At 49.7% G+C, this 92,703-nt stretch carries 105 protein-coding genes, 1 pseudogene and 1 riboswitch; of the genes and pseudogenes, 49 read left to right on the top strand and 57 right to left on the bottom strand.

Annotated elements, in window-relative coordinates; translation table 11 throughout:
• Together KNQ15_RS07865 and KNQ15_RS07860 are read left to right on the top strand one after the other, a co-directional pair.
• Positions 1–309, top strand: a 309-nt coding sequence (locus tag KNQ15_RS07865) for an IS30 family transposase (protein ID WP_214728698.1), incomplete at its 5' end; no start/stop codon positions are given.
• A gap of 331 nt (positions 310–640) precedes the next feature.
• Positions 641–1,930, top strand: a complete 1,290-nt coding sequence (locus KNQ15_RS07860) for an MATE family efflux transporter (protein ID WP_214728696.1) — start codon at positions 641–643, stop codon at positions 1,928–1,930.
• Between the two features lie 40 nt (positions 1,931–1,970).
• Here the strand turns inward: KNQ15_RS07860 and KNQ15_RS07855 are convergent, their stop codons facing one another.
• Positions 1,971–2,570 carry a TetR/AcrR family transcriptional regulator gene (locus KNQ15_RS07855; protein ID WP_214728694.1) on the bottom strand — a complete coding sequence of 200 codons (600 nt, stop codon included), beginning with the start codon at positions 2,568–2,570 and terminating at the stop codon, positions 1,971–1,973.
• Positions 2,571–2,679: 109 nt separating this feature from the next.
• Here KNQ15_RS07855 and KNQ15_RS07850 point away from each other — a divergent pair, with 109 nt between their 5' ends.
• Positions 2,680–3,207: a hypothetical protein gene (locus tag KNQ15_RS07850; protein WP_214728692.1), complete on the top strand. Its 528-nt coding sequence runs from the start codon at positions 2,680–2,682 to the stop codon at positions 3,205–3,207.
• An 18-nt stretch (positions 3,208–3,225) separates the two neighbouring features.
• Here the strand turns inward: KNQ15_RS07850 and KNQ15_RS07845 are convergent, their stop codons facing one another.
• Complete coding sequence (locus tag KNQ15_RS07845; RefSeq protein WP_214728690.1) at positions 3,226–3,609, bottom strand: hypothetical protein; 384 nt, start codon at positions 3,607–3,609, stop codon at positions 3,226–3,228.
• 145 nt (positions 3,610–3,754) lie between these two features.
• Between KNQ15_RS07845 and KNQ15_RS07840 the strand changes: the two genes are divergently transcribed.
• Positions 3,755–4,162: a hypothetical protein gene (locus KNQ15_RS07840; RefSeq protein WP_214728688.1), complete on the top strand. Its 408-nt coding sequence runs from the start codon at positions 3,755–3,757 to the stop codon at positions 4,160–4,162.
• A gap of 26 nt (positions 4,163–4,188) precedes the next feature.
• Here the strand turns inward: KNQ15_RS07840 and KNQ15_RS07835 are convergent, their stop codons facing one another.
• Positions 4,189–4,758: a recombinase family protein gene (locus KNQ15_RS07835; RefSeq protein ID WP_214728686.1), complete on the bottom strand. Its 570-nt coding sequence runs from the start codon at positions 4,756–4,758 to the stop codon at positions 4,189–4,191.
• 199 nt (positions 4,759–4,957) lie between these two features.
• Here KNQ15_RS07835 and KNQ15_RS07830 point away from each other — a divergent pair, with 199 nt between their 5' ends.
• Positions 4,958–5,431, top strand: coding sequence for a hypothetical protein (locus tag KNQ15_RS07830; protein ID WP_214728684.1), 474 nt, complete (start codon positions 4,958–4,960; stop codon positions 5,429–5,431).
• A 10-nt stretch (positions 5,432–5,441) separates the two neighbouring features.
• A complete protein-coding gene (locus KNQ15_RS07825; RefSeq protein ID WP_214728682.1) occupies positions 5,442–6,143 on the top strand; it encodes a nucleotidyltransferase domain-containing protein in 702 nt (233 codons plus the stop codon).
• 67 nt (positions 6,144–6,210) lie between these two features.
• Here the strand turns inward: KNQ15_RS07825 and KNQ15_RS07820 are convergent, their stop codons facing one another.
• Positions 6,211–6,996, bottom strand: coding sequence for a pentapeptide repeat-containing protein (locus tag KNQ15_RS07820; protein ID WP_214728680.1), 786 nt, complete (start codon positions 6,994–6,996; stop codon positions 6,211–6,213).
• Between the two features lie 44 nt (positions 6,997–7,040).
• On the opposite strand from KNQ15_RS07820, the gene KNQ15_RS07815 reads away from it, so the two are divergent.
• From KNQ15_RS07815 to KNQ15_RS07800, 4 genes are all read left to right on the top strand, one after another.
• Positions 7,041–7,469, top strand: a complete 429-nt coding sequence (locus KNQ15_RS07815) for a GNAT family N-acetyltransferase (protein ID WP_214728678.1) — start codon at positions 7,041–7,043, stop codon at positions 7,467–7,469.
• Positions 7,469–8,092, top strand: coding sequence for a hypothetical protein (locus KNQ15_RS07810; RefSeq protein ID WP_214728676.1), 624 nt, complete (start codon positions 7,469–7,471; stop codon positions 8,090–8,092). Before KNQ15_RS07815 ends, KNQ15_RS07810 begins: the two co-directional genes overlap by 1 nt.
• Before the next feature lie 32 nt (positions 8,093–8,124).
• A complete protein-coding gene (locus KNQ15_RS07805) occupies positions 8,125–8,454 on the top strand; it encodes an antibiotic biosynthesis monooxygenase (RefSeq protein WP_214728674.1) in 330 nt (109 codons plus the stop codon).
• 117 nt (positions 8,455–8,571) lie between these two features.
• Positions 8,572–8,808 (top strand): hypothetical protein, encoded by a 237-nt coding sequence (locus tag KNQ15_RS07800; RefSeq protein WP_029341740.1) that lies wholly within the window; start codon positions 8,572–8,574, stop codon positions 8,806–8,808.
• A gap of 1 nt (position 8,809) precedes the next feature.
• Here KNQ15_RS07800 and KNQ15_RS07795 read toward each other — a convergent pair whose 3' ends face one another.
• Together KNQ15_RS07795 and KNQ15_RS07790 are read right to left on the bottom strand one after the other, a co-directional pair.
• Positions 8,810–10,075 (bottom strand): hypothetical protein, encoded by a 1,266-nt coding sequence (locus KNQ15_RS07795; RefSeq protein ID WP_047390325.1) that lies wholly within the window; start codon positions 10,073–10,075, stop codon positions 8,810–8,812.
• Entirely contained in the window at positions 10,072–11,340 is a 1,269-nt protein-coding gene (locus KNQ15_RS07790) for a hypothetical protein (RefSeq protein WP_214728672.1), read from the bottom strand. The genes KNQ15_RS07795 and KNQ15_RS07790 overlap by 4 nt, the downstream gene beginning before the upstream one ends.
• A gap of 154 nt (positions 11,341–11,494) precedes the next feature.
• On the opposite strand from KNQ15_RS07790, the gene KNQ15_RS07785 reads away from it, so the two are divergent.
• Positions 11,495–12,313 (top strand): alpha/beta fold hydrolase, encoded by an 819-nt coding sequence (locus KNQ15_RS07785; protein ID WP_029341736.1) that lies wholly within the window; start codon positions 11,495–11,497, stop codon positions 12,311–12,313.
• 72 nt (positions 12,314–12,385) lie between these two features.
• Here the strand turns inward: KNQ15_RS07785 and KNQ15_RS07780 are convergent, their stop codons facing one another.
• From KNQ15_RS07780 to KNQ15_RS07740, 9 genes are all read right to left on the bottom strand, one after another.
• A complete protein-coding gene (locus KNQ15_RS07780; protein WP_214728670.1) occupies positions 12,386–13,417 on the bottom strand; it encodes an NAD(P)/FAD-dependent oxidoreductase in 1,032 nt (343 codons plus the stop codon).
• Between the two features lie 55 nt (positions 13,418–13,472).
• Complete coding sequence (locus KNQ15_RS07775; protein WP_214728668.1) at positions 13,473–14,195, bottom strand: energy-coupling factor transporter transmembrane component T family protein; 723 nt, start codon at positions 14,193–14,195, stop codon at positions 13,473–13,475.
• The gene (locus tag KNQ15_RS07770; protein ID WP_251137631.1) at positions 14,167–15,696 is read right to left on the bottom strand and encodes an ABC transporter ATP-binding protein; all 1,530 of its coding nucleotides are present in this window, start codon (positions 15,694–15,696) and stop codon (positions 14,167–14,169) included. Before KNQ15_RS07770 ends, KNQ15_RS07775 begins: the two co-directional genes overlap by 29 nt.
• Positions 15,693–16,265, bottom strand: a complete 573-nt coding sequence (locus KNQ15_RS07765) for an ECF transporter S component (protein WP_035407914.1) — start codon at positions 16,263–16,265, stop codon at positions 15,693–15,695. The genes KNQ15_RS07770 and KNQ15_RS07765 overlap by 4 nt, the downstream gene beginning before the upstream one ends.
• Before the next feature lie 100 nt (positions 16,266–16,365).
• Positions 16,366–16,465, bottom strand: a riboswitch (TPP riboswitch).
• Positions 16,466–16,560: 95 nt separating this feature from the next.
• Entirely contained in the window at positions 16,561–17,232 is a 672-nt protein-coding gene (locus tag KNQ15_RS07760; RefSeq protein ID WP_214728666.1) for a 50S ribosomal protein L25/general stress protein Ctc, read from the bottom strand.
• A 291-nt stretch (positions 17,233–17,523) separates the two neighbouring features.
• A complete protein-coding gene (locus tag KNQ15_RS07755; RefSeq protein WP_214728664.1) occupies positions 17,524–19,074 on the bottom strand; it encodes a GNAT family N-acetyltransferase in 1,551 nt (516 codons plus the stop codon).
• A 13-nt stretch (positions 19,075–19,087) separates the two neighbouring features.
• Positions 19,088–19,618, bottom strand: a complete 531-nt coding sequence (locus KNQ15_RS07750; protein WP_214728662.1) for a glycerol-3-phosphate acyltransferase — start codon at positions 19,616–19,618, stop codon at positions 19,088–19,090.
• The gene (locus KNQ15_RS07745) at positions 19,615–22,224 is read right to left on the bottom strand and encodes a DEAD/DEAH box helicase (protein WP_214728660.1); all 2,610 of its coding nucleotides are present in this window, start codon (positions 22,222–22,224) and stop codon (positions 19,615–19,617) included. The genes KNQ15_RS07750 and KNQ15_RS07745 overlap by 4 nt, the downstream gene beginning before the upstream one ends.
• Positions 22,225–22,254: 30 nt before the next feature.
• The gene (locus tag KNQ15_RS07740) at positions 22,255–23,295 is read right to left on the bottom strand and encodes a tyrosine-type recombinase/integrase (protein WP_214728658.1); all 1,041 of its coding nucleotides are present in this window, start codon (positions 23,293–23,295) and stop codon (positions 22,255–22,257) included.
• 430 nt (positions 23,296–23,725) lie between these two features.
• Here KNQ15_RS07740 and KNQ15_RS07735 point away from each other — a divergent pair, with 430 nt between their 5' ends.
• From KNQ15_RS07735 to KNQ15_RS07695, 9 genes are all read left to right on the top strand, one after another.
• Complete coding sequence (locus KNQ15_RS07735) at positions 23,726–24,127, top strand: CoA-binding protein (RefSeq protein WP_023468336.1); 402 nt, start codon at positions 23,726–23,728, stop codon at positions 24,125–24,127.
• 178 nt (positions 24,128–24,305) lie between these two features.
• The gene (parE, locus tag KNQ15_RS07730) at positions 24,306–26,276 is read left to right on the top strand and encodes a DNA topoisomerase IV subunit B (protein WP_214728657.1); all 1,971 of its coding nucleotides are present in this window, start codon (positions 24,306–24,308) and stop codon (positions 26,274–26,276) included.
• On the top strand, positions 26,269–28,674 hold the full coding sequence (parC, locus tag KNQ15_RS07725) for a DNA topoisomerase IV subunit A (RefSeq protein WP_214728655.1): 2,406 nt from the start codon (positions 26,269–26,271) through the stop codon (positions 28,672–28,674). Before parE ends, parC begins: the two co-directional genes overlap by 8 nt.
• A 298-nt stretch (positions 28,675–28,972) precedes the next feature.
• Positions 28,973–29,443, top strand: a complete 471-nt coding sequence (locus tag KNQ15_RS07720) for an NUDIX domain-containing protein (protein ID WP_230088538.1) — start codon at positions 28,973–28,975, stop codon at positions 29,441–29,443.
• Positions 29,444–29,730: 287 nt separating this feature from the next.
• On the top strand, positions 29,731–30,378 hold the full coding sequence (locus KNQ15_RS07715) for a hypothetical protein (protein WP_214728653.1): 648 nt from the start codon (positions 29,731–29,733) through the stop codon (positions 30,376–30,378).
• Positions 30,375–31,169, top strand: coding sequence for a DUF3307 domain-containing protein (locus KNQ15_RS07710; RefSeq protein WP_214728651.1), 795 nt, complete (start codon positions 30,375–30,377; stop codon positions 31,167–31,169). The genes KNQ15_RS07715 and KNQ15_RS07710 overlap by 4 nt, the downstream gene beginning before the upstream one ends.
• A gap of 13 nt (positions 31,170–31,182) precedes the next feature.
• The gene (locus KNQ15_RS07705) at positions 31,183–31,767 is read left to right on the top strand and encodes a histidine phosphatase family protein (RefSeq protein ID WP_353048894.1); all 585 of its coding nucleotides are present in this window, start codon (positions 31,183–31,185) and stop codon (positions 31,765–31,767) included.
• Positions 31,764–32,624, top strand: coding sequence for a ComEC/Rec2 family competence protein (locus KNQ15_RS07700; protein WP_214728710.1), 861 nt, complete (start codon positions 31,764–31,766; stop codon positions 32,622–32,624). Before KNQ15_RS07705 ends, KNQ15_RS07700 begins: the two co-directional genes overlap by 4 nt.
• A 21-nt stretch (positions 32,625–32,645) precedes the next feature.
• Positions 32,646–32,861, top strand: coding sequence for a DUF3006 domain-containing protein (locus KNQ15_RS07695; protein ID WP_050677950.1), 216 nt, complete (start codon positions 32,646–32,648; stop codon positions 32,859–32,861).
• A gap of 33 nt (positions 32,862–32,894) precedes the next feature.
• On the opposite strand, the gene KNQ15_RS07690 is transcribed toward KNQ15_RS07695, so the two are convergent.
• Complete coding sequence (locus KNQ15_RS07690) at positions 32,895–33,122, bottom strand: hypothetical protein (protein WP_149427370.1); 228 nt, start codon at positions 33,120–33,122, stop codon at positions 32,895–32,897.
• A 222-nt stretch (positions 33,123–33,344) separates the two neighbouring features.
• On the opposite strand from KNQ15_RS07690, the gene KNQ15_RS07685 reads away from it, so the two are divergent.
• Genes KNQ15_RS07685 through KNQ15_RS07675 form a run of 3 tightly spaced genes read left to right on the top strand, consistent with a single transcriptional unit; the run spans position 33,345 to position 36,273 of the window.
• Positions 33,345–34,253, top strand: coding sequence for an AAA family ATPase (locus tag KNQ15_RS07685; protein WP_058265957.1), 909 nt, complete (start codon positions 33,345–33,347; stop codon positions 34,251–34,253).
• Positions 34,254–34,255: 2 nt separating this feature from the next.
• On the top strand, positions 34,256–35,302 hold the full coding sequence (locus tag KNQ15_RS07680) for a DUF58 domain-containing protein (protein ID WP_214728649.1): 1,047 nt from the start codon (positions 34,256–34,258) through the stop codon (positions 35,300–35,302).
• Positions 35,299–36,273 carry a hypothetical protein gene (locus KNQ15_RS07675; protein WP_214728647.1) on the top strand — a complete coding sequence of 325 codons (975 nt, stop codon included), beginning with the start codon at positions 35,299–35,301 and terminating at the stop codon, positions 36,271–36,273. Before KNQ15_RS07680 ends, KNQ15_RS07675 begins: the two co-directional genes overlap by 4 nt.
• A 14-nt stretch (positions 36,274–36,287) precedes the next feature.
• Here KNQ15_RS07675 and KNQ15_RS07670 read toward each other — a convergent pair whose 3' ends face one another.
• Positions 36,288–36,641 (bottom strand): winged helix-turn-helix transcriptional regulator, encoded by a 354-nt coding sequence (locus KNQ15_RS07670; RefSeq protein ID WP_050677945.1) that lies wholly within the window; start codon positions 36,639–36,641, stop codon positions 36,288–36,290.
• Between the two features lie 111 nt (positions 36,642–36,752).
• Here KNQ15_RS07670 and KNQ15_RS07665 point away from each other — a divergent pair, with 111 nt between their 5' ends.
• Positions 36,753–37,475: an SDR family oxidoreductase gene (locus KNQ15_RS07665; RefSeq protein WP_050677944.1), complete on the top strand. Its 723-nt coding sequence runs from the start codon at positions 36,753–36,755 to the stop codon at positions 37,473–37,475.
• A 69-nt stretch (positions 37,476–37,544) separates the two neighbouring features.
• Here the strand turns inward: KNQ15_RS07665 and KNQ15_RS07660 are convergent, their stop codons facing one another.
• The 3 genes from KNQ15_RS07660 to KNQ15_RS17035 all read right to left on the bottom strand — a co-directional run bounded on the left by KNQ15_RS07660 (position 37,545) and on the right by KNQ15_RS17035 (position 39,880).
• Positions 37,545–38,063 (bottom strand): hypothetical protein, encoded by a 519-nt coding sequence (locus KNQ15_RS07660; protein ID WP_214728646.1) that lies wholly within the window; start codon positions 38,061–38,063, stop codon positions 37,545–37,547.
• A gap of 326 nt (positions 38,064–38,389) precedes the next feature.
• Positions 38,390–38,716, bottom strand: coding sequence for a hypothetical protein (locus KNQ15_RS07655; RefSeq protein ID WP_214728644.1), 327 nt, complete (start codon positions 38,714–38,716; stop codon positions 38,390–38,392).
• 159 nt (positions 38,717–38,875) lie between these two features.
• Complete coding sequence (locus KNQ15_RS17035) at positions 38,876–39,880, bottom strand: helix-turn-helix transcriptional regulator (protein ID WP_029341709.1); 1,005 nt, start codon at positions 39,878–39,880, stop codon at positions 38,876–38,878.
• Positions 39,881–39,993: 113 nt separating this feature from the next.
• Here KNQ15_RS17035 and KNQ15_RS07645 point away from each other — a divergent pair, with 113 nt between their 5' ends.
• A complete protein-coding gene (locus KNQ15_RS07645) occupies positions 39,994–40,845 on the top strand; it encodes an alpha/beta fold hydrolase (RefSeq protein WP_214728642.1) in 852 nt (283 codons plus the stop codon).
• On the opposite strand, the gene KNQ15_RS07640 is transcribed toward KNQ15_RS07645, so the two are convergent.
• A complete protein-coding gene (locus KNQ15_RS07640; RefSeq protein WP_214728640.1) occupies positions 40,833–41,501 on the bottom strand; it encodes a hypothetical protein in 669 nt (222 codons plus the stop codon). The two genes, KNQ15_RS07645 and KNQ15_RS07640, sit on opposite strands and share 13 nt — an antisense overlap.
• 145 nt (positions 41,502–41,646) lie before the next feature.
• Here KNQ15_RS07640 and KNQ15_RS07635 point away from each other — a divergent pair, with 145 nt between their 5' ends.
• On the top strand, positions 41,647–42,183 hold the full coding sequence (locus KNQ15_RS07635) for a flavodoxin family protein (RefSeq protein WP_214728638.1): 537 nt from the start codon (positions 41,647–41,649) through the stop codon (positions 42,181–42,183).
• A 79-nt stretch (positions 42,184–42,262) separates the two neighbouring features.
• Entirely contained in the window at positions 42,263–42,580 is a 318-nt protein-coding gene (locus tag KNQ15_RS07630; RefSeq protein WP_050677938.1) for a hypothetical protein, read from the top strand.
• Between the two features lie 155 nt (positions 42,581–42,735).
• Here KNQ15_RS07630 and KNQ15_RS07625 read toward each other — a convergent pair whose 3' ends face one another.
• From KNQ15_RS07625 to KNQ15_RS07580, 10 genes are all read right to left on the bottom strand, one after another.
• Complete coding sequence (locus KNQ15_RS07625; RefSeq protein ID WP_214728636.1) at positions 42,736–43,101, bottom strand: YciI family protein; 366 nt, start codon at positions 43,099–43,101, stop codon at positions 42,736–42,738.
• 92 nt (positions 43,102–43,193) lie between these two features.
• The gene (locus KNQ15_RS07620; RefSeq protein WP_023468312.1) at positions 43,194–43,655 is read right to left on the bottom strand and encodes a YflT domain-containing protein; all 462 of its coding nucleotides are present in this window, start codon (positions 43,653–43,655) and stop codon (positions 43,194–43,196) included.
• Between the two features lie 86 nt (positions 43,656–43,741).
• A complete protein-coding gene (locus tag KNQ15_RS07615; RefSeq protein ID WP_214728708.1) occupies positions 43,742–45,415 on the bottom strand; it encodes an FTR1 family protein in 1,674 nt (557 codons plus the stop codon).
• A complete protein-coding gene (efeB, locus tag KNQ15_RS07610) occupies positions 45,399–46,631 on the bottom strand; it encodes an iron uptake transporter deferrochelatase/peroxidase subunit (RefSeq protein ID WP_251137629.1) in 1,233 nt (410 codons plus the stop codon). Before efeB ends, KNQ15_RS07615 begins: the two co-directional genes overlap by 17 nt.
• Positions 46,632–46,633: 2 nt before the next feature.
• A complete protein-coding gene (efeO, locus tag KNQ15_RS07605) occupies positions 46,634–47,452 on the bottom strand; it encodes an iron uptake system protein EfeO (protein ID WP_214728634.1) in 819 nt (272 codons plus the stop codon).
• 134 nt (positions 47,453–47,586) lie between these two features.
• On the bottom strand, positions 47,587–49,290 hold the full coding sequence (locus KNQ15_RS07600; RefSeq protein ID WP_214728632.1) for a DUF2339 domain-containing protein: 1,704 nt from the start codon (positions 49,288–49,290) through the stop codon (positions 47,587–47,589).
• Between the two features lie 139 nt (positions 49,291–49,429).
• Positions 49,430–50,506 (bottom strand): C39 family peptidase, encoded by a 1,077-nt coding sequence (locus KNQ15_RS07595; protein WP_214728630.1) that lies wholly within the window; start codon positions 50,504–50,506, stop codon positions 49,430–49,432.
• A gap of 183 nt (positions 50,507–50,689) precedes the next feature.
• Complete coding sequence (locus KNQ15_RS07590) at positions 50,690–51,739, bottom strand: oxidoreductase (RefSeq protein WP_214728628.1); 1,050 nt, start codon at positions 51,737–51,739, stop codon at positions 50,690–50,692.
• A 73-nt stretch (positions 51,740–51,812) separates the two neighbouring features.
• Positions 51,813–52,298, bottom strand: coding sequence for a GNAT family N-acetyltransferase (locus tag KNQ15_RS07585; protein WP_069940689.1), 486 nt, complete (start codon positions 52,296–52,298; stop codon positions 51,813–51,815).
• A 223-nt stretch (positions 52,299–52,521) separates the two neighbouring features.
• On the bottom strand, positions 52,522–53,394 hold the full coding sequence (locus tag KNQ15_RS07580; protein ID WP_214728626.1) for an SDR family NAD(P)-dependent oxidoreductase: 873 nt from the start codon (positions 53,392–53,394) through the stop codon (positions 52,522–52,524).
• A gap of 160 nt (positions 53,395–53,554) precedes the next feature.
• On the opposite strand from KNQ15_RS07580, the gene KNQ15_RS07575 reads away from it, so the two are divergent.
• Entirely contained in the window at positions 53,555–55,018 is a 1,464-nt protein-coding gene (locus KNQ15_RS07575; RefSeq protein ID WP_214728624.1) for a potassium/proton antiporter, read from the top strand.
• 84 nt (positions 55,019–55,102) lie between these two features.
• A complete protein-coding gene (locus KNQ15_RS07570) occupies positions 55,103–55,510 on the top strand; it encodes a hypothetical protein (protein WP_214728622.1) in 408 nt (135 codons plus the stop codon).
• 47 nt (positions 55,511–55,557) lie between these two features.
• On the opposite strand, the gene KNQ15_RS07565 is transcribed toward KNQ15_RS07570, so the two are convergent.
• A complete protein-coding gene (locus KNQ15_RS07565; protein WP_214728620.1) occupies positions 55,558–56,742 on the bottom strand; it encodes a hypothetical protein in 1,185 nt (394 codons plus the stop codon).
• Between the two features lie 21 nt (positions 56,743–56,763).
• Positions 56,764–57,360, bottom strand: a complete 597-nt coding sequence (locus KNQ15_RS07560) for a DUF1129 family protein (protein ID WP_029341691.1) — start codon at positions 57,358–57,360, stop codon at positions 56,764–56,766.
• Positions 57,361–57,508: 148 nt separating this feature from the next.
• Between KNQ15_RS07560 and KNQ15_RS07555 the strand changes: the two genes are divergently transcribed.
• Positions 57,509–57,655, top strand: a complete 147-nt coding sequence (locus KNQ15_RS07555; protein WP_023468299.1) for a hypothetical protein — start codon at positions 57,509–57,511, stop codon at positions 57,653–57,655.
• A 35-nt stretch (positions 57,656–57,690) separates the two neighbouring features.
• Here KNQ15_RS07555 and KNQ15_RS07550 read toward each other — a convergent pair whose 3' ends face one another.
• Genes KNQ15_RS07550 through KNQ15_RS07535 form a run of 4 tightly spaced genes read right to left on the bottom strand, consistent with a single transcriptional unit; the run spans position 57,691 to position 61,392 of the window.
• The gene (locus tag KNQ15_RS07550; protein ID WP_214728618.1) at positions 57,691–58,482 is read right to left on the bottom strand and encodes a PP2C family serine/threonine-protein phosphatase; all 792 of its coding nucleotides are present in this window, start codon (positions 58,480–58,482) and stop codon (positions 57,691–57,693) included.
• 18 nt (positions 58,483–58,500) lie between these two features.
• Positions 58,501–59,421 carry an alpha/beta hydrolase gene (locus tag KNQ15_RS07545; RefSeq protein ID WP_214728616.1) on the bottom strand — a complete coding sequence of 307 codons (921 nt, stop codon included), beginning with the start codon at positions 59,419–59,421 and terminating at the stop codon, positions 58,501–58,503.
• A 34-nt stretch (positions 59,422–59,455) separates the two neighbouring features.
• Positions 59,456–60,904, bottom strand: a complete 1,449-nt coding sequence (locus tag KNQ15_RS07540) for a PH domain-containing protein (protein WP_214728614.1) — start codon at positions 60,902–60,904, stop codon at positions 59,456–59,458.
• Positions 60,901–61,392 (bottom strand): PH domain-containing protein, encoded by a 492-nt coding sequence (locus KNQ15_RS07535; protein WP_214728612.1) that lies wholly within the window; start codon positions 61,390–61,392, stop codon positions 60,901–60,903. Before KNQ15_RS07535 ends, KNQ15_RS07540 begins: the two co-directional genes overlap by 4 nt.
• 126 nt (positions 61,393–61,518) lie before the next feature.
• Here KNQ15_RS07535 and KNQ15_RS07530 point away from each other — a divergent pair, with 126 nt between their 5' ends.
• Complete coding sequence (locus tag KNQ15_RS07530) at positions 61,519–61,974, top strand: hypothetical protein (RefSeq protein ID WP_214728610.1); 456 nt, start codon at positions 61,519–61,521, stop codon at positions 61,972–61,974.
• 17 nt (positions 61,975–61,991) lie between these two features.
• Here the strand turns inward: KNQ15_RS07530 and KNQ15_RS07525 are convergent, their stop codons facing one another.
• On the bottom strand, positions 61,992–62,423 hold the full coding sequence (locus KNQ15_RS07525) for a MarR family winged helix-turn-helix transcriptional regulator (protein WP_023468293.1): 432 nt from the start codon (positions 62,421–62,423) through the stop codon (positions 61,992–61,994).
• A 107-nt stretch (positions 62,424–62,530) separates the two neighbouring features.
• Here KNQ15_RS07525 and KNQ15_RS07520 point away from each other — a divergent pair, with 107 nt between their 5' ends.
• On the top strand, positions 62,531–62,953 hold the full coding sequence (locus KNQ15_RS07520) for an organic hydroperoxide resistance protein (protein ID WP_029341685.1): 423 nt from the start codon (positions 62,531–62,533) through the stop codon (positions 62,951–62,953).
• A gap of 132 nt (positions 62,954–63,085) precedes the next feature.
• On the opposite strand, the gene KNQ15_RS07515 is transcribed toward KNQ15_RS07520, so the two are convergent.
• Positions 63,086–64,222, bottom strand: a complete 1,137-nt coding sequence (locus KNQ15_RS07515; RefSeq protein WP_214728608.1) for a Six-bladed beta-propeller, TolB-like protein — start codon at positions 64,220–64,222, stop codon at positions 63,086–63,088.
• A 140-nt stretch (positions 64,223–64,362) separates the two neighbouring features.
• Here KNQ15_RS07515 and KNQ15_RS07510 point away from each other — a divergent pair, with 140 nt between their 5' ends.
• The 4 genes from KNQ15_RS07510 (at position 64,363) to KNQ15_RS07495 (ending at position 66,843) form a co-directional block, all read left to right on the top strand.
• Positions 64,363–65,439: a GTP pyrophosphokinase gene (locus tag KNQ15_RS07510; RefSeq protein ID WP_235609818.1), complete on the top strand. Its 1,077-nt coding sequence runs from the start codon at positions 64,363–64,365 to the stop codon at positions 65,437–65,439.
• Between the two features lie 71 nt (positions 65,440–65,510).
• Entirely contained in the window at positions 65,511–65,954 is a 444-nt protein-coding gene (locus KNQ15_RS07505; RefSeq protein ID WP_023468290.1) for a MarR family winged helix-turn-helix transcriptional regulator, read from the top strand.
• A gap of 72 nt (positions 65,955–66,026) precedes the next feature.
• Positions 66,027–66,512 carry a tetratricopeptide repeat protein gene (locus KNQ15_RS07500; RefSeq protein WP_214728606.1) on the top strand — a complete coding sequence of 162 codons (486 nt, stop codon included), beginning with the start codon at positions 66,027–66,029 and terminating at the stop codon, positions 66,510–66,512.
• An 85-nt stretch (positions 66,513–66,597) separates the two neighbouring features.
• Complete coding sequence (locus KNQ15_RS07495; RefSeq protein WP_214728604.1) at positions 66,598–66,843, top strand: hypothetical protein; 246 nt, start codon at positions 66,598–66,600, stop codon at positions 66,841–66,843.
• A 92-nt stretch (positions 66,844–66,935) separates the two neighbouring features.
• Here the strand turns inward: KNQ15_RS07495 and KNQ15_RS07490 are convergent, their stop codons facing one another.
• The 5 genes from KNQ15_RS07490 to KNQ15_RS07470 are packed head-to-tail and all read right to left on the bottom strand — an operon-like array spanning position 66,936 to position 71,093.
• Complete coding sequence (locus KNQ15_RS07490; RefSeq protein WP_214728603.1) at positions 66,936–67,811, bottom strand: aminoglycoside phosphotransferase family protein; 876 nt, start codon at positions 67,809–67,811, stop codon at positions 66,936–66,938.
• Positions 67,812–67,861: 50 nt separating this feature from the next.
• A complete protein-coding gene (locus KNQ15_RS07485) occupies positions 67,862–68,419 on the bottom strand; it encodes a guanylate kinase (RefSeq protein ID WP_029341679.1) in 558 nt (185 codons plus the stop codon).
• On the bottom strand, positions 68,409–68,879 hold the full coding sequence (locus tag KNQ15_RS07480; protein WP_023468285.1) for a hypothetical protein: 471 nt from the start codon (positions 68,877–68,879) through the stop codon (positions 68,409–68,411). Before KNQ15_RS07480 ends, KNQ15_RS07485 begins: the two co-directional genes overlap by 11 nt.
• Positions 68,880–68,892: 13 nt before the next feature.
• Positions 68,893–69,615 (bottom strand): glycerophosphodiester phosphodiesterase, encoded by a 723-nt coding sequence (locus KNQ15_RS07475; RefSeq protein WP_064300967.1) that lies wholly within the window; start codon positions 69,613–69,615, stop codon positions 68,893–68,895.
• Positions 69,615–71,093 (bottom strand): carboxypeptidase M32, encoded by a 1,479-nt coding sequence (locus KNQ15_RS07470; RefSeq protein WP_214728601.1) that lies wholly within the window; start codon positions 71,091–71,093, stop codon positions 69,615–69,617. The genes KNQ15_RS07475 and KNQ15_RS07470 overlap by 1 nt, the downstream gene beginning before the upstream one ends.
• 145 nt (positions 71,094–71,238) lie before the next feature.
• Here KNQ15_RS07470 and KNQ15_RS07465 point away from each other — a divergent pair, with 145 nt between their 5' ends.
• Positions 71,239–71,868 (top strand): serine/threonine protein kinase, encoded by a 630-nt coding sequence (locus KNQ15_RS07465; RefSeq protein WP_353048893.1) that lies wholly within the window; start codon positions 71,239–71,241, stop codon positions 71,866–71,868.
• A 142-nt stretch (positions 71,869–72,010) separates the two neighbouring features.
• Here the strand turns inward: KNQ15_RS07465 and KNQ15_RS07460 are convergent, their stop codons facing one another.
• From KNQ15_RS07460 to KNQ15_RS07450, 3 genes are all read right to left on the bottom strand, one after another.
• Positions 72,011–72,706, bottom strand: coding sequence for a hypothetical protein (locus KNQ15_RS07460; protein ID WP_214728599.1), 696 nt, complete (start codon positions 72,704–72,706; stop codon positions 72,011–72,013).
• Positions 72,707–72,785: 79 nt separating this feature from the next.
• Entirely contained in the window at positions 72,786–74,078 is a 1,293-nt protein-coding gene (locus KNQ15_RS07455; protein ID WP_214728597.1) for a globin-coupled sensor protein, read from the bottom strand.
• A 300-nt stretch (positions 74,079–74,378) separates the two neighbouring features.
• Positions 74,379–75,680, bottom strand: a complete 1,302-nt coding sequence (locus KNQ15_RS07450) for a hemolysin family protein (RefSeq protein ID WP_214728595.1) — start codon at positions 75,678–75,680, stop codon at positions 74,379–74,381.
• A 282-nt stretch (positions 75,681–75,962) separates the two neighbouring features.
• Here KNQ15_RS07450 and KNQ15_RS07445 point away from each other — a divergent pair, with 282 nt between their 5' ends.
• From KNQ15_RS07445 to KNQ15_RS07435, 3 genes are all read left to right on the top strand, one after another.
• Positions 75,963–77,015 carry a YrzE family protein gene (locus tag KNQ15_RS07445; protein ID WP_251137628.1) on the top strand — a complete coding sequence of 351 codons (1,053 nt, stop codon included), beginning with the start codon at positions 75,963–75,965 and terminating at the stop codon, positions 77,013–77,015.
• Positions 77,016–77,132: 117 nt separating this feature from the next.
• Positions 77,133–77,726, top strand: coding sequence for a TetR/AcrR family transcriptional regulator (locus tag KNQ15_RS07440; protein WP_235609888.1), 594 nt, complete (start codon positions 77,133–77,135; stop codon positions 77,724–77,726).
• 17 nt (positions 77,727–77,743) lie between these two features.
• Positions 77,744–78,925, top strand: coding sequence for an MFS transporter (locus KNQ15_RS07435; RefSeq protein ID WP_214728593.1), 1,182 nt, complete (start codon positions 77,744–77,746; stop codon positions 78,923–78,925).
• Positions 78,926–78,964: 39 nt separating this feature from the next.
• On the opposite strand, the gene KNQ15_RS07430 is transcribed toward KNQ15_RS07435, so the two are convergent.
• The 5 genes from KNQ15_RS07430 to KNQ15_RS07410 all read right to left on the bottom strand — a co-directional run bounded on the left by KNQ15_RS07430 (position 78,965) and on the right by KNQ15_RS07410 (position 83,148).
• Positions 78,965–79,570 carry an HAD-IA family hydrolase gene (locus KNQ15_RS07430; protein ID WP_214728591.1) on the bottom strand — a complete coding sequence of 202 codons (606 nt, stop codon included), beginning with the start codon at positions 79,568–79,570 and terminating at the stop codon, positions 78,965–78,967.
• A complete protein-coding gene (locus tag KNQ15_RS07425; RefSeq protein ID WP_214728589.1) occupies positions 79,542–80,453 on the bottom strand; it encodes a PhzF family phenazine biosynthesis protein in 912 nt (303 codons plus the stop codon). The genes KNQ15_RS07430 and KNQ15_RS07425 overlap by 29 nt, the downstream gene beginning before the upstream one ends.
• Positions 80,454–80,642: 189 nt before the next feature.
• Positions 80,643–81,719 (bottom strand): RNA-guided endonuclease InsQ/TnpB family protein, encoded by a 1,077-nt coding sequence (locus KNQ15_RS07420; RefSeq protein WP_214728587.1) that lies wholly within the window; start codon positions 81,717–81,719, stop codon positions 80,643–80,645.
• 119 nt (positions 81,720–81,838) lie between these two features.
• Positions 81,839–82,891, bottom strand: a complete 1,053-nt coding sequence (locus KNQ15_RS07415) for a flavin monoamine oxidase family protein (protein WP_214728585.1) — start codon at positions 82,889–82,891, stop codon at positions 81,839–81,841.
• Between the two features lie 80 nt (positions 82,892–82,971).
• A complete protein-coding gene (locus tag KNQ15_RS07410; protein ID WP_169738094.1) occupies positions 82,972–83,148 on the bottom strand; it encodes a hypothetical protein in 177 nt (58 codons plus the stop codon).
• 213 nt (positions 83,149–83,361) lie between these two features.
• Between KNQ15_RS07410 and KNQ15_RS07405 the strand changes: the two genes are divergently transcribed.
• The 5 genes from KNQ15_RS07405 (at position 83,362) to KNQ15_RS07385 (ending at position 86,211) form a co-directional block, all read left to right on the top strand.
• Positions 83,362–83,643 (top strand): hypothetical protein, encoded by a 282-nt coding sequence (locus KNQ15_RS07405; RefSeq protein ID WP_051656262.1) that lies wholly within the window; start codon positions 83,362–83,364, stop codon positions 83,641–83,643.
• Positions 83,644–83,947: 304 nt separating this feature from the next.
• Positions 83,948–84,154, top strand: a complete 207-nt coding sequence (locus tag KNQ15_RS07400) for a helix-turn-helix transcriptional regulator (RefSeq protein WP_214728583.1) — start codon at positions 83,948–83,950, stop codon at positions 84,152–84,154.
• Positions 84,154–84,615: a hypothetical protein gene (locus tag KNQ15_RS07395; RefSeq protein ID WP_214728581.1), complete on the top strand. Its 462-nt coding sequence runs from the start codon at positions 84,154–84,156 to the stop codon at positions 84,613–84,615. Before KNQ15_RS07400 ends, KNQ15_RS07395 begins: the two co-directional genes overlap by 1 nt.
• A gap of 283 nt (positions 84,616–84,898) precedes the next feature.
• Entirely contained in the window at positions 84,899–85,429 is a 531-nt protein-coding gene (locus KNQ15_RS07390) for a GNAT family N-acetyltransferase (RefSeq protein ID WP_214728579.1), read from the top strand.
• Positions 85,426–86,211: an endonuclease/exonuclease/phosphatase family protein gene (locus KNQ15_RS07385; protein ID WP_214728577.1), complete on the top strand. Its 786-nt coding sequence runs from the start codon at positions 85,426–85,428 to the stop codon at positions 86,209–86,211. Before KNQ15_RS07390 ends, KNQ15_RS07385 begins: the two co-directional genes overlap by 4 nt.
• Before the next feature lie 40 nt (positions 86,212–86,251).
• Here KNQ15_RS07385 and KNQ15_RS07380 read toward each other — a convergent pair whose 3' ends face one another.
• The 3 genes and pseudogenes from KNQ15_RS07380 to KNQ15_RS07370 all read right to left on the bottom strand — a co-directional run bounded on the left by KNQ15_RS07380 (position 86,252) and on the right by KNQ15_RS07370 (position 87,984).
• Positions 86,252–86,737, bottom strand: coding sequence for a YusW family protein (locus KNQ15_RS07380; protein WP_251137627.1), 486 nt, complete (start codon positions 86,735–86,737; stop codon positions 86,252–86,254).
• A pseudogene (locus KNQ15_RS07375) lies at positions 86,734–87,350 on the bottom strand (flavodoxin family protein). The gene KNQ15_RS07380 and the pseudogene KNQ15_RS07375 overlap by 4 nt, the downstream one beginning before the upstream one ends.
• Before the next feature lie 154 nt (positions 87,351–87,504).
• Positions 87,505–87,984 (bottom strand): GNAT family N-acetyltransferase, encoded by a 480-nt coding sequence (locus KNQ15_RS07370; RefSeq protein ID WP_214728575.1) that lies wholly within the window; start codon positions 87,982–87,984, stop codon positions 87,505–87,507.
• A 121-nt stretch (positions 87,985–88,105) separates the two neighbouring features.
• Between KNQ15_RS07370 and KNQ15_RS07365 the strand changes: the two genes are divergently transcribed.
• Positions 88,106–88,552, top strand: a complete 447-nt coding sequence (locus KNQ15_RS07365; RefSeq protein ID WP_023468262.1) for a MarR family winged helix-turn-helix transcriptional regulator — start codon at positions 88,106–88,108, stop codon at positions 88,550–88,552.
• A gap of 36 nt (positions 88,553–88,588) precedes the next feature.
• A complete protein-coding gene (locus KNQ15_RS07360; RefSeq protein ID WP_214728573.1) occupies positions 88,589–89,857 on the top strand; it encodes an NAD(P)-binding domain-containing protein in 1,269 nt (422 codons plus the stop codon).
• A gap of 20 nt (positions 89,858–89,877) precedes the next feature.
• On the opposite strand, the gene KNQ15_RS07355 is transcribed toward KNQ15_RS07360, so the two are convergent.
• Complete coding sequence (locus KNQ15_RS07355) at positions 89,878–90,318, bottom strand: VOC family protein (RefSeq protein WP_029341657.1); 441 nt, start codon at positions 90,316–90,318, stop codon at positions 89,878–89,880.
• 151 nt (positions 90,319–90,469) lie between these two features.
• Here KNQ15_RS07355 and KNQ15_RS07350 point away from each other — a divergent pair, with 151 nt between their 5' ends.
• On the top strand, positions 90,470–91,216 hold the full coding sequence (locus KNQ15_RS07350) for a bacteriorhodopsin (protein WP_029341656.1): 747 nt from the start codon (positions 90,470–90,472) through the stop codon (positions 91,214–91,216).
• Between the two features lie 250 nt (positions 91,217–91,466).
• Here KNQ15_RS07350 and KNQ15_RS07345 read toward each other — a convergent pair whose 3' ends face one another.
• Positions 91,467–91,898: a hypothetical protein gene (locus KNQ15_RS07345; protein ID WP_214728571.1), complete on the bottom strand. Its 432-nt coding sequence runs from the start codon at positions 91,896–91,898 to the stop codon at positions 91,467–91,469.
• Between the two features lie 72 nt (positions 91,899–91,970).
• Between KNQ15_RS07345 and KNQ15_RS07340 the strand changes: the two genes are divergently transcribed.
• Positions 91,971–92,474, top strand: coding sequence for a DNA topology modulation protein (locus KNQ15_RS07340; protein WP_214728569.1), 504 nt, complete (start codon positions 91,971–91,973; stop codon positions 92,472–92,474).
• The last annotated feature ends 229 nt before the right edge of the window (positions 92,475–92,703 follow it).

Below are 92,703 nucleotides of genomic sequence, written 5' to 3'. Positions count from 1 at the left end.
TTCCCATCGGGAACGTTTCAAACCATGACGACGGATCGCGGTAAGGAGTTCAGCTGTCACGAACGGATACAGGACTCTCTTGGTATCCCAATGTACTTTGCGGATCCCTATTCTTCATGGCAACGTGGCAGCAATGAGAATGCAAATGGTCTTCTCCGTGAGTTCTTCCCAAAGGGAACCAACTTCGGAATGATCAACAAGACAGAATTAGATTACGCACTTTCTAGAATCAACAATCGACCAAGAAAGTGTTTGGATTGGAAAACTGCATACGAGGTCTTTTCCGAAGAAGTGTTGCGCTTAATTTGACAAACCGTCATTTACAAAAAAATATGGCAAACAATTAGCAATGCAATGCTGTTATAGAGGTAGAAAAAGAATACGAAAAGATCGCAAATAAAGAAAATATCACACTATTTATTTCACTTACCAAATTTACTCTTGTAATTTTAAATCCGACATAAAGTTTAATCTATACAATTGGTTCATGCTACTAAAACCATAGTCTTTAGAAAAAGAGTTTGATATCCTTAGGGCTTACATACCTTGTATGTTCGAAAATTACTTTGAAGGGATGTGAACCAATGATTTTTGAACCAACTACTACATCATTTGTCTTACATATGAAGGTCCAACTAGTATGGTGAGTACTCAACCGAACCACAAAACGTTTTGGTTACTTGCCTATCCGCTCATTCTCTCAAGTATTGCGACACCGTTGCTTGGTGTGACCGATACCGTCGTCATCGGTCAATCGGGTGATCCGCGCGCGATCGGTGGCATTGCTGTTGGTGCCGTATTCTTCAATACAATCTACTGGTTGTTCGGCTTTTTAAAAGTCAGTACGACAGGATTCAGTGCTCAGGCAAGCGGCGCGAATGACGTGCACGCCTTACGGACGTCCCTCTACCGACCGTTGTTTCTAGCAGCTTGTATCGGTCTGCTTATCCTGTTGTTCCGACAGCCGCTCGAGCAAATCGGACTGTACTTACTTGCACCACCCGTTGACTTGCTTGATGCGGTCAAAACGTATATCTCATACCGGATGATCGGCGCACCATTCGTCTTGATGGGGTATGCGTTACTCGGCTGGTTGATTGGTACCGGTCAGGTCAAGCACGCCTTGTTCGTCCAATTGTTCAGTACAGGAGTCAATGTCGTTCTCGATATCGGATTCGTCTACGGATTGGATGCCGGTGTTGCTGGAATTGCGGTTGCGACCGTCATCGCGGAGATCAGCATCGTCGTCTGTGCTCTGTACCTAATCCGTGGTCATTTGGCGATGACGCGTGATGAATGGCGTGCCTTGACGACATGGCAGGCGTACCGTCAATTCTTTCAAGTCAATCGTGACTTGTTCATTCGCACGATTTTCCTTCTACTCGTCACCGGCTGGTTCACACGTGCTGGTGGACAATTCGGACCGGATGTCCTCGCGGCCAACGCGATTCTACTACAAATCCAGTATTTGATTTCGTACTGGTTCGGTGGACTCGGTCATGCGTCAACCGTTCTCGTCGGTCGGGCGAGAGGGAATCAAGATCAGGCAGGATACCGGACGAGTGTCCGTTTGGCACGGACGTTCGGATTCTACTCGGTCGTCTTCTGGTCACTAGTGCTCCTCTTCCTTGAGACACCGCTCCTTCAATTGTTCACTTCAGAAGAGGCGATCTTAAACGCAGCGCGCGATTATTACTTCTGGATCATTATCCTACCGCTTCTCGCCGGTTGGGCGATGATTTATGAAGGCATCTTTGCCGGGCGGGTTGAAGCAACACCCGTCCGGAATTCGATGATTCAAGCAGGAATTGGTTTTGCGGTCGTCCTCCTGTTGACACCGACTTTTGAAAATCAGGGTGTCTGGGCAGCTTTTTTGACGTTCTTCTTGATTCGTTCCGTCTCGTTGATTCTCGTAGAAGCAAAACGATGAAAAACCCGCTGTTTCCCTCATGCGTAAAGGGAACAGCGGGTTATTTGTCGTCGATCGCTAAAGGACGGACGAAGAGGGCGTTCAAGTGATGGACGAGCACATGACGCAGGCGTTCTTTTGGTAATCGTTCTGGTCGAAACAAGGCATGAAAGGCTAACCCGTCAACGAGTGCTGCGAGGCGTTCACTCTCAAGCGCAATGTCTAAACCCGCTCGGAGTGTACCGTCTGGGATCTGTGTCAACAGTACCAGGACCATATGGTAGATATCATCCGGATTTTCTGTCGCATGCGACGTATACGCGGACATCATGAATTGAAACCAGACCTGCATCTCGAGCTGATGCTCGGGTGCATAAGGCAAGACCTCAAGTAAGACGTCACATAACGTTTCTTCCGGAGTTCCTCCTTTCTCGAAAATGGTAGTGATGCGTCCCTGGACCCGCTCTTTGACGAGGTCCATCGAGAAGCGGAGCAACTCGTCCTGGGTCGTGAAGTAATACCGCAAGGCACCCAGCGAGAGACCCGCTTCCTTGGCAATCGTCCGGACACTGGCTTGTTCAATACCGACTTGAGAAATCGTGCGCCACGTCGCTTCCGCGATGAGGCGTTTGCGTTCTTCGTGATTGACTTGTTTTGGCATACATTGAGTATATCATCTTTTTAGCACGAATGTATTAAAAAGACTAGTCAAACTATGAAAGAGGTGTTATCTTTATGATACAGTCGTATTAAAAAAGGAGAGGATTGATATGCAACTCGTCGCGTGGGCAATCGTCGGTTGTGAGATTTTATTTTGGGTATTCATCGTCGCCGGACTGATCGTGCGTTATGGATTCAGACGAGAGAAGCTTGGTTTTCGAGTGATGGCGATGTCACCGGTGATTGATATCGTCTTACTGGTCTTAACGGTGTTTGACTTAAGTCGCGGTAGCACAGCTACGCTTGCACACGGACTTGCTGCGATCTATATCGGCGTCTCACTTGCATTTGGGAAACAAATGATTGCCTGGGCGGATGGAGTCTACCGCCGTTTTGTCCTAAAAGAGCACGTAGCAAAAGAACGGATATCGCGTGCGCGACGGGAACGCAACGGTTTCTATCGACACATCCTTGCCTTTTTGATTGGTGGTACGTTACTCGGTGCGATGATTCTCTGGCTGGGAGATGCTGAGCAGACGGAGAGTCTCTTACGGACGTTACAACTGTGGGGGCTCGTCCTCGTGATCGATGGGATCATCTCGATGAGTTACACCGTCTTTCCGGCTCGATCCAAATAAAAAAACGAACCTTGTCTGTCAGCGGTCGACAGTGAAGGTTCGTTCCCGAATCGTATTCGTATGGACTTGTTTCCGGGCGTCGATCGAATCCCGAATGTGGATGATGTAGCGGCGTCCTTTTTTGTATCCAGAGCGCGGTGGTTTGATTCGGATTTCTTTGCCGTCAAGGACTTCAATCTCCGTTAGCATCCGTTCACCGTTCGAATCCGTCACGGTGACTGTTCGGTTCGAAACTTGCTCCTTCCGTAGTCCTTTCGCGTATTCGATGTCGAAAGTATGATACGAGGAGATGGAGCGGGCACGTGATTTGAAGTGCGGCTCGTCCGTCCGTTCATCGAGAGTGCAGTAGCAACCCGTGAACAAAAGACTCGCCGAGAGGAGTATCGAAAATAGATGTTTCACGAAAACGCTCCTTTATGTATTTGGTAATTTTAGTATAAGACAAATTTTGGGTTACGACAATCCTTCTTAAGACCGAGTCGTTGACATCTATTAAATTCAAGCAGCTCCATGCTATAATCGACCGAGAGAAAGGAAGCGATACACTATGCCAGTACAACCAGACCAACGCGAGATCATCGTCTCGATTCGGACGAGTTATGATTTTAAAGCTGATACCGGTCGCGCGATCCGCGTCATCGAGTTTCACGGACGCCGGACGACACTGTTCGATACGTTCGAAGCGTCGTCACCGAAACGGATGATTTTGATCGAGATGATTCGTGCCGTCCAATCATTAAAGGAACCCTTCCACATCATCTTCAACGTCGAATGTAACTTCGGTTTCAAGTATTTGACGGATCAGCGGAAATGGGAAAACCGGGATGTCGGGAATACGTTCCTCGACTTGATTGAACAAGGTGGTCATACGTATGAATTACGGGATTGTTCGTTCTATGAAGGCGGTAAAGCCCTCCAAAAATGGCTCGGCAACACATTAAAGCAAAATAGCTGACAAAAAAGGCTGATTCCACAATGGAGTCAGCCTTTATCCGTTGCATCGATCGTCTCGCTTTCGAGATATCGATACAATGTACTTTTACTAATACCGGTCTGTTCGCGGATATCAGCGAGTGAATAGTTTTTACTTTGATACATCGCAATCGCGCGGCGGACATTTTCATCGGGTTTGCGCGGTCGACCGGTCTGTTTTCCTTGCTCTTTTGCTTTTGAGAGTCCGGCACGTGTCGACATGCTGATGACGTCACTTTGCAGCTGGACCAGGTGGCGTGCCGTTTCAAGAAACGACAAGGAGGCACGCTCGCTCGTCCGAATCTGTTCGCGGAGTGACCACAGCGTCGCACCGCGTGTCTCCATGTGCTCGAGCATCTCGATCAAGTGCCGCGTCGAGTCTGCTAAGATGTAGAGATGCGTGACGATGACTTCGTCTCCCGTCTGAAGTGTCTCGAGCATCTGTTCTAATTCCGTCCGTCGTTTGGCCGAATCATGCGTCTCGATGACACGTGTCGTCACATCAATCTTGTCGGCTTCCGCTTGTTGCGTAGAACAGTCTGGATCATCCGGATAGGGTCTCATGTAGAAATATTGCATGAATGGAGCTCCTCTCTGTCGATCACGATCGACGTCAGTTCTTCATCAGTATACCGTATTCTCACCTCCGTGCCGCAGAAAACCGAAAACATGCCTTTCTTCTCATGTTCGTATCGACTAATTTGTGGTAAATTGAGTGGAAGTAAGTTTCTCGGACTCATCCCGATACCATTCATTCTTTTTAAATGAGGTGCTCATCATGAACAAAGAAGATCATCAACTCGCCCGTCAGCTCTTGACGACCTATTTCATCGGCACACAGTTAGCGACGGTCCATGTCGCAGGCTACGTCACGCTCGAATTCATCAATTTGTTCGATACGACTGCGCCTGAACTACGACTTCGGATCGAGACGGATCGTCTGTTTTATGGCGATGTCGAGACGACACAGGACTGGGTCGTCCGCCATGCGACGAAGGAAGAGATGTTACACTTGATCGTCTCGCTTCACGCGGAACGGATCACGGGTGTCCGGATCGGCAAGACGGCACCACACCTATTCTTGACCTTCAGTAACGGACAAACGCTCGTCCTGAACGGGTCGGATACATATTACGAATCGTGGGCGATCGATATCGGTCTCGCGCCACACCAAGCCGACGCGACGATCGTTGCCGTACCGGGTGACGAACTAGCCGTCTTCTCCGGGATTGGCGAACAAGTTGAAGACTAAGTGGACACGCATGGAGTGGTGTGATTGGATCATGCCGCTCGTTGTGTCACGTTACCCGGATCACTGTGCTGTTTTACTTGCCGGCAGTCATACGCGAAGGCAAGCGACGGCACAATCAGATGTCGATTTGATCATCTTTGAAGCAAGTCGAGGTCAGGCATACCGGGAATCGTTCATCCATGACGGTGTCCCGGTTGAAGCATTCGTCCATTCCTTTGAGACGATTCAGTCGTTTTTCGAGAGTGACCGGGAACGTGGTCGCCCGTCCTTGCAACGCATGATTGCTGACAGCTGGACGATCGAGGATCATCCGCGACTTGCAACTATCCGTCAGGAAGCCGTTCAACAATTGGCGGACGGACCTGTTGCGTGGACGACTTCGGAACAAGAGCGCGCACGTTATTTTTTAAGTGATATGCTCGACGACTTCGAGAGTGTGACGAACCGCGCGGAAGGTTTAGCGATTGCGTCACGTTTATATGAACAGAGCATCGAGTTCGTCCTTCGCGCCAATCGTCGCTTCATTGGACAAGGAAAGTGGGCGATACGTGCTCTTGCGGAGTTTGACGAAGACTATGCTAGTCGACACACAAGGGCATTCGAGTTGTATTATCAATCGGATGATCGACGAGAAGTCGTCGCATTAGTCGATGATTATCTTGCACCATTCGGCGGGCGTTATTTTGACGGCTTTACGCTCGGGAAACGATAACAAGCAAAAGGAGGTACGCTTTCGGATCAATCGACCGAAAACGTGCCTCCTTATCGTTCGCTTCTGTTTAACGCCAATGGGACGGACGGAGTAAGCGACGCGGTAACTGCGTCGCTGCATTGCCGATTGCCGCATTGATTTGTGCCTGTGTCAAAAAGAGTGCATCCGTCAGATCGGCGTCTTTGACGTTACAGTCTCGCAAATCCGCCCCGAGAAAGTTGACTCCGCGCAGGTCACTGTGCGACAAGTTCGTCGCGAGCAACCATTGATTCTGAACACTGGCACCTGAAAAATCTCGTCCTTGTAGCTGTTTTCCGACCCAGTCGCGTGGTGTCTGGTCGCGTCTTCCGCTATACTGAGCTTGAACACGTGAGGCGACCATCTCAAGGAGTGGTCGGACGGTTTGACGAACAGGTATCAAGTCAAGTCGTTCAAATTGATCGGCTGGTAATGCCGCGTACCGGGTTAGGGCGGCAAGTGTCTCATCGAGTTGATCGTGGATGTCACGCGTGACATCGCGTTTCCCGTCGGTTATGTACCACATCATCTCAAATAAATGGACCATCTTCGGGAAAGCAGCATAGATCGCTTGGCGTCGCTTAGGCGCATCATCGCCTTGAAACGTCTGTTGTGACAGATGCTGTCCAGCACCGAAACAATCATAGACGGTACAGCCTTTGTAGCCGCTGTCACGTAACCGGTCATGGATCCGACAGCTGTAGTCCGCATCAAGATTACGACACGGTGTCGCTTCCGGTTTGTCATGACCAAAATCACTGGATTTCGAAAAAGCGAGTGCTGTACAACATAAACCAAAACACTTCGTACAATCAATCTGGAATGTAGGTTCCATCGTATTCACCTCCATTACTACTATAACAAGAAAGGAGTTTGGACATGCTGCAATTTCAACTCAAAGAAAATGAGGACGGACAGGACTGGCTTCAACAACAAGTGCGTCAATATAATGTCGAACGTTCACCGCTTCATGCGACGAAACGCTCCGAGGGAACACAAGCCGTCACATTACTTGCGACGCGTAGTGATCAACCGATCGGCGGCATCTCAGGGGAAATGTACTGGGGCTGGTTACATATTGAATGGTTCTTCGTTGCCGAAGAGGAACGGGGAAGTGGGCTCGGTACTCAATTATTCCGTCAACTGGAGGAATGGGCAAGAGCAGCGGGTGTTCAGCGAATCCGTGTCGAGACGTTCTCGTTTCAAGCGCTTCCGTTTTATGAGCGACAGGGATTCGTCGAAGTCGGACGAATCGATGACTATCCACCAGGGATGAGCTATCATCTGCTTGTCAAACAGGTCGACTGATGAAACGGCGTCTTTTCCTCATCTTATTGTTCGGTCTCGTGCTCGGAACGCTGACGGGGATGCAGCCACGTCAAGAGACCGCTTCTTTTACGGCGAAGCAAGTCGTCCGGTTATATACACAGATGACGAACACGCCAATCGAAGCGCGCGACGTCTACTTCGTCGAACGGCTGTCTGACCATTATGCCGTCGCGTATCTTGAAGCGAAACACGACCGCTTGTTTTTGCTCCTGCATCAAACCGATGAGGCACAACGAATCGACCGAATCATTCGCTCAAAACAGACGAGGGAGACGGATTGGTTCGAAGGTCGCTTGTTGACGACGGACGAAGGGCGATACCTTGTCGCCTACGGCATGAATGGTTCGAAACAAATGAAATCGATCCGGTTCGAGCCGTATAAGACGACGGCTGAAGGCGAAGCGCCCCTTCGTCCGATGCAACGCTCATTGCCGGTAGCAGATCAGGAACGTTTCCATACCGTCCAACCGCTACCGGATGCGTTCCCGCATTCGCTCTACTTCGAGATGATCGCGACGAGCGTAGACGGAAAAGAGACGATCCAACGCTTGACGTTACCTAGCGATAACGCATCCGTGTTTTCTACCACCCGTGACTTCTAGTATACTGAAGACGAAAAAAGGGGGAAAAGAACATGTGGATCGTCATGAACCAGTTACACGTCGTCAAGGGTGCGGCAGATCAAGTCGCAGCACGTTTTAAGACGACGAAAGGAATTGAACGGATGGAAGGATTCCACCGGATGCAAGTCCTTGTTGATATCAGTCAGGAAGAAGAAGACATCGTCACGATCATGACGACGTGGTCGAATCAAGCAGCATTCCATGCGTGGCAAGAGAGTCAAGCGTATAAAGGCGTGCACCATAAGCGGGATAATGGAACGTCCGAAGTCAAACCGCTCGTGAAGTCGAATACCGTCACGGAATACGCAATCGTCGCTGATCACAGTGCTGCAACGGAATGAACACAACACCCCTTGGGAGGACGCCTCTCAAGGGGTGTTGTCTAGTACATTACAATAGATTATTTTTCCGTAATCTGGGTATAATCTAACAAACTAGATGAAGCGAGGTGACACCGCATGGTCTATCGTAAACCTGTCGTCTCTAGCCTGTCCGTCCTCGGTGGTATGATCCTGCTCTTTGGTTTCTTGACGAGCGGTGGCTTCATTTATCTCTACTTCTTCGTCTTACTATTCGCTTGCGTGTCCTTCTTACGGGAACCGTTGACGCGTAAAGAGTGGTTAAGAGAGGGGATTGCTTTCATCTTCTGGTGTTCCTTGATTTATTTGTTGCAACATCTCGTCTTCATGGCGTGAGTCATTTTTCGTATTGCTCGAACAAAGGAAGGAGGATGTCACGACCTGTCGCTGATAGGTGAATCGACACGTCACGCTTCGGATCTTTTAAATAAACATCGGTCTTTTTGACACGCTTATCGAGATAAACTTCGTATTGTTGTCCTTTCACTCCATCTCGGAACGTCAAATATTTCCACTTCGCCCGTTTTCCTCGTACGTCAGCTTGTTCACTTGTCTTGATTGCTTTTTTTAATTTCCCGGATTCATCACTGGTCATCATGATCATATGGTCCCAATCGAGACCTTTCTCCGAAATACGATTTCCTTGATCATCTTCTTCAAAACGGACATGCGAGAACTGTCTTTGATGGATCAACGTCATTTCTTCATTATCCACAACAAGATCATCTGTTGTTTGATTCGGTTCTTGGAGTTCAGTTGGTTGTTCCGTCGTGTGTCGAATCGATAATTCGTAGCGGAATTCGCGTCCGTTTTTCTCCGTTGCGATGACCGTTCCATAATGCTCGGGTGTTCCGTCACCCGGAATGAACCGGACCTTTCCTGGATGTTTCATTGAATGGATCGGGTGTTCCGCACGCCGTCCACCATACAACTGTGGTATTCGAACCGAAACGTCGTATGTCGAACCGAATTGTTGATTGTAGACGAGATAGAGATCGACATCACGGGTGAACGGTGTCAAAGAATTCGTATATACGAAAGACGTCGTACGTGTATCTTTTTTTGTGACATCCGTCGCCTCGATGACGAGGTAACCTGATCCTGGAAGTTCTAATGTTCGAGCAGAATGATCTGCGATCTTCTCATCAGGATTAAACCAGTCGTCTTTTTTTAATACAGTAGGCTTCACATTAAAGTTCTTCCGTTGTTGAGTCAGAGCAGTCTTCTTGAAGACATCGTCTTTCTTTGGTAATGGATAGTACCCGCCTTTAAACGATGTCTGACAATATAAATATCTCTTCTTTCCAGCTTTCACGTAACGAACGGTTTGACCTTCATAATCTTCGAACGGATTCGTCATCATGACGGAATAGATATCGCCGACAGCGTAATCAGTAGGTGCATCGCTCACTTTCGACGCGCACGTTTTTTGGATGACAGTTCGTTCTTTAGCTGACAAGGTGCGAGATTCTTTTTCGTTGAATTGCCCTCCGTCATACATTTGCGATAAGTAATCCCATTTGAAATTCGGCGCATCGCTTTGACAACCGCTTAATGCTAGCGTTGCTCCGAGTGTGAGTCCGATCCAGAAACGTTTGTTCATTGATTGAGCACCTCACTGAGTGCTTCACTTGTCGTACCCGACAGCTTCGCACCGTTTTTTGATCCTGGTTTGACAACATAGATTTCAAGTTTTTTGGCGCGTTTGCGTTCGAATAGCTCGAACATTTGGCTTTTCCCTTCGCGCATCAACGTCAATTTTTTCTGCTTTAGTTTTGTCCCTTGTGGCTCCATCACTTCGGTCTCTTTTAATTCCTGAGCGATTTTTTTCGCTAGCTTGTCAGGAATTGCTGAGACGAACTTATAATCGCTATCGATGAGCTGTTTCGGTGATTGATGGATGAAACCGACATAATTGCTTGAGGATGCTTGAAGGAATCCATAATCGTAATTCACAGGTTTTTTATAAGTTTTATTAAAACGCAAATAAATCGATGTTTCTTGGACGACTTTTCCGTCCTCTTGTTTCCGAACGGTCGCGAACTGGACGGTCTGACCTGTCACAATCGTATCCAGCAGTTGCTTCCGCTCAATCTGATAGATTTGTCCATTCATATATTCTTGAATCGTCGAAGGGAATCCGACACGGTCACCACTGAACATCAGCTCAATCGACGATTGTTGGAAACCACCAGTCGGACTAACGCGAAAAGCTAAATTCAATTCGGAACCGGATAGTGACTCGGTCGTCTCAAAGAGTGTTTGTTCTTTATCTTTGCCTTTCTCTTTCATGTAGACGACGAGTTGTCCTTCTGGTGGCAAAGATAGTTGATAGGACGGGAAGAGGTACCGTCCGAGCTCTTTTATTTCTTTCTGATCTTCGTTTTCCTGTTTTTGTTGATCCGTGATTTCTTTTGGGACAGGTTTAAAGCGAACGACTGTCGATTTGGCTTTAAGCGGTTGTTTTGACCAATCGACGAATGGATAATCACTTCGCTTGATCTGATGGACCGCATAATCCGCGTGGCGAATCGGCTGACACGCCAGATAGTCCTTTTTTTTATCTGACAAGAAACGAACGTGTTGGAATTCGCGCCCTTGGACATTCGGAGGCAGGAAGTATAAGTCAAACCCTTCGTGTTGCACATATCGATCAGGTAAGCGCGTCAAGTCCGGTTTTTGCTGACAAATTTTCAATAAAGCAGCCGTTTGTTTTTTAGGGAGATCCGGTATCTCTTGCCCATTAAAAGTAGTCGAAATACCGCCCCAGTAATTGGCATCATATGTAAGGTCTAAGTATTGTTCTTTTCCACATCCAGCAAGTAGGACTGCGCCTGCGAGAATACCGGTATGTATATAGCGTCTCATGAAAAACCTCCTTCATCTTAATGACTATATTTTACCATAATTTCTAGAATAGACAGAATTTTCTATAATGCTTTAACATCAAGATGTTTGACATCCCTTGACTCGGGAATAATAGATGCATGCACGGTCAATCTATTACTATGGGGGTTTTATGATGGGTACATTCATTCAAGCGGTTGATGGCACGAAGATTTACGTCGAGGACGTCGGATCGGGTCAACCAGTCGTCTTTCTACACGGCTGGCCGGCAAACAATAACATGTTCGAGTATCAAAAAAATCTGCTCGTCGAAGAAGGATACCGTTACGTCGGAATCGATTATCGCGGTTATGGTAAATCAGATGCACCGGCAACGGGATATGATTACAAGACGATGGCGTCCGATATCAATGAAGTCATCGAACAGCTGAAATTATCGAACGTCACGTTGCTTGGTTTCTCGATGGGAGGAGGAATCGCCTTGTCCTATCTCTTACAATACGGGGATTCAAAAGTCAGTAAGCTCGTTCTCGCAGGAGCTGCAGCACCTGTCTTTACACAGCGAGACGGTTATCCATACGGAATGACAAAAGAAGAAGTCGATGCGTTGATTGCCGACACGAAACAGGATCGTCCGTCGATGCTCAAAGGATTCGGGGAAATCTTCTTTGCGAAGGAACATCCAGAACCACTCCAACAATGGTTCCATGGACTTAGTATCGCCGCTTCGTCCCACGGTACGATTCAGTCAGCAATCGCCTTACGTGACGAAGACTTACGTGGAAAACTCGAGAACATCAAAGTCGATACGTTGATCATCCACGGTAAAAAAGACCAAGTTTGTCCGTTCGAGTTCGCGGAAGAAATGCAAAAGGAAATTCCACATGCACGCCTTGAAGTCTTCGAAGAGAGTGGACACGGCATGTTGCTTGATGAACAAGAGAAGTTCAACGAGACATTACTGTCATACGTCAAAGGAAATCAAACCGTCTAATCTAACAAGCCATGGACACCCGTCCATGGCTTGTTTTTGTGTACAGAAAAAAGCGTGCGCCGGCGCACGCTTTTAAGGGCGATACTTCCGCATGAACCGTTGATCAATCCAACGCTTCAGGTACCAACCGAACGGCAGTGTCGAATAATGATTACCATACAGGGAAACCGCATGACGTGGTCCCATCGATAAAATCGTCAAATAGTTCGTTTGCGGACGATAGGATCGCAACGTTTCTTCTTTGACATACCGCAAGAGGTTTGCCAGTAAGATCGGTGCTTGCCGGACAGCTGTGACGCCGTTCTTTGGAATATCGGGATAAGCGACGAGGGTCGCCGCGTCACCCGCAGCAAACAGACTTGGATGATCGAGCGCTTGCAACTGCTCATTGACGAGTAGGAACCCGTCTTCCGTGAAGAGCTTACTGTCTGCAAACAATACCGGAGCTTTCGCACCCGTTAAGCGGATGATCGCATCTGACTCGATTGGTGGATGATGTGAAAAGCGGAGAGGAGACGCCTCGTTCAGTGGCCGTTCTCGAATCCAATGAACATCGAGTTCTTGTAAGCGTCTCGCAATCGCTTCCGCTGCTGGGTGCCCTGAAAGTAACTCTGGATCCGTGATCAGGGTGATCGGTACACCCGCTGCTTTTAAGGACGCCGCCATCTCGACGGCCGCTGCGCCGCTTCCGATCACGACCGAACGCTTTGCTTGTTGCAGACGCTTTAATGTATCCGGTAACCGGTAGTTTGGTTTAATCGATAATCGTGTCGTATCTTCCGCCCAATCGAACGAGCCAATATTCGTCGAGACGACGTCATAGGTGTAGCGTCTGCCGGATGCACCGAAGACGACCTTTTCATCGGGGTCGATTTTGATGACGGTCTCTTCGATGAACTGTTTATCATTGGCGCGACACAGTGCGGCGACGTCGATACGGATCTCATCGATATCGTACGTTCCGTCAGCAAGTCCGGAGTACATGCCTGAGTAATATTGGTACGTCGAGGCATTTAAAATCAGCCACTCGACGTCTTCTGTTGGTCCGTGTGTAATGCAATGCAGGTGAGCGTGACCTGCACCAATCAAGAGGATACGTTTCATGTCGTTCTCCTTCAATCTGTCTTGCTAGAGTGTACCCGGATACGGGTGACGGTAATCATAGCCAAAAGACAAGACTGATGAATAGGAGGATGACCACGAGATAAATAATATCCTGACGCTGAACGACCGGTACCTCGTAATACGTTCGCTCTGCTGAAAAGTGACGGGCTTCGAGAGCAATCGCCATCCGTTCTGCCCGCTGGATCGATCGTGAGAAGAGCGGCAAGCCAATTGAAAGAAATCCATCACCAGGAAAGCGATTGTGCACATTGCGAATCATCCGGACTTGCCGCAAAACGCGGACTTCTTCGACCAGTTGCGGCAGAAAGCGAATCCCGGCAAGGAATCCGTAAGCAAAGCGGGGCGATAACTTCGCCTGATGGATCAAGCTCATTACGAAACGGGTCGCGTCGGTCGTCGTGACGAAAGCGAGGCTCAAGCAGACGAACGTGGCCATCCGCAAGGCAAGTAACCAGCCGTGCGCGACGCTTTCCGACGTGACATGAAACCAACCAAACGACCAAAGAATATTCATTCCTTTGCCGAAAGCCGCCATCATCCAGAACGTCAATAAGAATAATAGACTATACGGCGCAAGTCGCTTCAAGAAATCAAAAGGACCCCATCCGGAGAGGAGTAGCAGTGCGATAGCAAAACTCAGGAATACTAACGTTTTGACCCAGTCATTCGTTGCAATCAAGGCAAACATGATCAAAAACAATCCGCTTCCCTTAATGACGGGATTGAGTTTAGCGAACGGGGACACGTTCGTTTGCATCACGTTTCACCTCCTGGAATTGGTACGAGAGTGGACGTTGTAGCTGACAGCGCTCGAGTAATGGAACGTCAGCGAATAACTCGCTTGGGCGACCGTCAAAAGCAATCCGTCCTTGCTCCATGACGAGGACACGATCCGCATACCGGGCGACGAGCTCCATATCATGCGTCGCCATGACGAGTGTCGTACCGTTCTGTTGTTCCATCTGTAACTGTTCCATTAAGCGTCGTGTCGTCAATCCATCTTGTCCGAAGGTCGGTTCATCGAGCAACAATAAGTCTTTCGTTTGTCCGAGCATCGTTGCGACGCTGAGCCGTCGTTGTTGCCCCGTACTAAGAGCAAGTGGTGACTGCTGTTTGACAGATGTCAGTTCCAGCCGTTCGAGCAACGCCGCGCGCTTAACGTTCGTCGCTGCCCGGTGGCTCCAGTCGATTTCCGCTTCGACCGTCAGCTTAAGAAACTGCAGATCCGATTGTTGAAAGACATAGCCAACGTGCTCATAAAAGCGACGCCGGGAGTAACGATGAACCGGACGCCCCTGGAACTGATACGTTCCACGATTGGGAAGCAACCGCCCGAGTGTCGCAAGCAATGTACTTTTCCCGGATCCATTTGCCCCAAGCAGCATCACCCATTCTCCTGTCTGCAGGGAAAATGTCGCATCGGTCAGCGGATATGGTGCTTTCGTCGATAATGCAGCGACGTGTAACAAAGAGCGACCAGCTGTAGCGACGGGGGAAGGCACATGAAGTCGCGCCGCTTGCGGTCCATCTATGGGTAACGTCTCTAACATGTACGGATACAAAGAGGGAACGGCAATGCCTTTCGATTGAAGCCTTGTATACGCCTGCGGGAACAAATCCTGCGGATCTGCCGTCGCAGTCACCGATCCGTCTTCAAGTAAGACGATCTGATCGACATACGGCAAACAGACATCGAGTTGGTGCTCGATCAAGACGATCGTTAAATCGTGTTCTTTCTGAATCCGAAAGATCAACGCCATCAGCTCGTGTTGCCCGATCGGGTCAATCTGAGCCGTTGGTTCATCGAGTAATAAGATCGTCGGCTCAAGTGCTAGGACCGCTGCGAGCGCGAGACGCTGTTTCATTCCACCGGATAGACTCGCGATCGGTGTCGAGAAGGGGAGGGGGAGACCGACGAGTGCGAGTAAGCGTTCAATTCGTTCCTCCATCTCTTCGCGTGGAATCGAGCGATTTTCTAAACTAAAAGCGATTTCGCGTCCGATCGTCTCCATGCAGAACTGTTCTTCTGGATTTTGAAACAAGATTCCGACCGAACCGGACCGGGTAACGGTACCAGTCTGTTCGACTTCAATCGTTTCCGGTGTCAGTCCGGCAAGGGCATGAAGTAATGTCGTCTTGCCACTCCCACTTCGTCCGAGTAGAAGGGTCGTCCCTTGCTCAATCGTCAGCGATACATGATTGAGCACTGATTTCATCTGACCGGGATAGCGGATGCTGAGGTCGTCGACAGTAATCATGCGATTTCTCGTTTCGCACGTCCTGCCGCAAACCCGTTCAAGACACCAGTCGCAACAAGGCGACGGACGAGAATGGCTGCAAGCAAGCCACCGAGTAATGCGCCGCTGATCAATTGTAAGCCAGTTGTCGCAAGCAACGTCGTCGTTGTGTAGTAACCGAATCCGTTCGCGATTAGACTATAAACGATGCTACCAATCGCGGCTCCGACACCCGATAACATCAAGGTCCATGTGTCATAACGACGGTAACGCGTCATCGCGAAGACGAGTTCCGCACCAAGTCCTTGGCAGACTCCGATCAGAAGAGCGGATAAACCAAAATGACTACCTGTGAACAGTTCGACGGCTGCCGCGACGACTTCCGCAATTAAAGCGGCACCTGGCTTTTGAATGATTGCTGCGACGAGCGGACTCGCAATGATCCAGATGCCAAACATCCAGTTGGCACCGACAGGACCGAAGATCGCTGAGATTGGTAACCAGAGTGTTGACCAACCAAGATAGATGACGCCGCAAGCGACGGCGAGCATCATCATGACCATGATTTCTTTCATTTTCCAGTGTTGCATTAGATACGTCCTCCTTTGAATGGGGGAGACGCCAAAAAAGACCGCCCTCCGTAAAAAAGAGAGCGGTCCTCAGAAAAACTGCGCGCAGCAGGAGTCATTGGATGTGATCGCTCCACTTTCCTACGCTAGTATGAACTAGATCAGGTTCGAAGGGTCCGAAGTGAATCGTCTCAGCCAATTGGGCTCCCCTAGTGGATATGGTAATAGGTGATACGCTGTTCACTTTAGGCAATCCAGCGCCTGTTGTCAAGACACAAAAAAACGATACGCCGCAAAGGGCGTATCGTTAAACGACTTATTTATTGTCTTCGTTCTCTTCAGCTGTTTCTTCTGAAGACGCTTCTGTTGCTTCCGCTTCGTTGTCTTCGCCAGCTTCTGCTTGTGCCTCTGCTTCCTCGATTTCTTCAAGATCCTGCTCGAGTGTCGATTCGACAACAGCTGCGACTTGAATATCGCCTTCTGTAACGATGCGGAAATCTTTTTGTTCTGGAAGATCGGCTACAGAAATCGAATCGCCGATTTCGAGGTTCGTGACGTCGACTTCGACGTTCTCTGGTAATTTATCTGGTGTAGCGGCGACTGTTACTTTAAAGAGTGTTTGTGATAGGAAGCCACCAACTTTTGCACCGGCTGCTTCGCCAACGAGTACAACGTCTGCTTCGACTTCTGTTTCTTCATCCATTTTCACGGCGATGAATTCAACGTGATCGACTGTTGGGGTGAAGACATCCATATCACGGCGATTGATCAAGACGTTAATATTTTTACCATCGAGTTTGAGTGAAATCAAGACGTTTTCACCGTTTTCTCGGACGATTTTAAGCAATTCTTTTTCTTCAAACGCGATTGGTGTACTTTCCACTTTGTAACCATACACGACGCCAAGAGCTTTTCCTTCATGACGCAATTGTTTACGGAGTGAGCGTGGACGTACCTCGCGTTTTTCGGCTGTTAAATTAACTGACATGTTCATTTCCCCCTTGAATTTGGTATAGCCCTCAAAAGGTAATGAATGTAGGAGCAGGACGAATCCTGAACAATATGAATCATGCTAAGACAATCGGTTTCAGACTCTCATGAATCTGACGATTTCCTGACTTTGCATTTCTCTCCCAGGTCATTACGCTGATATTGAGAAACATGTGTGAGTAAGTCACCAGTTTGATGCGGTGCTAATGAGTTTATACCCCTATGTTTTAAATCCATAAACCTCTTTTTTTATCTTTTTGAAGTCGAAAGACCTCCAAACCGCTTGAAATCAAGGGTTGAGAGGTCTTTCATTTTTTTCATTCTTTATGGTGATTCGTTGATTTTCACGAACTAAAACACGAACTAGACGTTCAATTTGCCGCATCGTCGTCTGGCCCATCGTCGAAATTTGTAGCCACTGATTGTAAACGAGATAGTCGCTTTCGTACTGGACGTGATACCCCTGAATGCGCAGAGCGTCGCCTAAATCAGTTGCGGACGGATGAACGATCGTCAGTATTCCCGGCGCTTGTGCTTCCTGTTGTGCGAGCAGTTGGAATCCAGTTGCGCGGACGGCTTGTTCGAGATAGGTCATCTTGATTGCTGCTTGATTAAGATCGAGGGCATCAAGCGCTGCCTGACAGGCAAGCAACAGGTTCGACGAGCCGGAAAAGGCAACCCCTTCTGCGTAGAGCCCTAAATCCAGATAACGGGGAATACAGAGAGAAGGTAGGACGCGATCTGCGTGACCAATGAACGCAAGACCCGGTAAACCACCAATCGCTTTCCCGGAAACAGTCGTGACGAAAGTGCAGCCATCGTATGAGAAATGTCCGGTTCCAACAGCGCTGATCGCATCGACGACGAGTGCGGTTCGTTCATCTAACAGCACTTTTACTGCATCAAGATCATAGAGAACACCCGTTGACGTCTCACAATGCGTCAACCAGATCCAGTTGTATGCCGTTTGCCACAATTGATGAGCGAGTTGCTTCAAGTCGATCGGGTGACCGGGGGAAAGCGTATGGACATCAAAGGACTTGCCGGCACGTGCCGCGTGATCAATCAAGCGTTGACCGAACTCGCCGCCGTTCAGGATCAATCCATGTCCAGTGAGTTGTTGCGCGACAATATCATTGGCGAGCGTACCGCTGCCGACGGCCATCGAGACATGTGGCAAATCCAGCAACTGACACATTCGGCCACGTAAATCTTGATCGAGCTGCCGCATCGAGGCCGTACGGTGTGGACGCGGTGCTTGTTGCGCCGCTTGACGGACCGTCGGCGCAACCTCGACCGGACCGGCTAGAAAATGCAGGGGACGTAAGACATCTGCGATGACGGATCGTTCATATGTTGCGCGCGACAACAACATCGGTACAAACTGAGCATCGCCACTGCCAAGCGTTGGTGCAATCGGTGTGAAGCCGAACCGCGCGTATAGTTTTGCTTCTCGCGTCGTACCACTGATATAGACATGATCAATCGTCTCCCGCTCGAGGTAGACCATTAAAAAGCGCATCAATTGCATGAACGTACGACTATTGCGGTATTCGGGACGAACGCTAAGTAAGCGGATTTCCGCTGGGTCCGTCAGTGTCTCTTCTAGCGTCACGCCCTTTTCCTCAAGCGAAAAGGGACGATGCTTTCGAATGGCGATCATCGCGACGAGTCGATCGTCTTCCTTACCGATCAAGTAAGTGTTCTGATCATGGAATCGATCAATTCGTTTCCGTTCGATGTTCGGTTGATGTTGCGGAATCTCTTCTGTAAAGGTGAGGTAGTTCAATTCATGGATTGCTTCCGCGTCGTCCGCAGTTGCAATGGAAAAGTCGATCATGGAGACGTCCTCCTTATGTAATGGCTGGCTTGTGGAGTGCATCATGAGCCCACAGGACAAGTAGACTTACGGCAACGGTACACAAGATATTGACTGACCCTGCGTCTAAGAAGACGGGTAGTAACGGAAGTAAAACGACCGGAATAAGCCCCGCTTTGACACTATCTTTCGTTACGAGATAAGACAAACCGAGTATGCCTAATCCGGCAAGATATGCCCATGGCGTGATAGCGAAGACGATTCCGGAAAATACAGCGTACCCTTTACCGCCGCGTCGCGGATGAAACAATGGAAACAAGTGGCCGATGAGCACGGCAAGAGCAACGGGATAAAATGCATCTGTGATCTGTAGTGCAAGAACGGTCTTCGCGGCATCAAACAGATACACGAATAAAAAGGCCGGGAGCCCACCGGCACGATGGGCGTTGCGGGCACCGATGTTTCCGGAACCGACCTGAGCCAAATCGGTACGACTGACGTACTTCCAGAGCGTACCGCCAAGAATACTGCCGATAAGGTAACCAAGCAGGAGATCAAGGGTCACCGATGTTCCTCCTTTGTTTCTACGAGATGAACGAGTTCTTTGACGGTCAAGGCATCACTGTCTGGAGCCGTCAGGACGGCATCGACCATCTGGGCTTTTCGATCTTGTAATTCCGTCATCTTTTCTTCGATCGTCCCGCGTGTCAGCAATTTGATGACCGTCACGTCGGATTGTTGTCCAAGCCGGTGGGCACGATCGGCAGCTTGCTGTTCGACGGCCGGATTCCACCAGCTGTCAAAGAGGATGACGGTATCAGCAGTTGCGAGATTCAATCCCGTCCCACCCGCTTTCAGGGAAATCAAGAAGAGATCGACTTCACCGTCATTGAACCGATCGCATAACGCCACCCGGTCTTCGAGTGGTGTCTCACCCGTCAACAGGAAGTGGGGGAGGTGACGTTGCGCGAGATTCGAGCGAATGCGCTCGAGCATTTGTGTATACTGCGAGAAAATCAAGATCCGCTTTCCGGCGGCCCGTTTTTCGGCAATCAATGAGAGCAGACGCGTTCGTTTTGTCGCTTCCCCCGTGTATCCCTCAACGAATAACTCCGGATCGTTGCAAATTTGCCGCAACCGCGTTAACCCAGCCAGTAACTTCAAACGATCTTCGCGTTTCGTCTCGTCTAAGTGCTGCAGCGTCTCGAGTTGCAATTTGGCAAGATACGACGCATATAACCGTTTTTGGTTAGGACCGAGCTCGACATAATGATGCTCGATCTGTTTCTTCGGTAAATCCTGTAAGACATCTTGTTTCTCACGCCGTAATAAGAACGGTTGGATGAACTGTTGCATGTCATCAAATGACCATTTCTCAAACGTCGCTAAATCCGGCAGTAATTCTGGAAACAAGACATGGAAAATCGACCAGATATCACGCGGACGATTCTCAAGTGGTGTGCCCGTTAAGGCGAAACGGCGTTTTGCTTGCAGATGTCGCAGTTGACTGACCGTTTGTGACTGCGGATTCTTCAAATGCTGTGCTTCATCAAAGAAAACGACGTCATATACGGGGTGGCGACGGACGTCGGTCCGAAGCGTCGTGTAGGAGACGATCGTCACTGTGTTTTCAGCCAAGTACTCCAGTTCGGAAAGTCGGCTAGTTTGAGATCCCGTCACGACATGAACCGGTCGACCGGGTAAAAAGCGCTTCAATTCCGCCTCCCAGTTGCGGAGCAGTGATGCTGGTGCGACGATCAGTGCACGACTATCCGAAATCGTTGCTATATAACCAATCGCTTGAATTGTCTTTCCAAGCCCCATCTCATCGGCCAAGATGCCGTGACATCGGTGCGCGTCCAAATTCTTTAGAAATTGAATGCCCGTCCGTTGATACGGATAGAGTTGTGACTCTAATGAATTCGGCAAGTCGAGCCAGAATCCTTGTCCGGATTTCAATTCGAACCATTTCTCGAGCAAATCGGCATGGAGATGCAGGATGGAGGCACCGATCAGATGCTTCATGTTCCGGACGGCAGGTAAGACGAGTCGCCCGTCGCGTAAGTCGCGTTCACTCGCTTCCATCTGGGCGAGAACCCGTTGCAACTGCTGAAAGGCCCGTGCCTCTAAAGATACGAACTGTCCGGATTTCAAGCGGTGATAGCGTTTTTGTAAGATGAGCGACTTTAGGACACGTTTCAGTTCGTCTTCCGGAATTCCGTCCATCGAAAAGTTAAACACAAGCCAGTCGAGGCGGTCTGTCACGTCGACTTCGATCCGCGGATGAAAGGGTCCTTTTGGTAACGTCGTTCGGATCGCTTGCGTTGCAAATAACTCCAGTTGACCGAGCGCAACCCGTTCGTCAAGCAGACTCCGCAAAAAAGCATACTGCGCGGCGTCACTGGTGATGACATAGTGCGAATTCGATGGTGTTGCTTGGAATTCACGTAAATAGCGTAAGACACTTTGCTCCGTTACTTGATCCCGTCCAGCATAAATCGTCTCGTCGAGCGGATTCAGCTGAATCCCTTGATAATCAAACGACACACGGACTTCGACTTCCCGAGCCGTTCGGTCAAGATGCAACTTGACGATTGGCGTTCCGGAGACGATTCGTTCCTGTAAATCAGGACTGAACGAAACATCTGCGACCCGCTGCAAATACTCCGTCTGTTCAAGCAACCGATCGAAGTAGGGTAGGGACAGTTGATGCTGTTGATTGTCCGTCAATCGTTTAAGCGTCACGACGGGTCCGGTCAGTTCGAAATGAATCGCTACCCGACGATCCGGTGTGAGACTGCGTAAATAATGGCGCGCGCCGGCGTCATCGACTTGAATCGCCGTGAAGGGACGGATTTGCGGCGATAACGGCGTCGGTGTACCGTGCGCCTGTACATGATGCATCGCCAGTAAAACGGCGACGATATGTCCGCAAAATGACGTATCCATCGCAAGTGATGGACAATTACAGCCGGCGTCGACACCGTGCGCTTTAACGCGGACCGTCACCGTGAATCGTTCCTTACCGTCGACGCTCGCTTCGATCAGCTCGTCACCCATTCGGTAATTGTGCAACGTGACTTTGCGGGCGGCGACATACTTCTTTCCCCGTCGAAAGGCGTAAGCATCAGACATCTGTTTAATTTTGCTTTCACTGAGCCCGTAATTCATGCTATTCCTCCTTTAGTTTACATAATATTATTATCGTTCACCATCGAATAAATCGACGGCGCGTTTTTTCTCGGAATCACCGATATGGGCATAGACTTGTGTCGTCGCGACGGATTCGTGACCAAGTAGCTGCTGGATCGTCAGGACGTCGACCCCACCGGTCGCAAGACGTGTCGCAAACGTATGCCGCAATTTATGTGGTGTAATTTTTTTGCGCTCTAAAAAGGGCAGGACCGGTTTCAATCGTTCGGTGTGTCGCTGCAAAATATGCTGGACTGCCCGTGGGCTGAGTGGTTTCCCGTGTTTTTGGAAGACAGGTACGGCGCCGCTCGTTGGCATCTGATAATGGATCGCGTATTTGCGTAAGGCAATTCGTGCTGGTTTCGCAAGTGGAATCAATCGTTCTTTATTGCCTTTCCCGATGACGCGGAGCGTATTTTCGTGGAAATCGACATCGTTCCAGACGAGTTGCGTCATCTCACTTAAACGCATCCCGCTATAGCCAAGTAATTGGAATAACGTCACGTCGCGGACGCGATCACGTTCATAATGCGACGCTTCCCGGGCATTCATCTCGACGTTCGACGGTAACAACTGAATCAATTCGTCCCATTCGCGTTTCGTCAGATAAACCGGTTCCCGTTTCGCTTGTTTTGGTCGATTGACTTTTGCGACCGGGTTTTCTGACAGCTGACCTGTATCGACCAAATAACGGAACAACGACTGTAACGCCGATAGCTTTCGGTTGATCACGCTTGGTGCATTTTGTTTCGTTAAGGCAAGGTATTCGGCGTAGGCTTCGATTCCTGATGCATCGATCTCGACAAATGCTTCAAGCGGAATCTCGCGCGCCGTCACTTCTTCACCCGACGCCGTTGCAACGAATTGAAAGAACGCTTCGTAGTCGTAGACGTAGCGGCGCATCGTCGCTAACGAGAAATGTTTTGCTGCTAACTGATCCAAATAGGACTGAATAAAGCGTGGCATCCGCTCATAACCAGGAATCGCTGGTGCTGTAGCCGAAACGGTCGTTTTATGTATCGTTTTTCCTAGGTTTTTAAATAAACTCATCCGACAATCACCCCTCTAGTGGTAGTATACCAAACGTTGGTACAGCAGACACTTGTTTGCGTGAAATAGTTATTTCACGCAATGTTAAATTGTCAGACAGGGAGCGCTCAGTTGCATCGACAATATACTGGACGGGTCGTTGGTCAACTCGATGCACGTGAGAATTCAACCTATTTTTTATGATTTTTAAGCTGCAACATTCTCTGTAATAACAATAATAGTATTATGTCACCTAAATCATCAAAAAAGAATGAATATTCAATTTCGCTCTCAGTTGCATCGAGAAGCTGTTCGACGGGTCATTGGTCGACTCATTTGATTTCAAGACGATTTCTGAAAAACGTCGAAAACATGCTCGATTTCGCATACTTCATCTTGGTTCGGGTATAGAGTGTTAGGTAAGAGTTATTTTCATAAGGGGGAGTTCTAGATGATTACCGATCAACAAGCACGTCAATATTTGAAGGATGCCAAACGCATTGCGGTCGTCGGCGTCTCAAGTGATTCCGGGAAGACGGCGAACTGGATCGCTGACTACTTAGTCCAACATGGATACGAAGTCATTCCAGTCAATCCGACGTTAAACGAGTGGAACGGTCAAAAAGTCTATCCGAGTGTCGCGAGCATTCCAGGGCACATCGATATCGTCGATGTTTTCCGTCGGTCGGAGTTTTTAGCGGATGTCGCGAAAGATGCTGTCGCTCACGGTGACGTCGGGATGATTTGGAATCAGCTCGGTCTCTCAAGTGTTGAAGCCGAGAGCCTGGCACTCGGTGCCGGCATTCCTTATATTGAGAATCGTTGCATCAAGATTGAGCATCAATATCTGTGAGTCATCGCACGATTTCAGGCATCTTCACCCGTTCGTGAAGGTGTCTTTTTTCATGCGCGTTACAGGTTATGCTTGTCAGGAAGCAAGAAGATGCCTACAATTAGAGACAGACTACTCGAAATAACGAACGAACGTTTGTAAAAACGACGTCGTAATTTCGAATTTTGAGGTGAAATGAATGGCGACAGACTTAAATAACTACAATGATGATGCCATACAGGTGCTCGAAGGACTCGAAGCAGTCCGGAAGCGCCCAGGTATGTATATCGGTTCAACCGATCACCGTGGACTTCACCATCTCGTCTACGAGATCGTTGATAACGCGATCGATGAGGCGCTTGCAGGTTTCGGGGAACAAATTGATGTCACGATTCATAAAGATAATGCGATTACGGTGCGTGACCATGGACGCGGAATGCCGACGGGGATGCATGCGTCTGGTAAACCAACAGCAGAAGTCATCTTCACTGTGTTACATGCCGGTGGTAAGTTCGGTCAGGGCGGTTACAAGACGTCCGGTGGATTACACGGCGTTGGGGCGTCAGTTGTTAACGCCTTATCAACGGACTTGAAAGTGACGATCTTCCGTGACGGAAAACAATATGAGCAAACGTTCGAAAACGGCGGGATGCCGAAGACAACGTTGCTTGAAACCGGCACATCGCGTCAAAAAGGAACGAGCGTCTATTTTAAACCAGATGGCTCAATCTTCAGTACGTTAACGTATAATTACGATACACTCGCGGAACGCTTACGCGAATCGGCTTTCTTGCTGAAAGGTCTGAAGATCACGTTGACGGACGAACGGTCCGATAAACAGGATATCTTCCAGTACCAAGACGGCGTTAGTGAATTCGTCCAGTACTTGAATGATGATAAAGATACGCTTCATCCGACAGTCGCATTCGAAGGGACGGAAAACGAGATCGAAGTCGATATCGCCTTCCAGTTCACGGATGCCTACTCGGAAAACGTCCTTTCGTTCGTCAACAACGTCCGGACACGCGACGGTGGAACACACGAAGTCGGCGCGAAGACAGCAATGACACGGGTCATGAATGAATATGCCCGGAAGAACACACTCTTGAAGGAAAAAGATAAGAACCTCGACGGAAACGATATCCGCGAAGGCTTGACGATGATCGTCTCGATTCGGATTCCGGAAGAATTCCTCCAGTTCGAAGGACAAACGAAGTCGAAACTCGGTTCACCGGAAGCGCGGACGAGCTGTGACGCTGTCATCAGCCGTCGTCTCTCGACGTACTTGGAAGAGAACCCGCAAACGGCGACGCTGTTGATCAAAAAAGCGATCCGCGCAGCACAAGCTCGGGAAGCGGCACGAAAAGCCCGCGAAGAAGCACGAAACGGGAAAAAGAAGAAACGTTCGAGTATCTTGAACGGGAAACTGACGCCTGCGGCTTCGAAGAACGCGGACAAGAATGAACTGTTCCTCGTCGAGGGTGATTCTGCCGGTGGTTCCGCGAAACAAGGACGAAATCGGACGTTCCAAGCGATTCTTCCACTCCGTGGTAAGGTCTTGAACACAGAAAAAGCGAAACTCGCTGACATCATGAAAAATGAAGAGATCAACACGATCATTCACGCGATTGGTGGCGGTGTTGGAGCTGATTTCGACTTGTCAGATTGCAATTTTGATAAAGTCATCATCATGACCGATGCCGATACCGATGGCGCGCATATCCAAGTCTTGCTATTGACGTTCTTCTTCCGCTACATGCGTCCATTGATTGATGCTGGGAAGGTCTTCGTTGCCTTACCACCGCTCTACCGTGTCTCAAAAGGAAAAGGCAAATCGGAGAAGTTCGAATATGTCTGGGACGAAGAGACACTTAAGAAAACGACGAAGAAATTCGGCAAAGGCTATATGATCCAGCGGTACAAAGGACTCGGAGAGATGAATGCACCACAGCTCTGGGAAACAACGATGGATCCGGAGACACGGACGTTGATTCGGGTCACGATCGACGATGCTGCCGTCGCGGAAAAACGCGTTTCTGTCCTCATGGGTGATAACGTCGGACACCGCCGGACGTGGATCGAGGACAATGTCGCCTTCGGTCTCGCGGAAGACCTCTCGATCATCGAGAATGAGCACGTGACGAAAGAGAGTGTGAACGAACATGTCTAATCTACAAAACATCCTGAACCTGTCGCTCGAGCAAGTTGTCGGCGACCGGTTTGGTCGTTATTCGAAATATATCATCCAAGATCGTGCCTTACCGGATGCCCGTGATGGTCTGAAACCGGTCCAACGCCGGATCTTGTATGCGATGCATACGGAAGGTAACCTGTTTGACCGTGCCTACCGGAAATCGGCAAAGACGGTCGGTGTCGTCATCGGTAACTACCATCCGCATGGTGACTCGTCAGTCTATGAAGCAATGGTCCGCTTGAGCCAAGAGTGGAAGCTCCGTTATCCGCTGATCGATATGCAAGGGAACAACGGATCGATCGACGGCGATAGCGCGGCAGCGATGCGGTATACGGAAGCCCGTTTATCGAAAGTTTCAAGCCTCATTCTCGACGGGATCAACAAACAGACCGTCGATTATACGCTGAACTTCGATGATACGACGGAAGAACCGCTCGTCTTACCGTCACTACTGCCGAACTTGCTGATGAACGGTTCGACAGGGATTTCCGCCGGTTACGCAACCGAGATTCCACCGCACCACGCGGGAGAAGTGCTCGATGCTGCGATCGGTCGGATCTCCGGGACGGTCCAGAACGTCGATGACTTGTTGACGCACATGCAAGGTCCTGATTTCCCGACGGGGGGTGTCGTCCAAGGGCTTGACGGTATCAAGAAGGCGTTTGAGACAGGACGCGGGAAAGTCATCATCCGCTCACGCTCAACGATTGAGACACTGCGGGGCGGTCGTCAGCAAATCGTCATTACGGAGCTCCCGTATGAGGTCAATAAAGCGAATCTCGTCAAACGAATGGAAGAACTCCGTCTTGATAAAAAGGTCGAAGGTGTCGCCGAAGTCCGTGATGAGACCGACCGCGACGGCTTACGTGTCGTCATCGAGTTGAAGAAGGAAGCAGACGCGGAAGGTGTCTTGCACTTCTACCTTAAACAAACGGATCTACAAATTGCCTATAACTACAACATGGTCGCGATCCATGAACGGACACCGCGTCAAATGGGTGTCTTGACACTTCTCGATGCCTATCTTGCACACGTTAAGGAAGTCGTCATCCGCCGGACAGCATTTGATCTCGAACAAGCGAAACGCCGCCAGGAAGTCGTCTCTGCCTTGATGACAGCAATCTCTGTCCTCGATGAGACACTTGCCTTGATCCGTTCTGCATCGAACAAAGCGGACGCGAAGGAGAAGCTGATTGCGCGCTTCAACTTCACGGATCGTCAAGCGGAAGCTGTCGTCATGCTCCAGCTGTACCGGTTAACGAATACCGATATCGTCGAGTTGCAGGAAGAAGCAGCGAAACTCGAGAAGGAAATCGCGCGTCTTGAGAAGATCCTCAACGATGAAAAAACACGAAATCGTCTGATCATCAAGGAATTGACGGTCTTGAAGGAACAAGTCGCGGACAAACGTCGTTCGACGATCGAAGCGGAAGTCGAAGAACTGAAGCTGAAGACGGAAGTCATGATTGCCGTCGAGGAAACGATGGTCTTCCTGTCGAAGAACGGTTACGTCAAACGCTCGTCGCTCCGTTCGTTCGGGGCCTCGAACGACTTGCCGGACTTGAAGGAACAGGATCGTCCGTTGCTCCAAGGGCAAGCGATGACGACCGACCACTTGATCGTCTGGACCGTTCGCGGGAATTACTTGCTGATTCCGGTCCACCAATTACCGGATACGAAATGGAAGGATGGCGGTCAACACGTCGCGAACCTCGTCCCACTCGAACCGGGTGACCGGGTTCTCTCCGCTGATCTCGTCCGTTCGTTCGACGAAGCACAGCATTGCTTGTTCGTCACTCGTCAAGGAATGGTCAAACGCTCGAAACTGAGTGACTACAACGCGCAGCGGAAGTCAAAACCGCTCCAAGGCGTCCGTCTGAAGGCAGACGACGAAGTTTTGTATGCGCAGGTCTCAACGGGTCAGACCGACCTGTTCCTCGCGACACAGAACGGCTTCGGGCTCTGGTTCACGGAAGACGACGTCCCAGTCGTTGGTGTCCGAGCTGCCGGTGTCAAGGCGATCAACCTGAAGGATCAGGATGTCGTTGCGGGTGCGATCGGCTTCAAGGAAGCACCACAGATCGTCCTCTTGACGCAACGCGGTGCTTTGAAGAAGATGCGTCTCGCGGATCAGTTCCAAGTCTCGAGCCGTGCGCTCCGTGGCTTACAGTTGCTCCGTGATTTGAAATCGAAACCACACCAAGTCGCAGCACTGATCGACGTCACACAAGCGAAAGAATTGGTCCTCAGCGGGAAAGAGCAAGAGAAAACGATCCAAATTGGTTCGTTATCGTTCCTCGACCGCTTGTCGAACGGTTCATTTGCTTACGATGAAGAGAAATTTGGTCCATTGCTTGACTGGTATACACGATAAAATGCAGCTCCTCCGGTTAACGGGGGAGCTTTTTTAGATTTAACGGGGCAGGAGAAGGGGATTTTGAGACGAACGCTCGGAATTTTGAGATTTATCGCTATAAATATCGTTTACAAATTGAAACACTGACCAATAACGGCTACAATAGAAGAAATAGTCAGGTCACGATTCGTCACGAACAAGCGTCGGGTCACGCGTCTCCGCAGCTTTGCTTATAGCGTCAATTGATCAAGCAGCTACGGGACCGTCCCTTTAGCTGCTTGTTGTGCAATCTGCCGACCTTGGAGAGGTGATGAAGATGAAATTCAGACGTCGCGAAAAAGTAGCAATCTATATCACTCGGGAAAAACCTAACGGATGGGAACTACTTGTTTTTCATCCACAATCGGCTCCTGAGAGTGATTGGCAGATCCCCGCAGGTACGATCGAAGATGCTGAAATCGCTAAGGAAGCGGCTGTCCGTGAGACGCTTGAGGAAAGTGGTCTCTCGTTAGCATCCGTCCAGTATATCGGCGAAGAAGAGATGCGGTACCCAGAGCGAATGCGGGTCCATTACACGTATTTCTACCATGCGCACATCGAATGCCAAGAGAACCGCTGGACGCATTGTGTGGCTGGTGACGGTCAGGATTGCGGTGATTTCTTTGATTTCGCGTGGTTGCCACTCGAACGGATCACGCAACTCGAACGCCGTCATCATATTTTCTTGGATCGTTTGATTCATCGATTGGAACGGACACGTCCGTATGATTGTCGAAAACACGGTTAATCCCGTGTTTTTTGTTTTGTCTCACTATCTTAAGTTTACCTTGATTATGAGACAAAATCTTATAACTATTGATAATATATGTTATGTTAACTTGAATAAAAAAATGATATTTTATCTAGATTTTTTCATCCCCCCCCTGTCATTTAAAAATCGGTCTATCGTCCTGTTGGTCTTCCTCTTCATTCTTTGTTACTCTAATAACAGTAACACCGCAAATGTTACCTTTTTATCGGTAACAAATAAAATGTTTCCATTATTGTGGCAACAAATGAACAGGAGGAATCGTCATGCAAGCTGTTGCCTTGTCGTTTGATGTCAAAGGCTCCCGCGATTATCCGAGCAAAGAAGTATTACTTCAAGCGCTCCGAGAACTCGCGAACGATCTGAATACGGTATTTCCTACGAGTATCGTTCCGTTCCAAATCAAATCCGGTGATAGCTTACTAGCGGTATTTGCGGATTATCCGGTTAGTTATCCGGTCATGCTGCACTTATTGAATCAAGAATTACCGGGTTACATCGGGATCGGATTTGGTCAATATGAGACGATTTCAACGACACAAGCAGAAGAAGCCAATGGTAGTGCGATTATCCATGCCTTTGAAGCACAGGAACTGGCGAAGACGCTTCCGTCACGGATTGCCTTTGCTGGACCGCCCTACTTACCGACCGCCCTGCTGAATGGCTATCTCGAGATGCTTTATCCAGCGTATTTCGGGAAGACGGACCGTCAAATCGAGTTGCACCGATTGATGGATCAATATCCGGACGATACGTATGAAGAGATTGGACTGAAGATGGGCTTCAAGGAACAGGATGCCCGCGCGAATGTCGCAAAACTCGTTTCCCGCTCGCAGCGTAAACAACGCAAGCGACTTGAAGCTGCCTTGACACAGGCACTGGAGCAATTCCAAGTCTGGGAGGCGATTCGGTGACCGTCTTACTTAGCCTTATCCTTGTCCATCTACTTGCTGATTTTCCATTACAGACGAAACGGATGGCGCAACTGAAACATCGACACCGACGCATATTAATCCAACATCTTGCCATTCACGCGGCTCTGATGCTACTTGTCCTCGCGTTCTTCGTCATCCGAGGGCAGTTGCCCCTCGACATCGCCGGATGGCTTGGAGGGAGCATTCTCGTGTTTCACGCCCTACTCGATGCCTCCCCGCTCAAACGTCGCGTCAAACAAGCTGCGGCGTACTGGATCGATCAAGCGTTACATATTGCTATTATTATCGCGTTGACATGGGTGTTCGTTCCAATCGATTGGTCGTTGTCGTTCGCGCGACCCGAGCAGGTCCTGTGGATTCTGTGCTTCAGTTTAGTGACGACGGAGTTGCTCGGTCACGGGATTGCTTTGATGCTCGCACCATTTGCTCCGCGCTTGATCGAAGCGCATTTCGAGCGAAAAGTGACACGTAAGGAGCAACTCGATGGCGTCTCACGGACCGTCACACATGAAGTCGAAGATTCTGCCCGCAGTTATACGACGGAATTAAACGGGATCGGGCGTTATATCGGTCTCGTCGAACGGGCGATCATTACCCTGCTCGTCGTCACGAACGCAACCGGAGCGATTGGCTTCATCATTGCCTTGAAGGCACTGGCCCGTTTTAAACAGTTTGAAGATCGCCGCTTTGCGGAATATTACATCATCGGGAGCTTGCTGAGTATCTTAGGAGCGATTTTATGTGGACTGGCGATGCGCGTCGCTTTGTAAACGATGAATGAAAGTGAGGGAGACGGTTTGGACCGTCGCACGACATATGAAACAAATTGGATTAGTCAGGCATCACCGGGTGACGGAGGGATACCCGACGAAAGGCTGGATCAGTGCCAGTGACATTGAAAAGTGGATTGAACGGTATGATACGTCAGACATTGATATTCAGCCGGTCGAGCTCGGTCAGATCGACTGGACGGTCTGTTATGCCAGTAGCATGCCGCGTGCCGTCCAGACGGCACAAAGCGTCTACGATAAAGAGATCATTGTGACCGATCTACTACGGGAGGTACCATTTCCTACGATTCGCTCGAATCTCCGCTTGCCATTCCTTGGCTGGGCGGTCCTCGGTCGACTGGCAGCCCCGTTCAGCAAACGGATTCAAGCGGAGATCAAAGATGCGAATGAGCGGATTGAGGTCCTCTTGAATCAATTGATGTTCGAGGATGATGAACGGGTTCTACTCGTCGGACACGGCGGCATGATGATTCTGATGCGCGCTGCCTTGAAACGGCGCGGTTATCGCGGACCCCGGTTCGGTCATCCGCGCAACGGTATGCTCTATCTGTTCGAGAAAGAGGAACCGACATGTTGAAATGGGGCTCAACGATTCTGTTAGCACTCTGCCTGATCGTCATCTTCTACACGACCCGGGATGAAGAGCCCCCTGCCCCAACCGCGGGACAAATGGAGGTCTATGGTTTTGATGTCGGTCAAGGGGATACTACGTTCATTCGGACGAAGGAAGACGCGGTCTTGATTGACGGTGGGAATAACGGCAAAGGCGAGGATGTCGTCCGCTACCTGCAAGAATTGGGTGTCAAACGCTTAACAGCAGTTATCGCGACACATCCAGACGCCGATCATATCGGTGGACTCGATACCGTCCTTGATACCTTTCCGGTCGACAGCGTTTATGCCCCGCGTGTCACGCATACGACAGAGACCTATCGCGACTTCCTCCTTGCCGTCAAACGCGAAGGGGTGACGATCAAGTCGGTTAAGGCGGGTCTAGAGATCCCGAGTGAAGCTGCACGCTTTACGTTCCTTGCACCCCTAACGGACGGGACACAGGATCTTAACAGTTGGAGTGCCGTCCTGCGGGTCGAACATGGACAGGATCGGTTCCTCTTCATGGGCGACGCACCGATCCGGACGGAACGACAATTGCTCGAGTCGGATACCGATCTTAGCGCCGATGTCCTGAAGCTTGGGCATCACGGAGCAGACACATCGTCCTCCCTACCCTTCCTACAAGCCGTTGATCCGAAGCGTGCCTTGATCTCAGCCGGGCAGGACAATGCCTATCGTCACCCACGTCCCTCCGTTTTACAGGAACTGAAAGCAGAACGGATCACGATTGACCGGACCGATCAAAGTGGAACGATTCAGTATATCTCGACCGGTGACGGCATCAAGGAATCGAACCGGACCGATTTACGACCGGAATAACGAGACGTGGAGGTGCATCAGATGCGATTGACCCTAGCTGATTTTGAAGACGATCTAGCGATTTGCGAAACCGACGACCGCGAGACAATCACGTTACCGAAAAGTCGTTTGCCGCGCCAGGCAACGATCGGCGACCGACTTGACTGGACCGGACGTTCGATTCGGATCTTACGCGATGAGACGAACGCACGTAAAAAAGAGATCACCGATTTGATGGATGATCTCTTTGAAGAATGATGGGACTCCCTCAGAACGCTGAGGGAGTCTTTTTTAACCGAGTAGACTGATGACGAGTCCAGCAATGATACCTGCTGTGAATAAGGAACCGATCGTATACGTCAGCAAACGTAATCCGAATGGGAGCCGACGAATCGCGGCAAAGGCTCGGCGATTCGGAGGTCCTCCGGCAACAATCCGTTGATACTCGTCGATAGGACTGTGAGCAACATCTTGTTGCTGGTTTAGAGTGGAGTTCGATTCGGTAGTATGTGGTTTCATCTGTCCATCCCCCCTATTCTAATGACTATATCCTTCTATTCGCTAAGTGACTTCATAATCCTGTTTCAATTTTTTTGATATTCCACGAAACTTTTGGATGAAACTGGTAGTATAAAAGATAGACGTATTTCTTTATGCGTGATTCCTGGAAAATCACTAGCGGTTTTTTCTGAATTTTCGTACACTTTAGAAATACGATGCATCTTAAAGGGGGAATCATCCATGTTTCAAACGTTACGGACATCACTCAAACAATCTGTCCTTGGTCAGGACGATGTGATTGATCATTTATTGATGGGCTTGCTCGCAGAGGGCCACGTTTTGCTCGAAGACCGTCCGGGGACCGGTAAGACGACATTAGCAAAAGCACTGGCGCAGACACTCGAAGCGAAGTTCTCACGTGTTCAATGTACAGCGGATACGTTACCGACCGATCTACTTGGAATGGAGCTGTTCAATCCGCTGACTGGATCGTTTGAACAACGGTTTGGTCCACTGTTCGCGAATATCGTCCTCGTCGATGAGATTAACCGGACGACTCCACGGACACAGTCAGCATTGCTCGAGGCGATGGCGGAAGGACAAGTGACGATTGGGGATACATCTTATACATTACCGCAACACTTTCTTGTCATCGCGACACAGAATCCATTTGATGGACATGGTACGTTCCCATTACCGCATGCCCAACTCGACCGTTTCTTGTTCAAATTGTCGTTCGCCCCGCTGACACGTCAAGCGGAGAAGGCGTTATTACGTGGAGCACACTTAACAGCAGCCGAACTACAGATTCCGCTCGAACAACTCAATGACTGGAAAGAGGAAGTCGTTGCCGTCTCAATCGAGGATAGCGTCGAAAACTACTTACTTGATGTCTGTGACGCACTCCGCGCCCATCGTGACGTTGAGATCGGACCGAGTCCACGAGCGACGCTCGCACTCTTAAAAGCAGCAAAAGCACGGGCCTGGATGCAGGAGCGGACGTACGTCACACCAGAGGACGTCAAGCACTTGGCGACGCCATTGCTTGCCCACCGTCTCGTCTTAACGCTCGAAGCGACGCTGAAGCTATCGAACGAACGTCTCGTCGAGCAGGTCCTCGATTCACTCACTGTTCCGACTGAGGTGTAATCATGCAATTGATCATACCAAAAGGCTTTAACCTCATCATTCTTACGATGACAGGTGCAAGCGGCGTCATCGTGGGACTCTATGGTCCTGTCTGGATTGCGGCTTTATTACTCGCCTATACATTATATGGCTGGGTGATGCCGTATTATCTCGAATACGTTGCGAAGCGAATTCGCGTCCGCCTCCTTGAGACGGTTCGCGCTTTTCGAGAGGAAACGATCCAGATACCGTTCGAATTGTCGAACCCAACGAAGTTACCACTCGGTCGCATCACGATCTCTGGGTTGCTCGGGGATCAGATCAAGCTTCCTGATGCGAGTAGTCAATTTTGGCGTCAACACTTATATGTCAGCAAACAGACAATTGTGCCGTTTTCAATCGATGTCATTGCCGCTCACCGAGGAACGATTCGGATTCAGTCGTTTGACGTCATGATCTCGGATCCGTTTCATTTGATCACAATCTATGTGACGCTTGATATCCAAGAGCTGGGTCACGTCTTCCCTGACTTTGCACCAGCGTCAGTCGAGTGGAATGAGCGGATGATTCCCGGTGAGACGATTGATCGCTCGAGTCCGTTCACCGATCGCTCGAGTTTCCACTCCGTCGTCCCCTACTCCGGAGATGCGAAGTCGATCTACTGGTCCGCTTATGCGAAGACGAATAAGCTGTACTCGTATCAATATGACCGGAAACGTAACCATGATTATGCCGTCATCGTCGATGGCTTGTCCGCAGACGGACTCGCCCTCCGCTCGGACTTCGAGAAACTATTATCGCGTGCCGCGACGATCATCCGTGAACTCGAGAAACAAGGGGCTTCCTACAGCCTCTGGATTTCGATGGTCAACCGATCCGGTCAGTGGTACCATGTTCCGTCTGGTATGGGAAAACATCAATTCCTACGGACGATGGAATGCCTTGCCCGGATTTCCGAATACGATCTACCGCTCGAGCGCCGGTACTTCACGAAGCGATTGCAACGTAGTGTGCCGTCGACGACGGCGGAGATACATCTCGGTCACCGGCAGAAAGGAGTGAGCGCATGATTCTCTGGTGGATATTCCTTGCGAGTCTGTTACCGGTTCCGTTCTATCTCGCGCTCGCTCTTCCGGCACTCGCTTTCGTACCACATCGTTCGATTCGAATCGGATTACAGTTACTCGTGGCGGGATCCTTGTTTTTCCTCTCTCCCGTAGCTAGCGTCTTAGCCCTCGTCTTCGTCGCCTGGACCGCGTTTCTTGATACGGTCGATTCGGCGTGGCGTTACGCTACGAGTGCGATGGTCATCGGCGTCGTGATGGTATTTTTCCCGGGAGTGACACCACCAATTGGCGCATTTTTAATTTTGGTCTTCGTCATTGCGTATCCATTCGTCGTCACCTACATGACAGAATGGCGGCGTATCTTCCCGACGATCGCGTTAGTCCTCAGCGCGGGGCTGATCATCGCTGTTGTCTTCCGTCTCACGAAAGAAGCGCTCGTCGGATCCGTCACGAGTGCGATTCGTCCGCTATTTGAAGCATTCGGTTCATTATTCCTTTGGACGGAACCACTTGGTCGGGAAGCGGACACGATGACGAACCGGGCAATGGGGCTAGAGAATATCAAAGGTGTTCAAGACGTGGAGCAAGCTGCCGTCCAGGCAGGAACACCGGATTGGATTTGGGTCGCAACGACACTTCTGACGGTGATCTTAGTTGCGGTTACGCTTTATGTCATCCGGAAGCGAAAAGTCATAGCAATCGAAAGAGAACAAACCGTCAAACACTCCAAACAAGTACGGGCACATGCGCCAAAACGGCATAGTCATCATCCGCTTCTGAAGATTGCTTCTCAGCTCGAGCAAGCTTTCCCAAGACGCCATGAAGAGACGACGCTTGAATGGCTGACACGGATCGAGTTCCCGGATACGGTGCAAAATGCTCGTCTGATTGACGGGATTGAGTTCAGTCCAAGTGAACCGGCCTACGACATCCAGACGTTCCGCCGTCAAGTACGCGAACAAATCGAACGCTAACGAAAAGCCCCTGCTCATGGAGCGGGGGCTTCCTCGTCGCATAATGTGCGCATCAATTGGTTGCGTGGTGTCGTCGCAAGACCCCAGTCGCAGATCGCATCGAGTAAGGGAATCAAGGAAACACCTTTCTCGCTCAACGCATATTCGACGCGGGGTGGGATCTCCGGGTAGACGGTCCGCGTAATCAAGCCATCTTGTTCGAGTTGCTTCAGTTGCTGTGTCAGCGTCTTCGGTGAGACGTCCTGGATATAACGCTCCAGTGTATTAAAACGTACCGCACCTTCCTCATGCAGCTCGTACAAGATCATCACTTTCCATTTGCCTTGAATCTGACGCATCGTCGCATCGAACTCATTTAGATACGGCATACTGTTCCCTCCCTTACCAAAAGGTAACCGACTGACCTAAAAGTGCGTACTTCTAGGATTGGTTTCCCTCTGTTATCTTCAATTTATCATATCAAATAAGGAGACGATATTATGAAAACAGGATTCATTGCCATCACAGGTGCTACGTCAGGAATCGGGCATGCGATTGCGCGAACGTTCATTCAGAAAGGGTACCGCGTCTTATTGCTCGGACGACGAATTGATCGTCTGGCGAGCCTTGCTTCAGACGATGTCTTGATTCGCCAAGTCGCAGCCACCGACCGAGCTGCCCTCGATGCTGCTTTAGCAGACGCGACGGAAGCGTTCGGACCGGTCGAAGCCATCATCAATAATGCGGGTCGGATGTTACTCGGTCAAATCGAGACACAAGATGCGGAAGAATGGGAAGAGATGTTTGACGTCAACGCGCTCGGTGTCTTACACGGGATGCAAGCTGTCCTTCCCTCGATGGTGAAACGGAAGACCGGCACGATCATCAACATCAGCTCGATTGCCGGTAAAAAGACGTTCGCAGACCACGCCGCGTACGTCGGCACGAAATTCGCCGTCCACGCGATGAGTGAGAACGTCCGAGGTGAAGTCGCGTCCCATGGTGTCCGCGTCATGACGATTGCACCAGGTGTCGTCGAGACAGAACTGCTCGGTCATACGACAAGTGACGCGATTAAGGACGGCTACAACGAATGGAAACAGTCGATTGACGGTGGACTCGATCCGCAAGTCGTCGCGGACACTGTCTTATTCGCCTTCGAGCAACCGCAACATGTCAACATCCGGGAAATCGTCTTAGCCCCGACGAAACAACTCGATTGACGAAAAAACAGATCGAAGTGTTTGGAAGTAGATGTACTTCCGAGCGCTTCGGTCTGTTTCATTCAAGCGTTACTTTGCTAAGTGACTCTGTTCAATCGTTTGAAAGATCGATTGATAGATCTTCAGTTGCTCTGACCGATTCAGTCGTTCGATTCCCTCACCAAACAACCAGGTCGTCTCTTGTGTATCGTCATAGAGCATACCAGCCGCAAACGTCGGATTCGGCACCGAGATGCTTTCCTCATAGGATAGACTCGGATCAAGAAACGGTTCGATGGATTTTTGAGAGCCGATAAAGAAAAAGGGAATCTGCGCCTTCCGGTAGACTGTAGCATAGTCACGTCCCGCTGCCTGATGTAAGTACTCCGGCATAATCATGACGGCGTCGTATCGTCGTAAATCTCCTTTGATCTCCTGCAGATCAATCGAGTGGAAGTCCGGTGATTGCGTAAGAACTGGAGCCGTTCCGACGACGGCGATGGTGAGATCGATGGTACTGGCTTTTGGCGTCAACGTTGGTTTTTTCATCATACATACGGTAAGCAGTAGACTGAGTGCAAGTAAAGTCATGACGGTTCTTTGTCTCATCTGTCCCTCCATGATTTCCTAATATTAGGTCTTTCGCCTAGTTCCTTTATACCATAGAAATGGGTGACGTTATGTTTTTGCACAATAGGGAAATCGCGTGAATAAAGTACCAACAGAAGCCAATAAAAAAAGACTCCCTGATTGGAGTCTCCTTACTTTTCAGCATCGATTTTCGAAGCTTTTTTTGCAATGACGACAATAAAGACGATGGCACCGACAGGAATCACGAGCGGCATCCAGTCGAGGATATACTGTGCGTTCATCGTATCCCCCCTTACCTAGCAAACTATAAGCGTAGCATATGCCAATTGTTAGGGAGTTGCAAGTCACAGTTGGGGCAGAAGTTCGTTCACGATCGCGTAATAAATCAAGATACTTGTCGAGAGCGTATATCCGATGAATAAAAGGGGTGTGAATTTAGGTTTCATGCGTCGTTCGATCAAGCGTAGCGAGCCGATGGTGACGACAAGAGCGACGACCGGACTGAATCCGAACACGACGATATCTAAGGATGTCACGACATCTTCTGGAAACACGAGATGAAAGACAAAAAGTGAGAATAAGTACCACGATGTATAGGATAGACAAACGAAGAAGAGGAAAGCAGCTAGTTTCCGCATCCCGTTTGATTGGCTTTTTTCCATCTGTTGCATGTCGTTCCTCCTACATAAGTATCAGATACCCTTAATAGTAACTGGAACTATTCGCTTAAAATATTCAAATATGAATATCCGACAAAAAACGACAAAAAGTTTTTTTCTCGACAATTTAAAAAAGCAAAATCCACGGTCAAGTGAACCTTGCTTTAGCCCTTAGAGAGCAGGTGTTTCGACTTGGTACATCGTCGCAAGACCTGCCACCTTGTTCTTGAATGTCTCCCGCCGTTCGACAGGCGCGATGATTTCCGCCTGGTTGCCGAACTGAATCAGCCACATCATGAAACCGTCGGAAAAGAGCGCATCGACTTTGACCTCGAACCAGAGGTCATCGAGACGACGGCAGCGGATATCCGTTCCGAACCGGTCGACGACGGTTGGCATCAGACTCTCCTGGAATTTAAGCGTCAATTGCTCGTTCTCTCCCCCGTACATGTTGAACATGTTACTTAAGTAACTCGGCTCGACATGGACCGGTTCTTCCATCGGTTCGAACGCTTTACAATCGACGATTCGGTCGACCCGGTACGTTCGGATCTCTTTGATCCGCTCATCGCGTCCAATCAAATAGTAATTTCCGTTATCCATCAACAGATGAGCCGGAGAAACGAGGTAATGCTCGCCATCCTTCCGTAACTCGAACTTTCGCGTCCGTTCGTTAAACTTTCCTTGGTACTGGAAACTGATGATGAAACCATCGCTAATTGCTTTCTGGATTGTATCGATCGAGCGCGACGTCATTCCTTTTGGTTTTTTGACAGTATGTAGCACCGGTTGGAGTGATTCCGCCATCTTATCACTCGTCAACGACTGAATCGTTTGAACGAGCGACGTCGTCTCACTTTCCGAGATGAACTTTGCACTGGCGATGGCATCGACCAGCAATCGGAGCTGATGATGCTCAAAAGGACGACTGACGAGATGATACGGAATGGCAAGCCCATTCTTCGTCTCTTCCGCCACGACGTCGAAACCTGATTTGGCAAGTGCCGCAATATCATCCTTCAACGATTTTCGGGATAACTTCTCGATCAATCCTCGTTTCGAGAGTTCCATGCTCAATTCCTCAAGCGTCAACGTATGGTCTTCATCCGACTGACGTTCGAAGATTTCTCGTACAGCAAGTAAGCGGTCACGGTTCGTTAATTTTTCGTTTGACACTACGCATCCTCATTTCCTAAGTCACAATGGTTTGGTTATACTTTACAGTATACATGAAAATAAATTCGAGATTAACAATAAAATGGTAATAATTAAGAGATAGGAGAATTTGGATGCATTATATTGCAGAATGGAACGGTCAGCGCTTTGATTACCGGGATAGCGGAAGTGGTCCCGTCATTCTTTTGATTCATGGTACGCAGTCGGATTACCGGGAAGTCTACCATGTCGAAAAATTAATTGCTGCAGGATATCGAGTCATCGTGCCATCGCGTCCGGGATATGGAAGAACACCACTTCAGCTCGCTGATAGTCCGGAGGCACTTGCAACGTTCTACGCTGAGTGGCTGACATCCCGCCAGATTAAACAGTACACCGTTTACGGCATCTCTGCAGGTGGACCGACAGCAATCGCGCTTGCTGGAATGGATCCAGGCGTTCATGCTCTCGTCTTAGCGTGTGCAATGACACACCGGATCTCGCTTCCCTATCACCGGCTTCTGATACAACCGGTCTTACAACGTCCTTTACAGTTCATCCAGTGGGGGCTCTGGACATACGTGAAGGATAAGATTCGCAAGTTTCCTGAAGAAGCAGCGGTTCGGATGGTCGAGATGACGAGTCTTTTACCACGCGAAACAATCCGTACTCATATTAGTGAGACGGATGCATCGTTGTTGTATGAAGTTGGTCTCCAAAATGGTCCTGGGCGAGGTGTCTTGTTTGATATCACACAAGACATCGAACGAGAACGGCTTGAAGCCGTCACGTGTCCCGTATTGATCGTCCATTCGAAGTCAGACCGTGCTGTTCCGTTCGAGCATGCGGATCACGCACGACGGAGCATTCCTCACGCGCAGTTCATTGAATCGAAAAGTCCCGGTCACCTGATCTGGATCGGTCCATCCGCACGTCGGGATGAACGGATGATCGAACGGTTCATCGCCTTCAATCAGATGACTTGAAGGCGGAGCCGCATTTTTAGCTTTTCATCATCCTCCTCGATCGCAATCAGACCACGACGCGTCAGTTCACCAATCGCACGACGCGTCCGGTCTTGATTAAGTCGGGCACAACGGGCAATCTCAGCGATGCCCATTCGACATGACAATTGGTTCGCTTTGATCTTCGATGAAGGCTTCGCGACGGAACGTTGTAAGAGACGCCAAAAAACATGGCGGGCATCTTCTGATAAAGCATAGGCATTTTTCTCGATCACTGGCGGCATATAACGAACGTCTTCTCGAATCCGGCGAATCAGATAAAGACTGAGCCATTCTTCGAGCTCCGCTTGAATTCGCGAGAATTCGAACCACCAGAGTTGCTCGAGTGCCTCTTCTTCTTTTGTCGCCAGTTGCCAGCTAGCAGGAATCTCATCAAACTCTTCCTCAAGCCAATCTTCGTAATCGAGTGCCGTCTCATACAAGACTTGTGACGGGATCTGCTCGAGTGACGTCCGATGTTTATAGATATCAAAGCTCATCCGTCGAAAATGTTCGACGGATGCAGCCACTTGGCTCAAATGAATCAATTGTTTCGTAATGTGTCGCGCCAGTCCATCCATCTCGAGGTGGATGGCATATAAGTGTTTTTCTAGCGCAATGAGCGTGCTTCTCTCCATTCGACTGTTCCTCCCCTATTTGTTTTTCGTCTTCTTGTCTTTTTCCGCAAAACCCTTATTCAAAACCAATTGTGAGCATATCGGTGTATTGACAGTGCAGTTTGGAATAGAATAGAACAATCGAATTCAAAAGGAGATGCACGTTATGTATACGATTTTTGGTAGCTCACGAAAAGGAAACAGTGAATGGCTCGCGGAACAAGCATTGAAAGACATCCCTCATGTTGCTGTCGATTTGGCGAACGTCTCGATTCAGCCGATCGAAGACCGCCGTCATCACGGAGGCTTTTTGCCGATCGGTGATGACTATCGCCGGATCGTCGAAGAGATGCTTCTTCACGATGACATCCTGTTCATTACTCCGATTTACTGGTACTCGATGTCGACGAAGATGAAACTATTCATCGATCGATTCAGCGAGTCACTGCGCGACGAAGAGCTCGACTTCAAAAGCCGGATGGCGGGGAAACGATTCCACTTGATCGCGGTCGGAGGAGACAATCCACGCGTTAAAGGACAAGCGCTCGTCACGCAGTTCGAGCATATCGCATCGTTCCTTGGCGCGACGCTTGAGACAGCGATTCTTGCTGAAGGGAATGCACCGGGTGAGGTCGAGCGCGATCAAGAAGCGATTGCGGCAATCGAAGCGTTTCGTGAAAAAATATCAGGAGCACGTGTTTAAGCACGGTTCGTGAAGGGAATTATCTGAAGCAGAGTGCACGACTGTTTAGCGTACGACTCAATTCAGGAGGTGGTCAGCCATGTTCGCATCTAAAAAACGATCGAATCGCAAGTGGAAACAACTGACTTCACGCCAGCATATCCTTCATCTTGAGCATCTGTATCAATCACGCGAAGAGACGATTGTCCGTGATCGCCTCTCCTTACAACACATCATGGAACGTGCAGTCCGGACCGGACAGACGGTCCACGTACGATTAAAACAACTCGATACGGTATCCGGTTCGATCCAAGCGATTTTTCATGACCGCGGAACGATCGAACTCGTCACATCGACAGGCATGCGCCGGATGGTGCGAGCATCGGACGTCATCGATATCGAGTGGAAGACAACCTAACAGCATTCAACCCCTTCTCGACTAGAGGAGGGGTTTTGGTTTACATGAGCCCTTTGTCGCCACACGGTTGATCTTCGAGTACACATTCAGCATGTTCGAGCAACGGACGTGTCATAGTCGAGCTTGAATCGTAAATGTCGTCCATAACCCGTACATCAAGAGGTACCGGATAACGGACGGACTTCCGCGCGCCACCCGTAAGCTTCCCCTTCTGCGACTTGCGTCGTTGGGTGAAGAGAAGCCAGTTCCATTGCCTGATCCAAATCACGTGCTTCAAAGACGATCAAACTTCCGATCTGCTCCCCATGCGTTCGATCCGGTTCTACTTTCCTCTGTACGACCCCATCCTGCCAGTAAAATGCTTTTGTCGTAAGACCAGGGTGCCAGTCTGATAGGATGTTGACTTTTTCATTAAAGGTGTCCATTAACGCATCACAACGCGACATCAAAGCATCGATCTCTTCCTTCGATAAAGCATCCATCCGCTCAGCATCATAATAACCGACATATAAGAATTGCATCGTCTTTCCTCCTCTCATTTTCCAATTCCCTTCCATGAGCAGACTAAACAAAAGCCTCCTGTCTCTACGCTGAGAAACAGAAGGCTTATGTATCATTCATCTTTTAACTTGACGTTTTGATCGGCTGGTAACGTCGTCGTCGTTTCCTCGTCTTCGAGTTTCGGTACGCCAGCACCATAATCGGTTGCTTCATCCGTCACGTACGACGCCGCGAACGCTGGATTCAGTAAATCGGATTTCGAACCGACGATGACGATCCGACCGTGTCGGACTTCATCTTCTAGGTCCTCAGCGACATCCTTCGTCATGCCAAGCTCGGACAACTGCGCGATCCGGTCGTTTCGGTTGCTCCGGACGGCCGATAGTAGTGTCTCAAAGAATGACTTCTTTGTCACACGGTACGGTAACGTCTGCGTGTCATTTGCGATACGTTCTGCGAGTTCTTCGTCCTTCGCAAAGATGTAAATCTGTTTATTCGAATAGCCACTTGATTTGAGGCTCGTCACTTCTGCGTCGACAGCGGTCATGTTTCGTACGATGCGTGTTTCAAGCATAAAAATCCCTCTCTTTCATGCAGCAAGCTGCTGATAAGAAGTTATACCCGAAACATAATAGTTGAAACCTGAAATTGAAAAATGGATTAAGCAGCAGTCTGGATTGCTGCTGTGCGCCGCTTTTGCCAGATTGTAAACAAGGTAATCAGAATCATCAGGACGATTTGCGGGAGGAGCGTCTCGAGCGTCGGATAAAAGCCAATCCACCCGGCAGTTCCGAGTCCATTGATCGGATGAATCGGTAAGACGTTCGTCAGCTGCAACGCGTGCAGACTCGTACCAAGAATCTTGAACGCCATTAGATAGATTAACCACGACGCGACTTGGAACAGGCGGTGGATCGGTAAACGGACACCGATCTGAATGACCGCATACGAGACGAGACCGATGATGACGATCGCAAGACCAATCCCGGACAACAAAGCAGTTTTTGTCATCGCCGGCGCCATTCCGATGTAGAACAACAGCGTCTCGGCGCCTTCTCGGAAGATCGTCAAGAAGCTGACGAAGAACAAGGACGTCGTCGAAAGCGTCGACAAAAAGTGTTTTCGTTTGGCGAAGGCGCTTTTCGAGTGCAACCAGTAGCCGACGAACAACATGACAACGACCGCGACGATGCCCGTATAGCCTTCAATTTGTTCCCGACCTGTCGCTGCGAACGAGGCCTGGAAGACGGTCTGGAGGATAAGCGCTAACAGACTGCTTGCAATCAGACCAAGCCCGGCGCCTGCCCAAACCTTCCCTTCTTGTTTCGATCGACTTTTCCGCGCGAAAGCAACAAGCGCGCTGACGATCAATAACGCTTCGAGACCTTCCCGCAGCATGACGAGCATTGCATCAACAAACGTATAATGCGTCTTCGTTTGTAATTGTGCGATAGCATTCTCAAACGACTGGAGTTCTTGTGCCGTCTTTACCCGCGTTTCCGGCTTCAGTCGGGCAAGTAACAGTGGTACATCGGATTCAAGCTGGGAATAGAGACCTTCATTACGTGTCCGAACCTCACCTTCCGCACGTGGCCAAGTCTTCAGAAACGCTTCAAGCGCTTCTTTTGCTTTCGGCAGATCATTTGCAGCTAGTGCGGTTTGCGCCTCCTCGAGTGGCGTCAGCAGCGACTGCAGTCCCGTTTTCTTCGCCTGGACTTTCTCTCCGTCGAGGAAAGACTGAACGGCCGTATCGAACTGATCAAGTGCGGCTTTCCATTCCTTCGTATCCGCGGAATCACGCGCCGCCGCGATCCGGATTGACGCAAGTGCCATCTCGATGTTGCCATAGTGACCGACACTGTCATTGCGAACAAGACTCTCGTGCGTCGCCCATGCGGTCAACAATCGTTGCTCCGCTGCCGGACGGTCACTCGCTTTGACCTGCCGCATTTCTTTCGTCAACGAAAGCAATTGCTTCACCTTTGCTTTCGCAACCGGATCCGTCTTCGGTTTCGTTGCTTCTTCCTGCTTCCGGACGGCAGCAGAGAGTGCTGTCAGTTGCTCGCGGACTTCCGGAAACGTTGCCGACCGTTTCGCATCGACCTGTTTGACAGCTTTCATGATTGCCGCTTGCTGTTCCGGTAAGTCTTTGGATGCTTGATTCAGTTCATCGATCGCTTGATTCAGTGCCGCGCGATCTTCACTTGCAACAGCGGACAAGGCTTGTCCGATCGCGACATAGAGATCATCCGTCGATGCAGCATGGACAGGCACCGCGTGTTGACCGGCCATAAGGAGTACAAGTAAAAGGGCAAGATTACGCAAATAACGCATCACCGATATAGCCTCCTTTCGAAATCCCACCGAAGCAGGCGAAGATGGCACTACCACGGTGCGTGATGTATTCATTTAATCGATCCTGCGCGGCAAGACGACGTTGAATCTCGATGAATTGTTTCGGTGAACGCTGATACGATAAAAACAGCAGTCCAGCATCAAGGGCTCCCGTCTTTTCATCGATGCCGTCCTGATACGAGTAGGAACGGCGTAAGATGGCTGTCTTCCCGTCTCCATGCGCGACAGCGGTATGCGAGTCAACCGGTAAGGCAGCTTCGCCACGAGCTTGTCGTTTCGCTGGTGTGACGGAAGCGAACTCGTCTGTTGAGCCGAGCGGCGCCCCGGAAGCACGCTCGCGTCCGAAGGTCCGTTCTTGCTCTTTTAGAATCGTCCGGTCCCAGACTTCGAGATGCATCTGAATGCGACGGACGACAAGGAACGAGCCGTTCGTCAACCACGGTGTCCCGTCTTGCCACTGACAAAAGAGCGATTCTTTCCGGACCTGCTTCTTCGAGACGTCAGGATTTCCCGTACCGTCCTTGAAGCCAAATAGATTGCGCGGGGTTCCACCAGAGGCATCTGCTGCTTTGCTGCGCTGGAAACCAGCTTGGGACCATCGCATCGCGACCGTTCCGCGCCCGACACGGACGAGGTTACGGATCGCATGGAAGACGACTTGCGCATCATCACCACAGACTTGGACGACGAGGTCGCCTCCACTCCATTTTTCGTCTAAACGATCGAGGTCGAACGTCGGCAACGCTTGGAGCGCTTCCGGTCGTTTATGACGGATGCCAAAACGACCGTCAAACAGACTTGGACCGCACCCGAACGTAAACGTCAAGTGACCGGCAGATAATCCGTCCGCTTCCCCCGTATCTTCTGGTGGCACGTAACGGGAGTCGGAATCGCCGTACGGTAAACCGGCAGCAAGTCTGGCACATAACCGCGTCCAGCGTTTTAATAAATCGACCAACTCATCGCGTCGCTCCGTCTTGATATCAAACGCCACGACTTGGACGTGATTTTGTGGGGGTGTCAGAATTCCCGCTTGATACGTTCCGTAGAACGGCTCTTGGTCACTTGCTTCAACAGTCAATGTCCGCGGGAGGAACTTTTCAAGACCACTGGCATACAGGGCGGCCCCGAGACTCGTCAAGCCTGCGACCTTCAGGACGTCACGCCGCGTGACACCTTCTTGGATTGGTTTCATGCTTATCCCTCCAGTACGATGCCCATTTTCGAGAGCGGTTCCGCAAGTTCATTGATGGCGACACTCATCTGTTTGACGTCTTGTTTCGAGAGACTCGTATAGAGGACATAGCCGTCACCCTGTTTTTTCGCATCGAGTAACGCGTGGACATCCTTGAAGCGATCCGCGATCTCTTTTGATAACGCCGCATCTTGTTTTTTTAGCGCCGGGTTCAACAGTTCGTAGATCTTCTCAGCCCCTTCGACGTTTGCCGCGAAGTCATATAAGTCCGTATGTGAATAGCGGTCTTCTTCGCCTGTCACTTTTGACGTCGAGACTTCGTTTAACAGATCTGTCGCCCCCGTGACGAGTAATTCTGGTGTCACCTCGACCGTCTCGACCTTCGCCCGCAGTAAGTGAACGTCCTTCATCAATTGTTTCGCGTATGCTTCATAGCCTTTTGTCGTTCCCTTTTCAAATAACCCTTGCTCGATCCGGTGGTAGCCACCCCACTCCGACGCTTTAACGTCGCCTGCTCGCGCATCGATTTTCGGATCGAGGTCACCGAACACTTCCGCGATTGGTTCTGCACGTTCGTAGTGCATCCGTGTTGGCGCGTACAACGCTTTCGCATCTTCGAGTTTGCCAGCCTGTACGGCATCGGTGAACTTTTCCGTCTCGCGGACGAACGTATCGATTTCGTTGATCGCATACGTTCGGTAATCCGTGACGACCTGATCAAAATTCGTCTTTTTTGGTGCCGGTGTCTCCGCTTGTTTCGCTTCACTGCAACCTGCTAAAACGACGGCGAGCGCCCCTGTCATCAATAATGCTTGTTTCATGTATAGTTCCCCCTGTTACTAATTAAGTCAGTTCCTTAAATAGTATAGACGACAATGATAATCGTTATCAATAAAAAATTTTGCGCAATTAAAAAAGCTTGAACCGGTTCATTTCAACCGATTCAAGCGCTTCGTTATGCTTGTTCTTTTCGTTTTTTGAAGTACGTCCGTGAAATGATGAATGTGACGATCCCGAAGCCAATGAAGACGAACGCTTTTTGGAATAAGCTCAGGAACGACAAATCGAACAGTAAAAGCTTGACGGCACTGATCGTCAGTAGCAACAATCCGGACAATCGCCACGTCGACGACGTCCGCATCCGACCGATCGCGACAAGGACGAGTGCGAGGACGATATAGGCAGCGGACAACGTCGTACTACGCGCCGTTTCTTCAAGACCGCGGTAGAACGGTAACTCCATGATAATCAACGTATAGGTCGTAAAGACACCGATCGCAGCTAAGACGAGAACAAGTTGCCATGACCCTTTCCAGACCGGATCACGATGTGTCTGAACAAGGAGCAAGACGAATGCTGTCGAAGCAATGACCATAGCGAGCACCGTCAAGGCGTAAGACAGACCTAAGCTTTGATAGGATTCATAATCAACGACGGCAGAAAAGATGAAGACGACATACAAGCCGACGTTAAACAACCGTTGATGCGGCATCCGCGCCCGCGGAACGAACCAAAATGCGGCGATCAACCCGGCAATCAAGAAGTAGCGCAGTTGATACGTCCAGCTGATGGCATCTGCCGGAATCAAGAGGACGGCGACGAGTAAGGCAACGTGACCGACGCCGTTTTGCGCCGAATCCTTTAATCGATCAGCAAGCACATAGGCAACGCCAGCAAACAGAATCGCGATTAGCGTCCCGAACGACCAATCAAGAATCAGTAACGTCAGCAAGACGACAACACCAGCAAGCCAGCTTGGGGCGTTTGGCTGAAACTGGATCCGTCGTCCGACGAAAGACGTTGCGCCGTAACCGAAGAATGTCGCAAGTAAGAGAGACCATTCATCGAGTTTCGGGACACCATCGTCGTACCGTGAGAGCGTCAACGACAACAATCCAAACGCGAGTGCAATCGTAAAGATCACCCAAGCGAAGACGAACGCTTTCTTTGCCTTCAGTCGGTCAACGGCAAAGAAGATCGCTGCGAACAAGACGACTTCGTACAATAAGAAGAGCGGTAAGTTCGGCTCGTCCGATAATTGTAGATACGGTAATAAGAAACCGGTGATGGATACGAGGACCAGTAAGGCTTGCGATCGCATCCAGAGCATCAGACCGTACGCGATGAAGACGACGACGAGCTCAAGTAAGAAGGCTAAAGACGGTGGATAGAATTGATATAAGGCCATCCCGGCGAACAGTGCCGCCAACGCGACGATCGTACCGGTCGCGACGAGTCCGACCCCGAGCTCGCGTCGTTTCTTCTCATACTGGTATTCTCCAAGGGCGATGACGAGTAGACCGATCAATACCCCACTTCCGATGCGGACAGGCGGACTGATCAGACCGGCAACCGAGGCGTAGGAGAACAGGAACAAGGCTCCGAGTGCAGCGAATATCGCTCCAATCCGGGGTAACCAGACGGTCGCGATGACCTGTTCCCATTCTTCGCGGGAGCGTTTTTCCTTAAATGTTGGTTGAGGAACAACCGGTTTTCGTTTCGTATAAGCAGGGCGCGGGGCTGGGCGAGCGACCGTACTCACTTCTGGTTCGCTCGGTTCAGGTGCGACAGGCGAAGTGTGCTGTCCTTCAAGGGCAGCTACTCGTTGTCGTAACGCCGCGACCTCCTGCTCGAGACGCGTGATCCGTGGATCTTCCATCTCTTCACTTCCTTTCATGGATACATTGTCATTCTTTTACACACCTAGCAGGTGAACTCCTTCATTTTACAGTAGATTTCGTATCGATATGCCTGAAAATGACAAAAATCCGGTCGCGTGGGAGCGACCGGATGAGGGTTTAACGAACAGATAACGCATATTGTCCCGTTTGATTGAAAACGGATGTGAACTGCGAGCGACTGACACTGTACTTGCCGCGGTATGGGTCCGAGACGTAGAACGAACCGCTTGAGACACCTGTCACGAGCATGACGTGATAGTTCCGGTAACCTGTGAATGTTTTACCGTCCGGTTTGATCCAAGAGAAGTAGCCATATGGATTCTTGAAATCGACCGTTGCCCAGACGATGACCGGGTTACCGCTACGAATCTCACTCTCAATTTTCGAGACGCCTTGTTTCGAGATATCAACGGCACCACTGCGGTATTTTTTCGCAAGTGGTAGGATCCCTTTCGGATAGATGCCCCAGTTCTTGTAGTAATCGAGCGTGCCGGCTGGATTCCCCGTGAACATTTTTTCTGGATCTGCCCAGTAATACTTCCCGTTCTTATACGTCGCGTTCTTCATGCTTTTCGGCATTTGATTATAGAGTGACGCAGCAGAAACGGCTTTTTTCTTGTATTCGAGTGCCATCTTCAACGAGACGAACTCACAGCCAGATGGATACCCGAGTGAATATTGATTGTAGTACGGAACATTTAACTGTTTCGTCGTCGTCGATGGTTTTGACTTCGAAACGTATTGCGTCGAGATATAGCGGTAGCTTCCCTTGTAGAGAATCCGTGTCCAGCTCCCTGACGTGCCGTATGTCGCAACGGCAACCCCTTTATTCAGCTGTCCTACGACTTTATACTTCGTTCCAGCACCCGTACGGACGTTGAGTGTGCCGACCGTCGTATACTTCGTTCCCGTCGACGTATATTTCGACGAAGACGATTTGACGTAGTTCTTGTGTATGTAGCCTGTGCGGGATTTGTAGCTGATTTTATACCAGCTGCCGGACGTTCCCTTTGATGTGTAGACGTTCCCTTTGTAGACGTTACCGAGAATCTTGCTCGATGTCGACGGTTTCTCGCGGACGCGCAAGACATCCGTCGTCACGGTCAACTTCGTCGCGGCCTCAGCGATCAACGAAGGGCTGAGTACGCCAACGATGACAACCGCTACGAGCAATGCGGATAAGAATCGTTTCATGATAGACCCCCTATGTTTTGATTTAGTGAGACATTCCCTTATTCCCAACTTTTTGAAAAAATAATCAACATTTCTTTAGAAAAATCTGAAAAATAAGGAATGCACCTGTTCTTTATATCAAAAAAACCCGACCATGCCTATGGGCACAGTCGAGTTGTCATCAACCTGCAATCAAATTAAAATTTAATTTTGGATCGTCAAGATATAAGGTGACGGTTGCGCAAAAGCTTGTTCGAGCAGGTGGGCAACAAACAAGGTATCTTCTTCTTTCACCGGAAGCGGTGCATCTTCGACGATACTGCGGTAAAAGGCGCGATACATTTTACCGTAATCACCAACAGGACTCGGGATCCGGACGTCTTGCAGATGACCGTGTTCATCGTGATAGATCAAACGCCCATAATCGTCTTCTGAATCCTCACCGAATCCCTCTTCTCCTGGGAAGTAGTTCGCTTTCAAATCGAGCTCTTGCCGGTCGACGTGTTGTTTGATGAACGTGCCGTTCGTGCCGTGTAACATCCACCGGGGTGCCGGGGCAAGTGCGACATGACTCGTCCGGACGCTGACCTTGAGCTCCGGATAATAGAGATCAATCGCAAACGCGTCGTCTGGATTATGCGGCAGTCGAACACTGCGCACGTCAAAGGCGACCTTGTCCGGTTTTCCGAACAAAGCGATGATTTGATCGAGCGTATGGACGCCGAGTCCGTAAAGCGCACCGTTTTCGTGACGCGCATCAGCTGACGCCGCTTCTGGGCGGAATAGATCAAATTGCGAGACGACCTCGACGAGACGACCAAGTTTCCCGGAACGGATGATTTGCGCGACGACTTGGAAGTCGCTGTCGTAACGTCGGTTTTGATAGGCGAGAATCTTGACGCCTTGCGCATGTGCTTCTGCAAATAGACGCTTCGTCTCCTCTTCCGTCACCGTAAATGGCTTTTCGACGAGAACGTGCTTTTGATGTTGCAGCGCGAGCAACGCGTATTCGAAATGTGTCGCCGGTGGTGTATTGATGACGACGACATCAAGTGCCGGGTCAGCGAGCATTTCGGACAGATCCGTCGTAAAACGGGCATCCGGCAGTCGATCCTGATAGGATGCGAACAGCCCCGGTTTTTCCTTCCGATTGTAAATCCAGGTGACGTGATAGTTGTCCTCGATCATCACGTACGGTAAATGGTAACGGGTCGTACTTTTGCCAAAGCCGATGAAGCCGATATTCAATCGCATCCGATCACTCCTTGAACCGTTCTTTTTCTATTACCATACCAAACGAAACGACCGTTGTCTTGATTGAACCGCTTCAAGCCGTCGCTTCGATGCGTTCGTACTCATAAATCGAGAATCCATCCCGTGTTCCTTGATAGACGAATCCGAATGACGCGTAATAGGCATTGAGAAACTCGTTCGTCGCGACACAGTCAAGTCGTAGAATTTCTCCTTCATCCTCTGTCACAGCAATCGCGTGTTCGAGTAGTTTTCGACCGACACCCTGTCCTTTTGCACGGTCGCTGACGACGATTCGATGGATATACAGACCTTCTACATCATCCCACAAGGATTGATCCCATTCGAGCGAAGGAAGCAGGGCAACGGAACCAAGCAGCTCGTTCTGATCCTCAAAGACATACAAACGACCTGCTTCTAAATCTCGCGCGACGAGTTGGTCGATGTCTTGCTCCAGATAAGCAGACCACTGGCTACTGCCACTGGCTTTGAGGGAGAGCGCTTTTTGCTCAAGTAGGGTTGCGATGTTTCGAACGTCTTTTGATGTAGCTTGTCGTATCATGTTATTCCTCCTGTTACAAAAAAATTCTTCTCTATCCTAACGAATGTACAGCGTGAAGAAAACCTTTTTGCTTCAAGATTTCACGTTTGCCCATTATTTTGTGATTTTTTTCATATTTCACAATTTTATTTCAATGTAACGTATTCTTTTAGAAGTAATCTGACCCCCAGTCGTCACAACGGATAAACGACCGGCTTCCCACGAGCCGGTCGTTTTTTTGTATTTAGACGAGTTCGACCCAACGACGCGACAGATTCCGTACTTGCGCCCGGTACTCGTCGTCTTCAACGATCGGATTGCTGAGACGGGGTGCAGAGTCCGCATAGTAGCCACCGTTGTCAAGCGGCTCGTCGGTTGTTGCGAGGTAGAGTGCCGTCTTCGCACCGTATTCCGGCGTATAGAGCTTTCCAGTCCAGTATCCGACTTGGGCGACCGGCTTGAGTAACGTCTTCATCACTTTCCCGTACTTGCCGCGGTAGAACAGATCCGTATGGACGATCCCTGGGTGGACGCTGACGAACGTGATCCGATCGCCATGCTTCTCTGCCAGTTCACGCATATGAATCATTTGCAGGAGCTTTGATTCGCGGTAAGAACGCATCGGGCTATAGTGTTCTTTTTTGACGTGGGCGATGGCTTCGAGTTCGACGTCGGTCCGAATCAAGCCGCCTTCACCAGCGAGCGACGAAATCGAGATGACGCGCGGGTCGTTTCCTTTTTCAAGTAACGGCAATAAGCGCTCGATCAAGTAGAAATGACTCAAGTAGTTGACTTGAAATTGTGATTCGAAGCCGTCCTTCGTAACATGATACGGCGGTACCATGACTCCAGCGTTCAAAATCAAGCGGTCGATGCGACCGACTAAATCAAACAGACGATCCGCAAAGCGACGAACGGAGTCCAGTTGATCGAGTTGGACAATCTCGATTTCCAGATGCGTGTGCGATACACCATGTTCCCGCAGTAATTGCACGAGTGCCGTTGCTTTCTTCTGCGAACGGACGGTAGCGATGACCCGATCTCCTCGCTCCAATAATTCTTGAATCGTGACCATCCCCATGCCGGAGTTGGCACCCGTGACGATACAGATGTTCATCCCTTTTCCTCCTTGTGTTCCATTTTGAACGCAAATAGTTCTGTTTCTAGTTTTCCTTTTTCTTTTCGTTTGTACACCTCGTTTTGACGTTATTTTTCGAAATTTTCAAAAAGTAACGTATACTAAAAGGTGAACATGTTATCCCGAAAGAGGTGGTCGGATGGAAGAAGGGACGATTTTATTCGTCGCAGGAACGTTACTACTGATTGCGATCATCACGACGAAGTTCGCCGTCCGGTTAAATGTACCGACGTTGATTCTGTTCGTCGTCGTCGGGATCGTCGCAGGGTCAGATGTCACAGGAATCATCAACTTTGGTGATTTCGAGCAAGCCCGTCTCTTTGGGACGATGGCGCTCGTCCTGATTCTGTTTGACGGTGGCTTGCATACGAAGTGGACACACTTTCGGAAAATCCTCCCTGCCGCTCTGTCGCTTGCGACCGTCGGGGTCCTTGCGACGACGGGGATCATTGCGATCGTCGCGTATCTACTACTTGATTTTTCTTGGCCGGTCGCATTATTGATCGGCGCGCTCGTTGGCTCGACCGATGCGGCCGCTGTCTTTTCCCTGCTTAGTGGACGACCGGTCGATCCAAAAGTCAAACATACGCTCGAAGCGGAGTCCGGAACGAATGATCCGATGGCCGTCTTCCTGACGATTTTGTTCACGTCCTTTGCGTTAGCGCCGGAATCGTTCTCGATCGGTGCGGGTATTCTGTCCTTCATCTACGAGATGGGACTTGGGACGCTAGTTGGTCTCGCAATCGGGTATCTCGTCACGCAACTGCTGAACCGGATCGAGTTGCCCTCGTCCGCCCTTTATCCGACACTTCTGTTCAGTGGGGCGCTCTTCTCGTATGGTCTCGCGACGATTTTGCACGCCAGCGGATTTCTCGCCGTCTATTTGACCGGGATCTGGATCAACAATCATGACATGATCTACCGCGAGACGCTCAAACGCTTCAGTGGCAGCTTGTCGCATTTAGCAGAAATCGGCATGTTCATCATGCTCGGATTGCTCGTCTTCCCGAAACAATTGCTCGATCCCAGGACATTATTCGTCTCGGCCGTCATCGTCTTGACGTTGATCCTGCTCGCTCGTCCACTTGCCGTCGTCTTATCGCTGCTTCCGTTTCGGTATACGGTCAAAGAACAGAGTGTCATCACAGCAGCTGGTCTACGAGGAGCCGTTCCGATCATTCTCGCGACGTATCCCCTCTCCAGTGGTCTCGCGGAAGCACCGCTTCTTTTCAATATCGTCTTCTTTACGGTTATGACGTCTGCCCTTTTGCAAGGAACGGCCTTGCCGTGGATCGTCCGACGGATGGGGCTAGAAACACAGCACGACACGACGGTTGAACCGTTCTTAAAATTCATGACGGTCACTCATCCACAAGCGGAAATCATCGAGGTCAGGGTCTCGACAAACAGTGTGATTGCCGGGAAGACACTGCAGGATATCGAGATGCCGCAAGATGTACTTGTCGTCGCCATCATTCGTGAAGATGAAATTCTGACGCCGCGTGGTCAGACACGTGTCCTCGTAGACGATCAACTGTTGATTTTGACACCTAAACAAGCGGATCAGGACGTTCGACGGCTGATCGCGTCGCTCGGGTTATAGGTCGCTCTTTACACATCCTCCAGTAGGGTGTGTTTTTTGATATAGATTGGTATACTCAAAAAGGAAAATAAAGGAGGAACCTTGATGTTGAAACGATTACTTGCCGTCATCTTGACTACCACCCTCGTTTGCACCGTCCTAGCATACATATCCTATACACCGCTCCGAGATCAGGCATCGGATACAATGTATGAATCATTCGGGTCAACATTTTTGTTTTATGTCTTAGTGGCATTGCCGATCATCCTGCTGTCCGGCTTCTTACTCGACTTTATCATCGGCATGATCATCAACCGATCATCGACGACATTAGCGTATGTGCCGACAGTCCTCGGTTACGGAGTGTACGGCATCGTGATCGCGAGCCTGCTCATCGTACTGACGACGAAGGACGCATTTGATCTGCCACTTTCTTTTGCGATCGCTGGTCTGACAGCCATGATCTATTACAGCCTGTCCGTCGTCTTTAATCGACTGACACCAACACATTAAAAACGACCAGGTACGTCTGCTCGAGCGCGGACATGCCTGGTCGTTCATTATTCTGCTTCCGTTCGTTCAATCGTGACGACACCCGGCGGACGATGCGGGAAGGTCAACGTCAGACCGGCAAAACGACAAATATCATCTTCGTTCGGTGCCCGGTGCACCCAATCAATCGTCTCTTGTCGTGCTAGCGCGTGGCGAATCCGGTTATCGGCTTGTATACGCGAGATCCCACGGCAGTCGACGTTCGTGATGTACGTCGCTTCGTCCGACTCGATTTGTTGCCAAATCCCGAGGATCAGTTGACCAATCGGACTGACGGATTGACCATCCGGTTCTTCACTACTGACGGCATCGTCGAGCATCTCGATGACAGCGTCACAAGTCTCACCGGAAGCGAGCAACCGCGTCGACCCTTGTTGTAGAATCCGGTATCGCGTCACACCGTTTTCGAGCCACAAGCGCTGTGCGAATGGATTGACCGGAACACCATGGAAAAATGTCTGTGTCCCGCGCCAAGCAAAACCAAATGATGGGTCGTACGCCCGAATCGTTGCCATGGCGCGATCATGGAAATTAGCAATCGTTTGTCGTTCCGTTTCCAGGAAGGTCCGGATTGCATCTTCATCCTCTAACGGTACCGACTGTGGTGTCACGGTGAATAATTCTGATTCCGGTAAGCGATGTGGGGACAAAATCGTTCCGTCGAAGCGATAATCGTTCGCCGGACGTCCGGTACGCCCGACGGATAAACGCCACATCCGTTCTTCCGGCATGAAGGCATAACTTTGATGGGCGAAAGGTGGCGCGACGAACAGTCCCGGAAACGGATCGAACGTTTCGACTCGTAGGACGTTACCGTCATACCAGCACTCTTCGATCAGACGGACGAGCCGCCCGACGGGTGCATTACGGTCCGTCAGGTAACGACCGGTATTCGCATGAAACCCGAGCAAGAACTCGCGCTCTTCTTCCTGGAAGGTCACCATCAAGAGTTGGAACAACGAGGCGATCTGTTGCTCGACGAGTTGTGAATCTTCCTCCGTCTCTGCCTCAAAGGCGATCATCTTCCAACCGGACCGCTCATACAGATGGATCGTCACCGGAAAGAACAGGAAGGCACCATGTGTCGCTTCGAGTTTGACCATATCTTGCATCGCTAGGCGTTCTGTCAGTAAGGAAAAGCCCATTCGTTCGAAATGATCTTGCAGCCGTCGTTTCCAATGTGTGAACTCCACGCAATCCTCTCCTCTCGCGAATTATGCGCCGCGTTTTCGTAACGGATTCTTTGACCAGTAGATGTAGAGACCAACGAGTCCCGCGATGCCGATGATATAAGACGGCGTTCCGCTGACTTGAATCAAGACGTCCGGTGCCGGGAAGACCGTCACGAGCAGTGCCTTGTAGGTTGAAAAAAGAATGAAGCTGATGACGAATTGAATCCACACCCGCGGTTTGACTTGTTTAAGCTTCGGTGCCGTGATGACTTGTGACATCGCGTCGATCAAGAACAGAGCGATGATCGAGAAGAATAAGTAATCAATCAGGGCGAATTGGAACAATCCATCGATCCCTTCGATGAAGATGAACATCAGGATCGACGAGACATAGTTTCGCGTCCAACGTTTTTGTGTCTCCATCCGGTGCCGCTGCGGTAATTCAGCGATCATCTGATCGAGGCGTGCTTCGACCGATAGACCGTGAATCTCTTCGAATGGACGCTGTTTCCGCTGGGCTTCATAGATATCTGCCCGCAGACGGTCTTCAATCTCCGTCCGGTCCGGTTCTGCGACATTTAGGTTCAAGCGTGGTAAAACGGTTTCTAATAGACGTGTGTTGGCTTTCGTTAATTTCAATCGATTTCCCCCTTTTTCATGTTTAAGTATACTGGGTTTTTGGGAAAAATACGTAGTGGAAGTAAAAGATTGCTTGACGAAACGATGAAGAATGTTCAGAATTATTAAAATATAGTGTCGGAATCAGACAGAAAGGACGTGCCGGACCATGCGTCAAACATTGACGAGCGCCGCCTTGATCACCTTGCTGACAAGTGCGGGCATCGCCTTCCCGTTGGCTGAAGCGAAGCCACCCGTGGACCAAGAACCAGTCGAACTCGATCAGCAACAGGAACAAACGCCTGAAACAGAATAACAATAACCCGCGCTCAAGCAGGAGCGCGGGTTATTTCATGTATCACTAGGTTGGGTGACGCTTTCCTCAATCGTGACGGTCCACGTAACGACCGTCGTGCTGTCACGAACGCCATGTGCCTCGAGCGTCGAGAGAAGTTCTTTGACACCACCTGATCGTAAAGTTTCCTCGATCTGCACTGCGTCAGCATATGGGGTTCCCGGGCACTCAAGCAAACCATCCGTCGTCACGAACAACTGATTCTCGCCTTGGCGCAATTCGCGGACACCTCGTGTATAACTCGGCACCGGTAACGCAAACGTGTTCGCGCGTCCAATCCATTCATAGAACTGACGCTGGTTCAAAGCAGCTTGTCCCATCCTCATCAAATCTGGGTGAAACAAATACAAGACGACGTCACCGACCGAGAACCACCAGATGAACCGTCCTTTGCGGACCGCAATCAGACAAGCCGCCTCGCCTTGCAACGTCGCACACGCCGCTAAAAAGTCCGGATCTTGAAACAGATCAAGCACGGTCGTCTCGATCCGTCGGAATGCTTCCGTAAGTGGTGCATCCAGATCAGTCCGAATGCGCGACTCGTGTTGTGCCAACTGCTGTAAGACAAGTGCCGCACTATCCGCTGTCTTATGAGCGTCTAAGACGATAGTCATCTCCCAATCGTCGCCGATCAAGATGGCAACCCCGTCTTCGTTTTTATACTGACCGCTTCTTGAACAGCCTCCGAATCGCCCGAGCGCCACCCGACCGATCTGGTCGATCTGCTGCGTGTCGACGAATGGTTCGTCGGACCCGACCCAGTAGTAGGATGGATGTGTCGTTTGCATGCATCAGTCTTCCCTTCTTTACATCTCCCGCAAGTATGGTTGCAAGAATAAGCGTAATCGTTTTTCGTAGTTGTCCGGGTCCATCGTATACGTCTCGTCATGACCGGCACCACGAACCGGATACAATTGTTTTAATCCCGTTTTTGCTTGATACAGTTCATACATCATCCGGATTGGAACGAGGTCGTCCTTCATTCCGTGAATGAACATTGTCGGAACCCGACTCTTCGTTGCTTGGCGCGTCACCGAGACGTCACCATAAAAGAAATCCTGCTCGCCTTTGTTCCACATGCTCGCAACCGTCAGAGACGGCAATGCCGGGTAACGAATCTGTTCGTCCGCGAGTAGACTGAACCAGTCGTCGAGTCGGGCGTAAGCCCCTTCGGCAACGATTGACCGGACTTGTGTCGGTACGGTCTCGCCAGAAGCGAGTAAGACGGTTGCCCCGCCAACACCAAGTCCGTGATAGACGATCCGTGTATCGTCTCCGTTTTCAGCAAGCAGGCGCTTCGTCCATTCCAAGACATCCAGTCGATCGAGCCAACCGTAGTTCCGGACGCCGCCGGTTCGTTCCTGTCCACGCCGTTCAATCAAGAGGACGTTAAAATCAGCATCATGGTAATAGCGGGCAAGCGCATAAACACCGGTTTGCGAAAATCCGATTTCGTCCGGTACGAGGAGGACTGTCTGTTTGCTATCGTCAACCGGTAGATAACGCCCGAAGCGGACGATTCCGTCCTTCGACCATTGCTGTGTTTCGCTCGTTTGTTTGAACCATGTCTCGTCTTTCGTCACTTGTCCGTCCGTTTTCGTCGTTTTCAGAATCGGAGAAGCATCCGACTGACCAATCAATGTTTCTTGCATCCGGTATCCGTCATAGATGATGAACAGTAGCAGACACGTGACGAGCAACACGATGCCGATTCCCCATTTGCGCATGTGCTTCGCTTCCTTTCCGACAGTGAGTCTTTCCTTATTCGTCGTCGGTTTTCACTTCCCCTGCTAACGGGGTCGAAAGGAACGATTGTTTATACCAGCGCTGTAAGGCATCGATATCCGTTCGTTCAAAATAGAGCGCGTTAAACGCGGTATTGCCTCGCAGTTGAATCTCAATCCGGGCAATCTCCTTTGCTTCGAGCCAGCGCGAAACGGACCAGGTCAATTCCTCGATCTTCAGTCGTGGCGTATAGACGGTCTCTTTTTGAACCCATTGTTTGCGTAACATCAAGAGGTCATGTCCGGTTCCGAAACGTGTCTTCCGGTAACCGCTGCGCACTGCGAGGTAATAGAACGGTAACCAGATAAATAGAAGCAAGATCAAGAAGCGCCAGGAAGAATCAAGGACGATGATGACGACACTGCTTAGTGCCGTAAACAACAGCGCATAACCGAGTAACGGCCAACGAACCCGGTAGCGAAAGCCGATCGGTGCGACATCGTACTGTGGGTTAAACTGGCGAAAGCGCGGCAGATACGTCGCCAGGAACGCATCAATCTCGTTCGTTCGGATGAACGGATGGAGCAGCAGTCGCTCCTTCTCTCCAGTCGCCGAGATGATGTGTAAGGACAGGCTAGCCCGTCCAATCAACCGCTGAATCCAGCTTTCCTGAATGACGAGGGCTTGAATCTTATCGGCATGAAACGCGACCTCGGTCCGGTTCAACATTCCGTACCCGATCAATAATCGGTTGTGTTGCAAGACGGCACGGTACGAACCGTATTTCAAGATATAGACGATGATCGAGCCGATGTAGATGACGAGTAAGACGAGGACGCCAAGCCCCGTCAAGACGAACAACGATAAATGCGCGAGCTCCGAGAACAGTCGATCGACATACCGTTCAATGAACTGATCGATGAACTGATAAGCGGTTCCGATCCCGACGAGCGCCAGTCCGACGCGTCCCGACAAGGCACCGGCTAATGCCAAATCGCGGACCGGGATCGTATAGGCGACTTCCTCCTGTTGTTCTTCGACGACGAGTTGTCCCTCGTTTTTGATCGACGACTTCAGTTCTTTCGCAAAATCGAGCCGGATTCCCTTTAGTTCGACTTCCGGGGTTCCGCTCTCGGACGACGTCTCGACGGTCAACGTCGCAAGACGCAACAGTCGTTCGATGACATTTTGCTGGATGCCGATCGACTCGATCCGTTTACGTTGTGTCGTCCGTTCACTTTTTTGGAAAATCCCTTTGCGAACCCGAATCGTCTCGGCATCAATCGTGAATGTATAAAAATACCAGGAGGCAATCCCGTATAAGAGAACGAACACAATCCCGACACTGATCCCGATCCACGTATAGGTGTTGATCTCGCCTTTGCGGATCGCATTTAAAATCAAGGCGGCGAACGGAATCAGGAGCGAGCGGATGATCGAGATACTCGACATCACGATGAACAGCGGGTGGACGCGCCGGGTCATAACGATTCCTCCTCCCGCTCCTCGAGTTTCGCGAAGCGTTCGACTTGTGTGCGTAGCGCGTCTCCTTGCGCGCGGTCGAGACGAGTTAACGTGACGAATCCTGATGCTGTCCGAATATCAAGTGTGATCAAATCATAGCGACGCAGGATCGGTCCCGTTTGACTATCGATCAGTTGCACCTTCACGAGTGGCACGGTGACTTCGCGGCGGAAGAAAATGCCGTTGCGGACGACGAGAAATTCCTCATCGATGCGATAACGCATATACTTCAAGCGAAGAACGGGTATGTAGACGATACGGGGAATGAAATAGATCAGCCAAAGCAAACTGACGATGCCCATCCACCAGGGTGTCAGGTCGAGCCACATGACTTGGGTGATCGTCGTTCCGATCAAAATGACGGCGATCAAGCCGTGTAACGGCAATAATCCGAGCCGTTCTGCTCGAATCGATCGTTCTGGCAATGCATGCCATTGTACAGTAGACATCAAAAAACACTTCCTTTCGTTTCCATTTACGGTTAAAAACGTCGCTTGGTTTCAGACAGCGGTTGACATTTTGTTTGATTTCATCGCATATATAGAAGTGAAGAACTGTACCACCAAGGAGGAACCATGTTAACTTTTGAAGAAAAACTACGAATTATCGAGACCTTCCCACAGCTCGTCCGAAAAGATGTCTCGCTGAAGCGCGTCAATTTCCAATTCCCGGACAGTCAGTATGAGAAGAAGAATCTCGTCTATCATTTGCATCCGAACGGGAACGGCTTCGTCTATGCCGCTGGTCTACCAGGTTATGAAACGGACGAAAAAGGCTTCGTCAACATCCGTGAATTCTCAGAGCCTGCGTTGATCCTCTTATTAGAAGAGGCGATCAAAGCACTCTCAACGGTCCAGTCCGTTGAAACACTCGAAGAAACATGGGTCAACGATAACCAGTTCGAATTGACCTTACTCAATGAAGATATCGACACGTGGCTTGTCTACGCTGGCGATCTCCTCGACGGTGCGTTCAACTCGTACAAGGAAGCCGCAAACTATCTTGAAGAAGAAGGCTTCCGCCGTAAATAAGACAATGAGCGATCCGGTTAATCCGGGTCGCTCATTTTCATGACGAGACGATTCAGTGCCGCTTTGACGACGCGTAAGTCTTCTTCGTCGACATCAAGTGTCTGGACAAGATCGAGCGGAACGGTCTCTGCTTGTTTCCGTAACGCACGACCGGCATCCGTCAAAAAGATCTGGATGTGCCGTTCGTCTTCCGGCTTACGGACGCGTCGCAAGAGATCTGCCGCTTCGAGTTTCTTCAGCAACGGCGTTAACGTCCCTGAGTCAAGATGAAGCCGTTCACCGATGGCTTTGAGTGATTGTCCCTCCTCTTCCCAGACGACGAGCATGACGAGATATTGCGGATACGTCAGACCGAGCGGTTCAAGTAACGGACGATAGCGACGCGTGATTTCACGCGAAATCGCATAAAACGGAAAACAAAGTTGTTCATCTAACGCTAACGGGTTCATAAAAATTCCTCCAATCGTGAGCAAACGAGTTGCATTTCGATTTAAATTGTATACAATCTAATTGTAAGCTACTTATTTGAATCTAACAACGAAAGGGAGTTACACACATGAAACCAATGTTCACATCATCTGCAACTGCTGTCGGAGGTCGCGACGGACGCGTCGTATCGGAGGACGGAATTCTTGACGTCGCTCTCGCAATGCCGGTACCAGGATCGAAAAAACAAGCAACGAACCCAGAGCAACTCTTTGCTGCAGGATACTCTGCATGTTTCGACTCTGCATTGAATCTCGTTGCTCGTAAACAAGGCATTAAACACGACGGTAGTGAAGTCACAGCACACGTAACGTTAAACGAAGCAGCTGACGGATTCATGCTTTCAGTCGAACTCGATGTTCTCGTCCGCGGGATTTCAGAAGAAGCTGCGGCTGAACTTGCGAAAGTCGCGCATACGGTCTGCCCTTACTCGCGTGCAACTGCTGGAAACATCCAAGTTGACGTCTACACACGTACAACTGACGCAGAATAAGTGTAGCATTTCTAGCCAGTCTGAGGTTTACTCTCAGCTGGTTTTTATTTTTTGTTATAATTTCGGTAATTGAAATAATTTTATTTTAGATGATAAACGGTTGCTCTCACGAAAAGAACAACCGCCCTTATTTTAAAGTTGATGAACCGATAAGATGACGAGTTCCCCGGATACGGTGACATAATAGGCATCCTCGAACCGATAGCGTTCATTGTGTTCCGCGTCATAGACGGTGACCATCGGTTCCGCGTCGTCTCCGATCGCTTCGTGTAGATAAAAACGTCCATGTAAGACATGTTCGAACGGTTCCTTATCGAGGAATCGGGCACCGTTGCGTAAGTTGATCACTTCATGATGGTGCTCGGACCGGTCATTGACGATGAAGATCGTCGACTCAACGTCATCGTATGTGAAGTCGAGCGGTTCATAGTCACTCCACTGAATCCGGGCAATCTCTTCGACACTCGCTTCCGTATCAATCCGGTAAAAGATTTCTTCGTTCAAACGATCGGTATAGGCACTGAAGATCAGATGCCCTTCCTGTTCTCCGAGATACTGGACGGTATCCCCTTCCCCTTCTAACTTCAACAAGGTTGCTAACGATAAATGTTCAACGCCGCGTTCGATCTCCTCGATCAAGGTCGGCAGTGGGGCAATCAAGAGACTTTCCGAGTGGTCGATCGGATCTTCTGGTGAGATGACACCACTTTCAAGGGCGTCATAGAACGAGAACTCATCGAGCCGAGCGTTACAGACGATGTACTCCTTCTCTTCGAGCGTGACGAGAAAGAAATAGAGTTCCCGGTAATTCTCCGTCATCCCGTAGAGCCGTGGATCGCGAATCGTCTGCCGCGATTCATCCTTAACGTCATACAAAAATGCGGACGTCGTATCCGTCGTCTGCAAGAATACGAGATAGTTCTCATTGAGCACCCAGTAGAGTGTCAAATCCCCTTCGACATAAAACGACGCAATCTGCTCCCGTTTACCGGACAAGAGATCGATGACGAGCACTTCCGTCTCCCCACCCTGTTCTTGCGTATGTTCATTTAAGCAATAGACCTTGCCTTGCCGGACGAACGGTCGGGTTGGTCCGTGATCCGTCAAGGCTTCTGGCGTTAGATCGACCTGTTCCTGATCTTCAAGATCATACCGGCTGATGTGGTAACGGGCGTCATCAAGACGACGTCGAAAATAGATCGACGATGGGGTGACATGTAAGACATCCATATGATCGGCGGGTAAAGCACGGGCATCCACTATTTCCATGATTAATCTCCTCCCGGACACGTACTACTTGTCTTTTTCCCACGAATCGTACTGCTTCAAACAGGGTCTTGCTGTGCGTTTAACGAAGCAGAGTGCTACAATATGGCTAGATGACTACAGGATGAGGAAGGTGCGAAACGGTGCAATCACAAGATTTAAATACGATGATGCTCGAATATGTCAACGATAAGGAAGAATATGATGCCTACGCCGACAAGTTGAAGATGCTCTTGTCCGAGCTCTTGGACGCGGCAGGCATTAAATATCACTCGATCGTCGCCCGGACGAAGGACTCCGAGAGTCTATACCAAAAAGTCTTACGGCAGCCGAACAAATACCGTTCACTTAAGGACGTCCACGACTTGACCGGGATCCGGATCGTCACTTATTTCCATGATGACGTCCGGGAAGCGGCACGAATCATCGAGAATGAGTTTGCGATCGACCGCGATCAATCGGTCGATAAGTCGACCTTGCTCGATACGACGGAATTCGGTTATCTCTCGGTCCACTTCGTCGCATCGCTCAGCGATCAGCGGCTTGCCCTGAGCGAGTATGGTCGCTTCAAGGATTACACGGCTGAGATCCAGATTCGCTCGATCCTGCAACACGCGTGGGCAGAGATCGAACATGATCTCGGATATAAAAATCCGAACAGTGTCCCAGCAGAAGTCCGGCGCAGCTTCAGTCGAGTCGCAGGATTACTCGAGATCGCCGATCAGGAGTTCGTCAACATCAAGAAACAGTTGAAACAATTCGAAGACGAGACCGTTCAACAAATCTTGTCTGACCCGCATCAAGTCCGGATCACGGCAGATAACTTGAACTACTTCATCGATCACTCCCCGGTCATCAACGAGCTCGATAAACGACTCGTTACATCGCAAATGATGCTCGATTCCGATCAACAATTGATCAACGAACTAATTCGGATGTTCCATTATGTCGATATCCGGACATACGGGGAGTTGATTGAAGCCGTGACGACGCACAGTCCGCTCGCCCTACGCTGTGCGAAGGTCATGCCGAATCCGTTCCTGCCCCGTCAAGGAATCGGCATCGCCTATATCTGCATGGCGCTGACGATCGCTGGCGAAGATACACACCGGATCGACTACTTCTTCCGCCGCTTCTATCCAGAACTGCGCAACGTCGAAGAGATCGTCGCTCAAGTCGCCCGTGTTGCCGAATCAGATGATTCAAGAGAAAAATATTGATTAAACTAAAATTTTTCACTATACTAAATCACGAGTGAAAGAAACTACGGTATAGAAAGAGTGAACGATACATGGCAACTACACTAGAAGTAGCACAACGCGATCAATTGATCGTTGATACGGAAAAAGGATTACGGATGAACTACCGCGCAATCAAAAAGGACGTGCGCAGCATGTTCACGACGTACTTGACGCGTAACGAGTTTTTCATCTTAAAATCACTTTGTGCGAACAGTCCGCAAATCGCCTCTGCCCTCTCGCAAGAGTTCCAATTCTCAGCGAGCATGATCACGGCGTTAGCAGACGAATTGACGAAAAAAGAGTTGATCTCGCGCGAGCGAAGCGAACTCGATCGTCGTGTCGTCGAACTCCGCGCCACTCCAAAAGGCATCGAGCTCTATGAAAAACTCGAATCGATGAAGATGGATTACCTCGCAGACGTCTTCGAGGACTTCTCGGATCAGGAACTCGAACTGTTCCGGACGCTCTTAACGAAGCTTGAAAAAACAATCTAAGCTGTTCAAGCGAACGGATCCGGTCAGGACGACCGGGTCCGTTTTTTAGTTGATTCAGGAGGAGGAAACGCGATGTTTGATTTCGAATCGGTACAACAGTTACGACAGACGGGGCAATATGAAGCAGCGAAAGTCCTCGTCCGACAGTATGTCGAGACGGCACCTAACGACCCGATCGTCCTCTATCAAATGGCATGGTGTCATGATAGTCTCGGTGAGGAGCATACTGCTGTTCCCTATTATGAACAAGCCCTAGCGCTCGGTCTTACAGGTGAGGACCGTCTGCAGGCATATATCGGACTCGGTAGTACTTACCGCGTCATCGGTCAGTTCGAAGTTGCGTCAGACGTGTTTCATCGTGCGCTCCGTGAGTTTCCGGACGCCCATGCTCTGCAAGCCTTCCTCGCGATGACGGAGTACAATCTGGGTCAAGCCGATCAGGCTGTCGGTCGCCTGCTCAAGACGCTTGCAACGACATCCTCAGATACATCAATCCAGACATTCGACCGGGCAATCCGCTACTATGCCGATCATTTGGACGAAATCGTCAAAGAATGAACAGCAACGGTTGACGATGGATTGGTTTGCACAGCATAATGTAACAGCCAAGCGGACTCGCTTTTGGCAGGAAAGGAAGTTAAGGATGTCATCAAAAAAAGTATGGACAGTAGAAGGTTATGAAGAACAAGGGCAGGAAAAACACGGCAAAGCCAGCAAGTCAGAGACACATACGACTGAAGCCGATGCTAAGAAAGCCGCTAAGAAGATGGCGGATCAGAATGATCATCTCGACGTCTACGTCATTTATACGAGTACGGTAAACGGTAAAACAGAAGAACGATTCTTCAATTCGAACGGCAAGTATAGTGAAGAAGGCTTCGAGTGGTAATCTCCATTTTCATTTAAAGATTCACCTATAAAAACAACGGGTTCGTCTCTTATTGAAGAGAAACGAACCCGTTGTTTTTTTTAGTCATGACTTTACCCTTTATACCAAAGCGGCACCTCACGCTGGAATCCATCGTGATCTCGGATGATCCGCTGGACACGTCGTTGCATCGCTTCTATTCCGTCTAAATCGAACCGCTTTGCCCAGACGAGAGCCGAGAAGACGACCATCGCCATGTAGAGACTGTAGACACTAAAAAAGTCGGACGGTACTCCGTTCTCGAAATACCCTTCAATCATATGACGGGCAAACACCGGACTCCTCTCGACCTGAAACAGCCCACATTTGACGAAATCATGCCACGGATCGCCGTAATCATGGTTCCCGTAATCAAGGAAAGCGGAGAGATGTCCATCCTCGACAAGTAGATTATCGAGATGAACGTCGTCATGTTGCAACCGGTTTGGACGTGTCTGAAGTAACGGAATCCGCTCGCTAATGAATCGATCAAGACGCTCGATCCACGTTGGCTCAAGCAACCCGTCAATCGCTGCGCGATAGCGGTCATGTTTCGCCTGGCAACGTTCGCTCCAAGACGTCATTTCGCTCGGTGCGGTGACGTCATGAATGCGTCTCAACGCTTGCCCTATCTCCTGACCAAGCTGAGGCGCAAATTCCGGTGACTCCTCGAGCACGCTTCGAACGGTTTTTCCGGGTAGGTACGGATAGATGCCGTAAGCGGTCGTTGCGGTCCGTCCGGTCGCTAGCGGTAAGGCATGAGACAATCCCGCTTGTTTTGGAATCGCTAAAGCGGCTTCTCTTTCAAATTGACGACTAGACGGATCCGTCACGACCTTGACGATGTAGTGCGCTGTTGCCGTCTTGACGGACCAGACGGCTTGGCGCGATCGACCAGATAACTGTCTTTCGCTCTCAACGTGCGTGAGTAAGGGATGCAAAGGTAGCATATAGACTCCTTTCTGACATCAAAAAGAGGACGCATCTTGCGTCCTCTTCGTCATGCCTGTGGAATGTAGCCAGCAATGATCTCAAGCAGATCGGCATACGCTGTCTCAAAATCGATGTTTTCAATCATATAATCATAATGATCGCGGTCTTTCCACGCTTCCTCGTAATCGACGAGTCGCGCTTCAAACTCCGGTGTATCCCCGCGCATCAACAGTCGTTCCTTCATCAAGTCGGGTGGGACCGAGACGAAAATCGTGATCACCTGATCGCCAAACAAACGCTTGAAGTTCGCCGCCCCTTTCGGATCAATGTCCTTGATGACGATTTGATCCTGTTCGAGGACATCGACATACGCTTGACGCGGTGTCCCGTACCACGCCCGGTGGACGTGGGCGTATTCGATGAAGCCGTCGTCTTGGATCAATTGTTGGAACGTCTTGACGTCGACGAAATGATAGCTTGCTCCATCAATCTCCGTCGGTCGTTTCGGTCGGGTCGTCACCGACGGGATGAACCGGACGTGCGCGTATTCCGTTCGCAGACGTTTGATCAGGGAGGACTTTCCGCTGCCCGATCCACCAATCAAGAGAATGATTTTACCTGACATCGTTTTCCCCCTGTTGTTGTGTCGTGAAGTAACCTGTAAAGCGAAGAGCGAACTGTTCCAGTTCACTATCGACGACCGTTCCGTAAATCGGTCGGATGACGATTAAATAGCGTTCATACGAGATGATCCGGGATGTCTCGTTTCGTGTCATCTGGACTTGTTCTTCCGGATAACTCTCGACGTAATACCAATCGACCGCAATTCGTTCATCGGATGGGGTCTCATAAATCCAGGTCACCGTCGTTCCATCCGCAGGAAGGGTGCTTTTCAAGGTGAAGCGCTGAATCTGCTTCAGTTCCCGTTTCGCTGACGCAAGTCCTGCCTGATAATCCGCAGGACGCATCGGTGTCGTCGTCACTTGCTTCGGTTTTGGTTCCGGCAAGCGGGCAAAGCCAAGCTGAAGTCCGACGAATAAAGCGACGAGCGACAAACTGATGACGAATACGTATTCCTTGCGCATCCCTTCCTCCTCCTCATCCTTCGAGTGTATCGCGCATCCCTTTTGGATCATTAACGATGACGGCGTCGACGCCGATCCGCTGCATCTGCCGGACATCCTCGACCGTCTTCGGAGTATAAACCCGGACCGTGACATCTTGCGCGTGAGCGAACGCGACGTCCGCTTCCGTCACCCGTCGATAATCGGGATGAATACCGGTCGCACCAATTCGGAGGGCTTGTTCTTCCGGATGATAGATCGGATACGGATAGAGAATCGCCGTCTCAACGCTTGGGTCGAGCTTCCGGATCAAGGCAACCGAATAATGGTTGAACGAACTGAATAACAATCGGTCGGTCGCGATGCCGTGCGCTGCACAGCGTTCAAGGACATACGCTTCAAGCCCGTCATAGCGGATCGTATCCGTCTTCAGCTCGATGTTGAGCCGCAGGGTCACTGGTGCAAGGATTGCGAGGACTTCGTCAAGCGTCGGAATCTTCGTCTTGATCGGTTCCCCTTTGAATCGTGCTCCAGCGTCCAGCGCCTGCAGTTCGGCAACCGTCATGTCGATGACGCGCCCCTTCCCGTTCGTCGTCCGGTTGACGGTCTCATCGTGAATGATGACACCGACACCGTCCTTTGAGAAATGGACATCGAATTCGACCCCATCGACGTCGTCTTCAATCGCAGCAGCGATAGCTTCAAGCGTGTTCTCGGGAAAACGGTCACTGACGCCGCGGTGTGCGAACCACAACATCAGAGTGCCTCGACGACACGCGTGTATTTCTTCGTCAAGTAGTTGACGAGTGGTGCAACCGAGATCGATTGACCCGTTGCTGCTTCGATCAGTTCAGCCGGTGTCTTCGATTTCCCGTGACGGTGAATGTTTTCTTTCAGCCAGCCTTTGATCGGGGCAAGTGTACCCGCTGCGATCAGACCATCGACGTTGTCGACGTCACGACGAAGTGCTTCGTTCAGCTGTGCCGCATAGACAAGACCGAGGGCGTAACTTGGGAAGTAACCGAACGAGCCACCTGACCAATGGACGTCTTGTAAGACCCCTTTTGCGTCGCTCGGCACATCGACACCGAGATACTCTTTATAGAGACGGTTCCATTCCTGCGGGAGATCCTTGACTTCGAGTTCTTTCGTCATCAGGCGTTTTTCCAGTTCATAGCGGATGATGATATGAAGGGAATACGTTAATTCATCGGCTTCAATCCGAATCAGTGACGGCTTGACTTCATTGACCGCTGCATAGAAGCGTTCGAACGGAACGTCAGCCAGCGACGGGATTGCTTGTTGTAAGCCATGATAACGAGCTTCGAGGAAGCCTTGGTTACGCCCGATGAAGTTTTCGAAGAACAGTGATTGTGATTCGTGAATCCCCATCGAAGCACCGTCACCGAGACCGAGTGAATCGAGTTCTGGTTCGATTCCTTGCTCATACGTCGCGTGACCAGCTTCATGCATCGTGCCGAAGACGGAGTTCCGGTAGTCATTCTCATCATATTTCGTCGTGATCCGCGCATCCTTGCGGTTGATCGTCGTCTGGAACGGATGGACCGTCTCATCCAAGCGACCGGACGTGAAGTCATAGCCGATATCGCGGAGCCACTCTTGGTTCAAGGCGATCTGTGTCTCGCGATCCGCTGACCAATCAAGCGTCGGGAAGTCTTTTCCTTCGAGCTGACCGAGCAAACCGATGATTGCTTGGCGGAGTTCTGCAAACAATGGATCAAGTGTTGCGACCGTCATCCCTGGCTCATAGTCATGGAGCAGTGCGTCATATGGATGTGCATCATAGCCCCAGTATTCGACGAACTGGCGCTCCATCGCGACGATTTTTTCAAGGAACGGTTCGAACATCGACCAATCGTTCGCGTCCTTCGCCTTTTCCCAGACGCTCTCTGCTTCAGAGATCAACGTGATGAACGTTTGGTACTCGGCTTCTGGAATCTTCGAGTCGCGATCGAATGCTTCTTTTGCTTTCGCAAACGAGATCGCTTCGATGCCCGTCAGCGTCTCTTGCTCCATCGCGGCCAGTAATTGTTGATACGTTTCCCCCGTCCGGCGGCGGAAGCTCTCCGTCGAGAGGAATCCGATTGACGCGGAACGGTTTGCTGCGCCTTGATCCGGCATGTATGTCCGCATATCCCAGTAAAGTAATGCGACGGCTTCTTCGTATGCGCGAAGACCATCGAAATGGTCGCGCCATTGTTGTGTCGTTGACATGATTAAAAACCCCCTTAAAGTATGTAACAGTGTAGCATTTTTAGCATATCACATAATGTTCAAAACTTTCACACACAAGCGATTTTTGAAACTTTTCCTGTCAGATGAGCGTATAATGGGTATAAGAAATGAAGGAGGAAAGGAAGTGACACCATTGAAAACTGACGCTGAGTTAGCGCAATTGATCCAATTGAAAGAAACAGGCTTCGTTTGTACGATCGAGCATCTTCCGAGTGAACTTGACTTAATCGGGACAGGACGAAGTGCGTTCGTCTTTCGTATCCGCGGCACGGATCGCGTCATCAAGAAATTTTACCCGTCGGTTCGATCGCTCGCCGATCTCGAAGGGAGCATCTACGCACAGCTGACTGATTTTCCGACGTATGCGCAAGTCTACGAATACGGTGCCGATTATATCGTGCTTGAATACATTGAAGGTCAAACGTTATTCGAATGTCTCGTCAGCGGGACGTTCATCCCGGAATCCGTCTTAACGACAGTCGATACGGCTTTAGCACAAGCACGATCCGTCGGTTTGAACCCATCAGACATCCATTTACGCAATATCCTTTTGACCTCTACCGGAACACGGATCATCGACGTCGCTCGGTTCCGTCAAACGGAGCCGTGTACACAATGGGATGATTTGAAGAAGGCGTATCATTATGTATATGCAAAACCGTTCTTCCCGAAAAAGTTGAGCGAGACGTTCCTCAATACGATTGCCGACGTCTATAAGGGACGGTTGTTCGAATCGATCCGAAAGACCGGTTAACGAAAAGGCGCGCTGGATCTCTACAAAAGAGAATCAGCGCGCCTTTTTTGTATGTATTCATATAATCATTAAGGGAACGACCTATCTTAGTATTTTTTGCACTTTAAATCTTTAAATCATTAATACGGTCAGTGAAATAAAATCACTTCGAATAAACAAGTCGGAAGACGATCATACTGGCGACGGCTAAGAGACGTTCATTCGTGTCACAGTCAAAGACGAGTCGCGCTCCGTGTCGTGACCCCGTCGCGATACAGTCCCCGTTTTGATAGACACCGATTTTTCGCGTAAGCGTCGAGGACCGAATCTGATACGCCTGATCGGCATACGAGACGAGTAACACTTCTTGCAGTCGTAATTGTTGTCGCAGTGCCGCATCGGTGCGGATTGTTCCGACGTCGCGTCCGTCTTTACGAATCACAAAATGTGTCGTATTGCGTAGCCACTCCGTCCTTGTCTCTTTAATTTGTAATTTTTCCCCGTCTCCTTCGAATGTTACGTCGAGGAAAAATGATTCGAACTTTTCGAAGCGCGCAAGGATTGCCTGCCACCACGTGGCGTAACGACGTGAGATCGTCAGCCATCGTTCATGCGCGAGAAAGACCGTATTCGTCTTTCGGCTCGATCGGTCCGCCAAGCGAACGGATATCCCCTCTTCTACTCCCCGATAGCGTAAATCGCGCCGGATTTCCCACCATTCAATCCCGCCGGTCAAGAAAGCGACACCCATTAAACCGAGTAAGGCATAGAACTCCCGTGGAGCGAGGTCACCTGCTATCACGTAATTTCCTACAAAAGCGATCATACATACAAAAATCAATCCAAGACTTTTCATCATGAATTCTTCACACCTCCACTTTACATTTTTCCATAAAACGACAAAAAAATCCTCCTTTCCCGTAGAAAGGAGGATTCACTTATAAGGTTGCTGCGACTTCTTGTAAGTCATCCGCTGTCTCAGCAATCGTTTCTGCAATCTTACGCATACCTTCGATCGTTCCTGCGACATCCTTCGTATCGGTCGATAGTTCATGAATTTGCCGCGAGACCGCATCCGTCTGTTCCGAAATCCGTGAGAAGGCACGGACGACTTGTTGCATCTCCGTCGTCGTTCGGACAACCGCCGTCTCCGTCGTTCCCATCCGTTCTGAGACGACGAGCATCTTTTGCGTGATTTCTTGGGCGATCCGCGACGTCTCGGCTGCCGACTGTTTACTCTCTTCAGCGAGTTTCCGAATTTCTTGCGCCACGACGGTAAATCCGCGCCCCATCTCCCCGGCACGCGCCGCTTCGATCGAGGCGTTCAAGCTGAGAAGGTTCGTCTGATCAGAAATAGTCGTCACCATCCCAGCGATTCGCTCGATTTCCTGCGACAGACGAGACAGTTCAGCGACTTGTTCGGTCGTCCGTGATAAATCTTCAACGACATGTTCAAAGCGACGTGTCTCCTCTTCGACGAGGACGACACCTGCTTCTGCTTCACTGACCGCTTCCGTCAACTGGATTGAAATTGCGTCTGTCGTCGTCGAGACGTGTTTGGCGTGCCGTTCAATCTCTTGGAAGTTCGCTGACGACTCTTCACTCATCGCAGCAAGTTCTTCCGTTGATTTTTGAACGCCATCTCCGACGTGCCGTTTGGCTGTCGCGATCGCTTGGCGTTCCTCATCGATTTGATCCTCATACATCGTCATGACGATCTGTTGCTCGAGGTTGAAGAGTTTCCCCGCTGCCCGCATGATCCGGACACGTTCTACTTCCGGCCAATCACTGCCGTCAATCTGTTCACTGAGGACGTTCCAGACTTTTTGGAAGGCGGCGATATACCATTTATTATGCAGCCCGATTTGAACATGCCGTTCAGCGATCCGGCGCCGGGCTTCGATGTAGTCCATCGTCACCTGACCATCGAACATTTGTAGGATGTGCCGAGCGAGAGTGCCTTTCAATCGTTCGAGCGTCGAATGCTGTTCAATCAAATGCCGGAGTGACGGAACACGAACCAGCTCCTCGTAGAACGCGTCGACCATGCTCGGCATCCAACGGGATACATCTTCGCGGATGACCCGGACAATTTGTAAATCGACTGCTTCTAGACCGATTAAACGTAATTGTTCATGTAAGGATGTCGGAACATTCAACACGACATGAGCGCGTTCGCCTTCAATGAGCGCATCGAAGGACGGTGATGCTGATTTCGCAAACCATTTCATATGCTTCTCTCCCTCATTAATTTGTGAACTTCATTCCTTATATCGTCTCGAACTTCTAACAATTGAATGAAAAATCACAATAATTATGTATAACCTTGAACGTTTGTTGATTAAAGAGACCACTTTCCTGAGCATCTAGTAGATATATTCTCGCTTTATCGCCAAATCTTATCGATTCGTGAGCTCGTCGGTCCGGAATATTATCATACTTCTCTTTGATGAACACGCTAAGACCTCGTTTGATAAAAGAAGACCCGTCTGCTTAGTAGATTGAACTACTAAGCAAAACGGGTCTTTCTGTTAGCTTGACGGCAAGGTCAACTTGACATCCTGAATCTGATATTGGGCAGAACGCAAGATTTCAAGCGTAAACGCCTCATCTGTGACGATCGTTCCCTCTTCAAAAGCAGCCGTCCGTGATTGAATATACCCACCGATCGTGTCGACCGCCTCTGCTTCAGTGAACCGAAGACCAAATCGTTCTTCGATCTCAACTAATAGAACAGTGCCCGCTAACCGGTATGAGCCGTCCGGTAACTGTTCGATCTCAGCTTGCTCCGCTTCATCGAATTCATCACGGATGTCACCGACGATTTCTTCTAAGATGTCCTCCATCGTGATCAAGCCGGACGTTCCACCATACTCGTCGATGACGAGAGCGATGTGTGATCGTGTCTGCTTCATCTTCAAGAGTGTTTCTTGCAGCGGTGTCAATTCCGAGACGACCGGCAACGGTTTAAGGAACGATGCAAGTTCTCGTTCGTCTTGTACCGCGTGATGGGCGAGCACTTCCTTGACGTTGATATAACCACTAATCCGGTCCTTATCCGTTCCTTCACTGACCGGGTAACGCGTATACGGATTGTCAGACATCGTCTGTAATAGATTTTCCCAACTCATCTCGTCCGAAATGACCATCATGTTCATCCGTGGCACCATGATGTCGCGCGTAACACGCTCATCAAACGCAAAGACGTTTTGCATCAAGGCGAGTTCCGATTGATTGATCTCACCACTTTGAAAACTTTGTGCCATGATGATCTTCAACTCTTCTTCCGAATGGGCTTGTTCGTGACCGGCTGGTTTCACACCGAACGTCCGCAAGAGGACACGGGCCGAACCATTCATGATCCAGATGAACGGATACATGATCTTTCCGAATACATAGAGTGAAGGAGCTAGCAGTAACGTCATCCGTTCCGCATACTGGATCGCAAGCGTCTTCGGTGCGAGCTCTCCGATGACGACGTGGAGAAACGTCACGAAGATGAAAGCGATACTGTATGAGAGAATCGTTGACAGCGCAACGGCGACACCGAGTTCATCAAAGACCGGTGTCAACAATTTCTCGACAGTTGGTTTCCCGAGTGCGCCAAGACCAAGTGCAGTAATCGTAATACCAAGCTGACAGGCCGACAAGTAATAATCGAGATCTCCTGCGACCTTCTTCGCAAGTACTGCTCCCTTTTTTCCTTCTTGCACCATCTGGTCGAGACGTGACATCCGGACTTTGACGACAGCAAATTCCGATCCGACGAAAAACGCGGTCAAACCAATTAATACGACGAGCAACAACAAATTCAGCGTTAAGACGATGTCCAACTTGTATCCCCCTAGAAACGGGGGATCACCTCCTTTTGATTTTAAACTGTACAGTATAACGTGACACTTGATAAAAGTGTACGATGCTTTGTATTCAAACGCAACCAATATCACTTTGTTGAAGTTCAGACGACCATTAATCATGTACCTGTAATACTAGATTTCTCTTATTTAGTTGCCGGTTATATAAGAGCTATGCGCGTAAGAAACTTGAGATGAAGCTTTTACATTCATGAACATCTCGAACTTGAAAGACCAATTTGGGGAGAGGTAGTGCTTATTATGGAAAAAACAAACAGAGGCTTTTCGTCGCATTTCCGAGCGGAAGCGGACGGAGCAGGTCGTAACATCTCATGGAGCTCGATTTTTGCAGGTGTGGTATCATTTCTATCTTTATTGATCTTATTCAGTTTAATCGGTTCAGCAATTGGACTCGGCGTCACGGACGTCACGTCGAATAACCCGTTTGATGGTGTCGGAACAGGCTTGATCATCTGGGCGATCCTTTCATTGCTCATCTCGCTGTTCGTTGCCGGATTCGTCTCCGGTGTGACATCGGCACGTGCCGGTCTCGTCCACGGTTTCTTGACATGGTCGACGAGCGTCATCCTCTTGTTCGCTCTTTTGACGTTCACGACGGTCAATACGTTACAATCGGTCGGCTCACTACTCGGTACGGTCGGTGGTGCGGCAGGTAACGGCATCGGATCCGTTGCTTCGACAGCGCAAGACGCTGCGACGAAAGGATTCGATTCGATTACGAAAAACGTTTCACAAATTGATACGAAAGAACTTGAAGGTAACGTTGACGAAATCTTAAAAGACACAGACATCAAAGAATTGCAACCAGGCTACTTGCAAAACGAACTTGACGCTGTTCAAGAAGACGTCACGGCTGCTGGTAAGGAAGCGATCACGAAACCAGAGAACTTCGATACGATCGTCCAGGATCTCGGTGATTCATTGACAGCACGAGCTGAAAAAATCGAGAAATCAGTCGATGAAGATAAAATCGCTGATGCTGTTGCGAAAAACACCGATTTGACAGGTGCTGAAGCGGAAGAAGCGACGCAAAACATCGTTGATGGTCTCAACACGGCAACAAAAGAAACGACGCAACAAATTGAGACTGCTAAACAAACGCTTGATGAAACATCCGCTGACCTCAAGAAAACGGTCCAAGATGTCCGCGAGCAAACAGAACAAGCGACACAAACGGCGTCAAAAGTTTCAATCTGGGCGTTCGTCGGACTGCTTCTGACTCTTATCTTTACGTCATTCGCAGGAATCGTCGGCTCACGCGTCGCAACACGCGGTCGTGTCATGAATAAATAATGATTCTTCCTTAACTGATTCCGCCTTCGCGGAGTCAGTTTTTTTGTGCGGTAAGACAATCTGATTGACTGCATTTGAAATTTGCTGTTACAGTGTTACCTAACGACCGTTAGGAAGGTGATTCATCTGAAAGCCCAACAATTGTTACAGACGAGCATCCATCATTTTGCTTCGCACGGCTATGAAGGGGCATCGTTGCAAGAGATCGCGACAGAGGTTGGCATAAAAAAGCCATCGATCTATGCGCACTATAAAGGGAAGGACGACCTGTTCCTGCAAGCGACGACGTACGCCTTGCAAGAACAAAAGCGCCGATTTGCGACGTATTTCACGAGTACGCGGCAGCAGCCGCTCGAGCAATCGCTGCACGGCTTCTTCGATTGGTTCATTTCGGAACAGCAAGACGATATCCTGATGCGATTCATCCTTCGGGCTGCCTATTTTCCACCGGAGAAGCTCGAACAAGAGATGACGGACCGTTTCAATCCGTTTTTCGATTCATTGCACGATCTATTGACGCGATTACTACGCGAACGAGACCGAACAGAACAGATTCTCTTTTCGACGGATTACAAAAGTGCCGCTCTCGCCTATTTGACGGTTGCTGAAGGTACGCTGACGGAACTCGTCTACAACGGTGTCGACGCGTTTCACGCTCGACAGCAAGCTGTCTGGCCGATCGTCTGGCGCGGTATGTCAAAAACGATTTAATTTTATTGAGGTGAACTATGCAAAACAATACATTGATTTTAAGTACACTCCTGCTCAACTTATTCATCGCCTTTTTAGGCATTGGACTCGTCATTCCTGTCACACCGACAATCATGAACGAGTTGAACATTTCCGGGGCGACGGTCGGTTACATGGTTTCCGCCTTCGCCTTTGCGCAACTGATTCTTTCACCACTCGCGGGACGTGCCGTCGACAAGTACGGACGTAAACCGATGATCATCATTGGTTTGTTCATCTTCAGTATGTCCGAGCTCTTATTCGGTCTCGGTCAAAGTGTCGAAGTCCTGTTCGCGTCTCGGATCCTCGGTGGTGTCAGTGCGGCTTTCATCATGCCAGCCGTCACGGCATTCATCGCTGACATCACAACGAACGAGACTCGTCCAAAAGCGCTCGGATATATGTCTGCTGCCATCTCGACTGGTTTCATCATCGGACCGGGAATCGGTGGGTTCCTAGCAGATCTCGGAACACGGATGCCGTTCTTCTTTGCTGCAGCCTTCGGACTGACGGCGATGGTGTTATCCGTCTTTACGCTCAAAGAGCCTAAGCGTCATTACGAGGCGACGACCGTCAAACAACAGACGGGTTTCCGGAAAGTCTTCAGTCCGCTTTATTTCATCGCTTTTCTTGTCCTGTTGATCTCATCGTTCGGTCTTGCCTCGTTCGAGTCGTTGTTCGCCTTGTTCGTCGACCGGAAGTTCGGCTTCACGGCGAAGGACATCGCACTTGCGATTTCTCTCGGTGCAATCGTCGGCGTCATCGTCCAAGTCGGTCTGTTCGATCGTTTGACACGCTGGTTCGGTGAGATTCGTTTGATCCGGTACAGCTTGATCGGTTCGACACTGCTCGTCGTCTTGATGACGTTCGTGACGAACTATCTCTCGATCATTCTCGTGACGATGGTCGTCTTCGTCGGGTTCGATCTGATGCGACCCGCTGTCACGACTTATCTCTCGAAGATTGCCGGAAACGAACAGGGATTTGTCGGCGGAATGAACTCGATGTTTACGAGCATCGGGAACATCCTTGGACCGATCGTTGGTGGATTATTGTTCGACGTTAATTTGAACTATCCGTTCTATTTTGCGACAGCGATGCTTGCAGTCGGTATTTTACTGACGTATTTCTGGCGCGCACCACGCGCTGAAGCATCCGAAGCAGATCGATTGTCTTCTTAAAAAACAGCCCCGTTTCCAACAGTGGAAGCGGGGCTGTCTTTATGTCAGTAACAGTTCCTTTAATCGATCGATTGACGGTACGGTATACGTCGCAACGGTCTGACTCGTATGTTCGCTTATCAAACACGTCTTGATACCGACACGATGTCCGGCTAAGACGTCAAGTTCTCGGTCACCGATCATGATCGTCTCGTCTAGCATCATCTGACGTCGATTAATCAAGTACGCGACGGCTTCTGGATCCGGCTTGCGAGCGAATCCATCCGGTGCCGTCAACACGTCTTGGAAATAATGGGTCAACCCGTGTTTTGCAAGCAACGCGTGGATTGATGTTCCGCGATGGGTGACGATATGGTGCGTCGCACCTCTCGTCGATAACGCCTCTAGCAGTTCACGGATTCCGGGAAACGGCTCAGATCGTTCTTGTTCGATGATCATCTTTTGTTGCTTGTAGTTCAGAATGAATGGTTCGGACACACCAAACGCCTCATACGTCGTTTTTGCCGAGATCGCCATCAGCTCTGCTACTTGCTCGCGTTCGACCGTTCGCCCCTCAAGCTCAAGTAATTCCACGAACACATCGACTAACACCGGATATGTATCAAACAAGGTGCCATCAAAATCCCAAATGAAGTGTTTCAACATCTGTCTCTTCCTCTCCCGCTCTCTTGACGCCGACAAAGACGGCTTGCCCGTCCATCTCGACTTTCCATTTGCTGTGATCAAGACCTTCGCCAGAAATACGGATTCCGACCTGCCCGGGTCGTCCCATCTCGTGTCCTTGTTCGACGATGATCGCAGTTTCCGTTTCAAGTGGCTGGATGAATTTTCGGTAATAGACACCCATCACACCACTCGCCGTTCCCGTAACCGGATCTTCAACGCTCTCTGCTCCCGTTGCTGAGAAGTGACGTCCGTGCATCGTCGCTTGTCGGTCATATGTATCGAGACAAATCGGATGAATCGAGGCTTGTGGGAGATCGGTCAATACGGTGGCAAAACGTTGGTTATCCGGCATAATCCGGTGGAAGTCCTCAAGTCGACGAATCGGGAGGAGCAGTGTCCAGTTCCCAGTACTACCGTATACGATTGGCCATCGGACATCGAGATGTGTCAATTCGAGACCGATCGCGGCTAGAGCTTGCTTTGTGTCACCGTCAAACTGATGTAGTCGAGGTTGTCCTTGTTGCAAGCGAAACATTCCGTTCGCTAAACGCATCACAGGCAAGATGCCTGACTTTGTCTCGATCTGACATGTTGGAGATAAATGGATCTTTGAATCGAGTGCCGTTAATGCAGCGATCGTACCATGGCCGCATAAGTCCATTTCCCGTTCCGGTGCAAAGTAGCGCATGCGATAGTCCGCTTGCTCGGATGACAGGACGAACGTCGTCTCGGTAAAGCCGTTCGTCCGCGCGATACGTTGCATTTCCGACTCAGTCAATTGATCGGCGTCTAAGACGACCCCAGCTGGATTACCGCTTCCTGGCGTCGATGTAAACACATCATAATGTAGCGTCTCGATCATTTTTCTCTTCCTCTCTTTTCTAAATAACGTTCAACGGATCTTGACACTCCCACGGCTAAAGCCGCAAGCCCACACTGTTGGTGAGGGTGGGATTCTCAAGTGCTTGGCGGACTCAATCCATTTCTGCTTCGTCCGAGCCTTGAGGTAGGGGTGTGCCATCACCCCTCCTGAGACAGACCGTATAGGTTCTCAGGCTGATGGACTGTTACCATCCATCATAGGTGCGTATCGAATGTTCATCGCACCGACGGCGTCCCGATGTCCTTTAAACCCACAGGCACACGTGTAGACCCTATCCCTCACCTTGTTCCTGACGGAACAGGATGGGCAGGTCTGACTCGTGTAGGCGGGGTTCACATACTCAACCTTGATGCCCGACAAGGCGGCTTTGTATTCGATGAAGGACGCGAGACGATAGAACGACCATGAGTGGAGGTTCTGGTTGTTTTTACGGCTTGTTCTTGCCGTCTGTCGGATGTTCGCCAAGAGTTCGAGGCGAATGACAGAGATTTTCTTCTGTCTTGCAAAATCGACGATGGCTCGGCTGACCTTGTGGTCCTTGTCCCGCATCCACCGCTGTTCCTTCTGATTGCGTCGTTTGATAGCCTTCGGCTTCTTCTTTTTGCCGAGTGCCTTCCGTTCCGCACGGAACTTGCGTTTCATATACTTGTTCTTACGACCGTTCCCGAAGAAACGGGTCGTGTCGTCATCGGTAACGGCGACCGCCGGCACTTTCAGTCCGAGGTCAACCCCCATCACCCGCACCCCCGTCCGAGGGACGGTCGGGACGTGGACGGAAATCTGAGCGATCCACTTCCTTCCCTTCTTCGTGACCCTGAGCGTCCCGAGTTTGTTGGCAAGGAGTCGGGTATTCCGATTGTCCTTGTCAACCATGGCAGCACGGAATCGCATCTTCACGGACTTCCCGTCCATCCAAACGGGGAAGGAGATGCTCTCGAAGTCGAAGGAATAGTTCTGATTGTTCCAGACGCAGACCGGCTTTTTGAGGACAGGGATGCGTTTGAAATCCTCTTTCCTCGCCTTCTTGTAGATGCCGACGGCATCTCCTGCGAGTTGGTTCTTCACGGCGCTCGGAAGGGGGGTGTCGATGTCCTTGCTCGACCACCTCTTCCCGTCCTCGGAGGCGACCATGTTCGCCACGACTCGGTTGGCGGTCTGGATATAGGTCTTGCCCATCCTTTTTAGGATGGCATCCTGACGACGCGTGGCATAGATTCGAACTTCTACCGTGACGACTTGACTCATCTTTGACACCTCCTTCATCATAATAATCAACTCCATTATAGATTTACTATAAATGCATTTCATCAGGAAGAACAGTCGGGGACGGGGTGTCTGAAGACACCCCGTTCCCGAACTCGCTATCATCCCACCCCTAAAGGAGTGGGCTTTCTCGCTCGTACATTCTGTAAGGCGCCTTCTAAGTGTCCACCATGACTCGGATCGGTCTCTGTTCCAATCAGTGAAATCGCTGCATGCTCCACTCCGAGATTGATGGCATGATACGCCGGGAAATCCACGAGCGGTGCTGCATCAGCTCGTGTTGCTGTCCAACTATCCGTCGACCAGTCTTTATACAACCAGCCAATCGACTGACGTGCTTGTTCACCGAACAGACGAACCAGCTGCGCGAGTACCGTTTCCTTGATTTCCGCCTCGGTCAATAATCGTCGTTCACGTGCCGGTGTCCGGAAAAAACCGAACAACGCTCCCGGTCCATCTTGTGGGGAAGCGTCATGAATCTCTTGCACCATCCCAGTCCAGCTGATTGCCTGACCGGACCAGCCTGAATCACGCCAAAACGGTCTCTCGTAAAGAATAAGGCATTTCGCTTGCTGCGCCATCCAAGTCGGTAATGCTTCAAGTTCACCCAGAACTGCTTCAGGTAAAGATGGCACAAATGATAGTGTTGCCGCTAGACGCGGTGGTAGTGCGAGAACGATCTCATCGAACGGTTGACTTTTCCTTCCTGAACTGACGACAATCCGATTCATGACATCAATCTGGCTGATCGAAGACTTGAGTCGAATCGTTCCCGGTCTGAGTCGTGCAGCAAGTGCCGTAGCAACGGAGCGGATTCCGTCACGAAGGCGAAGCGCCGTCGGTTGATTCGCAACCGAATGCGACTCGATGCCGTCAGCCCGTTCAAGTCGAAGCGCACCCGTCGTATATTGTTCCAGTGTCGGTAAATCGAATCGATGGATCAAATCAACCATCAGTGGTTCGCTGTCCGGCCAAAACCAAGTCGGTCCAAGATCAAACGCATATGTTCGACTATCAACTTCGAAATCGACCGTCTCGATTCTCCCGCCGATTCGGTCACGTGCTTCATAGATTGTCACGTCGTGTCCCAGTTCCTGCAAACGCGTCGCAAGATACAAACCACTGATTCCTGCTCCAATGATGGCCACGTTCATTTCACTTCATCCTCTCTATTTGAGATGCTTGTTTTAGTATACCGGAACACGCGAAAAAACAAGGACGAGACGTCCTTGCCTTAGGATGATTGCATTTGCTGCCAGTCGTCTTCTTCATAAATCGATTGAACCCATTCGATCGAAACATACAAGGATCGGGCAATCGCTTCGTCCGTCTTCCCCAGTTTTCGCAACAGATGGACGATCCGAATCCTTCGTTCGAGCTCCCGGTCATCCGGTATCAGTTCAGGCATCATCTTCTCTTCTCCTCTCCACTGAATCGGCGATGGCGTTTTCAACAGAATACCCGATAATTATCTGAATATTCCGATTGATGTGCAGAAGCGAGGATTTTTGATAAAGTTCAGGGATAGATAACAGAAAGGAATCCCTCGCTTTTTGTAGAAACATATTGAATAGGCGCAACAGTAGGATTTCTTGCGTCAACCAAACAGAATAGGAGCATGCATATGATTAAACGTAAAGCACTATTTCGCCTGTCGATCGGCTTGCTGCTGATGGGTGTCTTTGGCGGTATCCTTTTAGATGCCATCGGCTTCTTTCCGCACGCGACAGCTTACTTATTGAGCATCCCGATTGCTTCGAATAGCACGGAATTTTGGCTAGGATGGATTTTATCCGGTATGACGATCACTGGGCTGATCACGCTTTTCTTATCCTTACGTTATCATCAGGGATGGACGACGTTCGCCTGTCTCATGGCTGTCATTTTGACACCTTACGCATTTTAATGTTCACGTGGGCTTCAGATGACTGATCCTAAAAAATGACGCGTCTTTTCACGCCCTTTCCTCAGGCGAGACACAAGCCAGAGCGACCCTGCAGCGAAGCGGTGCGATGCTTGTCCTAGGAAAACGATTCGAGATGAACAAAAAAGCGCAATCCTTTTCGTTTTTAAAAAAAATTACGCTTTGTTTTCAGTCTGAGGAGTTGACTTTTGAGTCAGCTCCATTTTTTACATACATGACGTAAAGTCTACTTTACAAAATGTAAACCTGACTTTACAATGTAAACAACTGGAAAGGAGGTCGTCAGATGAAACTGACGAACCATGTCCGCCTCTATCGTCAACAGCACAAGTGGACACAAGAGCAGTTCGCTGAACGAATCGGTGTGACACGACAAACCGTCATCTCACTTGAAAAAGGAAGCTATACGCCGTCGCTCTTACTCGCGATGCAGATTGCCCGCGTCTTTGATTGCCCGATCGAGCAACTATTTCAATTAGAGGAGGAATCCTGATGAAACGTGTCGTCACTCAATCTTTACTTAATTGTTGTCTCTACTTTTTAGCTGCTTATCTCATTAGTGCCATTCATGCTAATCTGCAGTTATTTCAAGATGATCCTGTATCCGGTACGGGATTGTCGCTGAAATTAGATGTAATGGTTATCCTTCCAGTGCTAGTGATTGCGATAGTCCTTTCGATCGTCAGCTATTTCTTACGAGAAGACCGTACACGTTCGTTCGCGACAGCAGAATTTTCCGACTCCGATGAACGTGAGGCACTGATCACCGGTAAAGCAACTCGTGCCGCGTATGTTGCTTTTATGATCAGCCTTCCCGTCCTAATGATTGCCTTTTTGTTCGAGCAACCGTTACTTCAACTGTATCCAGCGTTTCCGATCTATGCGATTGCTATTATCTTATCGATCGGAACACTTACGTACATGTCAGCTTGGATCGTGCACGTCCGGCGTTAAAATCATTTGTTGAACACATCATGGAGGGTGATTCATAAATTATTCTCTGCAAAGATAAGGGTGACAGAATAATCATCTATCATCCTTATCTCGTAAAAAAATGACTCGTCACACGCAACTCCGATAGGAAAAAGTGCAAAAAGGCGAATCATTCTTTTTTTGAGTCACCCTTTCGTATTGTTCTGACCCTAATTGAATTTTCATTTCTTCTCTCCTTAAATTTACAAATGATACCATTCCTGCCATAATGATAGCATATTCCATCTAGAACGGAGGATTACATATGCAGACGATGCACCACTCGTTCGATACGCAACGGTACCAGATTCGACCGGCTCGACTCAGTGACGCTGAAGCCCTCGCTGAATTACGCCAAACGCTCGATGCGGAAACGGAATACTTCGACCGGATGCCTGGTGAGGACGTGATGACCGCGACGGATTTCGCAAATCAGTTACGCGATTCCTCGGTTCCGGATCGTATCCTCGTCGTCGAGCGCGATGGACGACTCATCGCCTACGCCCGATGTCGTGGTTTTCATTTAAAACGTTTCGCACACAAGGCATCATTTGGACTCGGTGTACTTCAATCCGACTGGGGGCAAGGAATCGGTACCCAACTGCTGGAACGAATGATTGCTTGGGCAAAAGCGCAATCCCTGCAAAAAATTCAGCTCGAAGTCGTCGAGACGAACGTCGGCGCCATTCGCCTCTATCAGCGACATGGATTTCAAGAAGAAGGACGACTGCGTCATGACCGGTTACTATCGGACGGTTGCTTTTACGATACGGTGTTGATGGGCTTACAGCTATGAGTCTTTCATTGTCGATTGCGACATATAACATCTGGCATCACCCGCACAAACGACAAGAACGGTTCGAGGCGTTATGCGCGGAGATCAAGCAACACCAACCGGATATTCTCCTCCTGCAAGAAGTCATGTCGACGTTTCATCCGGATGAACCATTCGTCTCGATCGCTGAGCACCTCGCAGAGGCGACCGGTTATCCGTATATGATGATGGATCCTTACATGGATTCACCGGACGAAGGACTTGCCATTCTGACGAAATTGCCGTTTGAACGAACGGATTCGAGTGCCGCTGCGACAGCAAACATCAACCACCACTGTGCGATTCGGATCCCGTTTTCGATTGACGGTATTCGTTTTGCCATGACGAACATTCATTTCAACTGGCGTGCTTCAGACATTCGACTCGATCAACTTCGATTCGTCAACGAATGGATTGCCTCACAGACGGATGACACGACGATCGAGTTCTTGGGCGGTGACTTTAATGATGGTCCAAACTCTCCTCTGCATCAAGCTGCGCTTAAGGAGTGGGTCGATCTCGCTGGCAGTTTTGCCGCTCGTACAGGACAGATTGCCGCCGCGACGCTTGATTCCGTGAAGAATCCGTACGCAAGGAAGAATGACGGCATCACAAGGCCCGTTCGATATGATTGGTTACTCTGTCAGCGTTCGCCTCTACCTGTGACCTTACAGCACGTCCAGCTGATCGGAAACCATCGCTTGCCCCATCACCTTGTACCGAGCGATCATTACGGTGTCCTTGCTCATGTGACACTGAACTAAGAAAACAGGTCTACACCTGTTACGGGTGCAGACCTCTTGTTTATTTCTTATATTCTTTTTCGGTTCCGTCTGAGAATTCGATTTCAACCTCTAAGCGCGAAGCATCTTGAATCGCAAACACACGCTCAACCTCACCGATGACTTCATTGTCAGATGTATCCACATCAATCTTTAAGTTCTTGAACTTCGCGTCGAGTTCCGCCATCGCGTCGTCTCCTTGCTTTTGCTCCCCTTTATAGCGATATTCCGCTTCCGTTCCGTCATTATCTCGGTCATAACTAATATCAAGGGCATCGTTATCCCCTTCAACGTCCGCTTCAATCGACAGACTGTTGAAGCCATAATCCGTGTCGGCATTTTTCGTTACCGTATCCTTGTCTTGCATCGTGTCGTCGGTCGTGTTCGAATTCGTTGATCCTTCTTCAACCTTGTCCGTCGACGCTTCGTCGTTTCCGCAACCCGCAAGCATTAAACTCATCGCGAACAATGTGGCGACACCGTATCCTGTTAAACGTTGCTTTTTCATTCCATCACATTCCCTTCTGCTGGAATCGGATGTTCATGTAACAACTTCGCAAAATGGTATAGGTTGGCAGCTAAAAACTGTGCGTGTCGCTTCGTAAAGTCGTTGTTCCGTCCTGCTTCGATGTACGATGGTCCTGGTCCCGCTTCACCGACCCAGTAAGCATCGACGTTCGGCGGAATCGTAAAGCCGATATGCGACAGACCGTACAAGATGGAAGCAGACGCATGTTTAGCTCCATCCTCATTCCCCGTGACGATGACGCCACCGACCTTGTTGTAGTAGATGGCTTGTCCAAGATCGTTCGTCAGACCGCTCCCTCCGTACAATCGTTCAATGACTTGCGTCGCAATACTACTTTTTCCCCCAGCCAGAGCGGTGTTCCGATCACGACGATGTCGGCTCGTTTCACTTTTTCGAAAATCACGGGCCATTCATCCCCGTTGCCTTCGTCTTCCGTGACGCCGAACGCGACTTGGTGATCAACGATGCGGACAATTTCTGAAGTGACGTCCTCCTGTTTCCAATATGCGATCACGTCACGGATCAGCGCCTCCGTATTCGATGGTTCATGTGATGCTTTTAAGGTGCAGTTCAAGAATAAGGCATGCAACATCCTTCCATCCTCCTCTGTCATTTTAGGTAGTATCATTCGTCTTTAATACTTCCCTTCTTCCATTGACGGATAAACTAAAAAACCTTCGCTTCAGCGAAGGCAGATCATGGTAGAAGAATTGAATTGAAAAATCAAACGAGGAAACATCGTTTTATTATTGGAGGTCATTTCGTCGCTCCAATAACAATGTGTCTCGCCAGACACCATGATGCTGTGCGATGGCACGTCGTCGACCGACTAGTTCGAACCCAAGTCGCTCATGCAGCCGTCTGCTTGCGATGTTTTCTGGGAACATGTGTGATTGAAGCGTCCATATCCCGTTGGCGTCCGCATAGGTGATCAATGCCTCCATTAAGAATCGTCCACCGCCGAGTCCTCGAGCGGAACGCTCTAGATATATACTGACTTCTCGTACGCCACGATAGACATAACGTTCAGAAACACGTTCCAGTTTAGCCCAACCAATCACTTTTCCACCTTGCTCTAGAACGAATCGTTCAGATTGTGTCACCGTTGTCCACCACTCTTGCTCATGAATCATCGTTTCAAACGTCGCGTTTCCTTCTTCTACTCCTTGACGATAGATGGCTAACACAGTGCTACGATCTTTCTCTTCCATCGAACGAACAAGCATCGAATTTCCCCTTTCCTTATTAACGACTGAATATGAGAAAATCATATATTTATTATTTGCAATTTGCAAGTTTATATCGTATAACTGATTCATAAGCAAAATAACGAAGGGAGAGCTATACATGAATGAAACGCGTGAATTATTTCAAACGTTCACTCGGCGCTTTGGATTATTGAATAAGAATTGTTGTGCCGTTCTAGATGAAGAGATATCTCTCGTTCAAAGCCATTTGCTGTATCAGGTTGCCAAACATCCTGACTCCGCAATGCAAGAAATTGCGGACCAACTCGCTCTTGATATCACTACGTTCAGCAGACAAGTACAAACATTGATTAAGCGGGACCTACTCGTAAAGCGTCCCGCGATCAACGATCGGCGAATTCACCTACTTCGCCTGTCCGAGAAAGGATTACGTGTTGCTCAAGCCATTGACGAAGAGATGAACACGTATCTTGATTCCATCTTCTCATCAATGACTTCCTTCGAAAAAGCACATGTCCTCCAGGCAATCGACTTGCTGAACACGAAGATGGGCGAGAGTGACGTCTGCTGTAAACCATGTCTCTAATACTTGCAACTTACAAATAAAGAGGAGGTTTTATTCATGTCATACGCTTCTTCCCACCCCATCGTCATCATCGGTGCCGGTCCGATCGGTCTTGCGGCTGCAGCTCAACTTGTAGTGGAAGGTCAATCGTTTTTATTATTTGAGAAAGGTCCTTCGATTGCCCACCATATCAAACAATGGGAACACGTCCGGATGTTTTCAACGTGGCAATACAATATTAGTGACGCAGCACGTCACTTGCTCGAGCTGACGGACTGGATTGCACCAGCAAACGATACTGTGCCGACCGGAACTGAATTGATCAAACAATACCTTGCTCCACTTGCTGCATTACCGGAAATTGCTCCCTCTCTACATTTCCAACATGAGATTCTCTCGATCTCACGGGCAGGTCTAGACAAGATGACAAATGCCTCACGTGAAGTAACGCCGTTCGAATTAGTCATAGATACGCCGAATGGTCGTAAACATATTCTCGCTCGCGCGGTCATCGATGCGTCTGGAGTCCTCGGGCGACCAAACCCTGCAATCAGTTCCGGACATCGAGTCGAAATTGAGCAGAACTTACCTGTCCGGTATTCGATCGTAGATGCGAAACGTGATACTGTTGTTTTCGCTAATCAATCCGTCGCTGTCATCGGTAGCGGGCACTCGGCTTTGAACTCGCTCCTTGAACTCGTTTCCATTAAAGCACAACATCCTGAAACGGAGATTCATTGGATCCTTCGCAAATCGGACCCAGTTCAAGCTTACGGAGGAGAAGACAAGGATGCACTGGAAGGTCGCGGAGCACTCGGTTCGCGTATCCGTCAGCTCGTTGAACGAGATCAGATTAGGGTTCACTCCAGCTTCAAGACCCAATCCATTGAATCGAAAGGAAAGTCGTTTGACATCACTGCTCAAGATGGTCGGTCCCTTCATCACATCGATCAGTTGATCGTCAACGCAGGAAGTCGACCCGACTTTTCGTTCCTCGAGGAAGTACGGCTTGACATCGACCCTGTCACCGAGAGTAGTCGAATACTTGCTCCTCTGATTGATCCGAACCTTCATAGTTGCGGAACTGTCCGTCCACATGGAGAAGCGGAGTTACGTCATCCAGATCTCGGACTTTATCTGGTCGGTGCAAAAAGTTACGGTCGTGCTCCGACCTTCCTGCTTGCGACCGGTTATGAACAAGTTCGATCAGTCGTTGCTTTTCTTGTCGGAGACGAGGCACGTGCCAAGCAGGTCAAGTTATCATTACCGGAGACGGGTGTGTGCAACGTTTCCCTGCCACAATCATCGACTTCCTGTTGTTCTTAAAAATATAAATCGGACCAGTCTTAGACAGGTCCGATTTTTTCTGCCAACTCAATGATCACGTCTTCTGGTCCTCTTACGTAACATAGGCGATACTCATTTTCGTAATTCGCGACGTCGCCAATCGACTGATATCCATTGTCCGCTAAACGTTCGACGAGCGCGGCGAGTGCCGTTACTTCAAAACAGAGATGACGCAATCCACCTGCGTGGACGGATTGGATCACGGAAGGCGTGTCACGCGGGTGTTTAAATCGAACGAGTTCAAGCCAGATTGCTTCACCTGGTAATCCGAGTGCAGCACACTCCGTCTCCGCTCCCTCTAAATTTAATAAACGATCGAGTAACTCTCCTTTCATCTCCCATCGTCCGCGTACTTCGAGGCCACAAAGCGAAAAAAAGTGAATCGCTTCTTCTAGGTTCACGACGTTCAGACTGATATGATCCATTCGTTTACTCGGCATCCGTCACTCCTCCTCAAGTGTGTCGAAATGTTGTCAAACCGTTGATAGACCACACATCAAGAGCGTTTCGACATGGTGTCTGAAGACTGTATCGTCAGTAAAATAAAAGTATGAAAGGTCGTGTCCACTTACGAAAAGGAGTCGAAACAACATGGAAGACGTCAATCTCCTCGTCCTTGCGACCCAGTACATGTTCTGGGTCGGATTCGTCGGAATGGCCGCCGGTACGCTCTATTTTCTCGTCGAACGAAATTCCCTTGCCCCGGAATACCGCTCGACCGCAACAGTCGCTGCTCTCGTCACGTTCGTCGCTGCGATTCATTACTATTTCATGAAGCAAGCTGTCGGGGAATCGGGTTTGTTGTCAGAGATCGATGGCTTTCCGACCGAAATCCGCTACATCGACTGGCTTGTGACGACGCCTCTCTTACTGATCAAGTTTCCGCTGTTGCTCGGTTTAAAAGGTGGGAAAGGACGTTCCCTTCTAACGAAACTCGTCATCGCGGACATCATCATGATCATCGGTGGGTATATCGGCGAGTCGTCCATCAATTTAGCGGGTGGCTTCACACAACTCGGTCTTTGGGCATACGTCGTTGGTTGTATCGCATGGTTTTATATCATTTATCTGCTGTTCACGAACGTCACGAAAGCTGCTGAAGATAAGCCTGCCCCGATTCGTGAAGCCTTGTTGCAGATGCGCTTGTTCATCTTGATCGGATGGGCGATCTATCCGGTCGGTTACGCGGTCACCTTGTTTGCACCCGGCATCGAGGTACAACTCGTCCGCGAATTGATCTATAACTTCGCTGACTTGATCAACAAGGTCGGATTTGGTCTGATTGCCTTCTTCGCCGTCAAGACGATGTCTGCTACGAAAAATTTGAAATTGACTTAATCAAAAGGGGCTGACTCAAAAGTCAGTCTCTACAAAGATAAGGGTGGCAGAATAATGATCTGCCTCCCTTATTTAGTAACAAAAAGAATGACGCGTCACACACTACTCCTACAGGAACAAGCGCATTTATGCGCTATCAGAGACGAACAAGACCCGCTTTCCTGCTTCAATGAAGCAGGAAAACTGGCTTGTGTCTCGCCTGAGGAAAGGGCGTGAAAAGACGCGTCATTCTTTTTTTGAGTCAGCCTCTTCATTTGAATTCATGCTGTAAATCCTGTGGAAATCCTCCGTTTTTAAAGGTGAAACTTGAAAGCCTAATCCGGTTCCCATCCATATCTAGAAAATAAGTTACGTCAGGTTCATTTGCAAATTCGACTTCGATTGAAGCCGGATTCGCCGAAGACTCATACGAAAATTTTTGTGTTTTTGTAGTGTAGACTTCTTCCGGGAATCGACGTGCTAGTTCTATCTTAAGCAATTTCTCATCCTCAGCAATCTGTTGATTGACGAGCGTCGGTCGGATGTACCAAAAGGAACTGCACCCGATTGCCACCAAACCAAGCAAAATCAAGCCATACCGCTTCCATCGTTTCGGGAGAAAAATCACGCCACAGCCGATTACGAGTAGTGTAAAAACGATCGTCATTCCTTCTAGTAAAAAACTAGGTACCATCTCATTCACTTCTTTCCTTCTATGATTAGATAAAAAACCATGGTATCATCAACTCCTATGACAAAAAATAGGAGGTATTGCATGCGAAAGATCATCCTGATCGGTTCTGGTGGATCCGGTAAATCGACGCTTGCCCGCGCAATGGACAAAAAACTCGGTTATCCCGTCGATCACCTCGACAGTTTATTATGGCGTCCGAACTGGGAGGCGGTTTCGCGTGAGGAGCAACGCCAAATTCAACATACGCTCACGTCGCGCGACACGTGGATTATCGACGGCAACTACGGTGGAACGCTTGACTTACGAATCAATGCCGCGGATACGATCATTTTCCTTGATTTACCGCGGACACTCTGTCTTTACCGGGCATTGAAACGGACGTGGCGCTACCGCAAGACCGGTCGACCGGATATGGCGGTAGACTGCACGGAGAAATTATCGTTTGATTTTCTGAAGTGGATTTGGCGTTTCCCGATTGATAAACGACCGAGTATCCTTTCAACACTTGAAGCAACGTCCGATAAACAGATCATTCATTTGACGTCCCGCCGCGCCGTCAAACAGTTTCTTCAATCACTTTCATAATATCCATCCATTGCCTCTTACTTAACCTGTACATACGACGAAACACGCTTACTTCCCTGCCTATTTTCCAGTAATTCCCACAAATAAAAAAACGACCATGACGGTTAGACTGACCTAGCAATATGAGACACATATAAAAAACCTTGATTAGGCTGCCTGTACACCGTATTTTTTCGGTGTCAGGTAGCCTAATTTTTCTTGGATTCGTTCTTCGTTATAGTAATTTAAG

Origin of the sequence: Exiguobacterium sp. s168, from assembly GCF_018619035.1 — a bacterium.
Taxonomy (GTDB): domain Bacteria; phylum Bacillota; class Bacilli; order Exiguobacteriales; family Exiguobacteriaceae; genus Exiguobacterium_A; species Exiguobacterium_A acetylicum.
The sequence above is the reverse complement of the archived record's forward strand: the minus strand, read 5'-3'. Positions and strand labels throughout refer to the sequence as shown.

Excerpts from the sequence above, each read along its gene's own strand:
- KNQ15_RS07860 (WP_214728696.1), top strand. The coding sequence starts at position 641 with ATGGTGAGTACTCAACCGAACCACAAAACGTTTTGGTTACTTGCCTAT.
- KNQ15_RS07855 (WP_214728694.1), bottom strand. The coding sequence starts at position 2,570 with ATGCCAAAACAAGTCAATCACGAAGAACGCAAACGCCTCATCGCGGAA.
- KNQ15_RS07850 (WP_214728692.1), top strand. The coding sequence starts at position 2,680 with ATGCAACTCGTCGCGTGGGCAATCGTCGGTTGTGAGATTTTATTTTGG.
- KNQ15_RS07840 (WP_214728688.1), top strand. The coding sequence starts at position 3,755 with ATGCCAGTACAACCAGACCAACGCGAGATCATCGTCTCGATTCGGACG.
- KNQ15_RS07835 (WP_214728686.1), bottom strand. The coding sequence starts at position 4,758 with ATGCAATATTTCTACATGAGACCCTATCCGGATGATCCAGACTGTTCT.
- KNQ15_RS07830 (WP_214728684.1), top strand. The coding sequence starts at position 4,958 with ATGAACAAAGAAGATCATCAACTCGCCCGTCAGCTCTTGACGACCTAT.
- KNQ15_RS07825 (WP_214728682.1), top strand. The coding sequence starts at position 5,442 with ATGGAGTGGTGTGATTGGATCATGCCGCTCGTTGTGTCACGTTACCCG.
- KNQ15_RS07820 (WP_214728680.1), bottom strand. The coding sequence starts at position 6,996 with ATGGAACCTACATTCCAGATTGATTGTACGAAGTGTTTTGGTTTATGT.
- KNQ15_RS07815 (WP_214728678.1), top strand. The coding sequence starts at position 7,041 with ATGCTGCAATTTCAACTCAAAGAAAATGAGGACGGACAGGACTGGCTT.
- KNQ15_RS07810 (WP_214728676.1), top strand. The coding sequence starts at position 7,469 with ATGAAACGGCGTCTTTTCCTCATCTTATTGTTCGGTCTCGTGCTCGGA.
- KNQ15_RS07805 (WP_214728674.1), top strand. The coding sequence starts at position 8,125 with ATGTGGATCGTCATGAACCAGTTACACGTCGTCAAGGGTGCGGCAGAT.
- KNQ15_RS07800 (WP_029341740.1), top strand. The coding sequence starts at position 8,572 with ATGGTCTATCGTAAACCTGTCGTCTCTAGCCTGTCCGTCCTCGGTGGT.
- KNQ15_RS07795 (WP_047390325.1), bottom strand. The coding sequence starts at position 10,075 with ATGAACAAACGTTTCTGGATCGGACTCACACTCGGAGCAACGCTAGCA.
- KNQ15_RS07790 (WP_214728672.1), bottom strand. The coding sequence starts at position 11,340 with ATGAGACGCTATATACATACCGGTATTCTCGCAGGCGCAGTCCTACTT.
- KNQ15_RS07785 (WP_029341736.1), top strand. The coding sequence starts at position 11,495 with ATGGGTACATTCATTCAAGCGGTTGATGGCACGAAGATTTACGTCGAG.
- KNQ15_RS07780 (WP_214728670.1), bottom strand. The coding sequence starts at position 13,417 with ATGAAACGTATCCTCTTGATTGGTGCAGGTCACGCTCACCTGCATTGC.
- KNQ15_RS07775 (WP_214728668.1), bottom strand. The coding sequence starts at position 14,195 with ATGCAAACGAACGTGTCCCCGTTCGCTAAACTCAATCCCGTCATTAAG.
- KNQ15_RS07770 (WP_251137631.1), bottom strand. The coding sequence starts at position 15,696 with ATGATTACTGTCGACGACCTCAGCATCCGCTATCCCGGTCAGATGAAA.
- KNQ15_RS07765 (WP_035407914.1), bottom strand. The coding sequence starts at position 16,265 with ATGCAACACTGGAAAATGAAAGAAATCATGGTCATGATGATGCTCGCC.
- KNQ15_RS07760 (WP_214728666.1), bottom strand. The coding sequence starts at position 17,232 with ATGTCAGTTAATTTAACAGCCGAAAAACGCGAGGTACGTCCACGCTCA.
- KNQ15_RS07755 (WP_214728664.1), bottom strand. The coding sequence starts at position 19,074 with ATGATCGACTTTTCCATTGCAACTGCGGACGACGCGGAAGCAATCCAT.
- KNQ15_RS07745 (WP_214728660.1), bottom strand. The coding sequence starts at position 22,224 with ATGAATTACGGGCTCAGTGAAAGCAAAATTAAACAGATGTCTGATGCT.
- KNQ15_RS07740 (WP_214728658.1), bottom strand. The coding sequence starts at position 23,295 with ATGAGTTTATTTAAAAACCTAGGAAAAACGATACATAAAACGACCGTT.
- KNQ15_RS07735 (WP_023468336.1), top strand. The coding sequence starts at position 23,726 with ATGATTACCGATCAACAAGCACGTCAATATTTGAAGGATGCCAAACGC.
- parE (WP_214728657.1), top strand. The coding sequence starts at position 24,306 with ATGGCGACAGACTTAAATAACTACAATGATGATGCCATACAGGTGCTC.
- parC (WP_214728655.1), top strand. The coding sequence starts at position 26,269 with ATGTCTAATCTACAAAACATCCTGAACCTGTCGCTCGAGCAAGTTGTC.
- KNQ15_RS07720 (WP_230088538.1), top strand. The coding sequence starts at position 28,973 with ATGAAATTCAGACGTCGCGAAAAAGTAGCAATCTATATCACTCGGGAA.
- KNQ15_RS07715 (WP_214728653.1), top strand. The coding sequence starts at position 29,731 with ATGCAAGCTGTTGCCTTGTCGTTTGATGTCAAAGGCTCCCGCGATTAT.
- KNQ15_RS07695 (WP_050677950.1), top strand. The coding sequence starts at position 32,646 with ATGCGATTGACCCTAGCTGATTTTGAAGACGATCTAGCGATTTGCGAA.
- KNQ15_RS07690 (WP_149427370.1), bottom strand. The coding sequence starts at position 33,122 with ATGAAACCACATACTACCGAATCGAACTCCACTCTAAACCAGCAACAA.
- KNQ15_RS07685 (WP_058265957.1), top strand. The coding sequence starts at position 33,345 with ATGTTTCAAACGTTACGGACATCACTCAAACAATCTGTCCTTGGTCAG.
- KNQ15_RS07680 (WP_214728649.1), top strand. The coding sequence starts at position 34,256 with ATGCAATTGATCATACCAAAAGGCTTTAACCTCATCATTCTTACGATG.
- KNQ15_RS07675 (WP_214728647.1), top strand. The coding sequence starts at position 35,299 with ATGATTCTCTGGTGGATATTCCTTGCGAGTCTGTTACCGGTTCCGTTC.
- KNQ15_RS07670 (WP_050677945.1), bottom strand. The coding sequence starts at position 36,641 with ATGCCGTATCTAAATGAGTTCGATGCGACGATGCGTCAGATTCAAGGC.
- KNQ15_RS07665 (WP_050677944.1), top strand. The coding sequence starts at position 36,753 with ATGAAAACAGGATTCATTGCCATCACAGGTGCTACGTCAGGAATCGGG.
- KNQ15_RS07660 (WP_214728646.1), bottom strand. The coding sequence starts at position 38,063 with ATGAGACAAAGAACCGTCATGACTTTACTTGCACTCAGTCTACTGCTT.
- KNQ15_RS07655 (WP_214728644.1), bottom strand. The coding sequence starts at position 38,716 with ATGCAACAGATGGAAAAAAGCCAATCAAACGGGATGCGGAAACTAGCT.
- KNQ15_RS07645 (WP_214728642.1), top strand. The coding sequence starts at position 39,994 with ATGCATTATATTGCAGAATGGAACGGTCAGCGCTTTGATTACCGGGAT.
- KNQ15_RS07640 (WP_214728640.1), bottom strand. The coding sequence starts at position 41,501 with ATGGAGAGAAGCACGCTCATTGCGCTAGAAAAACACTTATATGCCATC.
- KNQ15_RS07635 (WP_214728638.1), top strand. The coding sequence starts at position 41,647 with ATGTATACGATTTTTGGTAGCTCACGAAAAGGAAACAGTGAATGGCTC.
- KNQ15_RS07630 (WP_050677938.1), top strand. The coding sequence starts at position 42,263 with ATGTTCGCATCTAAAAAACGATCGAATCGCAAGTGGAAACAACTGACT.
- KNQ15_RS07625 (WP_214728636.1), bottom strand. The coding sequence starts at position 43,101 with ATGCAATTCTTATATGTCGGTTATTATGATGCTGAGCGGATGGATGCT.
- KNQ15_RS07620 (WP_023468312.1), bottom strand. The coding sequence starts at position 43,655 with ATGCTTGAAACACGCATCGTACGAAACATGACCGCTGTCGACGCAGAA.
- KNQ15_RS07615 (WP_214728708.1), bottom strand. The coding sequence starts at position 45,415 with ATGCGTTATTTGCGTAATCTTGCCCTTTTACTTGTACTCCTTATGGCC.
- efeB (WP_251137629.1), bottom strand. The coding sequence starts at position 46,631 with ATGAAACCAATCCAAGAAGGTGTCACGCGGCGTGACGTCCTGAAGGTC.
- efeO (WP_214728634.1), bottom strand. The coding sequence starts at position 47,452 with ATGAAACAAGCATTATTGATGACAGGGGCGCTCGCCGTCGTTTTAGCA.
- KNQ15_RS07600 (WP_214728632.1), bottom strand. The coding sequence starts at position 49,290 with ATGGAAGATCCACGGATCACGCGTCTCGAGCAGGAGGTCGCGGCGTTA.
- KNQ15_RS07595 (WP_214728630.1), bottom strand. The coding sequence starts at position 50,506 with ATGAAACGATTCTTATCCGCATTGCTCGTAGCGGTTGTCATCGTTGGC.
- KNQ15_RS07590 (WP_214728628.1), bottom strand. The coding sequence starts at position 51,739 with ATGCGATTGAATATCGGCTTCATCGGCTTTGGCAAAAGTACGACCCGT.
- KNQ15_RS07585 (WP_069940689.1), bottom strand. The coding sequence starts at position 52,298 with ATGATACGACAAGCTACATCAAAAGACGTTCGAAACATCGCAACCCTA.
- KNQ15_RS07580 (WP_214728626.1), bottom strand. The coding sequence starts at position 53,394 with ATGAACATCTGTATCGTCACGGGTGCCAACTCCGGCATGGGGATGGTC.
- KNQ15_RS07575 (WP_214728624.1), top strand. The coding sequence starts at position 53,555 with ATGGAAGAAGGGACGATTTTATTCGTCGCAGGAACGTTACTACTGATT.
- KNQ15_RS07570 (WP_214728622.1), top strand. The coding sequence starts at position 55,103 with ATGTTGAAACGATTACTTGCCGTCATCTTGACTACCACCCTCGTTTGC.
- KNQ15_RS07555 (WP_023468299.1), top strand. The coding sequence starts at position 57,509 with ATGCGTCAAACATTGACGAGCGCCGCCTTGATCACCTTGCTGACAAGT.
- KNQ15_RS07550 (WP_214728618.1), bottom strand. The coding sequence starts at position 58,482 with ATGCAAACGACACATCCATCCTACTACTGGGTCGGGTCCGACGAACCA.
- KNQ15_RS07545 (WP_214728616.1), bottom strand. The coding sequence starts at position 59,421 with ATGCGCAAATGGGGAATCGGCATCGTGTTGCTCGTCACGTGTCTGCTA.
- KNQ15_RS07540 (WP_214728614.1), bottom strand. The coding sequence starts at position 60,904 with ATGACCCGGCGCGTCCACCCGCTGTTCATCGTGATGTCGAGTATCTCG.
- KNQ15_RS07535 (WP_214728612.1), bottom strand. The coding sequence starts at position 61,392 with ATGTCTACTGTACAATGGCATGCATTGCCAGAACGATCGATTCGAGCA.
- KNQ15_RS07530 (WP_214728610.1), top strand. The coding sequence starts at position 61,519 with ATGTTAACTTTTGAAGAAAAACTACGAATTATCGAGACCTTCCCACAG.
- KNQ15_RS07525 (WP_023468293.1), bottom strand. The coding sequence starts at position 62,423 with ATGAACCCGTTAGCGTTAGATGAACAACTTTGTTTTCCGTTTTATGCG.
- KNQ15_RS07520 (WP_029341685.1), top strand. The coding sequence starts at position 62,531 with ATGAAACCAATGTTCACATCATCTGCAACTGCTGTCGGAGGTCGCGAC.
- KNQ15_RS07515 (WP_214728608.1), bottom strand. The coding sequence starts at position 64,222 with ATGGAAATAGTGGATGCCCGTGCTTTACCCGCCGATCATATGGATGTC.
- KNQ15_RS07505 (WP_023468290.1), top strand. The coding sequence starts at position 65,511 with ATGGCAACTACACTAGAAGTAGCACAACGCGATCAATTGATCGTTGAT.
- KNQ15_RS07500 (WP_214728606.1), top strand. The coding sequence starts at position 66,027 with ATGTTTGATTTCGAATCGGTACAACAGTTACGACAGACGGGGCAATAT.
- KNQ15_RS07495 (WP_214728604.1), top strand. The coding sequence starts at position 66,598 with ATGTCATCAAAAAAAGTATGGACAGTAGAAGGTTATGAAGAACAAGGG.
- KNQ15_RS07490 (WP_214728603.1), bottom strand. The coding sequence starts at position 67,811 with ATGCTACCTTTGCATCCCTTACTCACGCACGTTGAGAGCGAAAGACAG.
- KNQ15_RS07485 (WP_029341679.1), bottom strand. The coding sequence starts at position 68,419 with ATGTCAGGTAAAATCATTCTCTTGATTGGTGGATCGGGCAGCGGAAAG.
- KNQ15_RS07480 (WP_023468285.1), bottom strand. The coding sequence starts at position 68,879 with ATGCGCAAGGAATACGTATTCGTCATCAGTTTGTCGCTCGTCGCTTTA.
- KNQ15_RS07475 (WP_064300967.1), bottom strand. The coding sequence starts at position 69,615 with ATGTTGTGGTTCGCACACCGCGGCGTCAGTGACCGTTTTCCCGAGAAC.
- KNQ15_RS07470 (WP_214728601.1), bottom strand. The coding sequence starts at position 71,093 with ATGTCAACGACACAACAATGGCGCGACCATTTCGATGGTCTTCGCGCA.
- KNQ15_RS07460 (WP_214728599.1), bottom strand. The coding sequence starts at position 72,706 with ATGATGAAAAGTCTTGGATTGATTTTTGTATGTATGATCGCTTTTGTA.
- KNQ15_RS07455 (WP_214728597.1), bottom strand. The coding sequence starts at position 74,078 with ATGAAATGGTTTGCGAAATCAGCATCACCGTCCTTCGATGCGCTCATT.
- KNQ15_RS07445 (WP_251137628.1), top strand. The coding sequence starts at position 75,963 with ATGGAAAAAACAAACAGAGGCTTTTCGTCGCATTTCCGAGCGGAAGCG.
- KNQ15_RS07435 (WP_214728593.1), top strand. The coding sequence starts at position 77,744 with ATGCAAAACAATACATTGATTTTAAGTACACTCCTGCTCAACTTATTC.
- KNQ15_RS07430 (WP_214728591.1), bottom strand. The coding sequence starts at position 79,570 with ATGTTGAAACACTTCATTTGGGATTTTGATGGCACCTTGTTTGATACA.
- KNQ15_RS07425 (WP_214728589.1), bottom strand. The coding sequence starts at position 80,453 with ATGATCGAGACGCTACATTATGATGTGTTTACATCGACGCCAGGAAGC.
- KNQ15_RS07420 (WP_214728587.1), bottom strand. The coding sequence starts at position 81,719 with ATGAGTCAAGTCGTCACGGTAGAAGTTCGAATCTATGCCACGCGTCGT.
- KNQ15_RS07415 (WP_214728585.1), bottom strand. The coding sequence starts at position 82,891 with ATGAACGTGGCCATCATTGGAGCAGGAATCAGTGGTTTGTATCTTGCG.
- KNQ15_RS07410 (WP_169738094.1), bottom strand. The coding sequence starts at position 83,148 with ATGATGCCTGAACTGATACCGGATGACCGGGAGCTCGAACGAAGGATT.
- KNQ15_RS07405 (WP_051656262.1), top strand. The coding sequence starts at position 83,362 with ATGATTAAACGTAAAGCACTATTTCGCCTGTCGATCGGCTTGCTGCTG.
- KNQ15_RS07400 (WP_214728583.1), top strand. The coding sequence starts at position 83,948 with ATGAAACTGACGAACCATGTCCGCCTCTATCGTCAACAGCACAAGTGG.
- KNQ15_RS07395 (WP_214728581.1), top strand. The coding sequence starts at position 84,154 with ATGAAACGTGTCGTCACTCAATCTTTACTTAATTGTTGTCTCTACTTT.
- KNQ15_RS07390 (WP_214728579.1), top strand. The coding sequence starts at position 84,899 with ATGCAGACGATGCACCACTCGTTCGATACGCAACGGTACCAGATTCGA.
- KNQ15_RS07385 (WP_214728577.1), top strand. The coding sequence starts at position 85,426 with ATGAGTCTTTCATTGTCGATTGCGACATATAACATCTGGCATCACCCG.
- KNQ15_RS07380 (WP_251137627.1), bottom strand. The coding sequence starts at position 86,737 with ATGAAAAAGCAACGTTTAACAGGATACGGTGTCGCCACATTGTTCGCG.
- KNQ15_RS07370 (WP_214728575.1), bottom strand. The coding sequence starts at position 87,984 with ATGCTTGTTCGTTCGATGGAAGAGAAAGATCGTAGCACTGTGTTAGCC.
- KNQ15_RS07365 (WP_023468262.1), top strand. The coding sequence starts at position 88,106 with ATGAATGAAACGCGTGAATTATTTCAAACGTTCACTCGGCGCTTTGGA.
- KNQ15_RS07360 (WP_214728573.1), top strand. The coding sequence starts at position 88,589 with ATGTCATACGCTTCTTCCCACCCCATCGTCATCATCGGTGCCGGTCCG.
- KNQ15_RS07355 (WP_029341657.1), bottom strand. The coding sequence starts at position 90,318 with ATGCCGAGTAAACGAATGGATCATATCAGTCTGAACGTCGTGAACCTA.
- KNQ15_RS07350 (WP_029341656.1), top strand. The coding sequence starts at position 90,470 with ATGGAAGACGTCAATCTCCTCGTCCTTGCGACCCAGTACATGTTCTGG.
- KNQ15_RS07340 (WP_214728569.1), top strand. The coding sequence starts at position 91,971 with ATGCGAAAGATCATCCTGATCGGTTCTGGTGGATCCGGTAAATCGACG.